This is a genomic window from Bradyrhizobium sp. 26S5, from assembly GCF_036923295.1.
GTDB classification, from domain to species: Bacteria; Pseudomonadota; Alphaproteobacteria; order Rhizobiales; family Xanthobacteraceae; genus Bradyrhizobium; species Bradyrhizobium septentrionale.
Map to the genome: position 1 here is coordinate 2,060,009 of NZ_CP145948.1, position 115,343 is coordinate 2,175,351.

A 115,343-nucleotide genomic window follows, 5' to 3' on the forward strand; every position below is an offset into this window, starting at 1 on the left:
CCGAGGCCGTTGGTGCCGCAAATGGCTTCGGTCCAGATGGTGCCGGGCCGAATGCTCGCGGCGTTCGAGGCATCACTGAAGCTCGAGTCCGAGATAATGTCGAGCAGCAGGCCGTCGGCATTTGCAAAGGCGATCATGAAATTGGAGCCGGCAATCTGCTGATGCAGCGTATGCATCTCCGCGAGCGCGAGACCGCGAATCAGTGAACAGCGCTGCTGCTCCTGGCGCAGAACCGCGGTGCTCACGAACTCGGGCGATGGAGGGCGCAATGTATCGAGACCAAGCGAAATGCAGCGCATCCAGCTGTCGTAGATGTCGGCTGACAGAAGCTCTGCCGGCGGCGCGCCGCGGTGATCGAGCGTCATCCAAGCATTGTCCATGCGTCGGCTGGCGGTCAGCATCCTAGCTCCTCCCGGAGTCGCTGCTTGGCGAATTCCTCTTGGTTGTAGCCCGGTTCGGGTCGTTCTCGCGCGTGGCGCGGTTCTCGCGATCATAGATCAAACAACTGAAAATCCAAATTTCTGCTCCCGCGCTGTTGCGGCCGCCAAACTGTTCCGTCTCGGAACAGTCGCGCGCAAAGTCTGCTCCGAGGCGGATCGGCGCGAGCACTTCAGCGATGGCAAGAACAATAGAAAGATCAGGCCGTTGTGCGCTTGGCACAGCCCTTGCTCAACTGTTTAGCGGGATGGCGATCGCGTCAGATCGACAGAATAAAAAATTTTGCCGGGGAGGCTGTTCAATGAAAGCGGCGGTGCTTCATGAGTTCGATGAGAAGCTGACGGCGAAGGAGTTCGTCAAATTCCAGGACGTGACTGACCCGAAGATCTCGCGCCCGATGGACGTGATCGTGCGCATCGGCGGTGCCGGTGTCTGTCGCACCGATCTGCACATCGTTGAAGGCATTTGGCGCAGCAAGGTCGACGTCAAGCTTCCATACATCATGGGCCACGAGAACGCCGGCTGGGTCGAAGCGATTGGCCCGGGTGTCGAAGGGGTCAAGGCTGGCGACAGCGTGATTTGCCATCCGCTGGTGACCAGCGGGCATTGTCTCGCATGCCGGCGAGGCGACGACATGCATGCGCTGGACAGCTCGTTTCCCGGCATCAATGCCAATGGCGGCTATGCGCAGTATCTGCTGACGGGGCAACGCTCGCTGATCAAGCTGCCGAAGTCGCTCGCACCGAAGGATGTTGCCCCCTACACCGATGCCGGGCTGACGGCTTATCGCGCCGCGAAGAAGGCATCCCGCCATCTGTTGCCCGGCGAATACGTCGCGGTGATCGGCGCCGGTGGGCTGGGTCATATCGGCATCCAGGTTCTCGCAGCGCTCTGCGCGGCAGAAATCATCGTGGTCGATCGCGCCGAACAGTCTCTCGAGCTCGCCAAGAAGTGCGGTGCGCATCATGTCGTGAAGGCAGACGGCAATGAAGTCGAGGCCGTACTGGCGCTGACCGGCGGGCGCGGCGCGGAGGCAGTGATCGATTTTGTCGGCGAGGGTGACGCTATCGCCAAGGGCCTGTCGATGACGGCGAACGGCGGCTACTACTACATCGTCGGGTATGGCGGGAAGATCGATATCCCGACCATCGACATGATCACGTCGGAAAAGACCATCGTCGGCAACCTGGTCGGCACATATGCCGAGCTGGTCGAGTTGATGGCACTCGCGGATCGCGGCCTCGTCGAACTCCACACCAGGGAATACAGGCTGAGCGAGGCCAATGACGCGCTTCATGATCTGCATCATGGGCGCATTCACGGCCGTGCGGTCCTGATCCCGTAGGGCATGTACCGCGACATGCGAAGCATCGGACCAGATCATCGAACGAGAGTGGCGCGAGTGACAAAGGACAGCCGACGCCAGCCGCCGATCACCGTCGAGGAAGCTGCTGAATTGCAGCGCGCCCGCGATCGGATGATCGCTCGGGACAGGCTGATCGACGAGATGGTCGATAACGACGAGATGCAGATCAAGAATGAGCATGCGCGCGGCGGAGCCGAAATCGAACTTGCCTGCGCCGTGCGTGGCGCGGCGCGCGCCGAGCCCGGAAGCGACGCGCATGCCGAACTGGAGCGCGCGATCGCGCGCCTGGAGATGCTCCGGGAGGAGCAACGACGCCTGGTGGCCGAGCGTGAATGGCTCAACACGTCCCTGCGTGAGATCGACAGCAGTCCTTCGTCCGGCGACCACCAACGTTCGGGGCACGCATGATGAGCAGGAACAACGCAACCATGATTGCATCAAAGGAACAGCCACACATGCCGTCTCCGCAACCGGACATGAGCGAGGAAGCCAGGTCGAAAGACGCTTTCTTCATTCAGCTGGCCGAGATCACGGAGGCCATGATCGCCGCGCACGGCAAGGATTTCGCCACCGGCGCACTGGTTCTCTCGGCGAAATTCGTCGCCGAGGGAAAACCTCTCATCAAGCGAGCCAGCGGAGGGTGACGAGACCGTCAGCGCCGGGAAATCGGGCTGACGTGAAACGACGAGTCAGCAGATCGATCAATCCATTTAACGGACTCAAAGTGAGTTTTGCGGCCGAGAATTTCAACAGTGCGAACCAGGGGTTTTGACCTGGGATCAAAAGCGAGAATGCCGGAAGCAACCCAACGTTCAAAGGAGCTGGAAATGACTGCAAGTCTGACACTGAACAAGATAACCGCGCAGAAAGGCATCAGCATCGCTGAAGCGGCCAACCGTGTGGCGGACCTTGGCTGGACGCCAAGCTACGTGCAGGAGGCGATGACCTTCCCGACCGACTACAAGATATCGAAGACGCCGCGCGACCCGATGAAGCAGGTCCTGCGATCGTACTTCCCGATGCAGGAAGAAAAGGACAACCGCGTCTATGGTGCGCTGGACGCGGCGTTGCGCGGCGACATGTTCCGCAACGTCGAGCCGCGATGGGTCGAGTGGATGAAGCTGTTCCTGGCGATCATCCCGTTTCCGGAGATCTCGGCGGCGCGCTCGATGGCGATGGTCGGGCGGCTGGCCCCCGGCGAGGAATTGCGCACCGGCTTCACCATGCAGATGGTCGATGAGTTCCGTCACTCGACGATCCAGATGAACCTCAAGAAGTGGTACATGGAGAACTACATCGACCCGGCGGGGTTCGATATCACGGAAGCCGCGTTCGGCAAGTGCTATGCGACCACGATCGGCCGCCAGTTCGCCGAGGGTTTCCTGACCGGTGATGCAATCACCGCGGCCAACGTCTATCTGACGGTCGTCGCGGAAACCGCCTTCACCAATACGCTGTTCGTGGCGATGCCGTCAGAAGCCGCCCGCAACGGCGACTACGCGTTGCCGACGGTGTTCCTGTCGGTTCAGTCGGACGAATCCCGCCATATCGGTAACGGTCACTCGATGCTGATGGCGATGATCAACGATCCGTCGAACCATCAGTTGCTGGAGCGCGACCTGAAGTACGCCTTCTGGCAGAATCACGCGATTGTCGATGCCGCGATCGGGACGTTCATCGAGTACGGCACGACCAACCGCGACAAGAACAAGGAGTCCTACGCCGAGCTGTGGCATCGCTGGATCTATGAAGACTATTACCGGACCTACATGCTGCCGCTCGAGAAGTACGGCATCAAGATCCATCACGATGACGTCGCCGCCGCCTGGGATCGGATCGTCAAGAAGAACTATGTCCACAAGACCGCGCAGTTCTTCACGGTCGGCTGGTCGGTGAACTTCTGGCGCATCGAGGCCCAGACCGAGCGGGACTTCGAGTGGTTCGAGCACAAATATCCGGGCTGGTACGCTGAATTCGGCGACTTCTGGAAGTGGCACGCAAAGCTCAGTGTACCCGGCGAAACCAACATCCTCTTCAACAGCGAAGTGGGCTACACGTACCCGCATCGGTGCTGGAGCTGCATGGTCCCGTGCCTGATCCGTGAAGACTTCGTCTGCGACGAGGTCGACGGCAAGATCTACACCTATTGTTCGGAAGGCTGCCGTTGGACCCACAAGGTGGCGTTCGCCGCCGAATACGAGGGGCGGGCGACGCCGGCCATGGGCCGCTTCAGCGGTCGCCGTGAATGGGAAGATTGCTATCACGGCTGGGATGTCGCCGATGCGATCAAGGATCTCGGTTTTGTCCGGCCCGACGGCAAGACCATGATCGCGCAACCGCATCTGCGCTTCGACGCCAAGGACATGTGGACGCTCGATCACGTGCGCGGACACACGCTTGGCAGTCCGCTGCGTGGCTTCAGGGCACTTTCGCCCGCAGAACGCGAGGTCGCGACGGCCGAATATCGCAAGGGCTTCAAGATCAATCCCTGCAACTAAAATGACGACGGGAGGGGCCGCTCCTTGCGGCCCCTCTTGCCGGGGTCGGCAAGCGCTTTGCCGATCGTTCTGTTCAACTGCTATGACAAGGCCCAGATGATGACGGACGTGCGGGTTCACAAGGTTCGTTTCGAGCCAGTGGGTATCGAGATGGAAGTGGAGGAGGGCGAGACCGTCCTTGACGCCGCGTTTCGTCAGGGCATCTCGCTGATGCACGGCTGCAAGGAAGGCCAGTGCGGCAGCTGCAAATCGAAACTCGTCGACGGCGACATCGAGCTGCTGAAGTACTCGACCTTCGCCTTACCGGACTACGAGAGCGAGACCGGACATGTGCTGTTGTGCCGTACACACGTCTACAGCGATATCAGTGTCGAACTGCTCAACTATGACGAAGACCTGCTCAGCCGTTCGATCGCGGTGAAGGCATTTGCCGGGCGTGTGGCTGCGATCCACGCGCTGACGTCGGACATCAGGCTGCTGGAGATCGAGATCGAGCGGCCGATGAAGTTCTGGGCCGGTCAGTATGTCGATCTGACGCTTCAGGATGGCACCATTACCCGCGCCTTTTCGATGGCGAATCCGCCCAGCGAGAGCACCCGTCTCCGCTTCATTATCAAGAAATATCCGAACGGGGCGTTTTCGTCCCAGCTTGACGGGAAATTGGGCGTCGATGACGCCGTGACCGCCAAGGGGCCGTATGGCACCTGCTTCCGGCGTGAAGAGCGCCCGGGTCCGATGCTGCTGATCGGCGGCGGCTCGGGGATGTCGCCGCTGTGGTCGATCCTGGCCGATCACATCGGGAGCGGGGAGCAGAGGCCGGTGCGGTTTTTCTACGGAGCCCGCACGCGCGCCGATCTGTTCTACCTCGAGGAGCTGGCAGCTATCGCGGCGCGGCTCGACGACTTCAAATTCGTGCCGGCGCTGTCGCACGCGGAGGCGGATGACGGCTGGGACGGCGAGACCGGGTTGATCCACGAGGTCGTGCTGCGCCATCTGCGCAAGGAGAAATTCAGCGGCGCCATCGACGCGTATGCGTGCGGGCCGACTCCGATGATCGACGCCGTATTGCCCGTCCTGCAAATGAACGGGGTCGAGCCTGACCACATCTACTTCGACAAGTTTACGCCGGCGGTGCGATGACGGCGTTCAAAAGTTCGTCGCAGAACAGAATGGCAAAAGGGAGTTAACAATGAGCGCGCAAGCAAGCAGAGCAGCAGCGACCAAGCCGGCAGCAATCGTCAAATCCGGGGCGGCGGGGGCCGCAGTGTTCCCGGGCTCCGACAGTCGCAAGTACAACTACTTCGAACCCAAGGGCCGCAAGGCGACCCACTACGAGGACATGACGGTCGACGTTCAGCCGGATCCGGAGCGTTATCTTCTGCAGGACTGGATCATCTCCTTCCCGGACGGAACGCCGACCTATTCCAAGGATTGGACGGCTGCGAAAAGTTCGAACTGGCACAAGTTCCGCGCCGTCGACCAGGAATGGGAGCGCACGCACTATCAGCGCCAGTCGACGATCTGCGGCATGGTGCAGAACACCATCGAGAATGGCCGGAAATCGGGAGCGCCAACCCGCTTCGATCCCGCCTGGGTGAAGATTTTGCAGAACCATCTGGGCGCCTACAAGCATGCCGAGTTCGGTCTCGGCACGTCCACGATGCAGGCGCAGCGTTACGGCTACACGCAGATGGTCAACAATGCGATCCTGACCAACTCGTCCTACAAGCTTCGTTTCGCGCAGGACATCACTCTCTATCTGAGCGAAATCGGCCTCGACCTTCCAGGCTTCGACATTGCCGCCGGCAAGAAGCACTGGCTGGAAGATCCGATCTGGCAGGGCGTGCGCAAGTCGGTTGAGTCGGTGATGGGTTCAAACGACTATCTGGAGCAATATTTTGCGACCAATGTGGTGTTCGAGCCGCTTCTCGGAGAACTCTTCCGCTCAGGCTTCCTGATGCAGGCGGCATCTGCGCAGAACGACTTCATCACTCCGGCTGTCGTCTCCGCCGCGGAAGCCGACTATGAGCGCAATCTCGCCAACACCGTCGAGCTGTTCCACATCCTCGGCACCGATCCCACCTACGGGGCGCAGAACCTTGCGTTGTTCAACAAATGGCTGGGCAAGCATGCCGATCTCGCGCTCGATGCGGCCAATCATCTGCAGCCGATCTGGTCGCAGCCGCGTGTCAAGGTCGCGGCTTTCGCCGACGCGCTGGCGCACGCGAAGAATCGCATCAGGGGCATCGCTGCCGAGCTTGGCCTGACGGTTCCGGCAAATCTCGCGTCGTAACCAATACTGCTTCACATCTTCACTCAATTCTTCAGGAGATCGACATGCTGCACGAGAATGACAACATCTTCAAATCGATGAAGGACATCACGTTCGAGGACACGGTGTCGCATCAATGCGGGGTCACGATGAACGACAGTGTCGAGGCGCGCGCCATTGCCGAGGTCATGAGCCGTCACGACCACATCAAGGTGACGTACATGCCGGCGATGATCCGCATCGATGGCGACGGCAAGATGGAATTCAAGATGGACGAGATTTCGGAAGAGCTCGGCCGGGTCATGACCCCGCATCTCTTCGAGATCTCGACCTCGACGCATTACGGCCGCATGGTGATGACGGATGACAACACCGTCATGCTGTTCGGCGATATGAACGAGATGATGAAATACATCGTCTGACGGCCGGCCTGCGAACAAACCCTGGCCGGCGCGACGCCGGCCGGGCTCATTCGACGACATCAATCGCGCCGCCTCATAACAATACGCCATCCAGCGGGATCGGGAGAAACGCCATGTACAGGACAGCCAAGGGTGAAGAGATATTTGTCATCGATGGGCATACGCATTTCTGGGATGGAAGTCCGGCAAACCAGAAGAACATCCACGGCAAGCAGTTCATCGACTGCTTCTACGCCTACCACTCGAACCTGAGCCCGCCCTCGGAGAAATGGGAGAAGGAGAAGTTCGAGAAATACGATGCCAAGACAATGTTCGACGACCTGTTCGTCACCGGCTATGACGACATGGCGATCCTGCAACCGACCTACCTCACCGATTTCTACAAGAGTGGTTTCAACACCACCGAACGAAATTCGGCGATGAAGAAGAGCCATCCGGATCGCTTCATCCTGAATGGCGCGTTCGATCCGCGCGACGGCACCAAGGGCCTGGAAGCTCTTCATGCGCTGTCCGAGAAGCACAAACTCAAGGGCGTCAAGCTCTACACCGCGGAATGGCGCGGCGAATCGAAGGGCTACAAGCTGACCGACAAGGCGTCCTACCAGTATCTCGAGGCCGCGCAAAAGCTTGGCATCAAGAATATCCACGTCCACAAGGGGCCGACGATTATCCCGCTCAATCGCGATGCGTTCGATGTGGCCGACATCGATGATGTCGCGACCTCGTTCCAGGACCTGAATTTCATCGTCGAGCATTGCGGCTTGCCGCGGCTTGACGATTTCTGCTGGATCGCGACCCAGGAGACCAACGTTTATGCGGGTCTCGCGGTGGCGCTGCCCTTCATCCATTCGCGGCCGGGTTATTTCGCCCACGTGATTTCCGAACTGTTGTTCTGGGTTGGACCGGACAAGATCCTCTACGGCAGCGATTACGGCATCTGGACGCCGAAATGGCTGATCGACAAGTTCATGGCATTCGAGATCCCGGCCGACGTCACCAAGGAGACCGGTTCGGTGTTGTCGATGGAGGCCAAGACCAAGATTCTCGGCCTCAACGCTGCCCGCATCTACGGCATCGACGTCGAGGCGCAGAAGAAGAAGATCCGGGCTGGCGGCGGTTATGCCCATTTGCCCGAAGCCGTTCACGCGCCGAGGTGATGGTCATGAAGCGTGGCGTTGAGGGGAGGGAGCGGCCGAGAAGCCGCTCGTCGGATGACAAGCAGTCCCAGATATGGGCCTGCTTGCAGGGCGTGATGGATCCGGAACTCGACGAGTCCGTCACCGAGTTGAATTTCGTGACCAGGGCCGATGTCGACTCGAAGGACCACGTCGACATCGAGTTTCGCCTGCCGACCTATTGGTGCGCTGCCAATTTCTCATTCCTGATGGCAGACGACATGCGCCGGGCCGTCAGCGCGTTGGACTGGGTCAAGGGCGTCAGCGTGGTCCTGGGTGAGCACATGTATGCCGACAAGATCAATGCGGGCCTCGCCCAGGGGCGCTCGTTCCAGGAAACGTTTGGCGCCGAGGCCGATGGCAGCCTCGATGACCTGCGTCAGACATTCCTCGTCAAGGCGTTCCAGCGCCGCCAGGTTGCACTGCTCAGCCACCTCGTTGCGCTCGGGCAGTCGCCGATGGAGATCGTGGACCTGACGTTGAGGGAGCTGGGTTGCCTGCCGCTCGACGATGCAGGTGAGAAGCTGATTCAGCGCTATCTTGAGCGGCGTGCCGTCGTAGGCCCGGCAAGCGGCGATGAGCCTGCCTTTGTCGATGCGAACGGAGCACGGCTCAGCGCCGACAGCCTTGCCGGATACGTATCGAATCTACGGCGCGTCGGCATCAATGCCGAATTCAACGGCGCGCTGTGCCGTGGCCTCCTTGCCGCGCGGTTCGACCTCGAGACACCGTTCGTACCGAAATCGAGGACGATGCCGGCGTCGCCGGGTACGTAACAGGGCCGTGATGCGGGCGCGCAGCATCGAAAACTCGTTCAGACCAGACGACCTCAAGGCAAAGTCGGGGATTTAGAATGCCGAAGATCATGTTGCACGATGAAGCTGCGCGGGCCGCGCTGGGCCGGGGCGTCGCCAAGCTCGCCAAGGCGGTACGCGGGACGCTGGGTCCGAAGGGCATGAACGCGATCATGGACCGACCGATCGGCACGCCGATCGTGTCGCGCGATGGCGTCAGCATTGCCAGCGAAATCGAACTTGAATGCCCGTTTGAGAATATGGGCGCGCAAGTGTTACGCGAGGTTTCAGCGCGAACCAATGAGGTGGCGGGGGACGGCACCACCACGGCCACCGTGCTCGCCGATGTTCTTGTGCAGGAAGGCCTGAAATGTCTGGCGGCCGGCGCCAATCCGGTCGAGCTGGTTGAAGGGCTGGAGCTGGCGGTTACCGAGACCATCACGGCGTTGCGACGGTCGGCGAGACCGCTGCAGGGGCCTGCCGGCCTGCGGGCTGTCGCGAGCATTGCGGCCAACGACACAACGCTTGGCGACATGGTGGGCGAAGCCTTCGAGCGCGCCGGCAATCACGGAATCGTCGCGGTGGAATTCGGCAACACGGTCGAGACGACGCTGGAAATCGTTGAAGGCATGGCCTTCGATCGCGGCTATCTTTCACATCACATGGTCACCGATGTCGAGAAAATGCAGGTGGTTCTCGACAATCCGTTCATCGTCGTGACCGATCTCAAGATCCAGGCCGGGGAGCAACTCGCTGGTGTGATCTCCCTGATCGAGAAGAGCGGTCGACCTTTGCTGATCATCGCCGAGGAAGTGGCGCCATCGGTCATCATGCAATTGCTGGCGCGTCGGGAGAAATCCAATTTCAAGGTCGCCGCGATTCACCCGCCGGAGTTCGGCCATTGGCGCAAGGCAATGCTCGAGGATATTGCGATCACGACCGGAGGGCGCGTCATCTCGGCTGATCTGGGCGGAAGGCTCGAGAAGGCGGAACTGCACGACCTTGGGTCCGCGCGCCAGGTGCGCATTTCCGCCTCGAAGACCCTGATCACGGCGGGAGGTGGCGACCAGAAGACCATCGCGGCGCGACGCGAACAGGTGTTGCGCCAATACGATGCCGCTCCCGAAAATATCGAGCGGGACAAGTTCCAGGAGCGGATCGCAAAACTGTCCGGCGGCACAGCGATGATTCTTGCCGGCGGCGCGACGCCGGTCGAACAAAAACGCCGGACCCAGTTGATCGAGGATGCCATCAACGCGACCCGCGCCGCGCTCGAAGAAGGCATTGTGCCGGGTGGCGGAGTGGCCTTGCTCAGGATCGGTGCAAGACTCGACGAATTGATCAATCGTCTGGACGGAGGAGCCAGGCAGGGCGCCGAGCTGCTGCAACGCGCGCTCAGTCGGCCGCTTTTCTACATTGCCGCCAATGCCGGCCTGAACGGTGAGGCGGAGGTTGCGAAAATTGCCAAGGCCACGAATGGCCACGGGCTCGACGTGCGCAATGGCGCGGCGGTCGATCTTGTCGAAGCTGGCATCATCGACCCGGTCAAGGTTTGCTACAGCGCGGTTCGCAATGCGGCATCGGTGGCTGGACTGATCCTGACAACGCAGACCTTGATCGCCAAGAAGCCGGATGATTACGATCCGACCGCTGGCCCGGCCCGAGGTGGCGGTGCTGAGCTGCTTTGAACGGAACGGATCATCGGTTCGAGGCGACCGGCGCTCCGTCCATAGCCGGGCACGCTGCGATACTCGCAGCATCCGGTGGTTCGAGGCACTATGGCATCACTCGGGCTTCTTCTGCCCGAGAGCGCGATAGATGGTGTTTCTCGAGACGCCGAGACGGCGCGCGGTTTCGCTGACGTTTCCGGCGGTCTCGGCATAAACCACAAGGATTCGCGCGCGATGGATGTCGTGAAGTGATCCGGACTCAGTTCCGGCGGGGTGAACGATGTTCTCCGCGCTTGCTTCGTTGATGGATCCGTCCGCAGCGGCAAGGCTGAATCGCGCCAGAACGTTGCGGAGCTCGCGGACGTTGCCAGGCCAGGGACGTGCGGCGAGATGCGCAATGTCGGTCGGCGTGATCTCGCAAGTCGGGTCGATCGTATTGAGCAGATGGCGAACGATGGCATCAAAGTCGTTGCGGTCCCGGAGTCGCGGCAGAGTGACCTCGAGCGTATTGAGACGATAGAGCAGGTCGGATCGGAACCGGCCTTCGGCGATGGCCTTGTCCAACCTGGCGTTGGTGGCGGAGATCAGAAAGACATCGACCTTCGATCTGGCGCCGCCGACGGGGCGCACGGTCCAGTCGTCGAGCAGGCGCAGAAGCACCGCCTGCAGCGCGACGGGCATGTCGCCGATTTCGTCAAGGAACAGCGTGCCGCCGTCGGCCTCCCTGACCAGTCCAATCGCGCCGCCGCGCCGCGCCCCGGTGAATGCTCCCTCGGCATAGCCAAACAGCTCGCTCTCGATCAGGCTTTCCGGCAGGGCGGCGCAATTCACGGGGATGAACGCGCCGGTTCGCCCACTTGCCATATGGGCGTGGCGGGCAAGCTGCTCCTTGCCGGTTCCGGTCTCGCCGCGGATCAGGATGGGCATCTTGCGTGCTGCCGCGGTCTCGACTTGACGGACGATGGCCCGGACCGCGGGGTCGCGCGCAACGAAGCCGGCGGCCGGGCTCTGAAGAGACCGCGGTTCCGGCTTTGAATCCTTTCGGGCAGATGATGAGCTCGCGGTCTCGCGGCCTTCAGATTCGGATCTCGATTTCTGGACGTCGCGATGCGTGATCAACTGGCGTCGTCGCGCATGCAGCACCACGATGGCGCCGATGCCGGAGCGCTCGTTCTCGACGAAGTTGACGCTCGCATTGGGAAGCAGCTCCTTCAACCTGATCGGCCACTCGTCGAAGGGAACCGTCTTCAAGAAGCGGGTTGGCGCGTCGTTGCGAATGCCGTGGCGATCATGCTGGAGCGCGTTCAGGGCACGCTCGGTGGCGTGGAGGATCATGCCACGGCGATCAAGCACGATGCATTCATCGTTCGCCCATTGCGATCTCTTGGCGAGAAAGCGGCAAAGCAACTCCTCATGTTCCTGTCGGACCGATTGGGCGAGGACGCTTTCCACGTGATGGCCGACCGCGACGGCCAAGGCCAGGCTCTGCGGATTGAAGGTGCTTGCAGGACCCGAGATATCGACCACGCCAAGCAGTTCGCCATCGGTCGGGTCATGAACCGGGACGGCAGCGCAGGTCCACCGTTGCACCTCCGAGCAGAAATGCTCGGTACCGTGAATTTGGACAGGTTTCGATTCCGCTATCGCGGCGCCAATCGCGTTGGTGCCGATGTCGGCCTCGCTCCAGCGACCTCCGTGTTCGAGATGGACTGCGCGGCCGGCGTCAATGACCCTGTCGTCACCCTGCGTATCGATGATCAGCCCACTCGGATCGGTGAGGATCATGATTGAGTTTGCATCGCGCAGGAATGTTCTTGAATTCTCGAGCGCGCAGCGGGCGGCATGACGGAGCGACGCGTACTTGGAGCGATGGCGAAACAACTCGGCGTCCGCGACGAGTGGCGCTCGCGCACGGTCGACGGTGACGTGATGGTTCCTGGATCGCTGCCACGACGCTGCTACCGATGATCTCAGGTCGGATGACAACGCTCCGCGCTCGACGAACTTCTCCCACGCCGCCAGCACTTCTCGTTGGTCCATCCCGGCTCCTCCGACGTGAAAGATGCCGGACCCGCTCATGACGGGCCCTGCGATCATTCACCTGAATGCGGGGGGTGCCTGCCGCAACTGCCGGTTCGCTCACGCAAAGTCCGACGGTAAGACCCTTCCAGGCCGCCGTGACGGCGCCTGAATCGAATTCCCTACCCGTCGCACCCGCAGTGAAGACGATCGCGCCTTCCGATCAAACAACCCTTCAGCGTCCCACGTCCCCAACGTCCCAGGCTTTTCTCCCAAGCCCGTTGACCAGATCAGCCTATACGTTTTGAATGGTTCTAGCAAAGGTGGCGATCGAAGTTCCGCTGGGCCGCGGCTCGATGTGTTCGAAAGTCCGGGCCAGGGCCCGCTGCAGTGCGGCGCAGCATCCGGGAAAAGGCGGTAACGCTCCCCCTACCAAATATGTGCGCAAAGGCGCGCTGGGACCTCGTCGCCGACCAGTTGTCGGGAATCCTTCCATCAAATGCGATGCGCCGTTCGATCGCAGCCAGTGGCTAGCGATGTCTGCGCTCACGCAATTTGCGGAAGTCGTCGCCTGCGTGGTGCGAGGAGCGCGTCAGCGGGGTGGCCGAGACCATCAGGAAGCCCTTGGCAAACGCGGTCTTCTCATAGGCTTCGAATTCGTCAGGCGGCACGAAGCTGACGACGGGATGGTGCTTGCGCGTCGGTTGGAGATACTGGCCGATGGTCAGGAAATCGACGTCGGCGGAGCGCAGATCGTCCATCAGTTGCAGCACCTCGCTGCGGTCTTCGCCGAGGCCGACCATGATCCCCGACTTGGTGAAGATCCGTGCGTCGAGTTCCTTCACGCGCTGCAGCAGCCGGACCGAATGGAAATAGCGCGCGCCCGGGCGCACCGTCAGATACTTCGACGGCACCGTCTCCAGATTGTGGTTGAACACGTCAGGGCTCGCCGCAACAACGATTTCGAGCGCGCCACTCTTGCGCAGAAAATCCGGGGTGAGGATTTCGATCGACGTGCCGGGACTGGTTGCGCGAATGGCGGCAATGGTCGCAGCGAAATGGACGGCGCCGCCGTCGGCCAGATCGTCGCGATCGACCGAGGTGACGACCACGTGCTCCAGTCCCAACTTGGCCACTGCTTCGGCGACCTTGCTGGGCTCATCGGCGTCGAGCGGACCGGGCAGGCCGGTTCGCACATTGCAGAAGGCGCAGGCGCGCGTGCAGGTGTCGCCCATGATCATGAAGGTCGCGTGCTTCTTCGTCCAGCATTCGCCGATGTTGGGACAACCGGCTTCCTCGCAGACGGTCACGAGCTTGTTCTCGCGCACGATGCGCCGCGTCTCGGCCCATTGGGCCGAGCCGGGCGCCTTCACGCGGATCCATGCCGGCTTGCTCTGCAGCGGTGTGTCGGGGCGGTTGGCTTTTTCGGGATGGCGCGGCCTATCGGCCCGCAGCTTCGTGCGCGGATCGTTGTTGAGGAGATCGAGTATCACTGTCATGCGCCCCAACCTCGTGGTGTGCGAGAGCCGACCATGCCAGCGACCCCGCTCAAACCGTGCGACACGTTCCGAATTGCGCATGCCATCGCGCGATGAGAACGCCGATGCGCGCTTGATCGCAGACATTCAGTCATCGAGGCGAAGCTCGTCAACTTGAATTTGTCGTTCCGCGCTGCTGTCGGTTGGTGACCGCGTGCGGCCTGTGCGGAGAAGCTCTCGCTCCGCGTGCGCAGGGCGGTTTGACGGCATCGTCCCCGATCTTCGGACGCCTCGACCAGCACAATCCGAGATTTCGGATGATCGCTCCGCCCGGTTTTCCGGACCTTCAGACGGATCCGATCCCGACGCGGTGGCGGGTGCACTGGCATGCACGGCAAAGCCAAGCAAACTGAACGACATCGCTGTGATCGACCGGGCATTTCACGGTCTGGCACGAATGCTGCTTGGGTACCTGCCAAAAGGAGCAACAGCTCCAGAACATACAGTGCGAGGGGACGTTCAGATGCCAACCAACACTCAGCTCACCGCCTAACGCGACCGGGACATCGCCGGTTCGCATTGCGTGCTTCCGCATGAACGCGGGTCGCAATGAACGCGGGCGTGCAACTTCGGCTTGGCATGCAATGGAGAAGACAATGACGATGGCGGACGCTCACGATCAGGATCCGCAGGAAACCCGGGACTGGCTTGATGCCTTGTCGGCGGTCCAGGGGCATCGCGGCAATGAACGCGCCGAGTTCGTCGTCAATGCGATGCTCGAGGCGGCGCGCCGCGGCGGCCTTCAGATCGAGCAGTCGCTGACGACGCCCTATTGCAACACAATCCCGCTGGACCAGCAGCCGGCGCTGCCCGGCGACCGCGCGATCGAGCACAAGCTTCGCTCCATCATCCGCTGGAACGCCCTTGCGATCATTCTGCGCGCCAACAAGGAAAGCTCGGAGCTCGGCGGCCATATCGCGAGCTTCCAGTCGGCTGCCACACTCTATGACATCGGCTTTGGCCATTTCTGGCACGCGCCGACCGATGCTCATGGCGGCGACCTGATTTTTGTCCAGGGGCACTGCTCGCCCGGCATCTACGCGCGCGCCTTCCTCGAAGGACGATTGAGCGAGGAGCAGCTGCTCAGCTTCAGGCAGGAGACCAGCGGCAAGGGATTGTCGAGCTATCCGCATCCCTGGTTGATGCCGGACTTCTGGCAGTTCCCGACGGTGTCGATGGGGCTCGGGCCCTTGATGGCGATCTATCAGGCGCGCTTCCTGAAATATCTCGAGAACCGCAAGCTGGCCGATACGTCCAACCGCAAGGTCTGGGCGTTCATGGGCGACGGCGAAACCGACGAGCCGGAATCGCTCGGCGCGATCTCGCTCGCCGGTCGCGAGAACCTCGACAATCTGATCTTCGTCATCAATTGCAACCTTCAGCGGCTCGATGGACCCGTTCGCGGCAACGGCAAGATTGTGCAGGAGCTCGAAAGCATCTTTCGCGGTGCGGGCTGGAACGTCATCAAGGTGCTGTGGGGCTCGGGGTGGGACCGCCTGCTGCAAAAGGACAAGAGCGGGCTGCTGCTCAGGCTCATGGAGGAATGCGTCGACGGCGAATACCAGGACTTCAAGAGCAAGAGCGGCGCTTACATTCGCGAACACTTCTTCGGCAAGTATGAGGAAACGAAACAGCTCGTCGCTGATATGAGCGACGACGATATCTGGCAGCTCGCGCGCGGCGGCCATGATCCCGAGAAGGTCTTTGCCGCTTACACCGCGGCCGTGAACCACAAGGGCCAGCCGACGGTCATTCTGCCGAAGACCGTCAAGGGCTACGGCATGGGCGAATCCGGCGAAGGCCAGATGATCGCCCATCAGGCCAAGAAGATGACGCAGGACGCGCTGCGCGGTTTCCGTGACCGCTTCCAGGTGCCGGTCTCCGACGCCGATTTGGCCAAGGTGCCTTTCCTCCGGCTGCCGGAAGATAGCCCGGAAATGAAGTATTTCCGGGCACAGCGCGAAAAGCTCGGCGGCTACCTGCCGCAACGCCGGCGCAAATCCGCGTCCTTGCAAATTCCCCCGCTCTCGACGTTCCAGCGGCTGCTCGAAAACACCGGCGACCGCGAGATCTCGACCACGATGGCGTTCGTGCAGTTGCTCGGCGCCCTCGTGCGCGACAAGGCGATCGGCAAGCACATCGTGCCGATCGTGCCGGACGAATCCCGCACCTTCGGCATGGAGGGTATGTTCCGGCAACTCGGCATCTATTCGTCTGTCGGTCAGCTCTACAGGCCGCAGGATGCCGATCAGCTGATGTACTATCGCGAGGACAAGAGCGGGCAGGTCTTTCAGGAAGGCATCAACGAAGGCGGCGCGATGTCGAGCTGGATTGTCGCCGCGACGTCCTACTCGACCAACAACGTGCCGATGATCCCGTTCTACATCTACTACTCAATGTTTGGCTTGCAGCGGGTCGGCGACCTCGCCTGGCTCGCAGGCGACATGCGCGCCCGGGGCTTCCTGCTCGGCGGCACGGCCGGCCGTACCACGCTGAACGGCGAAGGCCTGCAGCATGAGGACGGCCACAGCCACGTGCTCGCCGCCACCATCCCGAACTGCATCTCCTACGATCCGACCTTCGCCTATGAAGTCGTGACCATCGTCCGCGAAGGCATGCGTCGCATGTATGAGGCGCAGGAGGACGTCTACTACTACATCACCCTGATGAACGAGAATTATCAGCACCCGGCGCTGGCTGACGCAGGCACGGGCGCCGAGGAGGGAATTCTCAAAGGCCTCTACCTCCTGAAGAACGGCGGCGAGACCGCGAAAAAGGGACTGCGCGTCCAGCTCGTCGGCTCGGGCACGATCCTGCGCGAGGTGATCGCGGCGGCCGATCTGCTCAAGGCGGACTTCGGTGTGACCGCGGACGTCTGGAGTGCAACCAGCTTCAACGAACTGCGTCGTGACGGTATGGCGGCGGAACGCTGGAACCTGCTGCATCCGACCGAGCCGCGCCGCAAGAGCTGGGTGGAAGCGCAGCTCGAAGGGCATCCGGGGCCGGTCGTGGCTTCGACCGACTACATGCGCAACTACCCCGACCAGATCCGGGAATATGTGCAGGCGGCCGGCCGCCGCTACGTCGTGCTCGGCACCGACGGGTTCGGCCGCAGCGACTATCGCGTCAAGCTCCGGAAATTCTTCGAGGTCGACCGCCACTATGTCGCCGTCGCGGCACTCAAGGCGCTCGCCGATGAGGGAACGATCAAGCCCGCAATCGTCGTCGAGGCCATCGCCAAATACCAGATCGATGCCGGGCGCGCCGCGCCGTGGACCGTGTGAGGCAGGGGAGCCGAGGGCAGAGCGATGAGTGGTCTGATCGACATCAAGGTTCCCGATATTGGTGACTTCAAGGACGTCCCGGTCATCGAGGTCTTCGTCAAGCCGGGCGACAAGGTGAAGGCCGAGGATCCGCTGGTCGCGCTGGAGTCCGACAAGGCGACCATGGAGGTGCCGTCGCCGCGCGATGGCGTGGTGAAGTCAGTGGTCGTCAAGGTTGGCGACAAGGTAAGCGAAGGCGTGGTGATCGTTAAGTTCGAAGGTGCGGGCGCCGAGCAGGCCGAAACGCGCCCCGTCGTCAGCGCGCCGCCTTCGCCCGTCAGCGCCCCGGCGGGTATCGCCGAGGTCCGTGTCCCCGACATCGGCGACTTCAAGGACGTTCCGGTCATCGAGATCTTCGTCAAGCCCGGCGACAGCGTCAAAGCTGAGGATCCGCTGATCGCGCTCGAGTCGGACAAGGCGACAATGGAAGTGCCGGCGCCGCTCTCGGGCACCGTGCGCGAGATCAAGGTGAAGACCGGTGACAAGGTCAGCGAAGGCGCGATCATTCTCGTGCTTGCGACCAGCGATGCATCCGCCGCGGCCAGCCCTGCCGCGGCTGCGCCGGCACCGGCAGCATCGGCACCCGCCGCTGCCGTGGCGCAGGCCGGCGGGGTCGACGAGAAGGCCTTTGCGCTTGCCTATGCCGGCCCCGCGGTCCGTAAGCTGGCGCGCGAGATGGGTGTCGATCTCGGCAAGGTAAAGGGCTCGGGCAATCATGGCCGCATCCTGCGCGAGGATGTCGAGACCTTTGCCAAGGGCGGAGCATCAGCCGCCAAGCCGCAGGCTGCGGCGGCAAGCGGAGGCGGCGTCGGTGGCATCGACCTGCTGCCCTGGCCCAAGGTCGATTTCGCGAAATTCGGGCCGGTCGAGCGCAAGGAGCTCGGCCGCATCAAGAAGATTTCGGCCGCTAATTTGCACCGCAACTGGGTCGTCATTCCGCACGTCACGACCCATGACGAGGCCGATATCACCGATCTCGAGCAATTCCGGGTGAAGATGAACAAGGAGCTGGAGAAGAGCGGCGTCAAGCTCTCGCTGCTGCCCTTCATGGTGAAGGCGGCGGTCGCGACGCTGCAGAAATTCCCGGAGTTCAATGCCAGTCTCGACGGCGACACGCTGGTCTACAAGAACTACTGGCACATCGGGTTCGCCGCGGACACGCCCAACGGCCTGATGGTGCCGGTGATCCGCGATGCCGACAAGAAATCGGTGCCGGAGATCGCCAACGAGATGAACGCGCTCGCCAAGCTGGCGCGCGAGGGCAAGATCAAGCCGGACCAGATGCAGGGCGGCACCTTCTCGATCTCGTCGCTGGGCGGCATCGGCGGCATCTACTTCACGCCGATCATCAACGCGCCGGAAGTCGCGATCATGGGCGTCTGCAAGGGATACTGGAAGCAGCATTCGCCTGACGGCAAGACCTGGACCTCGCGCCTCACTCTGCCGCTGTCGCTGTCCTGGGATCACCGCGTCATCGACGGCGCGGCCGCCGCACGCTTCAACGTCTACTTCGCCAATGTGCTCGCTGATCTGCGGCGCGTGTTGTTCTGAGATCGGGGGAGAGCAGCATGGCTCAGCAGATCGAAGTGAAGGTGCCCGATATCGGCGACTTCAAGGACGTCGCCGTCATCGAGGTCATGGTGAAGCCCGGCGAGACCGTCGCGGTCGATACCAGCCTGATCATGGTCGAGTCCGACAAGGCATCCATGGAGATCCCGTCCTCGCACGCCGGCGTCGTCAAGGAAGTCAGGGTCAAGGTCGACGACAAGGTGAGCGAAGGGTCGACGATCCTCGTGCTGGAGACCTCGGGCGCCGTGGCTGCGCCGGCACCCGGGCCCACATCGCAGCCGGCCGCCGCGCCGCCGCCGGTTGCGCCCGCCGCGGCGTCCTATTCCGGCAAGGCGGAGATCGAATGCGACATGCTGGTGCTGGGCGCCGGTCCCGGCGGCTATTCGGCCGCCTTCCGCGCCGCCGATCTCGGCATGAAGACCGTGCTGGTCGAGCGTTACGACACGCTCGGCGGCGTGTGTCTTAACGTCGGCTGTATCCCGAGCAAGGCGCTGCTGCATACGGCATCCGTCGTCGACGAGGTGAAGCATCTCCCGGACCACGGGATTTCGTTTGGCGCGCCGCAGATCGACCTCGGCAAGCTGCGCTCCTTCAAGGAAGGCGTGATCAAGAAGCTGACGGGCGGGCTCGCCGGGATGGCGAAGGCCCGCAAGGTCGAGGTGGTGACCGGCGTCGGCGCGTTCCTCGATCCGCATCATCTCGAGGTTGCCGTGGCAGGCGGCAAGAAGACGATCAAATTCGCCAGGGCGATCATCGCCGCCGGCAGCCAGTCCGTGAAGCTGCCGTTCCTACCCGAGGATTCGCGCATCGTCGATTCGACCGGCGCGCTCCAGCTGAAGTCGATCCCGAAGCGCATGCTGGTGATCGGCGGCGGCATCATCGGGCTCGAAATGGCGACGGTGTATTCTACCCTTGGCGCGCGCATCGACGTCGTCGAGATGCTCGACGGCCTGATGCAGGGCGCCGACCGTGACCTGGTCAAGGTCTGGGACAAGATGAACGCCGGTCGCTTCGACAAGGTGATGCTGAAGACCAAGACGGTCGGCGGGAAGGCCACCGAAGCCGGGATCGAGGTCAGCTTCGAAGGCGAGCAAGCCCCCGCCGGACCGCAGCTCTATGACCTCGTCCTGGTGTCGGTCGGCCGCAGCCCGAACGGCAAGAAGATCGGCGCCGACAAGGCCGGTGTCGCGGTCACGGATCGCGGCTTCATCGACGTCGACAGGCAGATGCGCACCAACGTGGCGCACATCTTCGCCATTGGCGACGTCGTGGGGCAGCCGATGTTGGCGCACAAGGCTGTGCATGAAGGTCATGTGGCGGCCGAAGTGGCCCATGGCGAGAAGTCGTATTTCGATGCGCGGCAGATTCCGTCCGTTGCCTACACCGATCCCGAAGTGGCCTGGGCCGGCAAGACCGAGGAGCAGTGCAAGGCCGAGGGCATCAAGTTCGGCAAGGCGGTCTTTCCCTGGGCGGCCTCCGGCCGGGCCATTGCCAACGGACGCGACGAGGGCTTCACCAAGCTGCTGTTCGACGCGGCGACCCATCGGGTGATCGGCGGCGGGATCGTCGGCACGCACGCGGGCGATCTGATCAGCGAGGTCTGCCTTGCGATCGAGATGGGATGCGAGCCTGCGGATATCGGCAAGACCATTCATCCGCACCCGACGCTCGGCGAGTCCATCGGCATGGCGGCGGAGGTCTTTGAGGGCCATTGCACCGATCTGCCGCCACAGAAGAAGAAATGACGTTTGCCTGCCGATACGCAGGCACAGAGAGATCAGGGAGAAGACACAATGTCTGCAGCGACCACTGCGACGTCCGGAACGTTGCCTGTCACGCAGAAGAAGCCGTTTTACCGGATTCTGTACGTTCAGGTGCTCGCGGCGATCGTGCTCGGCGTGATTGTCGGCTGGCTCTGGCCTGATCTCGCCAAGAACGACTGGATCAAGGCGATGGGCGACGGCTTCGTCAAGCTCATCAAGATGGCGATTGCGCCGATCATCTTCTGCACGGTGGTTTCGGGGATCGCCCACATTTCCGAAGTGAAGAAAGTGGGTCGCGTCGCGATCAAGTCGCTGGTCTATTTCGAGGTCGTCTCGACCTTTGCGCTTGCGCTGGGCCTGATCGTCGCCAACGTGCTGCGGCCGGGCGCGGGCTTCCAGGGCCAGTCGAACGCCGCCGCGGTCGCCGGCTATGCCAAGCAGGCGAGCGAGATGAAGTCGGTGGACTTCGTCCTGCACATCATTCCGGACACCGTGGTCGGAGCGTTCGCCCAAGGCGAAATCCTGCAGGTGCTGCTGTTCGCCATCCTGTTCGGCTTCGCGCTGATGGGGCTCGGCGAACGGGCTCACACGGTCCGTTCGATGATCGACGACGTCGCGCATGCGATGTTCGGCGTCATCTCGATCGTCGTCAAGGTCGCGCCGATCGGCGCTTTTGGCGCCATGGCCTACACGATCGGCCGCTACGGTCCCCAGGCGCTCGGCAATCTCGCCGGTCTGATCGCGACCTTCTATCTCACCGCGCTGCTGTTCGTGGTCGTCGGGCTCGGCATCATCGCCCGCATCGCCGGCTTCTCCATCTTCAAGTTCCTCAAATACATCAAGGACGAGCTGCTGATCGTGCTCGGCACGTCATCCTCGGAAAGCGCGCTGCCGCAGCTGATGGAAAAGCTGGAGCGTCTCGGCTGCTCCAAGTCGGTCGTTGGCCTTGTCGTGCCCACCGGCTACTCCTTCAACCTCGACGGCACCAACATCTACATGACCTTGGCGACGCTGTTCATCGCCCAGGCGATGAATGTTGAGCTCAGCTTCGGCGAGCAGATGACGATCCTCATCGTTGCCATGCTGACGTCGAAGGGCGCCTCGGGAATCACGGGCGCCGGCTTCATCACGCTCGCTGGCACGCTTGCGGCAGTCAGGCCGGAGCTGCTTCCCGGCATGGCGATCGTACTCGGCATCGACAAGTTCATGAGCGAATGCCGGGCGTTGACCAATCTGTGCGGCAACGGCGTCGCTTGCGTCGTCGTGGCGTGGTGGGAAGGCGAACTCGACCGCGAGAAGCTGCGCGCCGGACTCGATCGCGACATCGATCCGAGCGACATCGAAGTCGCTGTAACGACGGGCTAGGCGAATACGGAAGGTGGTCGCCGACGATCACCGCCAGTTCATCAGAAATGTATCAAGGGAGTTGGTCATGACGGACGTGGTTGTGGTTTCCGCGGCGCGGACACCGGTGGGCTCCTTCAACGGAGCGTTCGGGGCGATACCCGCTCACGAACTCGGGGCGATCGCGATCAAGGGCGCCCTCGAACGCGCCAAAGTGTCGCCTGAAGACGTCGACGAGGTCATCCTGGGCCAAGTCTTGTCCGGCGGTGAGGGCCAGAACCCGGCGCGGCAGGCCGCGATGGCAGCCGGCATTCCGCAGGAGAAGACGGCGTGGGGCATGAACCAGCTGTGCGGCTCGGGCCTGCGGTCGGTGGCGCTCGGCCTGCAGCAGATCGCCAATGGCGACGCCAGGATCATCGTCGCCGGCGGCATGGAGTCGATGTCGATGGCGCCGCATCTGTCACATATGCGCGGCGGCACCAAGATGGGCGACGTCAAATTCATCGACTCCATGTTGAAGGACGGCCTGCTCGATGCCTTCCACGGCTACCACATGGGAGTCACGGCGGAGAACATCGCCGCCAGATGGCAGATCACCCGCGAGGAGCAGGATGCGTTCGCGACCGGCTCGCAGAACAAGGCCGAGGATGCGCAGAAGGGCGGCCGGTTCAAGGACGAGATCGTTCCAGTCACGGTCAAGACCCGAAAGGGAGAAATCGTCGTCGATCAGGACGAATACATCCGCCCGGGCACGACGCTGGACGCGCTTGCCAAGCTGAAGCCTGCCTTCAACAAGGAGGGCACGGTGACCGCCGGAAACGCTTCGGGTCTCAACGACGGTGCGGCCGCGCTGGTGTTGATGAGCGCCGACGAAGCCAGCAAGCGCGGCCTGGCGCCGCTTGCGAAGATCGTCTCGTGGGCCACCGCCGGCGTCGATCCGGCGGTGATGGGCTCGGGGCCAATTCCGGCATCGCGCAAGGCGCTGGAAAAGGCCGGCTGGAAAGTCAAAGACCTCGATCTTGTCGAAGCCAATGAGGCCTTTGCGGCGCAGGCGATCGCCGTCAACAAGGACATGGGCTGGGATCCGTCGATCGTGAACGTGAACGGTGGCGCCATTGCCATCGGCCATCCGATCGGCGCGTCCGGCGCGCGGGTTCTGACGACGCTCTTGTTCGAAATGCAGAAGCGTGGCGCGAAGAAGGGTCTCGCCACGCTGTGTATCGGCGGCGGCATGGGCGTCGCCCTGACGGTCGAGCGCTGAGCGAGGCCGGGCTCACCTCAACAAGGGCCGGCGGGTGCAAATCAATCAAGATCGGGAGGCAATCATGTCCAGAGTTGCAGTGGTGACCGGTGGAACGCGCGGTATCGGCGAGGCGATCTCGATCGCCCTCAAGGCAGCCGGATACAAGGTGGCGGCAAGCTATGCCGGCAATGATGAAGCGGCCGCGAAGTTCAAGACCGAGACCGGCATCAATGTCTACAAATGGGATGTCTCGAACTACGAGGCGTGCGTCGCCGGCCTGAAGCAGGTCGAGGCCGATCTCGGGCCGGTGGAGGTGCTGGTCAACAATGCCGGCATCACCAAGGACGGCATGTTCCACAAGATGACGGCGGAGCAATGGTACGCGGTCATCAACACCAATTTGAACTCGCTGTTCAACATGACTCGGCCGGTGTGGGAAGGGATGCGCGAGCGGAAGTTCGGCCGGGTGATTTGCATCTCCTCGATCAACGGCCAGAAGGGCCAGATGGGCCAGGTCAACTACTCCGCCGCCAAGGCAGGCGACATCGGCTTCGTGAAGGCGCTGGCCCAGGAAGGCGCGCGCGCCGGGATCACGGTGAACGCGATCTGTCCCGGCTATATCGCCACCGAGATGGTCAAGGCGATCAACCCGGAGATCGTGGCCAAGAACATCCTGCCTCAGATTCCGGTCGGCCGCTTGGGTGAACCGCACGAGATCGCGCGCGCGGTACTGTTCCTGGCGTCCGACGATGCCGGCTTCGTCACGGGCTCGACGATCTCGGCGAATGGCGGTCAGCACGTGGTCTGAGCTGTTCCGGCAACGCGCCGCAAGGGTGACGGCGCGTGCGCTCGACGCGGGCCCGCCTGGCGTCAGCCGAGGGCGAAAATGAAAGCGAGGGACAAGCCCATTGCGGCCCCTCGGACGAAGACATCAAGCCGGGGAACATGATGGACCAGGATCTGAAGGAAGCCGCACTCGAATATCATCGCTTGCCGACGCCGGGAAAGATTTCCGTGGTGCCGACCAAGGCGATGGCCACCCAGCGCGATCTGGCGCTGGCGTATTCACCGGGTGTGGCGGAGCCTTGCCTGGTCATCGCCAAGGACCCGCTACAGGCCGATGTGCTGACGGCACGCAGCAATCTCGTCGCCGTCATCACCAACGGCACCGCGGTGCTCGGCCTCGGCAATATCGGCGCGCTGGCCGGCAAACCGGTCATGGAAGGCAAGGCGTGCCTGTTCAAGAAGTTCGCCGGAATCGATGTCTTCGATATCGAGCTCGCCGAGGAAGACCCCGACGCGCTGATCGAGACCATCGCCAGGATGGAGCCGACCTTCGGCGGCATCAACCTGGAGGACATCAAGGCGCCGGAATGCTTCTACATCGAGAAGAAGCTCCGCGAGCGGATGAAGATACCGGTGTTCCACGACGATCAGCACGGCACCGCGATCATCGCGGCCGCAGCGATCCTCAATGGACTGAAGCTGGTCAAGAAGGACATCGCGGACGTCAAGCTGGTTTGCTCCGGCGCCGGCGCCGCGGCGCTCGCTTGTCTTGATCTGATCGTGAGCCTTGGACTGCGCCGCGAGCGGATCATCGTGACCGATGCCAAGGGTGTCGTGTATGCCGGCCGCGTGGAAAGCATGGACGACAACAAGGCGCGCTATGCCGTGAAAACGGACGCGCGAAAGCTGGACGATATCATTGAAGACGCGGACATCTTCCTCGGCCTGTCGGCCGGCAAGGTGCTGACGCCTGATATGGTCAAGAAGATGGGCCGGGATCCGTTGATCTTCGCGATGGCCAATCCGATTCCCGAGATCATGCCGGAGGATGCGCTGGCGGTTCGTCCCGATGCGGTCATCGGCACCGGGCGTTCGGACTACCCCAACCAGATCAACAATGTGCTTTGCTTCCCGTTCATCTTCCGCGGTGCGCTCGACTGCGGGGCGACCACCATCAATGAGGAGATGAAGCTTGCGACGGTCCGCGCGCTCGCGGACCTCGCCATGGCGGAGGTTCCGGAAGTCGTCGCCGCCGCCTACAAGGGCGAAGGACTTCGCTTCGGCCGCGACTACCTCATTCCAAAACCGTTCGACCCGCGCCTGATCGAGATGATCGCACCGGCGGTGGCCGGGGCCGCGGCCGACAGCGGCGTCGCCCGACGTCCGATTGCCGATATGGATGCCTATCGCCAGCAGCTGGGTCGGTTCGTCTATCAATCCGGCAACGCGATGCAGCCGGTCTTTTCCGTGGCCAAGGGAAGCGGAAAATCCCTCGTTCTGGCGGAGGGCGAGGATGAGCGCGTGCTGCGCGCGGCGCAGGTCATCGTCGACGAGGGGATCGCCAGGCCGCTGCTGCTTGGCCGGCCGGCGACGATCGACGATCGGATCACGGCATTCGGCCTCCGGCTCAAGCCCGGCACCGACTGCGAGATCATCGATCCGCACGATGCCGAGGTCTACGCCAAATGCGCGGATGTCTACCATCTGCGCAGGAAGCGCGATGGCGTGTCGGCCGCGCTGGCGCTCTCGGAGACGCGGAGCAACGCGACCGTGCTTGCGTCGATCCTGCTCGAACGGGGCATCGGCGACGCTATGCTGTGCGGCGTGATCGGACGGACCGCGGATCACCTGGCTGCGATCCGCAACGTGATCGGAACGCGGGAGAACGTGCGGACACTAGCCGTGATGCAGATGCTCATTCTCCCGCAGCATCAGCTTTTCATTTGCGATACCCACTGCAATCTCAACCCGTCTGCCGAGCAGGTCGCCGACATCGCCCTGCTGGCGGCGGAGGAGGTCAAGCGCTTCGGTATCACGCCGAGGGTGGCGCTGCTGTCGCATTCGAGTTTTGGGAGCTCGGCGGTGCCGGAAGCGCACAAGATGCGGGAGGCGCGTGCGATCATTCGCGGGCGATCGCCCGATCTGGCCGTGGAGGGCGAGATGCGCGGCGATGCGGCGCTTTCGCAGTCCGTGCTCGATCATGAATTCCCCGATTCCGGCTTTGTCGGTCCGGCCAACGTGCTGGTGATGCCCAACCTGGATGCCGCCAACATCTCCTACAATCTGTTGCGGATGGCCGCGGGGCAGGGGCTGACGGTCGGCGGGATTTTGCTCGGCGCGGCAAAGCCGGCGCATATTCTCACGCCATCATCCACTGTCCGCCGTATCGTGAACATGGCTGCAGTCGCCGTCGCGGATGCGGTTTCCGAGCGCGCCTGACCGGAAGGACATGATTGGGCGGACGTGAACGCGATCGGTCGAGGCCATCATGAGTGAGGTGCAATCGGGAAAGCGGCGGGTCGTGATCGTCGGCGGCGGCGCGGGCGGACTGGAGCTCGCGACCCGGCTCGGCGACAAATACGGCCGCAAGGGAAAGCTCGACGTTACGCTGATCGAGCGCAACCGCACCCATGTCTGGAAGCCGAAGCTGCACGAGATCGCGGCCGGCAGCATGGATATCGCCGCCCACGAGGTCGACTATCTCGCGCAATCCTACTGGCACGGCTTTCGCTACCGGATCGGCGAGATGATCGGGATCGACCGGGAGCAGCGCCAGGTGCAGGTGGCGCCGCATCTCGATGCCGAAGGTCGCGAGGTGACGCCGAAGCGCAGCTTCGACTATGACGTCCTTGTCATCGCCGTCGGCAGCCAGAACAACGACTTTGGCACGCCTGGTGTCGTGGATCACGCGATCAAGCTCGAATCGCAGGTCGATGCGAAGCGCTTCCACGAACGCATGGTCAATGCGTGCATCCGCGCCCACGCCCAATCGTCGGCTCTCGCGGAGCACCAGTTGAAAGTCGCAATCATCGGCGCCGGCGCGACCGGAGTCGAGCTTGCGGCGGAGCTGCACCGGACGACGCGGGAGGTGGTGGCCTATGGCCTCGATCAGGTCGATCCGCACAAGGACATCAGGATCACGCTGATTGAAGCCGCGGACCGGGTGCTTCCCGCGCTGCCGGAACGGGTTTCGCAAGAGACGGAGAAACTCCTCGTCAGGCTTGGCGTCGATCTCTTGGTCGGCGCCAAGGTTTCCGAGGTCGGTTGCGACCATGTCAGCCTGACCGACGGCCGGACGATTCCTGCCGAGCTGATCGTCTGGGCCGCCGGAGTCACCGGATTTCCTGAAGGATATTGCCGGCCTCGAAACCAACCGCATCAATCAGCTGGTGGTGCGGCCGACCCTGCAGACCACGCGCGACGACAACATCTTCGCGATCGGCGACTGTTCGGCCTGCTCATGGGGCGAACGGGGCAATGTGCCGCCCCGCGCCCAGGCGGCGCATCAGCAGGCCTCCCACCTCTATTCCCAGATCCCGCGGCTTCTGCAGGGCGAGGCGCTCAAGGATTATCGTTACCGGGACTTCGGGTCGCTGGTGTCGCTCGGCGAATTCAGCACGGTCGGCTCGATGATGGGCGCGCCGGTGGGTGGCAGCCTTGTCTTCGAGGGGCTGTTCGCCCGGATGATGTACCTGTCGCTGTACAAGATGCACGAATACGCCCTGCACGGTCCGGCGAAGGTCGCGCTCGACACGCTGGCCCGCCTGATCACCCGGCGGACCGAGCCGCACGTCAAGCTGCATTGATTGCGGTCGCGGAGGAGATCGATGTCGTGATGGACCAGCTCACCGTCTGGCAGGCCGCCAAGAGTCCTGCCACGCTCAAGGTCATCCTGATCGGGGTGTGCGTGACGCTGCCGGGCATCATCGCCCACACCGGATTTTCCTGTCGCGTATTCCCAGGCAAGACCATAGAGTTGGCCCATGCGTGAGTGGTCGTCCGCAGTGGCCGGCGCGCCCCGCTTTTTGCTGGTTCACAAGATGACGGAGCTTCCATCCCTGGTGAACATCAAGGGGCCTCCCAAAGTCGGTTTGGTGATGCCCATTTCCACGCGGTGGCTGGTTCGCGGCGCGCTTGCCCTTGCGCTGGTCGCCGCGGCATCGTGGCTCGGATATGCGATCACGTTTCGCCGCGGGCTCGACCATTTGCACGCCGCGGCGCAGCAGCGGCTGGCGGTCGAGGCCGCCAGGCTCGACGGTTATCTCTCGAGATTCGAATATCTGCCGTCCCTGCTGGAGACGTCGCCCAGTGTGTTCCGGCTGCTCGAGGCCCCCAGCGATCCTGCACTGCAGCAAACCGTCAGCCTTTATCTGAAGTCGATCAACCTGCTTGCGGGAGCCGACAACCTCTATGTCCTGGGCGTCTCCGGCGCGACGCTGGCCGCAGCCGATTTCGACCAGCCCGGGACACCCTTCGGCGAAAACCTGTCGTATCGCCCCTATGTGAGCGAAGCACTCGCGAGCGGCCGCGGGGCGTTCTTCGGTATCGGTATCACGACGGCGCGCGCCGGCTACTATCTGTCTTATGCGCTGAAGGTGGGCGGCACGACGAAAGGGGTCGCCACGGTCAAGGTCAATCTGGATTCGTTCGAGCGTGCGTGGCGCAACACCGAAAACGACATCCTTCTGGTCGATGAGCGCAAGGTGACGATCCTTGCCTCGCGCGACGAGTGGCGCTATCGCCCGATGGCGCCGCTGTCGGTCCAGACGCGCGATGACATTGCACGGTCCAAACCCTACGGAAACCACGACCTGGCGCCACTCGGATGGACCTTCGCTGCCCAGTCCGAGAGCGACGCCGCCCGGATCACCACGCAGAACGGAACCGCCTACACGGTCAGCGAGCTTCCGATCAACCGCGGCTTGTGGAACCTGGTCCTTCTCGATGACGAGGCGCCCACACGGCAGATCGCACTCATCATCGGGGGCATATCCGGGCTCGTCGCCATCGTTGCGCTGCTGGCGCTCGGCCTTGTCGAGCAACGCCGGAGAGAGATCAAGCACCGGCTGGCCAGCCAGGCCGCGTTGCAGACGGCCAACGACATGCTCGAAACGAGGGTGCAGGAGCGCACTGCCGAATTGCGGGCCGCGCAAGACGAACTCGTTCACGCCGGCAAGCTGGCCGCGCTCGGCCAGATGTCGGCCGGCATCGTGCACGAACTGAACCAGCCGCTGGCTGCGCTGCAGACTGCTGCCGACAATGCGGTCCTGCTGGTCGACCGCGGGTCGATCGGCGATGCCCGTGGAAACCTTACCCGAATTGGCGAGTTGGTACGCCGGCTCGGACGCCTGACCAGCCAATTGCGGGTTTTCGCATACAAGTCGAGCAGCCCGCTTGATGCGGTCTCCGTCGAACAGGCCGTCGCCGAGGCGCTCAAGATACTCGCCGGGCGCGTCAAGGACGGCGGGGTCGCCGTCGCGACCGATATCGACGCGAAGCTGGCCGTCGTCGCCGATCAAACGCGATTGGAGCAGCTGTTGTGCAACATCGTGGCGAATGCGCTGGATGCGGTGGAGAGCGTCGAACAGAAGTCGATCCTGATCCGGGCGAGCAGGGAAGAGGCGCAGACCGCGCGCTGCCGCATCGCGATCAGCAACAGCGGGCCCGCGATCGCGTCCGATGTTCTGCAGCGCATGTTCGAACCATTCGTGACGACCAAGCCCGCCGGCAAGGGGTTAGGCCTCGGCCTGATGCTCTCTAATCACATCGCGCGCTCCTTCGGCGGCGAACTGCGTGCGCGAAACCTGATGCCTGATGGTGCCGAGTTTGTCGTGATCCTTCCATTGGCTGAGATAGCAGAGGCGGCTTCGCATGGGCGATGACCAATCGATCGGCGTGATCTATGTCGAGGACGACGACGACGTACGGATCGGCGGCGTCCAGGCGCTCGAGCTCGCAGGATTTTCCGTCTCCGGATTTGCCTCGGTCGAGACCGCCAACGGATCCGTTCGTGCCGACATGCCCTTCGTCGTGGTCTGCGACGTGCGCCTGCGCGGGCGGAGCGGCCTTGACTGGCTGTCCGATCTGCGTCGGCTGGACCAGGATCTCCCGGTGATCCTGATCACCGGTCACGGCGATATTTCAATGGCCGTGCAGGCGATGCGGAGCGGCGCCTATGACTTCATCGAGAAACCGTGCTCCTCGGAGCAGCTGATCTCGGTGGTGCGCCGGGCGGCGGAAAAGCGGCGGCTGACCCTGGAGGTTCGTTCGCTGCGATCGGCCCTGGCGGATCGCCAGGGAATCGAGGCGAGCCTGCAAGGCCGATCGCCGCAGATCCAGGAAGTGCGCCGGCTCGTCTCTACCCTGGCCACGACCAATGTCGACGTCACGATCTATGGTGAAACCGGAACCGGCAAAGACGTGGTCGCGCGCTGTCTGCACAATCACAGCGGTCGCCGCGGCGGCAACTATGTCGCGGTGAACTGCGGCGGCCTTCCGGAATCGCTGGTCGAGAGCGAGCTGTTCGGCCACGAGGTGGGCGCGTTCACTGGTGCCACCCGGCAACGGATCGGAAAGATCGAATATGCCAATGGCGGGACGTTGTTTCTCGACGAGATCGAGAGCATGCCGCCGAGCGTCCAGGTCAAGTTGCTAAGGTCGCTGCAGGACAGATCCATCGAGCGCGTCGGAACCAACAAGCCGATCTCGGTGGACTGCCGCGTCGTGGCTGCGAGCAAGGCGAATTTGTTCGAACTGAGCGAAAAGCGGCTGTTTCGTGCCGATCTCTACTATCGCCTCGGCGTCGCATTCATCGAGCTGCCACCGCTGCGCGAGCGGCGGGAGGATATCCCGCTGCTGTTCGAGCATTTCACCCTGGACGCGGCGCGGCGGTTCGAGCGTGATGCGCCGATCCTGGACGAGCAGACCACGTCGCATTTGCTGGCCTATTCATGGCCGGGAAATGTGCGGGAACTTCGCAACGTCGCCGATCGTTTCGTGCTTGGTGTGCTCGACCGCAAGACGATCAACAAGGCGGGCTTCGGTACGTCGGACGTGTCATTGCCGCGGCAATTGGAGAACATCGAGCGATCGATCATCGAGGACGCGCTACGGCGCAAGCAAGGCGACGTCCAGGCGACCGCCGCGCTTCTGAGCATCCCGAAGCAGACGCTGTACGACAAGATCAAGCGCCTTTCCGTCAGTGTCGACGGGATCAGGGAGGGCGCTGTGCGCTCCGGGGCCTGAGACTGCGGTGAGCAATTGCGGCGCCGGGAGCAGCGGAAGTCCGCACCGCGCGGGCGCCCGGATAGATAGCAGGCTCTCGGTGAACGCGAGAGCAAAGGGCGCCGGTAGAAGCTGCCCGAGATCGGAAGCGAACCAGTCAATCTTGGCTAGCGAGGGACGTCATGAATCGACCATTCAACATGCCCGACGAATTTGTCGAGGGTTTCATGAAAGCGGGGGAAAGCCTGTGGCGGTCGCTCGGGTGGGCGACGAACGTCGATCGCGAGGGGGCGAACCTCGGCTCAACCCTGAATTCGTCGGAACGCTTCGCCGAATTGCAGGCGGATCACCTCAGGCGCCTGTACCAGCTCACCGAGCACATCATCAGATCGGCATCCGGGGTGCCGAGCGAAGCGGGCATTGAGCCTGCGCGTGGCGATCGCAGGTTCAACGCCGAGGAATGGCGGGACAACGCGGCCTATAGCGTTTTGAAGCAATGCTATTTGCTGAACGCGCGCTATTGCGTCGACTTCGTCGAAGCGCTCGATCTCGATGAGAAGGAAAAGCATCGCTTGCGCTTCTTCACGCGCCAGCTTGTCGAGGCGATGAGCCCGACCAATTTCATCGCCACCAATCCTGACGTCATCAAGCTTGCGACGGACAGCGAAGGTCAGAGTCTCAAGGCCGGTCTCGACAATTTGATGACCGATCTGGGCAGAGGCAGCCTCACGATCACGGACGAGGAAGCTTTCGAAGTCGGAAAGGACGTCGCCACATCAAGGGGCGCGGTCGTGTTCGAGAACGAGCTGCTTCAGCTCATTCAATATGAACCGGCGACCGCGCAGGTGACGGCGCGGCCGCTGCTGATCGTGCCGCCCTGCATCAACAAGTTCTACATTCTCGACCTGCAGCCGGCCAATTCCTTCGTCCGCTTTGCGGTCGAGCATGGTCTGACCGTTTTCATGGTCTCCTGGCGCAATCCGGATGTCTCATGCGGGCACTTTGCCTGGGACGACTACGTCGAACATGGCACCATGCGCGCGATCGAGGTGGCCCGGTCGATCTCCGGTGCCGACAAGGTCAACGCGGTCGGCTGGTGCGTCGGCGGAACCATCCTGTCGTCTGCGCTGGCAATCCTGCGGACGCGGCGTGACGAGTCGGTGGCCAGCGTGACATTGCTGACGACGATGCTCGATTTCCGCGAGCCGGGAGATCTCGGCGTGTTCGTGGACGAGGAGGGGGTGCGGCAGCGGGAGCAGACCATCGGCAATGGCGGCATCTACCGCGGCTCGGAGCTCGGGTTTGTGTTCCAGACCCTGCGCTCGAAGGAGCTGATCTGGCCGAACGTGATCAACAACTATCTGAAGGGAAAATCGCCTGAGCGTTTCGATCTTCTGTTCTGGAACGCCGACGTGACGAACCTGCCGGGGCCGATGTATTGCTGGTACATCCGGAACATGTACCTGGAGAACAACCTTCGGGAGCCGAACCGCCTGACGATGTGCGGAACGCCAATCGATCTCGGACGGGTCGACCTGCCTGCCTACGTCCTTGCGACCGTTGAGGATCACATCGTGCCTTGGCGATCGGCCTATCGCACCACGGGCCTGTTCAGTGGCAACACCCGCTTTGTGCTGGGCGCGAGCGGGCATATTGCCGGCGTGATCAACCCCGCCTCGAAGAACAAGCGAAGCTATTGGCTGTCGGACGAGCGATGCGACGACCCGGCGGCATGGCTGGCGGGCGCGGCCGAAAAGCCGGGCAGCTGGTGGAACGACTGGATCGCATGGCTCAAGCCGTGGGCTGAAGACCAGGTGCCCGCCCGCCCGCAACTCGGCAGCAATCTCTATCCTCCAGGGGAATCCGCGCCAGGCCGATACGTGAAGGCCAAAGCGAACTGACAGCGATAGCGAGCCGTGTGAGCGCTGCTTCGGATGATTTCCGGCGCTCTGGACGGCTCGGCCATCACTTCAGGTAGTCCGGCAAGGTAAACCCGTCATAGAAGCGGTCGGAGAAGATCGCGGTCTTGAAGGTCTGCGATTTGTAGCCGGCAACGATGTCCTGCGCCCACGCCGCATCCGCATTGGCCTTCTTGACGGCGACCACGTTGATGTAGGGCGTCGTCATCCTTTCCAGCGCGAACGCATTGGTCAGCTTCAATCCGCTGTAGATCGCGAAATTGCCCTGGATCGCGGCGAAGTCGACGTCGTCGAGCGCGCGCGGCGCCTGGGCTGCTTCCAGCGGCACGATCTTGATGCCGCCGGGGTTCTTGATGACGTCGAGCTCGCTGACGTCGACCGGCTTTGAGTCGCGGATCTCGACGAGGCCGAGGTCGCGCAGGATCCACAATGCGCGCTGCAGATTGACGGGGTCGTTGGGCACCGCGATCGTCGAGCCCGGCCTGATCGGCGTGCCCGGCGGGTGCTTCTTGGAATAGAGCCCCATCGGCGGCGTCGGCACGTGGACGATTCCGACGAGATCGGTGCTTTGCCGCTCGTTATAGGAGTTCAGGAAGATCGTGTGCTGCATCACGTTGGCATCGATCTCGCCCTTGAACACCGCGTTGTTGGCCTCGAGCCCGGTGGAGAACTCGACATATCTGATGCGATAGCCCTTGTTCTGCAGCTCCGGCGCCACGCCGACCTTGAACTCGTCGATATAGGGGCCCGGGACAAAACCGACTTTCAACTCGGGCTTGGCAGGCGTCTCTGCGCGCACGGTGGCACCGATCACGGCGCCAAGAAGCAGGAGGGCGGAAAGCCAGGAGGAGCGCGCAGTCTGCATGGTCGTTATTGCATCCTGATGGGAGCCGTGCGGCAGCACTTGCCGCGGAAGGCCGAACGATTTGGGAATGGGAAGCGTTCAGGCGATCGCCTGAATCGAGCCGGAAAAGACGCTCGGCGGCCGATTCAGGTCGTAATGATCGCGCAATGTCGTGCCGGCGTAGTCGTCGCGGAACAGGCCGCGCTTGCGCAGGATCGGAACGACCTGCTCGGCAAAGACATCGAATCCGCCGGGCAGCCAGGGCGGCATGACGTTGAAGCCGTCGGCGGCGCCGTTCTCGAACCAGGTCTGGATATTGTCGGCGATCTTCTCCGGCGGGCCGGCAATCACCCAGTGTCCGCGCGCGCCGGCGAGGCGCTGGACGAGCTGGCGGATCGTCGGCTTCTCGCGGTCGACGATGTCGACCACGAGCTTGAAGCGGCTGGCCACGCTGCGTGCACCGTTGGTGTCGATCAGATGGCGCGGGAACGGGCCGTCGAGATCGAAACCGGAGAGGTCGAGCCCGATCATCTGGCGCAGCTGGGTCAGCGAATATTCCGGCTGGATTAGCTCATTGAATTCGTCCTGCAGCCGATCCGCCTCGGCTTGCGTGCTGGCGATGAACGGGCTGATGCCCGGCAGGACCTTGATCTGATCGGGGCTGCGGTCGAAGAGGCGCGCCTGACGCTTGATGTCGGCGTAGAATTCCTGGGCGCTCGCCAGCGTCTGATGCGCGGTGAAGATCGCTTCCGCGAAGCGCGCGGCAAAGGCGCGGCCGTCGTCCGACGAGCCCGCCTGGATGTAGACCGGCCGTCCCTGCGGCGTCCGCGAGATGTTGAGCGGCCCGCGAACCCGAAAATGCTTCCCGACGTGGTCGATCGCGTGGATCTTGTCGGTATCGGCAAAGACCCCGGAGACGGGATCGTTGATCAGCGCATCGTCTTCCCAGCTGTCCCAGAGACGGGTGATGACGTCGAGATATTCCCGTGCCCGCTCGTAGCGTTCGTGATGCGGCGGATGCTCCGGCAGGCCGAAATTCTGCGCCGCCTGCGCCGTGCTTGTCGTCACGATGTTCCAGCCGGCGCGGCCGCCGCTGAGATGGTCGAGCGAGGCGAACAGGCGGGCGAGGTTATAAGGTTCGCTGTAGGTCGTCGACGCGGTTGCGATCAGGCCGATCCGCTTGGTGGCGACCGCGATTGCGGCGAGCCAGGTGATCGGCTCGAAGCGGAAGCGCTGCGCGTAGCGGACATTGTCGGCCAGGGCCGGTCCGTCGGCAAAGAAGATCGCGTCGAACTTGTGCGCTTCGGCCTTCTGCGCCAGCTCCTGATAAAAGGTGACGTCGAGGATGCGGTCCGCGGCGGAGCCCTTGTAGCGCCACGCCGCCTCGTGATGGCCGCCCGGATAGATGAAGAGATTGAGAGAAAGCCGTCGATCGCTCATGCCTGAAACTCGGGAATGTTGGTGGTGTCAGTTGCCGGCCGGCGCCTTGCGCGCAAACGCGAAACGCAAATAACGCTCCAGGATCAGCCCCTCCAGCGTTCGTTTGGTTTCGACCAGGCGGGCAAATGCGCTGCGGACCTGTTCACGTTCGGCCGGCGAGAATGCCTCCAGAAAGTTACCGAAGGCGCTCGCTTCCGACCAACGGAGCAGCGAATTTGCATCTGCATGGACGTCGGTCAGCGCGCGCAACTCGCTGCGGTAATCGGTGAAGCCGCCGGCGACAAACAGCGGCCTGAGCTCGCCATCGGTCAGGCCCAGCACCGGGTTGGAATCCTGGCGATGATCGGCGAGCCCTGCCTCGGCGATGGCCTGGCGCAGCAGTACGCGGGACTGATGCGGACGCGACGGGTCCTGCACGTTCAGCCCAAGCCGGCCCCCCGGCTTCAGCACCCGGTGGATCTCCCGCAAGGCGCCGCTCTTGTCGGCGATCCAATGGAACACGCTGTTGAGATAGACCGCATCGAACTGGCGGTCATCGAAGCGCGAGAGGTCCTCGGCTCGGCCGGTCTGGAATTGCAGATTGTCCGACTGGCGAAGCCGCGCGATCTCGATGCGGCCGGCGAGCGGATCGATGCCGATCACCTGGCCGTTCGGCCCGACAAGACTTGCCACGAATTCGGCGAGGCGGCCGGTGCCGGTCCCGATGTCGAGGACATGCTCGCCGGATTTGATCGCCAACGGTCCGATCAGGAATTTGCCGTGACGGAACTGGACCAGCCCGGCTTCATCGTAGGAGCGAGCCAGCTCCGGAGTATCGTGTTCGAGACTGATGGCGCCAGTCGTTTGCGGCATGTCCGATGATCCATGATTGCGACGCTGCGCGCGCTTCGGCGTGCGAGCTGGACTTTGACTCTACGTCGGTGATCGCAAGCCTGTCGATGAAATGAACTTGCATTGTTGCGTGGGAAGCAAGCATGAACCTTGTGAGTTGATCGGCGATGTTAGACGAGTGCAGCCGTCATGATGAAATCGGCAGGCGATTTGCGCTGATCTAGCGCGTGAGACGGCGCAGTCTTGCGGTTTTTGCGCGCAGCCGGAGCAAGCAAGGCGACGATCGCCGCAAATATTTCAACTGCTGCGTCGACCGCGAAGCGATTGTTGCGCGCCGTCAAAAACAAAGCTGGTTTCGTTTCATTGACTGGCGATCGTTCGCTTTTACGATTTGCAGCGTCAAAGCGAGGCCGATCAAGATGCCGCAATCCGATCCCGACAGCGTTGCCCGCGAAGCCCTGCGCCTGATCGGACCCGATCCGCAAAACTGGGTGCCCGATCGCGACGGGATCGATCACAATGTGGTTGTCGTCGGTGGCGGACAATCCGGCTCGGCATTTGCGTTTGCACTGCGACGGGCAGGCATCGGCAAGATCTCGGTGATCGATGCCGCGGCCGACGGCAGTACGTCAGGCGTCTGGCTGACGAGTGCGCGGATGCACAAGCTGCGCACGCCCAAGAGCTTGCCGGGCCCCGAGCTTGGTCTGCCCGGTCTCGGATTCCAGGCCTGGTACGAGGCGCGCTACGGCGCAGCCGCGTATGACGCGCTCGATCGCATTCTGCGGCTCGACTGGGCCGCCTATCTCGACTGGTATCGCAAGGTCACCGGCGTCGGCGTTCGTTACGGGACGCGGCTGGTTCGCATCGAGCCCGCGGGAGATCATCTGCGACTGCATCTCGCGCAGGGCGATCGCACGACAGTCGAAACCACGCGAAAGCTTGTGCTCGCGACCGGCTTTGCCGGCAGTGGTGGCGCCCTTGTTCCAGACGTGCTGCGCAATCTGCCGAAGCAATTTCATGCGCATACCTCGGAGAAGATCGACTTCAGGACCCTGCGGGGTCGGTCGGTCGCGGTGGTCGGAAGCGCCGCGTCGGCATTTGATGCCGCCGCCGTCGCGCTCGAAGCCGGCGCGCGCGACGTCCATCTCTATGCGCGGCGCGAAACACTGGCTTCGCTCCCGGTGATCCGGATCCGGGGCTATCCGGGTGCCTACGACAATTACGGAGCTTTGCCGGATGCGGTGCGCTGGCAACAGGCGATCCGCTTCCGTCGCGCCGGCTCGACGCCGCCACCGGATGCGATCTCGCGCGCCGTCGCGTTTCCCAATTTTCATCTCCATTTGGGCGCGCCATGGCAGGCGGTGCGGCTCGAGGGCGGGCGTGCCGTCGCGTTGACGCCGCAGGGTGAATTTGTGTTCGACTTTGCCATGGCCGGCACCGGATATTCGGTGGACCTCGGCGCGCAGACCGAGCTCCGCGACTTCGCGGACGAGATCCTGCTGTGGCGTGACCGGTTCGCTCCGCGTGACGATGATCGAGACGAGACGCTGGCGGCGTATCCCTATCTGGGATCGGGGCATGAATATCTGGAGCGGCGGCCCGGCCGTGCGCCCTTCCTGAAAAATATTCACGTCTTCAACCCGGCCGCCTTCGTCAGCTACGGCCTGCCGGTCGGCGATGTCCCGAGCTTCAGGCGCGACATTCCCGCCGTTGTGGCACGGATCAGCCGCGATCTGTTTCTGGACGATCTGCCGGCGCATGAGGCGCGCATCAACGGATCGATCGCCGACGATTTCGGCGCCGAGCTTTATGCGCCGGCGGTGTGGCGGCCACCGGAGTACGTCGCGGCCGAGTAGGGCATGGCAGCACAGCATCGAATTCGTTTGTCTCCGCCGTCGCTCCCGCGACCGGCGCATAGCGGAGCCTAGTCTGGGAGATCGCGGTGGTGAGAGCACGATCATGAGCAGCACGACGACTATTGATAACGTCATTCCGCGCGCGGACATCGTCAAGCGCGCGGCGAGGCTTGGAGCGGAGATCAGGAACGTCAGGCTGTCGGGCGATCTGTCCGACGAGGTCATCCGCGCCGTCAACCAGGTGCTGCTCGAGCACAAGGTGATCTTCTTCCGCGACCAGGGGCATCTCGACGGCGCCGAGCAGGAGCGCTTTGCGGTGCGGCTCGGCAAGCTCGTGCCGCATCCGACGGTCGGGGCAATCAAGGGGACGTCGTCGATCCTGGAGCTGGATTCGGGGCGCGGCGGCGGCCGTGCCGATCAATGGCATACCGACGTGACCTTCGTTGACGCCTATCCGAAGATCTCGGTCCTGCGCGGGGTGGTGATTCCGCCCTACGGCGGCGACACCGTCTGGTCGAATACGGCAGCGGCCTACCTCGACCTGCCGGCACCGCTGCAACGGCTCGTCGACGAGCTGTGGGCGGTTCACAGCAACGCCTATGATTATGCCGTCAAGGCCCGCGCAAGCGAGGCCGACCGCAAGCATTTCGACGAAGTGTTCACCGGCACGGTCTACGAGACCGAGCACCCCGTGGTGCGCGTTCACCCCGAGACCGGTGAGCGGACGCTGGTGCTGGGCAACTTCGTCCAGCGTTTCGTCGGCTTGCCGAAATATGACGGCCAGAAGCTGTTCGACCTGTTCCAGTCGCACATCACGGCGCCCGAGAACACCGTGCGCTGGAGCTGGCAGGCCGGCGACGTCGCGATCTGGGACAACCGCGCCACCCAGCACTATGCGGTCAATGATTACGGCGATCAGCACCGCGTGGTGCGCCGTGCCACGATCGACGGCGAAGTGCCGGTGTCGATCGACGGCCGCCGCAGCGTGACGCGCATCAAGGCACCGAAGCAGCAGGCCGCGAAGGCGGCGTGATCCCGATCCGATCGAGCGGAGTTGCGAACATGAATGCATTGATCCGAATCCTTCGCGCCCGGCGTTTCGCCGCGCGCGCTGCCGCGCGGCTCATTTTGGCCGGTGCCGTGGCACTGGGGCTGGCGGCTTCGGCTTTCGCTGAGCCGCCGCTCGAAAAGACCGAGATCCGCTACCAGGGTTGGGCCGGCCAGGTGACGTTCACCGAACTCGCCGAAGACCTCGGCTATCTCGCGCCGCTCAAGCTCAAATGGGTCGGCAACACGATCAGCGGGCCGCAGGACATCCAGACCGTCGTCACCGGCGACATCGACATCGGTGGTGCGTTCTATGGCGCGATTCTCAAGCTGATCGCGGCGCGGGCGCCGATCAAGGCCGTGGTCGGTTACTACGGCTCCGATGCCAACACCTATCAGGGCTACTTCGTGAAGGAGGACAGCCCGATCAAGGCGGCGCGCGACCTGATCGGCAAGAAGGTTGCGGTCAACACGCTGGGCGCGCATCTGGAATTCGTGCTGCGCGAATATCTGGCCCGTGACGGCCTCAGCGCCGGCGAGGCCAAGCAGGTGACGCTGGTGGCGATCCCGCCGGTCAGCAGCGAGCAGGCCTTGCGGCAAGGTCAGGTCGAAGTTAGCGTGCTCAGCGGCGTGCTGCGCGACAAGGCATTGGAGCGTGGCGGCATCCGCTCGCTGTTCGCCGATACCGACCTGTTCGGCCAGTTCACCGGCGGCGCCTATGTGCTGCGCGACAAGTTCATCAAGGACAATCCCAACACGGCCCGCAAGCTGGTGGAAGGGATTTCGCGCGCGATCCAGTGGGCGCAGACAACGCCGCCAGAAGAGGTGCGGGCCCGGTTCGAGAAGATCATCGCGGAGCGCAAGCGCAATGAGGATGCATCCTCGATCAAGTACTGGAAGAGCACCGGGGTTGCGTCCAAAGGCGGCCTGATATCGGACGGTGAGATCCAGGTGTGGATCGACTGGCTGGTCAAGGACGGGCTGTTCAAGCCGGGGCAACTCAAGGCGTCCGACACCTACACCAACGAGTTCAACTATTTCCGTCCCGGCAAGACCGCGGAGGCACGATGAGCTCGGTCAAGATCCGCATCGAGCAGGTCCGTAAGGAGTTTGTGACGCGAGGCGAAGGCGGCCGGCCGGCAGGTCGCTTCACCGCGCTGGAGGACATCACGCTGGATGTTCGTGCGGGCGAATTCCTCGCGCTGGTGGGTCCGAGCGGTTGTGGCAAATCCACATTGCTCGACCTTCTGGGCGGGCTCACCGCGCCGACCAGCGGCCGTATCCTGCTCGATGGCCGGCCGATCGCCGGACCTGCACGCGATCGCGGTATCGTTTTCCAGCAGTACGCCCTGTTTCCGTGGCGAACTGCGGCGCAGAACGTCGAGTTCGGGCTCGACATCGCAGCCCTCAAGGCGAGGCAGCGGCGCGAGATCGCGGAGCATTTCCTCGATCTCGTCGGCTTGTCCAGCTTTGCCGACCGCTATCCGCACGAGCTTTCTGGCGGTATGAAGCAGCGTGTCGCAATTGCGCGAAGCCTTGCGTATGATCCGGAGGTGCTGCTGATGGACGAGCCGTTCGCTGCGCTCGACGCGCAGACGCGCGAGACGCTGCAGGGTGAACTGCTGCGGATATGGCGTGCCACCGGCAAGACCATCGTCTTCATCACCCATGGCATCGACGAGGCCGTCGTGCTCGGCCAAAGGGTGGCGGTGATGACCTCGCGCCCGGGGCGGATCAAGCAGGTGGTTGATATCCCCGAGCGCTTGCGCGGCGAATCCGAGGATGTGCGGTCGCTGCCGGAGTTCGGCCGCGTGAGGCACGAGGTCTGGAGCCTGCTTCGCGAGGAAGTGCGGAAGGCCCAGCAGGGCCAGTTGGCGGATGGTGCCGGCGCACGCCGTGCGGGCCCTGAAGCTGCGGAGGTTGCTCATGTCTAGTCTCGAAATGCTGACGTTGCTGGAACTGGCGCATGGGCGGCGCGAGCAGGCGGTGGAAGGCCGACTCCCGCCGATCACGAGTCGGTTGCGCGCAGGCATCCGCGGTCTGGCGGCGCGCGGGCGACGTTCGTTGTTACTGATTGTCCTGCTCGCCGCCTGGGAGGCCGCGCCGCGGCTTGGGCTGATCGATCCGGTGTTCCTGCCGCCGTTCTCGGAGGTGATCGCGGCCGGCTGGCAGCTCGCGCAAACCGGCGAACTCTATGACGATGTTTCTGCCAGCCTGCTGCGCGCCCTGAGCGGATTCCTGATCTCGGTTGCCTTGATCGTACCGCTTGGCCTTGTCGTTGGCTGGTACGCCCGGCTCGGCGATCTCCTGAACCAGTTCATCGAGATTTGCCGCAACACCGCGCCGCTGGCGCTGTTGCCGGTGTTCATTCTGCTGCTCGGGATCGGTGAGCTGTCGAAGGTCACGATGGTGATCTACAGCTGCGCCTGGCCGTTGTTGCTCAACACCATCGCCGCGGTGAAGCAGGTTGACCCCTTGCTCATCAAATCGGCGCGGACCATGGGAGCGACCCCGCAGCAACTGTTCCGCAAGGTGATCCTGCCGGCCGCGCTTCCCACGATCTTCGTCGGCATTCGCCTGGCCAGCGCATCGGCCATGCTGGTGCTGGTGGCTTCCGAAATGGTCGGGGCCAAGGCCGGTCTCGGCTATCTCATCATCAACAGCCAGTACAGCTTCCTGATCCCGCAGATGTATTTCGGCATTCTCGGAATCACCGTGATCGGCCTGGCGTTCAATGCCGTCCTCGAGGCGATCGAACGGCACTTCATGCGCTGGAAGGCGCCGGTGTCAGCCTGAGACAAGGAACGTCTAGAGCATTTTCGGTTCTGATTGAATCAGAACCGAAGCTCTAGATTCTTGTTTTGACGCGTTTTCTTCACGCGAACCGGTGTCCACTTCGCTCGAAAACGCTCTAGCCAGACGCCGGCGTATTGCGCGCCGTGGCCTGGGTCACCACGCTGTTCGGCGGAACATCCCTGGTCAGCCAGACATTGCCGCCGATGGTGGAGCCGCGGCCGATCGTGATCCGGCCGAGGATCGTCGCGCCGGCGTAAATGACGACATCGTCTTCGACGATTGGATGGCGTGCGTCGCCCTTGATCACATGTCCCTCGTCGTCGGTCGGGAAATGCCGCGCGCCGAGCGTGACCGCCTGATAGACACGGACGTTGTTGCCGATGATCGCAGTCTCCCCGATCACGACGCCGGTGCCGTGATCGATGAAGAAGCCCGAGCCGATCTGGGCGCCGGGATGAATGTCGATGCCGGTCCGGGTATGTGCGATTTCCGACATCAGGCGGGCCACCAGCCGTGCGCCGACCTGGTAGAGGAGGTGGGCAAGGCGATGGTGGATGATGGCGGTCATCCCGGGATAGCCAATCAGGATCTCGGGAAAATTCCGCGCCGCCGGGTCTCCAACAAATGCCGCCCGCAGATCGTTGATCAGAAGTCCGCGGACCGACGGCAGCTGCGTAGCGAACGCCCGCGTCAGCTCGATCGCCTCTTCGTGCACAAAGCCTGGCTCCAGCTCGTCGCCAACGAACAATGCGCCGCGATGAATCTGCGCGCTGAGGGAATCCAGTGCCGTGCTTAGCGTGTTGCCGACGAAATAGTCGATGTTCTCGCCGTCGAGGTCAGATTGGCCGTAGTGTCGCGGGAATAGAGCCTCGGTGAGGCCGTCGAGGATCGCCTCCAGCGCCTCGCGAGAAGGGGCACGATGCGCCTCGCCGTCGCGCCGGATACTATGGGTCTCCTCGCGGGACGTGCGCAACTCGGCCACGATCCGGTCCAGCTGCCAGCGGCCCGGTGCTCTGCTGACCGCGCCGGCCGATGCCGGAGGCGACGGTGGCGGCATTTCGCGTTTCATGCTTTGCCTTTCCCTGTCCTAACGGACATGTGCCAGGGGAATGCTGACCTCGGCCAGGAGATCGAGATCGGCTTCGTGATCGATCTGCACATATTGCCCATTCCAATAGGTAAGGCCGGACGGGCGATGCGATAGTTCCATGCTGGAGAGGCGACCCACGATGATGCCGTGCGAATGCCGCTCGATGATCTCCTCGACCTGGCATTCGACCATGGCCAGCGAGTGTTGCAGCAGCGGGACGCCGGAAGGGCCATATGTCCAGGCCGTTCCCTCGAAGCGCTGCTTGCCTTTCAGGATGCCGTCGCTGAAACGCTCCGCCAGCGCCTGCTGGTCGGAGCCGAGGATATTGACGCCAAACAGCCGATGACGTGCGATCGGGGCAAAGCACGAGGCCTGCCGGTTGATGCTGACCAGCAGCCGTGGCGGAGCGGCGCTGAGCGACGTCAGCGAGGTGACGGTCATCCCGGTGATGTCGTCGCCTTGCCCCGCGGTGATGATGGCAACTCCGCCGGCCAGGCGGCGCATCACCAGCCGAAACTGCTGCTCGATCTCATGGTCGGCATCGACCAAATGGAGGTCCGGCTTGCTCATCGAGTCTCTCCCCTCTCTTCGCTTCGCCGGATCGTTTCCGATCAGAAGAAGCCCTTGGCAGGCAGCGGCGTGCCGCTGATCTCATATTGCCCGATCGAACGGGCCTTGAAGCTGTTTGGATTGTGCGACGCCAGTGTCCGCGCGTTGCGCCAGTGGCGGTCGAAGTTGGTCGCCTTCTTGGTGGCGGACGCGCCGCCGACGTCAAACAGCAGGCTGCCGCTGCGGATCGCAAACTCGTCAGCGACGACCTTTGCCTTTGCCGAGAGCAGCGCCGCCTTGTGAGTGGCATCGACAGCACCGGCGTCGCCGGCATCGAACGCGTCGGTGGCGGCATCGAGCGCCTCCGCCGCCGCGAGCACGACGGTCTCGGCCGCAAACGCCCCGCTCGCGATCTGACCGATGGTCTGTTGCAGCAACGGGTCATCCGCCGGAATTTCGCTCGGCGCATAGTAGAAGGTCCGCTTGCGCGATCGCACCAGCTCGGTGGCGTCCTGCAACACGGCGCGCGCAATGCCGGCGTTGATGGCGGTCAGGAACAATTGCGCGAATGTGTTGGAGTAGGGAATGCCGTATCCGGTATCGGGTGCATCGAACACCGTCTCCTGACGCTTGACGCGCACGTTGCGGAAATGCGTGGTGCCGGTCGCGGTCAGGCGCTGTCCGAGCCCGTCCCAATCGTCGATCAGTTCGATGCCTTCGCGAGCAACCGGGATCAGCACGGCCGCATTGGCGCCTGTCGTGTCGGCGGTGCGCACCAGAACATAGTCGGAATAGAGCGTGCCGGTGCTGTAGTATTTGGTGCCGTTGAGCAGATAGTCGTCGCCGTCGGCTGTCAGCGTCGTGTTCGGCGTGACATTGCCGACCTTCGGCGTATCGAGTTCGGTGGCCGCGAGCCCGATGATCGCTCCATCGGCGACGGCCTTTTGCCATTGCCGATGCTGCTCGTCCTTCGGCCGGCGCACCAGCCGCTCGACCACGCTGAAATGGTTGCGCAGGATATGCGCGACATTGGCGTCGGCTGCGCCGAGCCGGATGACGATCTCGAACAGGGCGCGGATCGACGCCCCCGCGCCACCGGCCTCGACCGGAAGCCGTAGCGCGCCGAGACGTACCTTGCGGATGAGATCAATTTCAGTGAATGGCAGGACACGCTCGCGCTCGCGCTTGCTCGCACCCTCGGCGATGCGGCTCAGCAGCGCGTCGATGTCGGGGGGATGGCTATCCAGACGGTCGGACGGTTGCAGTGAGGTGGCGGGCACGGGCTTGTTCATGGATGTCGACCTGGGATGGCGTTGGTTGGTGATCTTGCTCGGTTGCTTGTTCGACCGGAGGTCGAGTGCCGGCATCGTGCACATGTTGCAAACTGTCCCACGATTTTTTGCGGACAGAAATAGAGCGGTTTTTCAATTGTCGCGGGATTCGGAGTTTTCTGATTTGTCCGCGCGCGCCGAGCAGCAAGGAAAATCTTTTGATGCGCCGTTGCTTGATCTCGCGCCGCGATTTCCACACAAGCGGAGCGGCAAACGCAATTCGGAGATCGCCAATGACGACACGACCGCTTCGCTTCGGCATCTGGGCGCTGGTGCACGGTTCGCGCGCCGCCTATCAGGATCCCGAAGAGCCCTATGATGCGTCATGGGAGCGCAACCGCGATCTCCTGCTCGCGGCAGAGGCGCTGGGCTACGACTCCACGCTGATTGCGCAGCACACGATCAATCCGCATCAGGAGGATCTCGATCAGCTCGAGGCCTGGAGCGCGGCGGCCGCACTGGCCGCGCTGACCAGCCGGATCGAGATCATCGCCGCGATCAAGCCCTATCTCTATCATCCGGTCGTGCTCGCGAAGCTTGCGCTCGGGATCGAGAACATCAGCCGCGGCCGTTTTGCGATCAATCTGGTCAATGCCTGGAACCGGCCCGAGCTCGACAAGGCAGGCATCGGCTTTGCGGAGCATGACGCCCGCTATGCCTACGGCCGCGAGTGGATCGCCGTGGTGTCGCGCCTGATGCAGGGCGAGCGGCTGACCTACAAGGGCGAACATTTCGACATCAGGGACTATGCCTTGCGGCCCGGGAGTCTCTACCGGCCACGGCCGCTGATCTATGTCGGGGGTGAATCCGAACCGGCGCGCGCCTTGGTCGCCGATCATGGCGACGTCTGGTTCATCAATGGGCAGCCGCTCGACGACGTTGCCCGCCTGATCGCCGATGTCGCGGCCCGGCCGAGAACGGCGGCTCTACTTCGGTTTGGGCTGTCCGCCTTTGTGATCGCGCGCGAGACGCAGGCTGAGGCAGAGGGGGCCTATGAAAGGTTGCTCGATCTCTCAGGCAAGGATGCGCCGATCAAGGCGATCCAGAGGCAGAACACCGATCCCAAGGTCGTGATGATGCAGACGATGCAGAAATCGGCGCGGGTCGGCAGCAATGGTGGAACGGCTGCGGGGCTGGTGGGAAGCTATGACGAGGTGGCTGCGCGTATCCGGGCATTTCATGCCGCCGGCATTGAACTGTTCATGCTGCAGTTCCAGCCGTTCGAAGCCGAGATGGAGCGCTTTGCAAAGGAGATCATCCCGCGCGTGCGTCGGGCTCCAGTCACGGCCGATGGCAAGCCGGGCCTTCTGGCCGGCTCGCGGTGACCGGATCAGGCGCTTGTCGCGGCCGCCGGCGCTTGCGCAAACCGGCTGACCGGCCGCGGCAATCCGAAGTGCTCGCGCAGCGTGGTCGGCATAGTCGGTGCGGAACAGGCCGCGGCGCTGCAGGATCGGCACCACCGTGTCGACGAAGATCGCCAATCCGGTGGGCAGCACATCCGGCATCAGGTTGAAGCCGTCGGCCGCACCCGCCTTGAACCAGGCCTCGATGTCGTCGGCGATCTGTTCGGGCGTACCGACGATGATCCTGTGGCCGACGCCGCCGCCGAGGGCGCGCAGCAACTCACGGACGGTGAGATTGCCGCGGCGCGCGATGTTCACCGTTCCCTGGAACATGGTGTGGTTGGCGTTGGCCGGCAGCGGCAACGGATCGGGCAGGGGCTTGTCGAGATCGAGACTATCAGGATCGACCTGCAATGTGCCGGCAAGCCGCGCAAGGCTGTATTCGATCGGGACCAACTCCCAAAGCTCGTCCTGGCGCCGTTTGGCTTCCGCTTCCGTGCTGCCGATGACGGTGGCCAGCCCCGGCAGGATCACGATGGACCCTCCTGCGCGGCCGTAGGCTGCGGCGCGCGCACGCAGATCGCGCGCATAGGCGACGCCTTCGTCGATCGTCTGTGCAAGCGTGAACACCGCTTCGGCCTGCGCGGCGGCGAGGTCGCGGCCGTCGCTCGATCCGCCGGCCTGGACGGTGACCGGACGACCCTGCGGCGAGCGCGGGACGTTGAGCGGTCCGGCCACGCTGTAGTGGGTGCCGCGATGTCCGATCGGGTGGACCTTCGTCGTGTCGACGAACCGCGCGCTCGTCTTGTCGCCGACGAAGGCATCATCTTCCCAGCTGTCCCACAGCGCATGCACGACCTCGGCGAACTCCTTGGCACGGTCATAGCGCGCCTTGTGCTCGAGCACGTTGGGGAGACCGAAATTGCGGCCGGCTGACGCGTCGGCCGTGGTCACGGCATTCCAGCCGACGCGGCCACCGCTCGCCAGGTCCAGCGTCGCGAAGCGGCGTGCGATGTTGTAGGGCTCGTTGTAGGTCGTCGAGGCCGTCGCGATCAGCCCGATATGGGTGGTCGCGGCGGCGACGGTCGCCAGCACGATGGTCGGCTCGAGCGACATGAACGAGCGGTAGTCGATGCGGTCGGTGATGGCCGGCGTATCGGCGAGAAAGATCGCGTCGAGCTTGCCACGCTCCGCGATCGCTGCGACGCGCACGTAATGGCCGACGTCGAAGCAGGCACGCGGGTCGCTGTCCGGTAGTCGCCAGGCGGACGCATAGACGCCGGAATGCAGAAGATTGACGTTGAGATGAAGCTGACGATGAGACATGGCTGCCGTATCTGCGATGATGCTTGTCGCTAGATATCGGCCTGATGCGTGCGCGAGAATGCGTCGGGGGCGGGTGCGGACAAAAAGAAATATCCGTCCCCCCGCAGCGATCCTGTGCGCAAGTCCATGTCGCGTTGCTGTCCGGTGACGCAACATCCGGCACGCCGCAACATGAATCTTCTTCGTGCGGTGTAGCGGGTGAAAGCTTCGTCCAACTCTCCGCGAATATCTGAAATTGCCAGGGCGGGCCTGCGCGGGCAACGATATCGTGACGCGCCACATCATCGCGATCGATCCTGCCTGGAGCCGTGAATCATGCCGAACCAAACTCATCGCGCCGAGCGCGTGTCCGCGCCTGACGGCTCGGTCGCGTTTGAGGCCGACGTTCTGGTGATCGGTGGCGGACCCGCGGGGACCTGGGCTGCGGTCAACGCGGCGGAGCGCGGTGCGCGGGTGGTGCTCGCCGACAAGGGTTTCTGCGGCACCTCGGGGGCGACCGCTGCGGCCGGAACCGGCGTCTGGTACATCGATCCCGATCCCGCCTTGCGCGAGGCCGCGATGACCAACCGCGAGAAGATGGGCGGCTATCTGCAGGATCGCCGCTGGATGGCGCGCGTGCTCGACCGGACCTATCAGCAGAGCAATCGCCTGGCCGACTGGGGTTATCCCTATCCGATCGACGATCGCGGCAGGCCGCAGCGCAACTCGCTGCAGGGGCCCGAGTATATGCGGCTGATGCGCAAGCGCACCAAGCAGGCCGGCGTCACCATTCTCGACCACAGCCCGGCGCTCGAATTGCTCATGGACGACGACGGGGCTGTCGCCGGCGCCAGCGGCATCCGCCGGCAAAAGCAGGACCGCTGGACGGTGCGCGCCAGGGCGGTCGTGATCGCGACCGGGGGCTGTGCCTTCCTCAGCAAGACGCTTGGATCGAACGTGCTGACCGGCGACGGCTACCTGATGGCCGCGGAGGTCGGCGCCGAGTTCAGCAGCATGGAGTTCTCCAACGCTTACGCGATCTCACCGGCGTTCGGGTCGGTGACCAAGACGTTGTTCTACGGCTGGGCCACCTTCAGCTATGACGACGGCAGCGTGGTGCCCGGCGCGGCGTCGAAGGGCGGACGATCGGCGATTGCGCGCGCACTGCTCCAGGGGCCGGTCTATGCCCGGCTCGACAAGGCCGATGACGACGTGCAGCGTCACATGCGCGCGTCGCAGCCGAATTTCTTCCTGCCGTTCGATCGCACCGGGATCGATCCGTTCAAGGACCGCTTTCCGGTGACATTGCGGCTGGAGGGCACGGTTCGCGGCACCGGCGGCCTTCGTATCGTCGACGACAGCTGCGCCACCAGCGTGCCCGGCCTCTATGCGGCGGGCGACGCGGCGACGCGTGAATTGATCTGCGGTGGCTTCACCGGCGGCGGCAGCCACAACGCCGCCTGGGCAATGTCGTCGGGATCCTGGGCGGGGCAGGGCGCGGCCGACTACGCCAGGCAGGTTGGGCCGATCGCCAGGCGTAAGTTATCGTCCGCGGGAACCGTCGGCTTTCGAAGCCGGCAGCGTCGTGCGTTCGAACCGGCCGCGCTGGCGAGAGCCGTTCAGGGCGAGGTCTTCCCTTATGAGCTGAACTACTTCCGGGAAGCGTCGCGACTACAGGGAGCGCTCGGACGTCTCGACGCGGCATGGCGCGATGTGTCGGAAGCGGACGCCGCCGGGAAGTCCGAGATCTTGCGGGCCCGCGAGGCCGCGGCGATGCTGGCGACTGCACGGTGGATGTACCGCAGCGCGCTCGCCCGTCAGGAAAGCCGCGGCATGCATCGCCGCGACGACTTCCCCAACCAGGACGACCGGCAGCGGCATTATGTAACGACCGGTGGTCTCGACGAGATCTGGACCTCGACCCGGCCCCATGCCGAGGCCAGCTATGCGGAGGCTGCGGAGTGATCGAAATTATCGATGCCGAGCGCTGCACGTCCTGTGACATCTGTGTCAGCGTCTGCCCGACCAACGTATTTGACAAGACCGATGGAATTCCGGTAATCGCCCGGCAAAGCGATTGCCAGACCTGCTTCCTCTGCGAGCTCTATTGTCCCGAGGATGCGCTCTATGTCTCGCCCTTTGCGGATCAGGTGCAACCGATCGACCTCGTTGCGCTCAGGCAAACGGACAGGATGGGCAGCTACCGCCGGGCGGTGGGCTGGACCGACGACACCAGCGATCGCCGCGGCATCGACCGCAGCTATCTGCTCTTTGGTCATTGAAGCCCCGGCCGCGATGGCGGCGACCAAAGCGACCTAATGGACTGACTGAATGAACGTGCATCAATCCCTGACGGCGGTTCGGCCCGTCGAGCCGCTGCTACCCGCCGCGCATCCGCCGAGCGCGGTTGACACGATGGTCCGGTTCGAGCAGGTCTCGAAGGCCTATCCGGCCTACCGCGACAAGCCGAGCGTGCAGGCCTTGCAAGGCATCGACTTTGCGATTCCGCGCGGCTCGATCACCGGGGTGATCGGCCGTTCCGGCGCCGGCAAATCCAGCCTGGTGCGGCTGATCAACGGGCTGGAGAAGCCATCGAGCGGCCGTGTCATTGTCGATGGGCGCGATATCTCCGGACTTGCGGGCCGCGAGCTGCGGCTGGCGCAGCGCTCGATCGGCATGATCTTCCAGCATTTCAACCTGCTGTCGTCGCGCACCGCCGCCGACAATATCGCCCTGCCGCTCGAGATCGCGGGTTGGTCGCGAGCTGATATCGCGGTTCGTGTCGCGGAGCTGCTCGAGCTCGTCGGCATCGCCGACAAATACGATCGCTACCCGTCCGAGCTGTCGGGCGGCCAGAAGCAGCGCATCGGCATCGCCCGCGCGCTGGCGACGCGGCCGAACGTGCTGCTGTCGGACGAGGCGACCTCGGCGCTCGATCCGCAAACCACCCGCTCGATCCTGGACCTGTTGGCCAACATCAATCGCGAGCTTGGCGTCACCATCATCCTGATCACCCACGAAATGTCGGTGGTCCGGCAGCTCGCCAAGGAAGTCGTGGTGATCGACAGCGGCCACATCGTCGAACGCGGCCATGTCGCGGATATCTTCACGCATCCCGGCCATCCGGTCACGCAGGCCTTTCTGTCGGAAGTGGTCGGCGACAGCGTTCCGGTGTCGCTGGCAAGCCGACTGCAGCGGCAGCCGGTCGCGGGCGGACATGCCGTTATCCGCGTGCAGGTTCGCGGCGCCGATGCCGGCGACACCATCGTCGCCCGCCTGGCGCGCGAGCTCTCGATCGATGTCGCGTTGCTGTCGGCCCGGATCGACGAGATCGGAGGCCAGCATGTCGGCTCATTGACGTTGGGCATTCCCGGCGGCGAGGCCGCGGCCGACAAGGCAGCGTCCTATCTCTCCCAGCATAACCTTCCGGTGGAGCGCCTCGGCTATGTCGCGTGAACTCATCAACCTGATCGTTCAGGCCACCGGCGAGAGCTTGTTCATGGTGTCGGTCGCTGCATTGATCGCCACCGCGTTCGGGCTTCCGATCGGCGTTTTCCTGGCCACCAGCCGCAAAGGGGAGCTGTTCGCGGCACCGGCGGTCAACAGCGTGCTGGGCATCATCGTGAATGCGACGCGCTCGACACCGTTCATCATCCTGGTGGTAGCCATCATCCCGTTCACGCGGCTGATCGCGGGCACCTCGATCGGCTCGGGCGCAGCGATCGTCCCGCTGACCATCGCGGCAACGCCGTTCATCGCGCGACTGGTCGAGGCCGCGATCCGCGAGGTCGATGCCGGACTGATCGAGACCGCATCGTCGTTCGGCGCCAGCCCGCTGCAGATCGTGCTGAAGGTGCTCATCCCCGAGGCGCTGCCCGGCCTGGTGCTTGCTCTGACGCTCGCGGTGGTCAGCCTGCTCGGCTATTCGGCGATGGTGGGAGCGGTCGGCGGCGGCGGGCTTGGAGACCTCGGCATCCGCTACGGCTACCAGCGCTTCATGCCGGAAATGATGCTGGCGGTCGTCGTCGTCCTGATCGCGCTGGTGCAGACAGTGCAGACCGCCGGCGATTATCTCGCCCGCCGCGTCAACCGCCGCCTGCGCCACCGCTGAGACGGGAATCCGTCACGAGCCCTTCGGGGCTGTTTGTCATATTGCGAGTTCCTACGGAGACCAAAATGTCCTTTCGTCCCATTATCGTGCTTGCCGGCGTGCTGGCGATCTGGTCGGCCGCCGCCTCGGCGGAAACGATCAAGATCGGCGTGACGCCCGGGCCGCATGCGCAAATCCTCGAGGCGGTGAAGCCGATCGCGGCCAAGAACGGGCTCGATATCCAGCTCGTCGAATTCTCAGATTATGTGGTGCCGAACGCGGCGCTCGATGCCGGCGACATCCAGGCCAATTCGTTTCAGAACCAGCCCTATCTCGACAACCAGAAGACCGATCGCGGCTACAAGATCGAGTCGGTCGGCCTGACGGTCAACTTTCCGATCGGCGTCTATTCCAAGAAGCACAAGAGCTGGGCCGACATTCCGGACGGCGGCAAGATCTCGATCCCGAACGATCCCACCAATGGCGGCCGGGCGTTGCTGCTCTTGCGCGACAAGGGTGCGATCAAGCTGAAGGACGGCGTTGGCTTCAAGCCAACGGTCCTCGATGTCGCGGACAATCCCAAGAAGTTCAAATTCGTCGAGGTCGATGCGGCGCAGGCGCCCCGTGCGCTCGACGATGTCGACGCGGCCGTGATCAACACGAACTACGCCACCCAGGCCGGCCTCGATCCGGTCAAGGATCCGATCCTGCGCGAGGATCCGAAGGGGCCCTATGTCAATTTGATCGCGGTTCGCGCCGCGGACAAGGACAAGCCGTGGGTCAAGATCCTCGTCGACAGCTATCACACGCCCGAGGTCAAGGAGTTCGTCCTGACCAAGTTCAAGGGCGCCGTGCTGCCGAGCTGGTAGCTCGCAAATCCAGGAAAGTTGAGCGGGCAGGCGTTGCTTCCACGGGCTTGACCACCGTGGAGCGCAGCTTGCCGCGATGTGGGGGAATTTTATGCGTATCCTGATGACCGTTGTTGCCGCCGTGCTTCTGATTGGCGGCGCCAAGGCCGAGACCATCCGCGTCGGAGTCACGGCAGGCCCCCATGCCGAGATCCTCGATGTGGTGAAAAAGGTGGCCGCCGGCCGCGGGCTCGACATCAAGGTCGTCGAGTTCACGGACTACGTGATTCCGAACCAGGCGTTGGCGCTCGGGGATCTCGAGGCCAACTCGTTTCAGCACGAGCCCTACCTCAAGAACCAGATCTCCAAGACCAGCTGGAAGATCGTCAAGGTCGCCAACACCATCGCCCTCGCCGCAGGGCGTCTACTCGCTGAAGTACAAGAAGCTGGCTGACTTGCCCGAGGGCGCGCGGGTGGCGATCGCCAATGATCCCTCGTACGGTGCGCGTGGCCTGATGATCCTCGCGCTTCACGGCCTTATCAAGCTGAAGGACCCGGCCAACGTCGCGTCCACGATTGCCGACATCACCGACAATCCCCGGAAGCTCCGTTTCGTCGAACTGGACGCCGCGCAGCTGCCGCGCTCGTTGCAGGACGTCGACCTGGTGTCGATCAACAACAACTATGCGGTGCAGGCCGGCCTCAATCCCGCCGTCGATGCCATTGCCCGTGAGGCGGCCGACGGCCCCTGGGTCAACATCCTCGCGGTGCGCGAGGACGACAAGGCCAAGCCTTGGGTCAAGCAGTTCATCGAGGCCTATCATTCGGACGAGGTGAAGGCGTTCCTCGACACGCGGTTCAAGGGCACCTACATCGCGACTTGGTGAGCGGCGCAACCGGCAACGCGTCTATTCGGCAGCGTCGGGACGGACCGCATTCGACGGCGAGAGCCGATAGCTCGCGCCGGGATGCGTGCCGTGAAGCCGCGGCCCGCGGCCGGGGAACAGCTTTTCCCGCAGCGTACCCTCGCGGTAGGCCGTCTTGTAGACCCCGCGTGACTGCAGCTCCGGCACCACGAGATCGACGAATGCGTCGAGCGATTCCGGTGCGACGAGGCGGAACAAGTTGAAGCCGTCGACATCGGTTTCATCCGCCCAGGCGATCAGCTCGTCCGCGACATCCTGGGGCGAGCCGACCACGAAGGGCGAGCGCGCGCCGACGCGGCTCAGCGTCGCGAGATCGCCGACCTTGACCGGGCGATCGCTGCGCAAGGTGAAGTTCTCGACCATCGACTGGATCGCGTTGCTCTCGACATATTGCACCGCCTGGTCGGGGCGATAGGTCGAGAAATCGATGCCGGTCCAGCCCGAGAGCAGAGCCAGCTGACCGGTCTGGTCGACATGCGCGGCATAGTCCGCGAGCAGATCCTCGGCCTCTGCACGGGTCGGCGCAACGATCACGGTCGCGCCGGCAAACAGGCGGATATCATAGGGATCGCGGCCAAACTCCTTTGCCGCGCTCCTGATGTCGCGGACGGCGCGGGCGAGAATCGGCCTGGTCTGGCCGTTGAGGAAGATCGCCTCTGCATGCCGTGCCGCAAAGGCGCGGCCGCGTTTAGAAGTGCCAGCCTGATACAACAGCGGCGTGCGTTGCGGAGAGGGTTCCGCGAGATGGATGCCGTCGACCTTGTAGTGCGGCCCTTGATGACGGACGGGATGGATTTTCGCCGGATCGGTGAAGATACGCGCCGCACGGTCCCGGCGCACTGCGCCGTCCGCCCAACTGCCCTCCCATAATTTGTAGCTCGCGGCGAGGAATTCCTCGGCCGCCTCGTAGCGCTCATCATGCGCGCGGTTCGCCTCGAGCCCCATGCCGCGGGCGCCGCTGTCGAGATAGCCGGTGACGATGTTCCAGCCGATCCGTCCGTTGGTCAGATGATCGAGCGTCGAGAAGCGACGGGCAAACTGGTAGGGATGTTCGTAGGTGAGGTTGGACGTGATGCCGAAGCCGAGATGCCTGGTGACCAGCGCCATGGCCGAGACCAGCAGGGTCGGTTCGGCGTTCGGCAATTGAACGGCCTGACTGAGCGCCGTGTCCGGGGTGTTGCCGTAGACGTCATAAATGCCGAACACGTCGGCCAGGAAGATGCCGTCGAGCAGTCCGCGCTCGGCTGTCCTGGCATATTCGACCCAATAGTCGAGCGAGTTGTAGTTGAGCGAGGTGTCGCGCGGATGCGACCACAGGCCGGCCCAGTTGTGGCTTGGCGCCATCATGTTGAACGCATTGAAGCGAAGCTCTTTTGATTTTGCCATCGACCTGTTCCGATAGGGAGCGTGTCGGACCAACGTAACAGCTTGCCTGCGCGACTTTGTTTTGTATTCGGCGAGGAAGCGTGAAAATCCTGCTGTATCGGAAATCCCGGGTAGCAGGGTCACGCTCATTGGCGCCTCCGGTCCGGTCGGAAGTCTGCGGGAATCCGCGCGCGCGGGCGATCAACTGCGCGATCCGCGCTGTGTGACCCGCGATATCGCGCGCCGGCGATGGCGGTCGCGCACGAAACAAATGCGTCGCGACGGATGTGCCATCTGAAAAATTCACGATGCCGTTCCGTGAGACGCCAGTACGTCCATCGCTATTTTCCTGGACATCTCGACAGCCGCAAAGTCGCTGCGCATCATTTCGCGACTTGCAACGCTTGGTTCACCGATCCCAGGAGATTTCGAAATGCCGGTCGAAACGAAAAATCTCGAGACGCTCGCCCTGCATGGCGGGTCCTACCGGTCGGATCCTGCGACCGGCGCAGTAGCGGTTCCGATCTATCAGACGACCTCGTTCCAGTTCGAGACCACCGACCATGCGTCGCGGCTGTTCGCGCTGGAATCGATCGGGCAGATCTACACAAGGATCAAGAACCCGACGGCCGATGCCTTCGAGGAGCGGCTGGCCGCGCTGGAAGGCGGCGTCGGCGCGCTCGCGGTGGCGTCGGGCCAGACCGCATCGGCCTTTGCGATCTTCAACATCGCCCAGGCCGGCGACAACATCGTCTCCTCCACCGATCTCTATGGCGGCACCTGGACGCTGTTGTCGCAGACCTTGAAGCAGTTCGGCATCGAGGTCCGGTTCGTCGATCCGGCCGACCCCGAGAATTTCCGTCGCGCCACCGACGCGAAGACCCGCGCCTATTTTGCCGAGACCCTGCCGAATCCCAAGCTCAACGTGTTCCCGATCAGGGAAGTCGCTGACATCGGACGCTCGCTCGGTGTGCCGCTCATCCTCGACAACACGGCGGTGCCGCTGGTTGCGCGCCCGTTCGATCATGGCGCCGCGATCGTGGTCTATTCGACGACGAAATATATCGGCGGCCACGGCACGTCGATCGGTGGTGCGATCATCGATGGCGGCAATTTCGACTGGGCGGCGCATGCCGAGCGCTTTCCGCTGCTGACCCAGCCGGACGCCGCCTATCACGGCGCGATTTGGACGGAAGCGGCCAAACCGCTCGGTCCGATCGCCTACATCCTGCGCGCGCGCGTGAAGTTGTTGCGCGATCTCGGCGCCGCGATCGCGCCACAGAACGCCTTCCAGTTCATCCAGGGGCTCGAGACGCTGCCGTTGCGGCTGCGTCAGCACAACGAGAATGCGATCAAGGTAGCGGATTTCCTGGCCAAGCACCCCGCCGTCTCGCATGTGATCTTCCCGGGATTGCAGCAGGGGGAGAATCGGCGCCGCGCCGACGCCTATCTGAAGGGGGGCTATGGCGCGCTTGTCGGCTTCGAGCTGAAAGGCGGCGTCGAGGCCGGCCGCCGCTTCATCGACGCGCTGAGGCTGTTCTATCACGTCGCCAATATCGGCGATGCGCGGTCGCTGGCGATCCATCCGGCCTCGACCACCCACCAGCAGCTCACCGCTGAGGAGCAACTCGCGGCCGGCGTCACGCCTGGCTACGTGCGGCTCTCGGTCGGGATCGAGCACGCCGACGACATCATCGCAGACCTCGTTCAGGCCCTGGCGCAGGCCGAGGCCGGTGGCAGCGCCCGCAAGGCAGCGTGATCGCACTCGACAACATTGGAACAGGATTGAGATGATGAAGACATTGTTGCGCCTGGCGCAAGCGGCAGGCGTCCTCCTTGCCTTGACGGCGAACGCCGTCGCCGACGAGCCCCTCAAGATCGCGACCAGCGCCGGTCCGGTTGGCCAGCTGGCGGCGTTCGCCGCCAAGCTCGCCAAGGACAAGGGACAGGACGTCAAGATCGTCGAGCTGTCCGATTGGGTCGCCTTGAACGAGGTGGTCAACAGCGGCGACGTTGACGCGAACCTGTTCCAGCACGCCACCTATCTCGCGATCCAGAACAAGCAGCGCGGCTTCAATCTGGTCCAGGTTGACAAGGTCGGCGTGATCGCCCCGGTCGGGCTGTTCTCGAAGAAGATCAAGTCGCTCGACGAGATCAAGCCCGGCGACAGCGTTGCTATTCCGAACGAGCCGCTCAACGGCGCGCGGGGATTGATCCTGCTCGAGCGGGCCGGCCTGATCAAGCTGACGCCGGGCAAGGGCTTCTCGGTGAGCCGGTTCGACGTCATCGAGAACCCCAAGAACCTGAAGATCGTCGAACTCGATCCGGCCCAGACCTATCGCTCGCTCGACGACGTCACGCTCGCGCTCGTCAACATCACCTATCTGATCCCCGCGGGCGGCGATCCGAAATCGGCACTGCTCATCGATCGTACCGTGGACGACGGATTGGTGTTGCGCTTCACAGCGCGGCCAGACAAGAAGGACGATCCGCGCCTCAAGGCCTTTATCCAGGTCTTCAACTCGCCCGAGGTGAAGAAATTCATCGAGAACAAGCTGCCGGCGTTCATTCCCGCCGGCTTCAGCAGCTAGTACTTGTCAGTTCACGGCGGAGCGGGAGCTGCCCTGTCTCTTCGGCACGGGAGAGCAGGGCAGCAAGGAATTCGCGCCGTAGCCGCTGGGTGTAGGCCGAAGCCTGGAATGTCAGCCGCAGGTGTCGCGGGTCAGCCGAAGATGCAGGCATCTTGTGCGCACGGGCTCGACTAGCCGTGCGGCCCGAACAGGAAGATCTCACGGGAGTCGCGCTGTCCGTCGGGATTTGCGGCGCGCGCAAGTCTCCTGCGCCACCGCCGGACGCGCCGGGCCACACGACCAAGCGCGTGGAGCCAAGAAGACGCCGGATGCATAGAACCTCCACTGAAGTGTCGTTTCACTGCACGATAACACGTCCTTGTCCGGCTTGAGCGCGCACGCCGGCGGTATCGCAAGTTTGCAATCAATGGATAGGGTTGAGGCGATCTTGCAGAACGGTCGTTTGGTCGGCCGCGCGGACAAAGAAAGTTCATTCCCTGAGCAGCCGCGATCGGCGTTGGCGTCTCGAGATGCCGGATCGCGCGCCGCCCGCGCAACCGAGGCCTCGACCGATACCGATCGATCCCTCGCTGCCGCGGCGCTAGGGGAGGCACGCGCATAATCCGGAAGGAGTAGGTGGGCACTCCATGCGGGAAGTGGCGCGCGCGGCCGAACTGCATGAGACTACAGCAAAATATCGGATCGGCGAGGGTGGAGCCCCCCATGAGACAGGTGATTTCAGGTGGGGCGCCGACCGCAAAGCGGGGAGTGCTCCGGTTGCTCGTGCTGGCGGCGCTGGTTCCGCTGCTCACGACCATTCCACCGTCCAGCACGGATGCGCAGGCGCAACGTGCTGCACCTCGTCAAGTGCGGCGTGATCCACCGCCGGAAAAGCCGCAGGTGACGATGAATGCCTGGACGGTCGGCCTCGCCGGAGGCCTGCTCGAAGGCGCGCCCATCCGCTTCGCGTCCGAAATCGCCCGCGTCGTGGACGATGGCGACAAGCTGCACGTTTTGCCGGTCGTGACGCGCGGACCGACCGAGAACGTGAACTCACTGCTCTATTTGCGTGGCATCGATGCAGCCATCATCAACTCCGACGCGCTCGAGGAGTACAAGAGCCAGGTGCCGGACATCCAGCAACGGCTGGCTTACGTGCTGAACCTGTTTCCGTCCGAACTGCATATATTCGTTCGTCCCGAGATTCAGAGCCTGAGCGATCTCGCCGGCAAGAAGGTCAACTTCAACAATCTGGGGACCGCCGCGGCCTATTCGGGGCCCCTGATCTTCAGCCGCCTCGGCCTCGATGTGGAAAAAACCTTCATTCCGCATCAGGTCGCGCTTGAGCAGATGCGCAAGGGCGAAATGGCCGCGGTCGTCTTCATCACCTCGAAGCCGATTGACGCCTTCGTGCGCGGCCGCTGGGAGCCGGGGTTCAAGTTCCTGCCGGTGCCTTATGACAAGAAGTTCGAGGACTTCTATCTTCCCGCCTCGCTCGAGGCATCGGAGTATCCCAATCTCATCAAGCCGGGCGAGCGCGTCACGACAATCGCGGTACCGACCGCTCTGGTGGCCTTCAACTTCCCGGCCAAGTCGAACCGCTATGAACGCCTTGCGCGCTTCGTGGAGTATCTGTTCTCGCGCATTGACAAGCTGCAGCAGCCAGGCTTCGACCCGAAGTGGAAGGCGATTAATCTCGCAGCGACCGTTCCCGGCCTGGCGCGCTTCCCTGCGGCGCAGGCGTGGCTCGATCGCGAGCCGCGCGCCGCCGCAAATCGATCGCAATGAAACGCGCGGCGACCCGCGTGGTGGCTGGAATCATGCTTCTGGGCGGGATGTCCTGGGCGCAGGCGGCAGACGATCGTCGGATCGCGCAGCTTCGCGCATGTCCCGAAGGGATGGAGTGCCCCGAGAAATCGCCGCGCGCATCAGCGCCTCGCCCGGCGAACCCGACGGGCAACTGGATCGTCAGCCTGACGACGTCGCCGATCGACTATTCACCGGTCGCCACCGCCACGACATCGTCGCGCGATGCTGCCGGTGGGGCCGGGATGACGCTTTCGATTCGCTGCCACGGCGGACGAAGCGAACTGATCGTCGCCGGGCCGGGCGTATCCGGTCGCGGCGATGATTATGCGATCTCCTATCGCGTCAACGACGACCAGACGATGCAGATCGCGGCAGCCGTGCCGGCGTCGGGGATCGGCGTTGCGTTCGGCGGCGATGTCGTCCGCCTGCTGCAGTCCCTTCCGGGTAACGGCGGCCTCAATATTCACCTCACATCCCGCAAAGGCCCAGCCCTGGATGCAGCGTTTCCGCTCGGCGGGTTGGACGCGGTGCGCGTGAAGATCGCCGCCGCGTGCAAGTGGCCGCAGCCAGTCGCCAAGCCCAATGGGTAACAAGTAGCAACGTGTGTTCGACAGGAGAGGCATTATGCGCGTGTTTCAACATACTGCGAGAGTAGCCATCATCGGAGCCGTAACGGTCTTGCTCGCCACGTCGTTTGCAGCGGCGCAGCAAAGTGGCGGACGGTACTGGACACCGGGCACGACAAATCCCGCTGTCGACAGCAAGCAGATTGCAGAAAGCAAAACGCTCAAGCACAGGACGGCCAAACAGAAGAGGGAGCGGTCGCCGCTTTCCGCGAATGCCCGGTTGCAGCCCGACAGCAAGCCGCACCGCTTGATCCTGCAGGTGAACACCAATGATCCCGCCGCGATGAATCTCGCGCTCAACAATGCGACCAACGTCGCGCAATACTACAAGGATCTCGGCGAGAAGGTAAAAATCGAGGTGGTCACGTTCGGGCCCGGCCTGCACATGCTGCGCGATGACACCTCGCCGGTGAAGTCCCGTATCGAGGAGTTGGCGCTGAGCACGCCCGAGATCGCGTTCAAGGCCTGCGGCAACACCCAGGAAAAAATGCACAATGCAGAGAAAAAGGACATCCCGATCATTCGTCAGGCGGAGGTGGTGAAGTCGGGCGTCGTGCGGGTGATGGAACTGCAGGAGAAGGGCTGGTCCTATGTGAAGCCGTGACCGCCGCCTAACCCGAAAGGGGTGGATGGCTTCGCGCGGAGTTGGGGCGCATAATGCCGCACCTCAACAGATCGTGTCGCCTTGCGACGGGTGATTGCGGATGGGTCGCACGGTTCTTCTCAATGAAGTAGGTACTCTCTGCAACATCGCGGGCTCGCCGCGTCGGCACGCGCTCAAGCTCGGACGACCCGCGCTCTTGTGGACGACCGCGGTCGTGCTGGCGATGGCGTGGGCGCCGGAGACACGGGCGTCGCCCGATCCTGCGCGCTCCTCGGCATCCGAAGTCGTGCCACAGGGCCCAGGGGACACCGGCAAACCGGTGCAGGTTGCGCAGGGAGCGACCACCGAGACTGAGCAACCTCCGGAACAGAAGTCCCAATTGGGGGAGAAGCTGTCCTGCGAACTCTCCAGTGCAAGGCTTGATATCAGCCTGATGCAGCGTATCGAGTACGAGCACGTGCGGGCGGAAGGGCTGGAGCGGGATCTCGCGGCGGCCCGACGCGAAACCCAGGCTGCGCTGGCGGCGAAAGCGGCCGAAGGCGCTGCCCAGACCAAGCAGACCGCGCAGGGCGGCGCGGAGTTGCAGGACGCCCTGCAACAGGCGCGCGAGCGGGCAGGGAAGCTGGAACAGGATCTCGCGACAGCGCGGCGTGATGTCGAGAACCAGACTGCGCGCGCGACACGGGCAGGCGAGGAGGTTTCCCGGCTGAAGCAAGCAGGCGAGCGTGGCGCGCCGGACCTGCAAAAGGAACGTGAGCGGTCCGCGCGGCTGGAGCAGGATCTTGCGGCGGCACGGCGTGATGTCGAGGCCCAGACGGCGGCGGCGGCAAAGGCGGGCGAGGATGTCCTGCGCCAGAAGCGGGTGGTAGAAGCCGGGGCCGCCGAGCTGAAGCAATCGCGCGAGAAAGCGGACATGCTCGCACAGGACCTCTCCCGGGCGCGCAGTTCGATCTTCGCCTATGAGGCGCAGGCCCGCAAAGCTACGGAAGAAGCGGCGGAGCTCAGGCAGGCGGCTGAAAAGGCCGCGGCTTCGCCTCGCAAATCCATGCCCGACGACTCTGGACGATTAGCGCGGCTGGAGCAGGACCTTGCGGCGGCGCGACGTGATGTCGAGACCAAGACTGCGCTGGTCACGCAAGCAGGCGAGGAAACATCCCGCCTGCAAGCGGCGGGGAAGAGCGCCGCCGCGGACCTGCAAAAGGAGCGTGAGCGGTCCGCGCGGCTGGAGCAGGATCTGGCGGCGGCACGACGCGATATCGAGAGCAAGACCGCGCTCGCGACCAAGGCAGGGGAGGAATCCTCCCGGCTGCAAGCGGCGGGGAAGAGCACCGCCACGGACCTCCAAAAGGAGCAAGAGCGGTCCGCCCGGCTGGAGCAGGATCTGGCGGCGGCGCGACGCGATATCGAGAGCAAGACCGCACTCGCGACCAAGGCAGGGGAGGAAGCGTCCCGGCTGCAAGCGGCGGGGAAGAGCGCCGCCACGGACCTTCAAAAGGAGCAAGAGCGGTCCGCCCGGCTGGAGCAGGATCTGGCGACGGTGCGACGCGACGTCGAGAGCAAGACTGCGCTCGCGACCAAGGCAAGTGAGGAATTCTCCCGGCTGAAAGCGGGGGAGAAGAGCGGCGCGACGGACCTGCAAAAGGAGCGTGAGCGGTCGGCCCGGCTGGAACAGGATCTGGCGGCGACGCGGCGTGATGTTGAGGCCAAGACGGCGCTGGTCGCCAAAGAAGCCGAGGAAACGTCCCGGCTGCAAGCGGCGGGGAAGGGCGCCGCGGCGGATCTGCAAAAAGAGCGTGAGCGGTCTGCCCGGCTGGAGCAGGATCTGGCGGCAGCGCGTCGCGATGGTGAGGCCCAGACGGCGCGGGCGGCAAAGGCAAGCGAGCAAGTCTCGCTGCAGAGGCAGGCAGCGGAAGCCGGTGCTTCCGAGTTGAGGCAATTGCGCGCAAGGATGGATCAGGCACAGAGCTCCTCCCTGTGGCTGAGCACGGTCCATGCGTATGAGGCCCAGGTTCGCAACGCGCGTAGCGCTGCGCCGGACGCCCTGACGACCGGTTCGATCCCGCGGGACAAGCCCAAGTCCATCGAGGTGACCGCTCATCCAGTCGCCCAGCAGACCTTGCCAGCACCTGCTCGTGCCGCTGCTCCGCCTGCTCCCGAGCAAGCCGCGGAAGCTGCAGGGCTGGTCGCGCGGGCGAGCTCGCTGCTCCGGCAGGGGGATATTGGCGCAGCGCGGCTCGTACTGGAGCGGGCCATCGAAATGGGCAGCGCCCAGGCGAGCTTCGCGCTGGCAGAGACCTACGATCCGCTGATTCTTGCAAAATGGGGGACCTACGGCACGCGCGGTGACGCCCGCAGGGCGCAAGACCTCTATGTCAATGCCGACGCCGCGGGAGTCCGCGAGGCCAAATCGCGGCTGGAAGCGCTGCGCCAGTAGCGCATGCGCAAATTAACCGGGCGATCTCATTGACTTAACGACCAACAGCCGCATGCGCGGGGCCTGCCGCGGTTTACTCAAAAGGGGTGCCCACAATGGGATAGTTGTGCGTCCTCCTCCCAGGGGTCACGATGGCTAAGCCCTGCTTGTCGTAGTGCCGCTTTTGGAGCCACGGTCGCGTTCGGCGACGTGGTAGCCATCATCGAACGCGAAAGTCGCGTCTATGGTTGTCGAACATCAGTCCAAGCCCGCTCGGCCTAATCCATTCCGAGCTCGCGGAGGAATGAGCACTATCCTTGCAATCGCCAGTCTTGCCGTCGTCGGTGTGGCAGCGGTCTGGAACTGGGGTGCAGTCGAGATACTGTCCCACGCGGTCGTGGAAAAGGCGTTTGCCACGCTAGGTGCCCAGTACGACAGGCCGGCTCAGGCCGTGCCACAAGCCGCTGCTGCAGCAAAGCCGGCTTCGTCGGGCGGGCCGTCGATGACGCCGGTCGTATCAAACGGCACGCCTGCCTCCGCAATCGCCGAACGCTCCAAGATCGCCGGCCCGGCGCGGGCGGCGCCGGCCGGAGAGTTGTGCGGCATCGGCGACAAACTCACGATCGCCTTCTACGAGCGCGTCGAACTCGAAGAGGACAAATGGGGGCGCGGCTCAGGCTCGGCCTTGCGCGGTCTCGTGCAGCGTCCGGAACTGAGCGGCCCATACACTGTTCAGGACGACGGCACGATTTCGGTCCCCTTGCTTGGCGCCATTCGGGTTGCCGAGCGGTCAACACTGCAGGTTCGTACCGATTTGGCAGAGGCCTTCGATCAGTTGCTCGGCCACAAGGGCGTGGTCAATATTCTGTCGGTGGAGCACGCACCCATCTACGTGCTGGGGCCGGTCAAGAGCCCCGGCTCATTCAAGTATGTGTCGGGCATGACCGTGCTGCACGCGATGGCGCTTGCCGGTGGGCTCGACCGGGCCGCCTCTGAGCCGTGGCAGAAGATCGAAGCGGTGCGGGAATCCCTGAGGCGGAGCGGCTCGGCTGATGCCATGCTCAAGCTGTTGGCACGGGCAGCGGTGCTGAAGGCCGAACGGGACGGCGCCGAGCCCAAGATTCCGCTCCGGTTGATCGATCTGGCGGGAGCGGCTGAAGCGGCCAACCTTGTCCGCGAACAGGCGGATCGGCGTAAGGTTATCGCCACTGCCCGCATCAACCGCGAGCGCACGCTTCAGAGCTCGCTGGAAGCGGCCAAGCAGGATGTTGCCGTGTATGGCCGCACGGAAGCGCTCGACGACCTGGTCAAGCTGCGTCAGGAGCGTGCCAACAGCATGCGCGCGCTCGCGGACCGCAATGTCATCAGCGCAACGGTGATGAATCAGGTTCAGATCGAGTTGACCGATGCCGAGCAGCGTAAGCGAGAGGCGCTCAATCAGTACGCGACGGCCAAACAGCGCCTTGCCACGCTCGAGGCCGAAGGATTTCGAATCCAGGCCGATATCAGGAACGACCTGGAGGTCGAGATCGAGGCCATCGAACGCCAAATCGCGGATAATGAGCGCGAGTACAATATCAGTGACGGGGTCCTCAACACATTACCTGCGGTCCGTGCCCAGAAAGAGGCAAACCGGACAACCTACCAGGTGGTGCGGCAAACGGCGACCGGGCCGGTCGCTATCGAGTCTAACGGGATGACCGTGTTGCAGCCGGGCGATCTCGTGAACATCATTGTGAACGAGGGCGACGCGAAGACCCAAGCCAATTCGAACCAAGCCAATTCGAGCCAGGCTAACTCGAGCCAAGTTAACCCGAGCCAAGTCAATTCGAGTCAGGTCAATTCGAACCAGGCCGGTTCGCCGGCCCCTGCTGCGTCACCGACCGACCGACCGCCCGTTGGGCGAACTTCCGACCGAAAGGAGATTGGCCGAGCGGTCGCGGATCAGACGACTGCTCCAAAATGATGCCCGGCAGGACGTCATCCCGTCTGAAATCCTCGCCGGATGTCGATCGCGCGGCTTCGGTCGAGCAGGCCAGTTGCCATGAGCCGATCGATGTCCGCATTGAGCCCTTGGGGGACATTGCAGAACTTGAGGTCTCCTGGAAGGAGCTGGAGCGGCGAGCGGCAGGTTCGTTCTATCTGTCCTGGCTCTGGGTCGGCACGTGGCTCGCGCACCTCCCGCGCGGCGCACGACCACATGTGCTGGTCGCGCGGATGTCCGGGAGAACCGTCGGCCTGGCGATCGTGTGCCGGCGGACGGTGTGGAGCTTCGGACCGCAGGGGCGGGCGCGCTGGCTGCTCAACGAAACCGGAGACGCTCGCTTCGACCGGCTGTTCATCGAATATAACGGCATCCTTGCCGAGCAAGCTTCGGCTGCTCCCGTCATGGCGGCATGCCTCGACGCTCTTGCGGGCAGCCTAAGTGTCTCCGACGAGCTTGTCCTCTCCGGAATTGATCTGGACTTTGGGGCGCTCGCCTCTCGCGCGGCTCACCGGGTTGGGCTTTTGAATGAAGTGAGGGAAGCTGACGTTGCGCGGTGGGTCGACTTCACCAAGATCGGTGAGAAGAGCGGGGACTACCGAGCCTCATTGGGTCGCAACACCCGCCAGGCCATCAACCGCGCCATCAGGCTCTATGCCGAACGCGGCCCCGTCGAGTTCCGGATCATGGAGACGACGTCGGAGGCGCTCGCCGCGTTCGATGTGCTGGCCGGCTTTCATCAATCGCGATGGGGAGCCAAGGGATCCTTTGCCAACCCCGGCTTCCGCACTTTTCATGAAGACCTGATTGCACGCGGGGTCCCCAGCGGCGCCATCCGTATCTCACGGACGCTGGTTGGAGGGCAGACGGTCGGAGTGTTGTACAATTTCGTGCACGACGGCCATGTCCTGAACTACCAAAGCGGGCTTCTCTACGAGCAGGATGGCCGGGTGAAGCCTGGCCTGGTCAGCCATGTGCTGTCGATCGAGGACAGCATGTCGCGCGGCGAGCGCGGCTACGATTTCCTGGCCGGCTTCGCCCGCCACAAGTCCCAGCTTGCCAATGCCGAGCACGCGATGACGTGGAGCATCATAGGCGGGGACACCCTGGAGCGCCGCGTCGAGGCAAGGCTACGGCGCGCCAGGCAAGCGCTGGGACAGTTCGTGCGAAAGCAAATGAGCGTGCGAACGGCCCCGACCGGACACGCCGAGGGCAGTTCGCCTCAAGCCATCGAAGGGCCATGAACGGCCTCGCCGGTCGTGCGCAGCTTGGCTCAAACTTGCAGCCTGACGATCCCGGCCTTACTCCCGTTGATGCTGCGCTAGGGGCTGCTGCTCAATCCGTCGCCGGCGCGCCGGTTACCATCAGGAGCGTTTTCTCAGGTCTGGACCGGTGATGAGGTCGGGCTTTGGAGTACGGGATCGGTGTCGGAAGCTAACTTCGTAGCCGATGCCAACCAGAGAGCCGCGCATGCTCCCTCGATGCTGACGGCGAGCGTCCAGCACAGTACCAGACCCTGAAGTCCGTCGAGCTTCGCTCCCAGGACCGCACCGCACAGCTCCAGCAGCCCGCCGAGCGCAAACCAGGGCGCTGCCTTGAGCATCCTGTCTGCCACCCGCACGAGCGTGCAGGCATGGAATTTCAATGTTGATCCGAGCAGGCTGAAGCCGAGCAAGCTCAGGCTCGAACCGGCGATCTTGGGATAGGCCGGATTGAAGATTGCCAGGATCTGCTGTGAGTAGGTGAAGATGAAGACGGCGCACGCCAGCGAGAACAGCAGTGATACCGTCAGCGACACCAGGATGTTGTGTCGGGATTGTTTCGGGTTTGCTCGGACAACCGGGAACAGGACCATCGCCATGGCTGACGGAATCAGGGAGGCGACGGAGACCATCATCCATACCGCCACAAACGTGGCGTTGAGGGCCGGCGTCAGGAGCACCAGAACGAGATAGGGCATGACGAAGACCGGTGCCATTGATGCGACATCGAGTGCATAATGGTCGAGGACCCGGCGGCGATGGACGTGCAGCAGTCGGAAATCCGGGGGCCCAACGAGGCGACGCGCGCCTCCCCTCGTCAGAAGATCGACGCCGATCCAGGACACGAGCATTCCCGCCACCCAGGTCAAAAGGAGCGCGGTAGGAGAGGTAAACCCGAGGGCGGCCGCCGCAGCAACCAGCAGCAACTTGAATATAGAGAACAGGACCAGTCGGATCATTTTGCTGCTGCTACGCAGAATGCCGACAAATGCCTGATCGCCTACTACTGTCAGATTGTTCAGGCCGCAGCCGATGACGAAGACGAGGGCCAGGAACCAACCGTCGATCGGCCCGGTCGAACTGTTGAAGAGCGTCTCCCCGACGACAAACAACAGGGCCAATCCGACCGTCAGTGCCACGCCGGCGGAGGCTGCGGCCGCGACGAGCCCGGGTTCCTTGCCGGGATGCCGAACCAGCTCGCCGGTGAGCAAGGTCGTGAGCCCGCCCTCGCCGAGCAGGGTGACGAGGCTCATCATGGCCAGAAGGCCGGAAGCAACGCCGATCACATCAGGCGGAAACAGCCGGGCTGCGAGCCACCAATAGGCAAAGCCAAGACCAGCCGTTACCACCGTTCCGGTCGCCAGCGCGCCGGAATTCATGACGAGGGTGGCGCTCTTTTGCAGTGCCTGGCGCAGCCGCATGATGGCCGTTCGGGCGAAGTCTATCGGCACGATGGTTCTCCCGTGTCCCGGTATGCGGCCATCGCGACCTCGGCGGGAGCCGCGAGCTGGACATCCCGGTAGACCTGTTCGATCCGGGCCACGACCGCTTTGGCCTTGAGGCGCCCCACGCGGGCCAGGCCTGTCGCCTCGAGACGGCCCAGCAAGGCGCGGTCGTCCAGCAGCGCCTGCATGGCGTCGGCGAGCGCCGGCGTGTCGCCGGGCGGTACGAGAAATCCTGTCTCGCCGTGATCGACCAGATCCGGCATGCCGCCGATATCGGTTGCGACGATGGCCTTGCCGCACGCCATCGCTTCCATGATGACGGTTGCACAGGCCTCCGGGCCGGTCGATGGCAACACCCCGAACAGGGACCGCCGCCAGGCGTGCATGATGGCGGAATGCGGCCATGCGCTGAAGGTGTGCACGTTTGGCGGGAACTCGGTCGGCGTATCGGCGAGCCGGCGTCCGATCAGGACAAGCGGCGGCGCCCGTTCCAGCCTGGCATAGGCCTTGAGAAGGACGTCGATGCCCTTGAGACGCATCATGTCGCCGACGAAAAGAATGAAGCCGTCGTCAGGTAGTTCGTGCAGGCAAGGGTCCTCCGGGCCAGGCACCTCGACATCGTCGGGCACGAAGTTGGGGATCACCTCGTAGGGCGCGCTGCCGTGGGTGAGCCCGGTGTGACGGGCCACTGCGTGGCTCACCGCGATGAACCGGTCCACGATGCGTCGGGCAGCGAAGCTCGAGGCCCAGTTGCCGAAGGTGGTCGCGGTCGCCTTCGCTGCGCCATAATGCCGGGCCGCGCACGGCAGGCACTTCGTCAGCGCCGGACCGCTGCACAATTGAGTCCCGAGATGCATCAGGTTCTTCTTGGCGCAGACAAGCCCGTAATCGTGCTGGGTAACCACGAAGCGGGCCCCACTCAGGGCTCTGAGCGGCAGCAGGGATGCGTAGATCCAGTTGTGGGCGTGGACGACATCAGGTCTTTCCCGGTCAATCAGCCGCTTCAAGCCGAGCGCAAGTTCGGGATCGGGGAAGGGCGGGGCGTGCTGACGCTCGGGATCGGCATGGAGTCCCGACAGGCGCTGCAGCGTGCCGCGCAACCGGTGGACGCGGACCGCTCCGTCCAGCTCGGTCTCCGGTGATCCCGGACGCATCAATGTCCCGACGCTCACGTCGTGGCCCCGCTGCGCCAGCGCCGCGCCGAGATTGCGGACATGGCGTTCCTCGCCCCCGATCACCGGGGGATAGAATTGCGACAGCAGCAAGATGCGCATGACCGAGCCCTCCGCCTCAGGTACCCGGCACCAAGGCCGAGACCCTGCGATAAAGCCGGTTGTCGTCCGGCCGGTAGAGCCGGGCCTCGGCGTTCTGCTGGGCGGCCAGGACGGGCACGAAGAACTTCCGTACCCAGGTGTCGCCCGGCGCGATCGTCAGCGAGCGGAAGACGGCGAACGGTTGGCCGTTGAGGGTGATTTCCAGGTCGTATCGCCGAGCCTCGGTCTCTGCACTGCGAACGCCGACGACGAGTTGGCCCGGAACTCCTTTGGCCGGTGGCAACATCCATAGCTCGGTGTATTTGAACTGCCGGTCGCTGGCCTCATCGCGGACGGCGAGAGCGTAGGCTCCCGTTGCCAAAAGCATCGCCAATACGACCGCAGCTCCCTGCCTGGAGCGGATTCGCACTGAACCAGGCCAGGCACTCGGAATCGAGACATCGCTGCCGCTGGCAGGTATCAGCATCGCTCCTGTTGTCACCGCCAGGTACCAGAACGCCCAGCCAAGCGGAGTGAGCGAGCCGATCGCGTTCAGCACAAAGCCTCCGGCGATGGTGACGGCGAGACTCGCACCGATCGAACAGACAAGATGTTCGGACAGCGACGAGTTCCTTACGCCGATAACGCGCAGCACGACATGACCGGAGATGAGGAGAACCATCGGCACGCCCAGGATGAAGCGGAGGAACGTGCTGTCACTGGCCGCGACCAGGGCCACCGTGGCTCCTGCCCACAAGCAGGCACCGAAAAGGTCGCGCTTGTCAGGGCTCGGCATGCAGTCCTCTTATGTCATAGATGATGATCGAGCCGTTGTCGTAAGTGCGCGTGACACCTTTGACGTCATTGAACTTCAGCAACTCGGCAGCCGAGAGCCGCTTTCCTTGCTGCGTTTCCCACGGCTCGAAGTAGAAGCCTAGGACCGGCGACCCGGTGGTCAGGCGGAGATCCACCAGCAGGAAATCAAGCTCGCTCCTGGCGAGAGCGTAGAAATCGTCTGAACTGAGTTTTTCGTTCCTGAACGCGCGGGCAGCATAGACGGCATCATTGAGCTTGGTTCTCACGTCCTGCCGGCCGTAGCCGGCAAGCAGCAGACGATTGACCCGATCGCCGATGAAGCGGTTGCCGGGTCCAAGCCACTCCTTGGTCCAGAGCGCCGTTTCGATTCCGAGGTGCTCGATGGATTGCGCGTCCGAAGCCACCCTGTAGCGGCCACGGATCGGATCGACCGATGCCGCAGTGACCCCGCTCATGACGATCACCGCCAGCGCAGTGGATGGCACGATCCGGCGCCAACCGCGGGCGGCGCGACCCTGCCAGAAATGGACGATACCCACCCCGACGACCAGTCCGACGCCGATAAAGACAAACGTTCCCATCCGGTTGCCGATTTGCCATCCGTTCACGGTCAAGCGGAACGCAACCGAGATAGGAAAGCCGCAGGCCAGCACGGTGAGCAGTACGACGCGGCTGTCGGTCCAGCGTCGTTTCAGAATGCCGTAGATTGCAAGCCAGCCTGAGCGCAGATTGCCCGGCGCTGTCATGGCCAACGATCGAAAGAAGCCCGTCGCCAACCCGAGGGCCACGAACAGGATACCGAACAAGGTGGTCAGGCGCATGAAGAGGGGCTGGGACGGCGCGGCCACCTGCTCTGACTGTGGGGTGCTGGTGCCCAGGACCTTTGCCAGCAGTGCCTTGAAGCCGGATTCGACCACGGGGCCGACGTAACCAGTGAAGGGATTGCCGTGCGCCATCACCCATACGAGCGGTATAACGATGGCAAGCACCGCAGTGACGCCCATGGCGATCCTTGCCTCGAACCGGAGCGAGACGTCCCGCCGCAATGCCTCCAGGGCCGCCACCATTCCAAGGTAGACAGCGACAAAGGCCGCCGTGACATGATGGGTGACCGCCAGACTCGCCAACAGAAGAGCAATCAGACCGAGCGCGCTTAATTTTGGTCGCCCGGCAAGATCCTTCGATCCAGCCTCGACCGCGAGGATCAACATGCACAGCACGAAGCCGAGGCTCTCGTAGGAGAACATCGACTCGAACACCACGAAAGTCGAGCAGCCCATGTATGTCAGGCAGCCGATGGCCGCGATGCGCGGAGACCCGGTAATCCTCTCGTAGAACAGAAACATGGCTGCGACGAGGGTGCCTTTCAGGACCGCCAACAGCAGGGTCGCAGTCGCAAATAAAGGCAGGCCGGTGAGATTCATGATCGCCGTCGTCACGATCTCGAGGGCGGGATACGCCGACGCGATCGGTAACAATGGATTGGGCAGGAAGAGCCGGCGGGCGGTCACAAGGTCGTCAGCTGCGGCCCAATGCAGGAATTCGTCGTGGTACCCGAGACCCGTGGGCGAATAGACGCTCTTGTGGAAGAACAGGGCTCCGGCAAGGAGAACCAGGAGGAAGAGACGCTCGCTGCGGGCCACACCCGGCCAAGCGATGCGAAAGCTGGTCGGAGCGATCACCAGGATGGTGCCCGACCAGAACAGCAGCGATGCCATTTCAGCGCCGCGACGACCGGCTCCCTGTCCGGCCACAACCAGCAGCAGGCCCGTGGCGACGATGAGGCACAGCGTCGCAATCCAGTTCGCGTTCGCAGGCTCCGACGTCGTATCGTCGCCGCGCAGGTCAGGGCCGATAATGGCAAGGATGGAATGCATCCAGGCACGCGCCGGTGCGATCGCGATTTCGGCGTTGAGATGGGCTCGTATCATCCGCCCCGTGCCCTCGTGACGGATCGCAAGCTCAGTGCGTCGTCGAGCGGAAGACTGACCGTTGACCGGTTGCCAGCCACATCACGATAGACGTCGCTCAACGCTTGCGCGCAGGCGTCCCAATCCGGCAAGGCCAGGTCGGGGATCTCTCGCTGCGCCGCGAGTTCTTCTGCCATCGCAGCGGCGGTCTCGCCCGGGCTCGCGTTGAGCGGAAGCGCGCGGCACAGGCCGTTGGTCGCAAGCTCGCTCAGCCCTGACGTGTCGCTGACGAGGACAGGCCGGCGCAGCGACAACGCTTCCATCACGGCAACGGGGTGAGCTTCGTATTCACTGAGCAGCACGAACAGACCGGCGCTCGCCAGCAGGTCGGTCATTCTCTGCCGCTCGGATCCCGGGATGGCGGTGATGGTGACGCGATCTTCAAGACCAAGCGTACTGACGAGACGGCGCAGCGCGCCCTCGTGAGGCCCCGTCCCGACGATGTGCAGGCGCGCGTTCGGCACCTTGCGGATCAACTCCGGCATGGCCGCAATCACCCGGTGATGGCCCTTGTAGTGCTCAAGCCTGCCGCTCGAGACGATCAGGCCGGGATCGACCTTGACGCCGGGGCTGGCGGCCGGCATCGCGGCGCCATTCGGGATGACCACAAACCGCTCCCGCGGGATGCCCATCTTCGTGCTGAAGAAACTGGCCTCGAATTCGGAGACCCCGATCAGCCGCGCGGCTTTCGCCACCAGCGGACGGAGCACCGCGCGCTGGGTGCCGCGCACGGCATTGCGCAGCCGCGAGGAATGCCCGCCGCTATGGAAGGTCAGGACGAATGGGATTTGGGTGCGGACGGCGGCAAGCAATCCGATCGGCACCACAAAAGTGCTGTAGCCTTGGAAATGGATCAGGTCCCATGTGCCGCGCCGGATCGCGCTATAGATTTGTGGTGCGATATAGAGATCCAATTCCTTCGGCCAGGCCGGCACGCGCCGCACGCTCATGCCACGGACGTTCTCCTCGATCGGCAACTTTCCCGACGGATCGGTTGTAAGCACGTCGACCGAGTAGCCGCGCGCCGCCAAGCGGGGACCCACCTCCTGAATGTGGGTTTCGATACCGCCGACGAAGGGGTGGCAGCGAGCGGCAACCATCAGGATACGCATTCGACTCACTCGCCATCATCGTGCACTTGCGTTCCGCCTGCGCCGCCTATGGATAACCATAGGCAACGAGAGAGGCCGGAGAACGCACCCGCTCGCGCAGGATCGTCTTGAGGACGCGCCAGCCGTCCGGAATGGCGCGCAGATTGCTCAGGCCGCTGATGCGTGGAGCCTCGAAGCTCGGGACTTCAACGATGTTCAGCTGGTTCTTCAAGGCCCGTACGTTGATGAGGGTCTCGATCTCGAACCCGTCGCAGTCGCAGTTGAGCGTGGGGACGTGCTTGGTCCAGAATGCCATATATCCGTAGCAGAGGTCGGAGAACGAGCCGCCGTAGAGCAGCCGCACCATCAGGGTGAGCCCCCAATTGCCGAGCATCCGGAACAACGACATGTCGTCGGTCCCTGCGCCCTGGAGAAAGCGCGAGCCCTTGACCATATCCGCGCCCGCGATCAGCGCGCCGACGAAGACGATGGCTTCCTCCGGCACCATCGACCCGTCGGCATCGATCATGACGATGATATCACCGGTGGCGGCGCGGAATCCGGCCTGCAGGGCGGCGCCCTTGCCGCGCCGTGGCTCCATCACAACCTTCACGTCCTCGCGCAGGCTGCGCGCCACCGCAACCGTGTCGTCGGTCGAACGTCCGTCGACGATGATCACTTCGTGTGCCCATGCCGGGATACGCGGCAGCAGCCAAGGCAGGTTCTTGGCCTCATTGAGTGTCGGGACCACGAAGCTCACCCGCGGCATCGCCAGCGAGTGTGCCAGCGCGAGATTGACCGGGTCAGGCACCCATACGGTACTGACGTAGGAGAGATTGTTGGGGACAGGAGCGTTCATGGCAGCACCGTACGATCAAATGGCCGGACCTGCACCGCAGGCCGCGACCGGACAAGGATACTTGATAGGTGTTGGGCAAGAGTCCGCGCAGGATGATAGGTCCCGTATACGAAGCGACACACCGGGCCGAAGCTGTTTGCTGCGGCGGGACCGATAAAATGCAAGCCTGGCACCGACGTCTCGTAATGCGACGAAAGCTGCGGCGCACCCTCTTCAAGACGGATGTTGCGAAGCAGCGCCTGGTTCACAAAGCCGAGCCGGCTGACATCGATCTTGTACCCGGTCGCGAAGATCACATGATCGGCCTGCAGCGATTGCTTGGCATGGCCAGCGTCGACCAGATTGAGCACGGCCTTGCCGTTGCGGGTCTCGGTGCTCTGGAGGGAAGTGGCGAGTAGCGTCGGCACCTTTCCGACAACGCGGTCCCTCACGAAGGCGCCGCCCAGCGGGCCAAGCGCCTCGTGGTTGGCGATCTTGATACGCCGCTCTTTCGACAGCAGCCGGATGAGCTGAGGATACTTTGCGTAGGCCCCCAGTGTCCAACCCGGGCCGATGCCGCTCAACGGCGCCATCGCACGCTCGATGGAAGAGCGGTTATGGGGACGGTTGGCGAAACGCAGTTGCTGTGCGCGCGCGACGAGCGCAACTGAAATCCCTCGTTCATGGAGCAGCGCGGCGAGGTCTGTCGCGGACGATCCGGATCCGACCACGACGACTTCCTTGCCGTCCAATGCTTCGAGCGAACCGTACTTGCCGCTGTGCGAGCACAACTCGGCAGGCAAATGCGCGGCGTCCTGCGGCAGGTGCTCGAAGGGCTGCAGGCCGACTGCCACCACGATGCGCCGCGCGTTGATCGTCTCGCCGTCGTCAAAACTGGCGCGAAGGCCGCCATCGGCGGTCTCCAACGCGGTGAGGACCTTGCTTTCCACGGCGGGCACGTACCGCATCCGGAACGCCTCGCCGTACTCGATGAATCGGTCGAGCGTCAGCGGCGTCAGCACGTCATGATACGGCATGGCGCGTTCGGTGCAGAACGATTTCACCGTGAATTCCGATCCGGGATCGGAGAGACTTGTTGCCCAAGGATATGATTTCAGCAGCATGCCGCGTGGCATGTTGTGCTTCCAGGGCCCCATGGGTTCACCGAAAATCCGGTGCTCCACACCGCGTGCGCGCAGATGCGCAGCCAGCGACAAGCCGTAGGGGCCGGCGCCTATGACGGCCACATCTACGGATGTGCTTAATCGGCCCATATGTGCACCTCCCGCACTAAATAAAAACAGAAGTTGAAATGAAAAAGAGATCGGGAGATTACCAACGCTGAAGTCTCTCCTTGCGGCCCTCTTCCGGCTACCCTCGACGCCAAGGATCGCTGATGCCGCTTCACAGTGGAAGCACGATAGGTGGTTAGCTCTTTGTAGTTATCCGTTCAGATCGCTTCCGATGCCGACGAAATAGTCCTGCATCAGCAACCACTTCGCCGGTGATGATTTCTATCGTGCGGGAGAGCAACCGCCCGTCCTTCTTCAAGCGACATCAGCCGGAATTGAAGACAGGACGGATTGTCGGTTCACCGCGGCCGACACCTCAGGTGACAGCGGCTCGTAGGAGGCCGTGACCTCTCGCAATCGCCTGACGCGACCGAACATGTCGATCACCTCGAGGCCAGACCCGCGATTGTAGGTGTGGCAGCCGAAGCTTGCCGCTCGGATGACCCCAACCGGGGTTTGAGCAAATTCCGACGGTCCGAGCGCATCGATCCGGCATAGCGTTATCGCATCGCCATAACCGCGGGAGCAGTTCTGGACCGGGCGCAGGATTTGCCCGCCGTGCTCGATGAAGGCGCCGGCAGGACGGCTGAGCGAGGCGTCGATCAGGATTGGGTTTGCGGCATGAGGTACCCAGGTCCCGGTCAGGCCCTCCGCGTGGTAGACCTCGAGCACGTCCCATGCCGAGGATCTCCACCGTCTCGGGGTGACAAAGAACCACGAGCGGCCGTTGCGAAACAGCGGCGTGCAGTCGTAGGCCTCGACGCGGTCGATCGGGCACGCTTCCCGGGTCCACCGGTAGGGGAATTCGATGGCCCGATAGAGGCAGACATTGCTCGCTTCCCCGGATTCCGGGATCATCCAGATCTGTCCGTCCCGCTCGAACACGAACGGATAGGAGAGATGGTGCGGCTCCTCCAGGACGATCCGCGGCGCGCTGGTAGTGCCGTCGGGGGTCACTCTCGCGACCGCGATGCATCCCCGCTTTTTCCGGTAGGAGTACTGCTCGACAAAGATGAAATCCTGCCCGTGGTGGCTGAACGGAAACGGGTCGGCAAGATAGCTGTCGGCATCCGCAGCGAGCACCTTGAAGACGGCTTTGCCCTTGTCGAGCAGGCTTGTCCCTTCGTTGCGGCGCCAGCCGACGGCCCACATCTTTCCGCCTTTTGCAATGATATTCAGGAGACGAATAGCCTTCGATGCCACCGTGCGACTCGCCCAAATGAGGGCCGCAGCGCTGCCTGGAGGGCTGGTCATCCGTGGACGGGCGGCATCGGATGCAGCTGCCCGCTTGTCCCCGCGTACCGCCTTGAGGATCAGAAGGATAGCGCATGAGAGGGTGCCATCAAGGCTCACCGCGAACACGTCGCGGTCTGCGCTGGCGGGGCGCGCCGTCCACGGACCCCAGGGGCAAGTCGTATCGTGCAGCTCGACGAGCAGGTCCTCACCATTCGTCAGCGCTGCCATCACTCCGATTTCGCCGGGGACGCCGTTGAAGAGTGGTGTCAGCACGCGCCGTGCGCGCGTGACGGGTGTCTCGCCGCTGAGATTGATCACGACATCCGGCGTGGTGGTCGGGGGCGGCAGCGCTCGGAGTGCGGCCGGGATGGAATCGGTGGCACAATCTCCGCGAACGCCGTAGACGAGCCGCTCCAGCTCGAGCAGCCAGCGGCAAATCTGCGGCATCGGGTGGCGATCGGAGCCGAAGGTGCACGAGACCTCGTTGCGAGGATTCTTGGCAAGCGCCTCCGCGAGCCACAGATGCCAGCGCAGCAGCCGCGACGGATCAAGATGCAGGCAAACGCGCATTCACTCCCCGAGCCCGTTCGGTTTCTTCGCCCGCCGTGACCGCGTGCCTTGCCGATGAGGAAAGGCAGCACCTTTTTCGGTCTGACGGCACACGGTCACGCCAGGGCGATCGGCTGCAAAACTATGGCCCAAACAGCGCTGGGATGCGTGATGTCAGACGGGGTAATCCCTCGGGGAGGTTGCGCTCGGCCGGCCGGGAAGGTCATTTGGACGCATGAATGTCGGCTGGCAACGGGCCAAGAATGGATTGATTGCAGCGTACCGCTGCTCGCCGAGCGCAGAACTCTGCGAACCGTGGAACGATCTCGTTGCGCGCGTCGACGGCAATGCGTTCATGCATCCTGCGGCGCTGCTTGCCACTGCCGAGACCGGCTTTGCCGAGATCCACGTCCTGATCGCGTGGGACGAGGGGGTGGAGCCTCGCTGTCCGGTTGGCTTCTGGGCCTTGTGCGAAAGGCGCAATTTGCCGACCACGCCCGCTTTTTTGGAAGCGATCCCGATTTACGCGTCCACCTCGAATGCCGTGATCGACCGTGCTCGCGCTGACGAGGTGATGGCAGCGTTTTTTGACGTGATCAGGCACGACCTCCGCCTGCCCAAGATCATCCGATTGCGGTCGTTCGAAGCTGACCCCGTTGTCTACCCGGCGATGCTCCGGCAGCTCGAGGGCGTGGGCCGGTACCGCGAGCTTGTGCGCGTCGAACGCCCGTTTGCCGATCGGTGCTCAGGGACCAAGAAATCGGGATCGACCCGCAAGAAGCTGCGTCAGGACTGGAATCGGCTCTCCGCGACAGGAAAGGCGGAGATTGTGAACGGCCGGACACCGGCCGAAACGGAAGCCGCGTTCGAGGTCTTTCTCGCGCTCGAGGCGGCGAGCTGGAAGGGTGAGGAGGGTACAGCGCTGCTGTGCGACGCCGGCGACGCACAATTTGCCCGGCAGCTGATCCGAAACCTCGCCGCGCACAACCTGGCCTCGGTCGCCCTGCTGCGCGTCGATGACGTTGCGATCGCTGGCCAAGTCCTGATCTACAGCGGCCGCCAGGCCTATACGTGGAAGACCGCATTCGATGCGTCCTTCGCGCGCTTTTCCCCAGGGGCTCTGCTGATCAGCAGGATTACGGACGAGCTGCTTGAATCCGGTCAGATCGCCGCGATCGACTCGTGTTCGTTGGCGGATGGAATCATGTCGCAGCTGTGGACCGGCCGACGCACCATGGTCGATGCCCTGATCGATGTTCATATGCGCAGCTCGCAGGCGTTCGCGATGGAAGTGGCGCAGCACGAGGGCCGTCTGCAATTTGGCGGCGAGCGTAGCCGAATGTGGCACACGATCCAGCATTCCGGGTAAGGCGCGCGCAGAGCGCGTCACAGTTTCCGAACCTGGTCACATGCTGGCCGCATCACTGTCATGTGCTTGCCTTGTGACAAGGCGACCCCGCGGGCGCTGCGCCGATCCTTCAGACACACACTGATTTCCGTCTAAGGTCATGCCGATCCGCAAAACGGCGGCGATTTGCCGCGCCGATGAAGACGCGCAGCCTGCGCTGGACACTTCAGCCAATGCCTTCCTCGCCAGCCGGCTAATCACCTTCACTTGATCGGAAGTCGGCCCTTCGGAGCGCGGCGCCGAAGGGAGTAACCCTTCGGGGAAGTTGCGCTCGGCCGCCTGCAATAGTCACGTGGAGGAATGATTGTTGGCTGGAAATGGGCGGGAGACAGGCTGCGCAACACCGGACTGCGCGTACTGGTGTGTGCGCTGCTATCTGCCCCAACCATCGCCAGCGCAGCGGATGGTCAAGCGGCAGACGGTCCGCCGGCAACACCCTTCGTCAAAGCTCAGGGAACGCGCTTTACGCTTGACGGCAGACAGTTCTTTGTGACTGGCGTGAACAACCATTATCTCACCTTCGGTTCGGAGAACGAAGTCACTCGCGTTCTCGACGACGCGGTGGCGATGGGCGCCAACGTGGTTCGCACCTTTCTTCAGCCGGTCATCGGATCGCTTGACGGCAGCATGGCGACCGTCTGGCAGTGGAAGATGCAGGCCGACGCGAGCGATCTCGGCGTCAAGGGGACGTACCTGCTCTACTGGGACGATCGCGAAGGCGGGATGGCCATCAATGATGGCGCGAACGGAATGCAGAAGATTGATTTCCTGGTCGCCGAAGCCAGCAAGCGACACCTGAGACTGATCATCGCCTTCCTCGACTTCTGGGACTATACGGGCGGCGCTCAGCAGATGCGGGCCTGGTACGGGAGCCAGGACAAGTCCGGCTTCTTCTTTCGCGACCGGCGCACCCGGCGCGATTACATGACCTGGGTTCGCCACGTCGTGGAGCGCGTCAACTCCTTCACCGGGATCACCTACCGCGACGATCCGAACATCATGGCCTGGGAGTTGATGAACGAAGGCAATGCGAATCCGGAGAGCCTGCGATTGGCCTGGACCAGAGAGATGTCTGCCTACGTCAAGTTCCTCGATCCCAATCATCTCGTCAGTTCAGGAAATGCCGGAAATATCAGCGCCTCCGACAAGCTGTCCGACCTGACGATTCCCACCCTCGATTACGGGACCTGGCACGGTTACCCGCTCTTTTTCAACCAGACGGTTCAGCAGTTCGGCGACACCATCACCGAGTTTTGCCAGTTGGGTGTTCGCGCCAACAAGCCCGTTTTGCTCGAGGAGTTCGGCTACGCCCGCTCCAATCCGGACGCTGCCGCTGCCTACGCCATGTGGCTCGACAAGCTTGGCCGCGACCCCGATTGCGCGGGGTGGCTGGTGTGGCGGCTGGTGTCGCGTCAGGACAGCGGGCGCTTTCCCGTCGACGAGCATGATCAGTTTGATATCCGCAATGACGGAAGCGCGATCTGGAATGCCTTCAAAGCGGCGACAGCGCGGGCGACGCGGTCCCAGGAAACGAACCGGGCCCCGGACAACGGACGGAAGCTGCCATGATCGACGCATCTGTGGTGATTTGCGCGCACACGCTCGACCGCTGGGGCGAGCTGCAACGCGCCGTCGCGTCAGTCCGCGCCCAAACCCGCGCGCCCCGGGAAATCATCGTGGTGATAGACAACAACGAAGCCCTGCGAGCGCGGGCCGCGCAGGAATTCGCCGGCGTCACCGTTCTCGCGAATGCCGGGAAACCCGGCTTGTCGGGTGGCCGCATGACAGGAACGGAGCACGCCACGGCGTCGGTTATCTGTTTCCTGGATGACGATGCCGCTGCCGACCCGTGCTGGCTTGAGGATCTGCTGGAGGCCTATCGGGATCCGGCGGTGTTGGGAGCGGGTGGACCGGTGGTGCCAATGTGGCAGGCGCCGCCGCCGTCCTGGTTTCCTGCCGAATTCGCTTGGGTCGTCGGCTGCACCTATGCCGGCATGGATGTGCAGGACGGCCGCATTCGCAACCCGATCGGCGCCAACATGTCAGTGCGCGCCGATGTGTTGCGCCGCGCCGGTGGCTTCGCCTCGGAGCTCGGCCGCCGCAAGCTCGGATTTTCCGTCAGCGGTCGCGCGCGGATCGGCGGCAAGGCCGAGAGCTGCGAAGAGACCGAACTCTGCATCCGCGCCTCTCGTCTATTTCCCGGCGGCTACTTTGCCTATCGCCAGCGAGCGCGGGTGCACCATGTCGTGCCGGCGCAGCGGGCGACGTGGGCGTATTTCGTCAATCGCTGCTTGATCGAGGGCACCGCCAAGGCGGTCTTGAGGAATCTCGCGGGCTCCGGCGACGGACTCAAGACCGAACAGCGCTATGTTCGCGAAGTCTTGCCGCGCGCCGTGGCGAGCGAGCTCAAGGCCGCGATGCTTGGCAAATTCAGCTCCGCCCGGCGGGCCGGGGCGATTGTAGCGGGCTTTTGCCTGACCGCCTTTGCCTACACCACGACGCGTCTCGGCGGAATGGTCGAAGATTTCTCGCAGAATCTGTCGTCGCGGGCCCAGATCTGGCGGTCCTAGAGCGGCGTTGCACGGAAGGCCTGTTGGACGGACACGGTGATCGACATGATCTTGTTGACGGGAGGCGCTGGCTATATCGGGTCCCATGTCTGCATCGCATTGCTGGACGCGGGGTTCGATGTCGTGGCGATCGACAATCTCTGCAACAGCAACCGGGCCTCTCTCGACCGGGTCGAAGCGATCTGCGGGCGAGCGCCTGTTTTCCGACACGTCGACATCCGGGATGAGGAGGCCGTCTTTGAGGTGCTTCGTGCATGTGGCGTGACCGCGGTCATCCACCTTGCGGGGCTGAAGGCCGTTGGCGAGTCCAGCGCTGATCCCATGACCTATTACGACAACAATGTCGTGGGGACGATGCGGCTGGTGTCGGCAATGAAACGGGCGAAGGTCAAGACGCTTGTCTTCAGCTCGTCCGCCACCGTTTACGGCATGCCAACCTATCTGCCGCTTGACGAGAGGCATCCGCTCGCGCCGACCAACCCATACGGTCGTACCAAGCTGATCGTCGAGGAAATGCTGAAGGATCTTTATCGCGCCGAGGACGATTGGCGCATCGGCATCCTGCGCTATTTCAATCCGGCCGGCGCGCACGAGAGCGGGCTTGTCGGAGAAGACCCGATCGGCGTTCCGAACAATCTGGTGCCGCTCGTGGCGCAGGTGGCGATTGGAAGGCGTGCGAAGCTGCGGATCTGGGGCAACGACTACGACACTCCGGATGGCACCGGTATCCGGGATTTCATTCATGTCGTCGACCTTGCTGCCGGCCATCTCAGTGTCTTGCGCCACCTCGAGCAGCCCGGCGTGTTCACGGTCAATCTGGGAACGGGAAGCGGCAGCAGCGTCCTGGAGGTCGTTCGCGCTTTCGAGGCCGCGAGCGGCAGGTCAATTCCGTACGAGATCGCAGATCGCCGCACCGGCGATGTCGCGATCTGCTGTGCCGATCCGAGCTTTGCGAAACGAACGCTGGATTGGAAATCGGCGCGGTCGCTGGCGCAGATGTGCGCCGATCATTGGCACTGGCAGCTGAAGAATCCCGACGGTTACCGCCACATCTAGCACGTGAGTGGTCCACACACGCCTGCGTGATCGCGACGTCTTGGCGGATGGCACCCTTGCCACTTTGTCAACGCGGCCTCCACGTAACGGCTTTTTCGCATAGCCGCCGCAGAGAATTAAATCCTAGCCAATGTTAAAATTGAGCGCCAACGCACCGTCCGAATGGGGCGCGCTGCGGCAAAAAACGCCTGTGAGAAGATCATTTTGAAACGATTTTTCGCCATACTTGATCTTTAGCCAACCGACCTAGCAGTCGAAGGGGCGTACTACCGAATCGCTACTGGACTGAAATCTGCCCGCGGCGCCATGCGCTGCGAGCATGCGGTACGTCGCGCGGTTCGCGACGGTGGAATTCTTAGTTCAATCCTTGGAAGGAACATGGAATGGCCCTTGCCGCACCAGCAGGCTTTACGTCAAGCAATCTCGTCTATCAGGACAGCTTTTCCAGTTCGCTAGACAGCGACTGGCACACCTACATCACGAGTCGCGCCGCCAACGGTTGGGCGTGGAACAGCTATGGATCGGGTGGAAGCGGGCCGGGCGGCGCGTACGATGCCGATTACGACATGCCGAGCCAGGTGACCGTGAGCAACGGTCTGCTGAATCTCACGGCGGCCAAGCAGACCGTCACCGGCATGAATCAGGGCTCGGTGCAGTCATTTCCGATTACGTCGGGCGCCGTCAGCAGCTACGGCAACTTCGAGTTTAACGGCGGTTACCTTCAGATCAGCATGAAGGCGCCGAGCGGCAATGGTGCATGGCCAGGGCTTTGGCTGATGCCCGGCGCAGGCTCGAACAGCGGCGACAATTTCGAGATCGATATCCAGGAGGGGGGATATACCGGCTCGGGACCGGCAAACCAGGCCTTCTCCTGGCATCTTCACTCGCCGTCAGGGACGGTCGGCGGTGTTGTCGACACCGGCGTCGATCTCACGGCCGGCTTCCATACCTACGGCATCAATTGGGTGCCCGGCCAATCGATCACCTGGTACCTCGACGGAAGACAGATCGCGACGGTGACCAGCGCGCAGGCGCAGATTCCGAACCAGCCGATGCAGCTGATCATGAGCAATCAGGTCGCGAATTCAAACGCGGCCGGCTGGCATACTGCACTTGATGGCTCTACCCCCTCGACGATGCAGATGCAGATCGACGAGATCCAGCTCTATCGATTGCCCGGCAGCGCCGGCTCCGTCACCGGAGCGAACGTCAGTTCGACGAGCCCCCCGCCACCGACCCAGCCGACCACGCCAGCGGTTACGCCGACGGTGACGTCGGTTGCTGCTTCACCGGGGACGGGTATCGAGCATGTTGGCGATTCCGTTACATTGACGCTCGCCTTCAACGAGGCCGTGAACGTGGTTGGCAAGCCGACGCTGACGCTCAATGACGGAAGCACCGCTACCTATGTCAGCGGTTCGGGGACCAGCGCGCTCACCTTCCGAACGACCGTTGCGTCGACCAATACAGCGACGTCGGCCCTTGCCGTCACCGGGGTCAGCCTTGCGGGCGGTGCGAGCATCCGTGATGCCAGCGGCGTCGCCGCGAATCTTGCCGGTGCGGTGAAGACGTTCGCCGGTCTCCAGATCGATCCGACGAGCCCCACGCTACCGTCTCAGCCGACCACGCCAGCGGTTACGCCGGCGGTGACGCAGGTTGTCGCCTCGCCGGGGACGGGGGTCGAGCATGTTGGCGATTCCGTTACATTGTCGCTCGCCTTCAACGAGGCCGTGAACGTGGTTGGCAAGCCGACGCTGACGCTCAATGACGGAAGCACCGCTACCTATGTCGGCGGTTCGGGGACCAGCACGCTCACCTTCCGAACGACGGTTGCGTCGACCAATACAGCGACGTCGGCCCTTGCCGTCACCGGGGTCAGCCTTGCGGGCGGTGCGAGCATCCGTGACGCCAGCGGCGTCGCCGCGAATCTTGCCGGTGCGGTGAAGACGTTCGCCGGTCTCCAGATCGATCCGACGAGCCCCACGCTACCGTCTCAGCCGACCACGCCAGCGGTTACGCCGACGGTGACGCAGGTTGTCGCCTCGCCGGGGACGGGGGTCGAGCATGTTGGCGATGCCGTGACATTTACGCTCGGGTTCAACGAGGCCGTGAATGTGGCCGGCAAACCGACGCTGTCGCTCAATGATGGCAGCACCGCTACCTATGTCAGCGGTTCGGGGACCAGCGCGCTCACCTTCCGAACGACCGTTGCGTCGACCGATCTTCAGACGTCCGCCCTTGCCATCACCGGGGTCAACCTGCCCAGCGGTGCGAGCATCAGCGACGCCGGCGGTGCCGCGGCGAATCTTGCCGGCGCAGTGAAGACGTTCGCCGGTCTGCAGATCTCTCCGAGCGTCACGGCGCCGTCAACGCCGACGTCGTCCGTCGCGCCGGTGCTCATGATCGCGGATACCTCGCTGTCGGTGGACGGAAGAGGCGGGACCGTCGACCTGGGTGTCAAGGTGGCGACCACCGACCCGAATGATGCTGTGACCGTGACCATCAAGGGGTTGCCGAGGTACGAGACCATCACCGACAACCTCGATGGCCGCACCTACAAGGGCGGGAGAGACATCACGCTGACCGCCGCGCAGGTCGAAAGTGGATTGACGCTGCAGTCGAACTACCGGGGCAGCGACCATCCGGTTGCTACGCTCTCGATCACGGCGACTGCAACGGACCCGTCGACCGGCTCCGTCACGAGGTCTGCGTCGCAGAGCATCACGGTGACGGACCCGCCGCCAGCGTCTTCCACCATGAGCGCATCGGCGAATCTGAACTTTGCGGTGCTGAGCCAGTATCTGGCAACCCATCACGGCAGCAGTGGTGTGGGGCAGCTCCTCACGGCCGTTGCGCAGGGAGGGAGCTGGAACGAACAATCGTATCTGAGCAAGCCGCAGCATTGATGCTGCGGCCTATCCGGCAGCGTTTCCGCGCCGTCGATCGGCGGCGCGGAAACGAGATTTGACCGGTTCGGCAGTTGCGTTCGATACTGCCTCGTTTTTTGCGAATGCATAATAAGGAATTGTTGAAGCCGGTCGCGTGACCGCAGAACAATCGAGTTGATAAATGGCGATCCAGAATGGAAATGCCGATGCCGCAGACCTTGGGCTCCGGGCCCTGGTTCTGTTCTTGCGACTTCATGGTGTGAGCACTGACTTCGACAAGATCCGTGATCTTTGCGGAGGCCGGGCGATCGATATCCGCGCAATGCTCCGCTGCGCCGGCGAATTTGATCTCAAGGCCTGCTCGTGGACGACGGATTGGACGCGGCTTGCCAATATCCGGTTGCCCGGAATCGCGGCGCTGCGGGATGGTGGATTTCTGCTGCTCGGCAAAGTCGACGGCAACGAAGCGCTTGTGCTGCATCCGTCGTCGTCGCATCCGCGGCGCGTCACGCGCGCCGAATTCGAGGAAATCTGGGACGGCCGTCTGATCTCGGCCGATTCGCGTCCGGTCGCGCACCAGGCGCTTGATCTGCTCGCTGGTTTGAGCGCGCGCGGGCGCAATCTGATGCGGCAGCTGGGCGAGAGCCTGCCGCGACTGCGGCAGCTGCGCGAGAGCCTGCTGCGACGCGTCCGCGAGCTTCCAATGTGGTCCGCGCGCCGCGATGTCGCGGTTGAGACCAGCGCAATCGAACCTGACAGCGGCGACGACTCGGGGCCGATGGCTCTGGCGGTCATGCTGCGTTGCCATGGGATCGCGGCCGACCCGGACCAGATTCGACACCGGACCGGTGCGGCCCGCCTCGGCGTCACCGACATCGTCCGCTGCGCCAGGAGTTTCGGGCTGAAGGCCCGGTTGCAGAAAACCAGCTGGAATCGGCTTGCTGTAACGCCGCTCCCGGGGATCGCCGTGTTGCGCGACGGCGGATTCCTGGTTCTCGGCAAGGTCGTCGACGACAAGCTCCTCGTTCAGCGTCCATCGCATCCCCAGCCTCAGATGATGACCCAGGCCGAGCTTGAGGCCGTGTGGAATGGCGACGTCATCTTGATGACGCGGCGCGCGGCGTTGACGGATACCTCCCGGCGCTTTGACATCAGCTGGTTCTTCGGCGCAATCCACAAGTATCGCCGCCTGCTTAGCGAGGTCCTGGTCGCATCGTTCTTCCTCCAGGTCTTCGCGGTCGTCTCGCCGCTGTTCTTCCAGGTGGTCATCGACAAGGTGCTCGTGCATCGCGGCATGAGCACGCTCGACGTGCTGGTCGCAGGCCTTGTCGCGCTCACGGTCTTCGAGACCATCCTCGGGACGCTGCGCGTCTATTTGTTCGCGCACACGACCAATCGTATCGACGTGGAGCTTGGCGCCCGGCTGTTCCATCACTTGATGGCGTTGCCGATTGCATATTTCCAGACCCGCCGTGTCGGCGATTCCGTGGCGCGCGTCCGCGAGCTGGAGAATATCCGTCAGTTCCTGACCAGCTCGGCGCTCACGCTCGTGATCGATCTGCTGTTCACCGTCGTGTTCCTCGCAGTGATGTTCTACTACTCCACGACGCTGACGTTCATCGTATTGGCGTCGTTCCCGTTGTATATTGGCATTTCGGCGGGCGCCGCGCCGCTGTTTCGCCGGCGCCTCGACGAGAAATTCGATCGCGGTTCCGAGAACCAGGCCTTCCTGGTCGAGAGCGTCTCCGGCGTCGAAACGCTGAAGGCCATGGCGGTCGAGCCGCAAATGCAGCGTCGCTGGGAGGAGCAGCTCGCCGCCTATGTAGCCGCGAGCTTTCGCGTGCTGAGCTTGAACAATACGGCGAGCCAGTCGGTCCAGATGATCAACAAGCTGGTCGTGGCGGCAACCCTGTATTTCGGCGCCCGGCTCGTGATCGACGGCGCGCTGACGGTCGGTGAACTCGTCGCATTCAACATGCTGGCGTCACGCGTGAGCATGCCGGTGCTGCGGCTTTCGCAGATCTGGCAGGATTTCCATCAGGCGCGGCTGTCGATCGATCGGCTTGGCGACATCCTCAACACCATTCCCGAGCCGAGCTCCAGTCCCGGCCGCGCTGCGCTGCCGGCGATCCGTGGCCAGGTCTCATTCGAGCACGCCACGTTCCGCTATCGCCTCGACGGTCCCGAGGTGCTGCACAACGTATCCTTCAGTGTCGATCCCGGGCAAGTTATTGGAATTGTTGGGTCTTCCGGTTCGGGTAAAAGCACCATCGCGAAGCTGATCCAGCGCCTCTACGTGCCGGAAAGCGGGCGCGTGCTTATCGACGGCGTCGATCTTGCGATGGTCGATCTCGCCTGGCTTCGGCGTCAGATCGGCGTCGTGCTGCAGGAGAACGTGCTTTTCAATCGCTCCATTCGCGAGAACATCGCGCTCGCTGACCCGGCCATGCCAATGGAGCGTGTCATCGCGGCGGCCTCGCTCGCCGGCGCCCACGATTTCATCCTGGAGCTGTCCGAGGGGTATGACACTGTCGTGGGTGAACGCGGCAGCAGTCTTTCCGGCGGACAGCGGCAGCGCATCGCGATTGCCAGGGCGCTGGTCACCGATCCACGCATCCTCATTTTTGACGAGGCGACCAGTGCGCTGGACTACGAAAGCGAGCGCGCGATCCAGCAGAACATGAAGCGGATTTCTGCCGGTCGGACCGTCTTCGTGATCGCGCATCGGCTTTCCACCGTACGTCACGCAAACCGGATCATCTCGGTCGAACATGGCCGCATCGTCGAGGACGGCAACCATGATGAGTTGATCCGCTCGAATGGACGCTACGCGAGACTGCACCAGCTGCAGGCAGGTATCCAATGACGCTCGCTAGCCGGAACATCATTCCGTTTCCAAAAGCCGAGGTTCGCCGCCGCGAGCAGGAGATAGCGTTTCTTCCGGCGGCCCTTGAGATCACAGAATCGCCGCCGTCACCGATCGGGCGCGCGATTGGGGCGAGCATTATCGCGGCATTTTGCGTCGCGCTGCTATGGGCATCGCTCGGTCACGTCGATATCGTCGCAACGGCGACCGGCAAGATCGTGCCGGGTGGGCGCACCAAGCTCATTCAGCCGTTCGAGTCGGGCGTCGTGCGTGCGATCCATGTGCGAGACGGACAGCGCGTAAAGGCTGGTGATGTCCTGATCGAGTTGGATCCCACGATGACGGGAGCCGATCAGGAGCGTTACCGCAGCGATCTGCTGGCCGCCGAATTGGAAGTTGCGCGGCTTCGCGCGGCGCTCGCGGACGATCCGCTCGCGGCTTTCCAGCCGCCGCGCGGCGCAAGCGCCGCGGATATCGATCTGCATCGTCAGTTTCTGATCAGCCAGCGCGCGGAGCAGCAGGCCAAGCTTGCCGAGATCGAGCGGCAGCAAGGCCAGAAGGACGCCGAACGGTCGACCATTTCTGCGAACGTCGGGAAGATCCAGGCCACGATACCGGTGCTCACCGAGCGGGTCGAAATCCGGAAAACGCTGCTCGACAAGGCGCTCGGCTCCAAGGTTACCTATCTCTCCGAGTATCAGGACCTGGTCGGCCTTCAGCAGGATCTCATCCTGCAGCAGAGCCGGCTGCACGAGTCCGACGCCGCCATTGCCTTGCTGAAGGAAACGAGGGAAAGGTCCGCCGCCGAATATCGGCGTACGACCTATGATGCTCTTGCGAAAGCGGAGCAGAAGGCTGCGGGCGTTGCGCAAGAGGTGGTGAAGGCGGAGCAGCGTACAAAGCTGCAGCAGTTGACGGCGCCGGTCGATGGCGTGGTGCAGCAACTTGCCGTTCACACTGTGGGAGGCGTGGTCGCGCAGGCGCAGGCGCTGGCCGTGGTGGTTCCCAGCGAGAGCCATCTCGAGATCGAAGCCATGCTCTCCAATCGCGATATCGGATTTGTTCATCCGGGACAGCAGGTGGAGATCAAGGTCGATACATTCAATTTCACCCGTTACGGGCTCCTCCACGGCGAAGTCCTCAGCGTATCGTCGGACGCGATCACGCGCGACAGACCGCAGGGCGCGTCGAATGATCGGGCGCAGGGGAGCGTGCAGAGTGGCAGCAGCGAGTCGAGAGGCCAGGAGCTGGAATATGCTGCGCGTGTCTCCCTCGACCGCACGCAGATGCAGGTCGAGGACAAGCAAGTCAAGCTCGGTCCTGGCATGGCGGTGACGGTTGAGATCAAGACGGGTACCCGCAGGATCATCAGCTATCTGCTCTCGCCGTTGGCAAGACACCAGCAGGAATCGTTGCGGGAACGATAAGCAAACCGCCGACGTTTGCGCGAACCGCCGTGTTGGCCGTCGCGCATCGCATCGATCTGTGCGGCATATAGTCGAAGCCCAGCATCCCGCCGAAGGTTACCCGGCGGGATACCGAACTGGACGGGTTTCGGCTATTTACGTAGCCGGATCGCCCCGTCGATTTTTGAGTCCTTGCGGACGTGGCCGTTTGCGAGCGACACGTCAAAATAGTTCGCCGCGTGGTCGATTGCGCCAAGTGGTGCCGGTCGACCCGCCAGCGCGATCTTGGGAAGTTCTCTCTGAGGAGGGAGAGGCCGCTCAGCTCCATCAGCGGCCTGATGCGTGGCCCTGTTGTTGTTCGCCCACGCCGCAGACCGATGGTTCAACCCCCAGATCGCTGCCTGGGTTCTGTTCTGAACCCGGATCTTCCGAAGGATCGCCTTGATGTGAACCTTCACCGTGGCTTCGGCAATGCTGATCTTGCGCGCGATGCACTTGTTGGAATCGCCTTCGATCAGGCACTGCAGAATTGAAATTTCCCGCGGCGAAAGTTGCTGGGCAAGCTTGTCATCCGGCTTTGCGACGACATGATTGGCATCGGCGGGTGCGGGAGCATCGTCCACGTCGCGCTTCTCGGCGTCGAGGGCGGAGGTGAGGAATGCCGGCGGGAATGCCGTCCCGCCCATCATGACGAGCTCGATGGACTTGATGAACGCGTCACAGTTCATCACGTCGATGAAGTATCCGGTGGCACCGGCCCGGAATGCGGCCGCCAGATCGCTCAGTCGATATTGATCTGCGACGACCGCCACGCGTCCGTCGGCGTGACGGCGCTTGAGGGAGTCGATTTGCTCGATTGTCGGGCGAAAATCATCGCCATTGTGAACAATCAGAAACAATGCTGAAGCAACGGGCACCTTCTGAAGCGCGTCATCGCCTAGCAAATCGTTGGCATCGGATATTGAAGTAAGGACTTGAAAATTCTCGGAATTCAGAATTCTGGCAAGACCTTCTTTGCGAAGACTATTTTCACCAACAAGCACAGCAGTAAAAGGATATCGCCGTCTCATGGAAACTCTCCCGGACGCTACAATGATACAGGGGGCGGGTCAGTTGAATCCGGCTCATTCTTCTTGATGGACCGCCCAGCTAAAAAAACGCAACAAAACCACTCTTCAGACTTGGTAGATTTGGACACAAATTTGGGACGAAAAATCCCGAGTCCAGTCTCTCAATATTTAGGAATTTTAAATGCTAATCCCCAATATCCCTATATACCGTTGGTTATAGGCATTTTGGACGCTCGCTTGGGGTTAGTTGGGTCCGCGTTGCAATCAAACGTTGCGCAAATCGCATGTGCTTGGCGCTCGGCCAGTAGATTCACGGGGCGCCGCAACAACAAAAGCTTACTGAAAAGCCTCATATTGGAGTAGCTTCTTAATGAAATGGGCGCGTTGCTGAATTGGAGGGACTGAGGGATTGGACGTAAATGAATTTCAGTCGTGTGGTAATTGCTAGCAGATATCCGGTCGTTTTATTGGGTCTGAATTGTCTGCTCGAAGCAGAGCGTGATTTCAAAGTTGTTGCTCGTTGCAATGATGGAGCGAGCTGTTTCAAGGCAATCCGGAGCCTCGCGCCCGACATCGCCATTTTGGACATGTCGATGCCTGACATCTTTGCGCAGGCCACGCCAGATATCGCAAATTCCGGGACGCCTGGTGTGCGGCTCGTTTTCCTCGCCACCTCTGTTGAGGATCGCGATCTCGCCCTGTTGGCGGCAGCGGGGGCTTACGGCGTCATCCTGAGCGAGGAGGAGCCTGAAACCCTTATTCAGATGTTGCGGCAGGTCGCCGACGGCCAGCGAATGTTGCCGCCGCCCGCGTCCGAGGAAGTCATCTCTCGTGCACCGACGGCGATTCCGGAGAAGTATCTTGCGGTGCTGACGGAGCGCGAGCGTCAGATCATGCGTTTGGTGTCGGAAGGCTTGTCGAACAAGGAGATTGGCCGCCGTCTGAAGGTGGCCGACGGAACCATCAAGGTTCATCTCCACCACATCTTCCGCAAACTCGAGATCAGCAACAGGACCGTTCTTGCCACGCTCGCGATCTCATCCTCTACCTGACGGACGAGATACCGGCTGATCTTGGGAAGAACGGCAGCGCCTCCTCGCTAGCATGGCCCACGCGTTGCTCCGGCAAACCACGACCTTGGCGATGCGCTGATGACGCAATCCTGGTTCTGTCACGGGAGCGAAACGACGCGCAGATTGTTTGTCGTACCCGCTTGTCCAAACGGAATGCCGGCGACGACAACCAGCAGATCCCGGCTTGATGCGAATTGCTCCGCAAGCGCGAATGCAGTCGCGCGTTCGACCATCTCCTCATAGCTGCGAACGTCGTCGGACAGCACGCTGTGCGCGCCCCACAGCAGACACAGGCGGCGGGACACTTCGCGGCTCGGGGTGATGACGAGGATCGGCAAGCTCGGCCGCTTGCGCGCCACGCGCGCGGCGGTCGTTCCGCTCGACGTATAGGCCACGATGGCCTTGGCGTGAACGACGGAAGCGAGGTCGGCCGCGGCCGTTGCCACAGCATGGGGCGCGGTCTGCTCTTCGCCCGGCTGGGTCGCCTCGACGATGGAGCGGTACATCTTGTGCTGCTCGGTGCTGCGAATGATGCGGTCCATCATCTCGACCGCCTCCTGCGGATAGCGGCCGGTGGCAGATTCCGCCGACAGCATCACCGCATCGGCGCCATCATAGATGGCGGTCGCAACGTCGGAGACTTCGGCGCGAGTCGGCGTGGGGGCGGCGACCATGGAGTCCAGCATTTGCGTGGCGACGATCACGGGCTTCACGGCAAGCCGGCAGGCCCGCACCAATTCCTTCTGACGGCCCGGCACGTCTTCGTGTGGAATCTCGACGCCAAGGTCGCCCCGGGCAACCATGATGGCGTCGCACAGCTGGATGATATCGTCGATCCGCTCAAGCGCTGCTGGCTTCTCGATCTTGGCCATCAGACCGGCGCGGTCGCCGATCAGGCTTCTCGCCTCGATGATATCGGAGGGCTTTTGCACGAACGACAAGGCGACCCAGTCGACGCCGAGTTTCAGGCCGAACTCCAGATCGAGACGGTCCTTTGTCGTCAGTGGTGAAAGATCAAGCACCGTCCCCGGCAGATTGACGCCCTTGTGGTTCGAGATCGTGCCACCGACGATCACCTTGGCTTCGATGAAATCGTCACCCAGCCCGGTGACGCGAACGCGGACCCTGCCGTCGTCGATCAAGAGATCGTGACCGGGAGCGACGGCCGCAAAGATTTCCCGATGCGGGAGCGGAATCGCGCCACGATCCCCATCCGACCCGGACAGCACGAAGCGGATGGTCTCTCCGGCCGCGACGATAATCTTGCCATCGCGCAAGGTGCCGACGCGGATCTTCGGGCCCTGCAGGTCCAGCAGAATGCCGATGGGCCGGTTAACTTCCTGTTCCAGCTTTCGGATCGCGGCGTGAATCCTGGCGTGATCGTTCTGGGTTCCGTGGCTGAAATTCAGGCGGAACGTATCGACGCCCGCCTCCAGCAGCGCCTTGAGCATTTCGGGAGAACTGCTGGCGGGGCCGACGGTTGCAACGATCTTGGCCCGTCGATGACGACGCATGGATCACCTCATCCTTAACTTGATTCCCGGCTTGCCGGCTCCGATCAGCACGGCGCGGATATCGTTGACGTTGGTCAGTGTCGGCCCGGTGCGCACGAGGTCTCCAAGGCGATCGAAGAACGTGTAGCTGTCATGGGCCGCCAGACAAGCCCGTGCGTCGAGGAGTTTCGCGGCGGCGCGCGAGAGTGTATCCGGACCGATCAAAGCACCAGCCGCATCTTCCGTTCCATCGATGCCGTCGCTGTCTCCCGCGATGGCCCAGATATCGGCTGCGCCCGACAGGGCGATGACAAGTCCTAGCAAGAATTCGGTGTTGCGGCCGCCGCGGCCCGCCGGCCCGCGTCCGATCGTGACCGTTGTCTCTCCCCCCGACAGCAGCACCGCGGGGGCCTGGCTGAGCATGCATCGCGACCGACCGGGCGATGCCGGCCATCACGGTTCCGAGTTCCCGTGCCTCGCCCTCGATCGCATCTCCAAGGAGGATCGGCGTGAGGCCCTCGTCGCGGGCCACATTGGCCGCAGCGTCGAGCGCGCGGAACGGCGCGGCAAGGATGCGGACATCCGCGTCGATCTCGCCCGGCTTGGGTGTCTCGTCGGCCTGCTCGAGTGCAAGCCGCGCCGCTTCCGGCAAGTCGATTGCAAACCGGTCAACGATCTCTTGCGCATCGGCTCTTGTGCTGCTGTCCGGGAGTGAGGGGCCGGAACCGATCGCCGCCGGATCGTCGCCGGGAATGTCCGATATCACCAGGGTCGCGACGCGGGCGGGACGCGCGGCCAGCGCCAGCCGCCCGCCCTTGATCGCGGACAAATGCTTGCGGACGACATTCATCTCGGCAATCGTCGCGCCGCTTGCAAGCAGTGCCCGGTTAACCGCCTGCTTGTCGGCGAGCGTCATCGGGGATGCAGGAAGCGTCATCAGCGCCGAGCCGCCGCCGGACATCAGCACGACCACAAGATCATCCGACGACAGTCCTTCAACGGCACGCAGCATGCGAAGGGCGGCAACTTTGCTCGTATCGTCCGGCACGGGGTGAGATGCCTCCAGCACCTCGATCCGGCCCGCGGGAACCGAATGGCCGTGGCGTGTGACCACGACGCCTGAAAGGTCGACGTCACGCCATGCCGCGTCGAGGCCGGCTGCCATCGCCGCCGAAGCCTTGCCTGCGCCGATGACGATGCATCTGCCCCTGGGCTTTGCCGGCAAGGCAGATGCGATCGTGATCCTTGGATCGGCGCTGGCGATTGCGGCGTCGAAGATTCGTCGTAGCGCAGTGCGGGCTCGCAGGTCAGTCCATTTCGCGTTCAATCGCTGCACTCCGGCCATATGGTCCAACGGTCAATGGCTCTCTCGAACGACGCAGCCGTCTCAAATCGAGCGCAGCTTCGGGCCGTGAGAAGTCCTCCGTCAGGGGGCCTTCTCGAGGCTGTCGTACGATAGCTGTCCCTTTGGCAGATCGCTTTCGCTGTGAGCTGCCGTCGCACGAGCAACCACGGCACGTGCCGTGCTTTCACTGCCGAGAATGAACGCGCGGCGCAGCGGCTTGATCACGAACACGGCGATGAGGGCTGCGGTGGCATTGAGCGCGACTGCGACGATGAACACGGCCTGCCAGCCAAACCGGGAGGAGATGATGCTCGCCAGCGGCACAAGCAGCGCCGCAGTGCCCTTCGCGGTATAGAGCATGCCGTTGTTGGTGGTCGCGTATTTGGCGCCGAACGTGTCGCCCGATGTTGCCGGAAACAGGCTGTAGATTTCCCCGAAAACGCCGAAATAGACGGCCGTCGCCAACACGAAGACAACCGGAATGTGGCCGTAGACCGACAGCGTCAGCAACATCAGCGCCGCCGTCGCGAACGCAATGAACATGGTGTGCTCACGGCCGATATTGTCGGAGATCCAGCCGAAGAACGGGCGACCGAAACCATCGAACACGCGATCGAGCGAGATGGCGAACGTCAACGCCGCCATCTGGAAGCCGGCCAACGTAACCGGAGTATCGGCGATCTTGAAGTCATGGGCGATTGGCCCGATCTGGGCGGCGGTCATCAGCCCGCCGGAAGCCACCATCACGAACACCAGGTACATCATCCAGAAGATCGGGGCGCGCAACACCTGAACCGGCGTGTAATCGACGGCGGTCTGCGGCAGATTGAGCTGCTTCCTTCTGGCGGACACGGTGATATCAGGCGGACGGACGAACGTGGCGAGCAGGATAACAGTCAGGCCTTGCCCGATGCCGAACGTCAGGAAGGCGCTCTGGTAGCCGCTCGCGGCAATCATGTTGGCAATCGGCACGACGGTCAGCGCCGCGCCTGCCCCAAACCCGGCGGCGGTTGCGCCGGCGGCCAGGCCGCGCCGGTCCGGAAACCATTTCAGCGCGTTGCCGACGCACGTGCCGTAGACGGCGCCGGCGCCGATGCCAGCGACGACAGCTGCCGCATAGAGCGTGACGAGCGAGGAGGCGTATGCGTTCAGCACCCAGGCCAGGGCGATCATCAGCCCGCCGAACATGATGACGATACGCGGGCCGTATTTGTCGACAAACCAGGCTTCCACCGGCACAAGCCAGGTCTCCGTCATCACGAAAATCGTGAAGGCAAGCTGGATGGCGGCGCGGCCCCAATGATATTGCGCGTCGATCGGGTCGACGAACAGCGTCCAGCCATATTGCAGGTTGGCGATCATCGCCATGCAGACGATGCCGATCGCCAGTTGAAGCCAGCGGAAGCCGTCGGGCGATGATACCGGTTTCGTGCTGGAGTTCACAAGTCCCCCAAAGCAGGAGTTTGTGGTTTTAATGGCTGCTAGTCCGGCGGCGTCGGGCTCTCGTCCCGCGGCCGCTTACTGGCAAAATTCGTTGGTCAGTTCGCCGATTCCATCGATCGCGACGGTGACCGTATTGACCGGCTCTTTCATCACGCCGACACCGATCGATGTCCCGCAGCAGATGAGGTCGCCGGGCAACAGCGTCATGTCGTGTGAAATCTTGCTGACCAGCGCCTGCGCGCTGAAGATCATGTCTGCAATCGGATAATTCTGGCGCTCTACGCCGTTGAGGATGGTGCGCACCACAAGGCTTGCCGGATCGACGCCCGACGCAACAACGGGACCGAAGGGGCCATAGCCATCGAAGCCCTTGGCCCGGGCCCATTGCGGGAAAGTCGGATCGCGATTGAGAATGTCTGCGGCAGTGACGTCGTTGGTGCAGGTGTACCCGAAGATGAAGGCGTCGGCCTGTTCGGGCGCGACCGCGGTGCAGGTCTTGCCGATGACAATGCCGAGCTCGCCCTCGTAGGTCGTCTTGCCATCGTAACCCGCGGGACGCCTGATCACGGCGCCGGGCGCGGTGACGCTGGTCGGCGCCTTCAGCAGGTACAACGGTTCGGCCGGCTCGGGTGATTTCAGCTTGGCGGCAAGTGCGTGAAAATTGTTCCAGAGCGCGATGATCTTGCTTGGTTGCGTCGGTGCGAGCAGCTCGACGGCGTCGAGTGCCAGCGTTCGTCCAGTCGGCCGCGCGTCGCCGAACATGTCGCCGACGTGCACCGAGATGCCGGATGGTGTGAGTTGCCCGAAGCCGATGTCGGCATGGTGGCGGAAGCGGACCCAGCGTGTGACGTTGCTCATCAGGATCACGCCACCGCAAGTGATTTTGTTTCGGCAACGCCGGCCGCCCCGTCGTAGAGGCCCGCCAGCCTGGTACGCTGCGCGACCAGGGCCAGCACCGCATCGAGGGCGGGCGTTGCAATCCCCGTCATCCGGCCCATCTCCTGGACGACGGTGATCAGCGGATCGATTTCGACCGGACGTCCGCGCTCGAGATCCTGCAGCATCGAGGTCTTGTGCGCGCCGACCTTGCGCGCACCTTCGATGCGGCGTTCGACATCGACCCGGAACTTGACGCCAAGATTTTCCGCGATCGCCTGGGCTTCCAGCATGATCGCTTTCGACAGCGCGCGCGTGCCGGGGTTGCTGCAGATCACGTCGAGGGTCGCATGGGTCAGGGCGCTGATCGGGTTGAAGCAGACATTGCCCCACAGCTTGAGCCAGATCTCGTCGCGGATGCGATCGAGAACCGGCGCCTTCATGCCGGCTGCCGCGAACAGGGCGGAAAGGTTCTCGACCTCGGGGGTGATCTCGCCGGAGGGTTCGCCCAGCGGAAAGTTGTTGCCGTAGACGTGGCGGATCACGCCGGGCGCTTCGATCCCGGTGGCGGGATACACCACGCAGCCGATCGCGCGCTCGGGGCCGAGTTCCTTCCATTGCCGTCCGCCGGGATCGATGCTCTCGAGCGCCGATCCTTCGTGCCGTCCGCCGTGCTTGTAGAAATACCAATAGGGAATGCCGTTGACGGCGGTGACAATGCGGGTGCGCTGACCGAGCAGGGGCTGCATGCGTTCAATGACGCCGGTGATCGAGTGCGCCTTGAGGCAGACGATGACGAAATCCTGCTCGCCGAGCTCGGCGGGATCGTCGGTACAGCGCGGATGCACCACGCGCTCCTCGTCGCCGATCAGGAGCTTCAGACCGTTCTGTCGCATCGCGGCAAGGTGCGCGCCGCGCGCGACCAGGCTGACATCCGCGCCAGCGCGCATGAATTCGACACCGAGATAACCGCCGATGGCGCCGGCGCCGTAGATGCAGATCCTCATGAAATCCTCGCGAGCAGAGTGGGGACACAGTTCGAGCCGCTGCGGCTCGAACTGGGTTGCGTGGCAGTTGTCTTGGAAAATTCTGTCAGGCCGCCTGCACTGCGCAGGTGGCCTCGTCGTAAGCAGTGGTGATGTCCCGCATGCTGACGACGCCGACGAGCCGGCCGTTGTCGATGACGGGGACATGGCGGATGCCGTGCCGGCCCATGAGATGTTCGGCATCCGCGAGCGTGTCCTGCGAATTGCAGGACACCAGCGGCCGCGAGATGAACTGCGCGACTTTCACGGCAAGCCCACCGGTGCCGTGTTCGGCGATCACAGCGACGACGTCGCGCTCGCTGAACATTCCGATCACCGCGGCGTCCTTGCTGCGCGAGACGTTCCTGACCACGACTGCGCCGACATTGCTCGCGTACATCAGGTTCGCCGCAATGCTCACGGTTTCGTTCCAGCCGATCGTCACGAGGTGCGGGCTGTTGCGAAGGATGTCCCCGACGTACATGGCAGCGTTCTCCCGTTTGTCTGATCAGGTCGTTGTAAAGTAATAGTGGTATACATTATCCCAGATGTCAAACAAAAGAATCAGAAAGATTTTGAAGAAAACGGCAAATATACTGACCTATCCGGTGATTACTGTAGCTTGACTCCTGATGTAATTGGCATGCCATATACCAATCCTGACGCTCGTCCTTCGGACGCAATACCGTTCTGAATCGCAACTGGTTAGGGGCAGGGTCGTGATGAAAAGAGAGCCGATCCGGCGCAAGCCGACCGAACCCGATTTTCGCGCGCAGCCGGATCCGGACGCACGAGACGGCGGCGTTCAATCTGTCAATCGTGCGCTGCAGATCCTGGAGACGCTTGCAGAGGACGACGAAGGCTATCGGCTGACCGATCTCGCGATCCGCACCGGCTTGTCGCCGTCGACCGTTCATCGGCTGCTGACGACGCTCGAGAACCGCAGATTCGTGCAGTTCGACCGCGACGAATCCAAATGGCACATCGGCGCGCAAAGCTTCGTGGTCGGCTCGACCTTCATGCGCCGGCGGAATTTTGCCGCGCAGGCCTTGCCCTATCTGCGCAAGCTGCGCGACCAGACCAGGGAAACCGCCAACCTGGCCGTGGTCGATGATGAGTCCATCATCGTCGTGTCCCGCATTGAAAGCCGGGAGATCATGCGTTCGCTGACCAAGGTGGGTGGACGCGTCGCAATGATCGCCTCGGGCGTTGGCAAAGCTGTGCTGGCAACCTATTCCGATGCCGACGTCAACGCGATCATCCGCCGTCAGGGCATGCCGCGGCTGACGGAAAAGTCGATCGTGCGGCCCGGCGAGCTGTTCAAGGAACTGGAGAACGTGCGGCGCCAGGGCTATGCGGTGGATGATGAAGAGGCCCGCCTCGGCCTGCGCTGTGTGGCTGCGGTCGTCTTCAACGACTGCAGCGAGCCATTTGCCGCGGTTTCGGTATCGGGCACGGCGGACCGGCTGACGAACGAACGCTTGCCGGACATCGGTACGATCGTGCACCAGATCGCAGCCGAACTCACGGCCGAGCTTCGCGGGAGCCGCACGCAGCAAGGGCAGGCGTGAGGCTTTTCGCATTTTCGTCCATCACGATTTCCATTTCTCCGCTGACCCTAATCTCTTGAAGACACCCACAAAATCGTGGGCGCTGCCATAGCGTGGAAAATCCCATCGATTGCGTTGAGATCGATGCGCGCGGGTCTGATGATCATGCTCAGGCCAACTCCTAGCGAAGCGGGATCATCAGATGAAAATGCGAGCAATCGATGCAGCAGTGCGCATTCTCGAACGCGAAGGGATCACGTGCGCGTTCGGCGTTCCCGGCGCCGCGATCAACCCGCTTTACTCCGCGCTGAAGCGGAACGGTTCGATCCGGCATATTCTGGCGCGGCACGTCGAAGGCGCCTCGCACATGGCGGAAGGCTATACAAGGGCGGAGGCGGGCAATATCGGCGTCTGCATCGGCACATCGGGACCCGCCGGAACCGACATGATCACCGGCCTCTACTCGGCGATCGCGGATTCGATCCCGATCCTCTGCATCACCGGTCAGGCGCCGCGGGCGCGGCTCTACAAGGAAGATTTCCAGGCCGTCGACATCGAGGCGATCGCAAAGCCGGTGACGAAATGGGCCGTCACCGTCCGCGAGCCGGCGCTGGTGCCGCGCGTGTTCAGCCAGGCCTTCCATGTCATGCGGTCGGGACGGCCCGGACCGGTGCTGATCGATCTTCCGCTCGACGTGCAACTGGCCGAAATCGAGTTCGACGACGAGACCTACTCGCCGCTGCCGGTCTACAAGCCGACGGCGACCCGCAAGCAGATCGAGAAGGCGCTCGAGATGCTCAACGCCGCGGAGCGGCCGCTGATCGTGGCCGGCGGCGGCGTGATCAACGCCGATGCATCCGAGCTGCTGGTCGCCTTCGCGGAAGCGGTCAACGTCCCGGTGGTTCCGACGCTGATGGCGTGGGGCGCCATTCCCGACGATCACGCGCTGATGGCGGGGATGGTCGGCCTGCAGACCAGCCATCGCTACGCCAACGCCACGATGCTGGAATCCGACTTCGTGCTCGGCATCGGAAATCGCTGGGCCAACCGGCACACCGGTTCGATCGAGACCTACACGAAGGGGCGCAAATTCGTCCATGTCGACATCGAGCCGACCCAGATCGGTCGTGTCTTCAATCCGGATCTCGGCATCGTGTCGGACGCCAAGGCCGCGCTGGAGATGTTCGTGAGCGTCGCCAAGGAGTGGCGCAAGTCAGGGAAGCTCCGCGATCGGCAGGCCTGGCCTGCCGCCTGCCGCGACCGCAAGCGTTCGATGCTGCGCAAGAGCCACTTCGACAACATCCCGATCAAGCCGCAGCGCGTCTACGAGGAGATGAACAAGGCCTTCGGCCGCGACACCTGCTACGTGACGGTGATCGGATTGTCGCAGATCGCGGGCGCCCAGTTCCTCAACGTCTATCGTCCGCGCAACTGGATCAATGCTGGCCAAGCCGGTCCGCTCGGCTGGACCCTGCCGGCCGCCCTCGGTGTGCGCGCCGCCGACCCCGACCGCGACATCGTCGCGCTGTCGGGTGACTACGACTTCCAGTTCCTGATCGAGGAACTCGCGGTCGGGGCGCAGTTCAATCTGCCCTACATCCACGTCGTCGTGAACAATTCATATCTCGGCTTGATCCGGCAGGCCCAGCGCGGCTTCGACATGGACTATCACGTGCAGCTCTCGTTCGAGAACATCAACGCGCCCGAGATCGGCGTCTACGGTGTCGACCACGTCACCGTCGCGGAGGGGCTGGGCTGCAAGGCGATCCGGGTGACCGACCCGAACGACGCCCAGGCGGCGTTCGCGACCGCGCGCGAATTGATGGCCAAGCACCGCGTGCCCGTGGTGGTGGAGTTCATCCTCGAGCGGGTCACCAACATCGCGATGGGAACGGAGATCGACAACATCGTCGAATTCGAAGAGGTGCTCGACCTTCCGCTCGATGAGGTGCCGAGCGCAGCACGATCCGGCACGCTGTTGCCGGCCTGACGACATCATTAGCGCTGCCTCAAGCGGAGATACCAACCGTGCCTCAATTTGCTGCCAACCTCACCATGCTCTTCAACGAGTTGCCGTTCCTCGATCGGTTCGCGGCCGCCAAGGCCGCCGGCTTCAACGCGGTCGAGTATCTTTTTCCCTATGACTACGACAAGAGCGAATTGCGGGAGGAGTTGGCGCGGTCTGAGCTGACCCAGGTGCTGCACAATCTTCCGGCCGGCAATTGGGCCGCGGGCGAGCGCGGCATTGCGATCCTGCGCGATCGAACCGATGAATTTCGCGACGGCGTCGCGCGCGCGATCGACTATGCGAAGGCACTGGATTGCCGGCAGCTGAACTGCCTGGTCGGCATCGCCCCCACTGGCGCGGATGCGGCAGAGCTGCACGAAGTCCTGGTGTCCAATCTGCGCTTCGCCGCCGGCGCGCTCGCCCAGCATGGCATCAAGCTTCTGGTCGAGCCGATCAACACGCTGGATATTCCGGGCTTCTTCCTGAGCGGGACGGAACAGGCGGTGCAGCTGATCTCCGACGTGCGGTCGCCCAACCTGTTCATCCAATACGATATCTATCACATGCAGATCATGGAGGGCGATCTGGCGCGAACCGTCGAGAGGCATCTCGGCCGGATCGCGCATGTCCAGCTCGCCGACAACCCGGGCCGTCATGAGCCGGGGACCGGCGAGATCAACTATTCATATCTGTTCAAGCATCTCGACAGCATCGGCTATCGCGGCTGGATCGGATGCGAATACAAGCCGCGGACGACCACGCTCGAGAGCCTTGCCTGGCATGCCGCGCAGACTTTCGTGACCTAGAGCGTTTCCGTTCCGATTGAACCGGAACGGAGCTCTCAATTTTATGTTTTGACGCGTTTTCTTCACGCGAACCGGTATCCGTTTCGCTAGAAAACGCCCTCATCGGGCTGACAGGAGCGACGACAATGAAAGACATTGGATTCATCGGGCTGGGCACCATGGGACGTCCGATGGCCGGCCATCTCCTGGCTACCGGCTATCGCCTGTTCCTGCACGACGTCGCGCCTCTGCCGCCCGACCTGATCGCGAACGGCGCCGTCGCGTGCGAGTCCGGCAAGCAGGTCGCGCAGGAAGCCGATGCCGTCATCATCATGGTGCCGGACACGCCGCATGTCGAAGCCGTGCTGTTTGGCAAAGGTGGCGTCGCCGAGGGCGTCTCCAAGGGCATGATCGTGGTGGATATGAGCTCGATTTCGCCGCTGGCGACCAAGGAGTTCGCGCGGAAGATCGATGCGCTCGGGGCCGACTATCTCGACGCGCCGGTCTCCGGCGGCGAGGTTGGCGCAAAGGCGGCAAGCCTGACCATCATGGTTGGCGGGCGGGAGCGGGCGTTCAACGCGATGAAGCCCGTGTTTGATACCATGGGCAAGAACGTCACGCATGTCGGCGCCAACGGTGACGGCCAGACCACCAAGGTCGCCAACCAGATCATCGTGGCGCTGACCATCGAGGCGGTGAGCGAGGCGCTGCTGTTCGCGTCCAAGGCGGGCGCCGATCCTGCGCTGGTGCGCCAGGCGCTGATGGGCGGCTTTGCGTCGTCCCGGATCCTTGAAGTGCACGGCGAGCGCATGCTGAAGCGCAATTTCGATCCGGGCTTCCGCATCGAGCTGCATCAGAAGGATCTCAACCTCGCGCTGGAAGGCGCGCGGGCCCTTGGGCTGTCGCTGCCGGGCACTGCCGCAGCCCAGCAGCTGTTCAACGCCTGCACCGCGCTCGGCGGCAAGGCCTGGGACCATTCCGGCATCCTGAGAGCGCTGGAAGTGATGGCCGGCCACGAGGTCGCAGCCGCCTGAGCTTCATGCGAAGGAGTTGATGAGACATCGCAGGCCCGGTTGGTGCTATGCCAGCTGGGCGGACGATGGGTGGCGTCGATGGGGGCCCGGCTGGCGCCGGATCCGGCCGACGCCCTGCGCTGAGCATTGCAACGCAGGGGTCCATTCCATATAGGTCATGGAATTGTCCGACCGGATGGTCAATAAATGGCGCTCAGACCGGCCCTGGCAATGGACAGGGCCGGACTGGTCTGAGAAATTTGCCGTTGTTGATTCACGTCTGACGACGACGGCTGAACGGCCGGCTGGTGGAACGGACGAGACATGGCCCGATCGCGCGCCAAGGACTATGACGACAAGCGCCTCTCGATGCTGCATCGTGCGGCCGAGCTGTTTGCCGCATCGGGATATGTCGGCACGTCGATGAATACGATCGCCGACGCGTGCGGTGTCTCGAAAGCGCTGCTCTATCACTATTATCCCGACAAGGAGGCGATCCTCTTCGATCTCCTGTCGTCGCATCTCGAGCGGCTGGTGGCGTCGGTTCGCAAGGCGAGCGCCTCGGCCGGCGATCCGGTCGAGCGCCTCGGGACGATCGTCACGACCCTGCTCGAGCTCTACCGGCATGCCGACGCCGAGCATCAGGTCCAGATCGCAAGCCTCAGGCTGCTGCCGGAGCAAAAGCAGCAGCCGCTGCTCGCAAGCGAGCGGATACTGGTCGGGATCATGTCGGATGCGCTGGCCGCCGCCGTGCCGGCGGCGAAGCAGAAGCGCGTGCTCAAGCCGCTGACGATGAGCGTGTTCGGCATGCTGAACTGGCACTATATGTGGTTTCGCGAGGGCGGGCCGATGACCCGCGCCGATTATGCCGACTTCGTCGTGCAGTTGGTGCTGGCCGGTGCGGAGGAAGCGGCTGCCGCCGTTGCCCGGCCGCGCAGCAAGGCGAAGCCCGCCGGCCGGAGCCGGCAGGCTGCGCTGCTCTGAAGCGGGCCCTCGGCGGATCCTAGGTTCGCATCGCATTCATGGTCAGCAGTTCATAGGTCGCCGCGGTCTCACCTGTACCGGTCGTGATCTCGACGTCCCAGCGCACCTCGCCATATTGCTTATTGCGCGGCGTTTTCTCCTTCGCGGTCAGCCGCACCTGGATCTGTTCACCCGGTTGGACGGGTTTCACGAAGCGCAGCGAGTCCAGCCCGTAATTCGCCAGCACCGGGCCGTAGTCGGGATCGACGAACAGGCCGGCCGCGAACGACAGCAGCAGATAGCCATGCGCGACGCGGCCGGGGAAGAACGGATGTCCCTTGGTCGCTTCCTCATCCACGTGGGCGTAGAAGGTGTCGCCGGTGAAATGCGCGAAATGCTCGATGTCGTCGAGCGTGATCTGCCGAGCCTTCGAGACCAGCGTGCGGCCGATCTCGAGATCGTCATAGTGATAGCGGAACGGGTGAAGGTCACCCTCGAGCACTGGGCTGCCCTTGAACCAGCGGCCGGTGACGCCTGACAGCATCGCGGGCGAGCCCTGCAGCGCGGTGCGCTGCATGTAGTGCTGCAGGCTGCGGACGCCGCCGAGTTCCTCGCCGCCGCCGGCGCGGCCCGGGCCGCCGTGAACCATCTGCGGCATCGGCGAGCCGTGGCCGGTATGTTCCGTCGCGCAGTCGCGGTCGATGATCGCAACGCGGCCGTGAAAACTGCCGATGCCGAAGGCGAGCTCGGTCGCGGTCGGGATATCATGCGTGTAGACCGATGCGACGAGGCTGCCGCCGCCGCGGTTGGTGAGCGCGATGGCCTGGTCGAGATCGTCATAGCCCATCACGGTGCTGACAGGCCCGAACGCTTCGATCTCGTGCACCGCTGTTGCGGCAACCGGGTTGGCGCAGTGCAGCAGCAGCGGCGGGACGAAGGCGCCGCGCCTGGCGTCGGCGTCGACCAGCGGGAAATTGCCGGGATCGCCGGCCACCAGCTCGGTCTCAGTGCGAAGCCTGGCCACATGCGCAAGCACATCGCTGCGCTGGCCGAGGCCAACCAGCGGCCCCATCCTGACCTTCTCGTTTTCGGGATTGCCGATCGTGACTTTGGCGAGACGCTCGCGCAGCGCCGTGATGACCGCGTCGATCTGCGCCGACGGCGCCAATGCGCGGCGGATTGCCGTGCATTTCTGCCCGGCCTTGACCGTCATCTCCTTGGCCACTTCCTTGATGAAGAGGTCGAACTCCGGGCTTCCCGGCGCGGCGTCGGGCGCGAGGATCGCGGCGTTCAGCGAATCGCGTTCCGCGATGAACCTGACGGCTTCGCGCGCGATCACCGGATGGCGCTGCAGTTTTTGCGACGTGTCGGCCAAGCCGGTGAAGGACACCACGTCCTGGCAGGTCAGGTGATCGAACAGGTCGCCGGTCGATCCGACGATGAACTGCAGCGCGCCTTCCGGCAGCGCCCTGGATTCGGCGATCAGCCGGGCCAGTTCGTAGGCGACATAGGAGGTGACGGTTGCCGGCTTGGTGACGACGGGAACGCCGGCGAGCAGCGCCGGTGCCAGCTTCTCCAGCATGCCCCAGCACGGGAAATTGAACGCGTTGATGTGCACGGCAACTCCGTGCAAGGACGTCACGATGTGCTGGCCGGCGAATGCGCCGCCCTTGGAGAGCCCCTCGACATTGCCGTCGAGCAGGAATTTGGTGTTCGGAAGCTCGCGGCGGCCCTTGCCGGCATAGGCGAACAACGTGCCGATGCCGCCATCGACGTCAATCATCGCGTCGGTGCGCGTGCAACCCGCCTGGAACGACAATTTGTAGAGCCGGTCCTTGTGCTGGCTCAGATAGTCGGCCAGCGCCTTCAGCAGGCCCGCGCGCTGATGAAACGTCAGCTTGCGGAGATTGTTGCCGCCGACCGTGCGGCCATAGGCGAGGATCTCCCGCATGTCGAGATCGCTCCGGGTCGTGAACGCCACCACATCGCCGGTCACGGCACTGTGAATCTCGGCCGCGGGTTCGCCGGAGCCGGTCCATTTTCCGCGGACGAAGCTGTCGAGTTTCATGATGGTATCCGCGCTCCGCGCGCCACTGGATTGAGGCTGTGTCATCGAAGTTGATTCCTCTGAACTGTGATCAAGTGATGCGTCTCGCCTTGCCGGCGGAACGTTCAATCTGCGTCTAGAGCATGATCCGGAAAAGTGTGGAGCGGTTTTCCGAAAGGATCATGCTCAAAAACAAAGAGCTGGAGCGGGATGATGATTCGAAGAATCTTCATCCCGCTCTAGGCTCTGCCGGCGAACCGCGGCGCGCGCTTCTCGAGGAACGCAGTGACGCCTTCGGCATAGTCCGCCGATCGGCCTGCGCGTCCCTGCAGGTCGCGCTCGAGCGTGAGTTGCGCGTCGAGCGTGTTGGTCTCGGAGGCATCAAGTGCCTGCTTGATCAGCGCGAGGCCGTCGGTCGGCTGCGTCGCGAGATTAGCGGCCAGCGCATGTGCCTCGGTCATCAGCTCCGCATCCTCGACCATCTTCCAGATCATGCCCCAGGATTCCGCCCGTTCCGCGGAGACGGGTTCAGCGAGCAGGGCCAAGGCGCGCGCCCGGGCGGGCCCTACCAGCCGCGGCAGGAACCAGGTGCCACCGGAGTCCGGAACCAGCCCCAGCTTCGCGAAGGCCTGGATGAACTTGGCCGAGCGCGCGGCGAGCACGATGTCGCAGGCAAAGGCGACGTTGGCGCCGGCGCCTGCAGCCACGCCATTGACCGCGCACACGACCGGCATCGGGATGCTGCGCAGCTTGCGCACCAGCGGGTTGTAGAATTTTTCAATTGGTACGGAGAGATCCGGCGTCTCGCCTGGCGTGAACACGCCATCCGAAAGATCCTGGCCGGCGCAGAACCCGCGTCCCGCTCCGGTCAGGATCACAGCGCGGCAGGACTTGTCCTGTTCTGCCGCAATCAGGCCGGCCATCAATGCGGAGTGCAGATCGGCGCTGAATGAATTCAGGCGATCGGGCCTGTTGAGCGTCAGGACGCGATATCCGGCGCGGATATCGGTCAACACCAGATTGCTGACCATGATTACCTCCCGTTGCGGCTTCTACGGCCGAAGGTCGCATGACCTGCCACCGGATTACTATTGACCAACCGGTTGGTCAATTATAATTATCCGCGCAACAGTGTTTGAAAGCGCCGGCTTGGAATTCGTGCTCGGCCAGCGCCTGGCGCGCGCGCATCATTTGCTGACCGATCCGCGCCACAGCGGCAGCACCATCGGCACGATTGCCTTTGAGGTCGGGTTCGGCGATCTCTCCTACTTCAATCGCACCTTCCGCCGGCACTACGGCGCGACGCCGTCGAACATCCGCGCGGTACCGCGGCGGTCCTGACCGAGTGTCTTCGGTCCCGAGGGCCAGACGACGGTGCCGTCGCATTTGAGATAAGCATACCTCGCGGCATCAACGGATGGAGTTCGTTGATGCTGTCGTCGCGGCAGTCGCGATGACGCCTATCCCGCCAGCACGCAGGATCGCAGGCGCTGCGTTGTCGCGGTGCCGAGCAATACCGCCGATGCATTGGCTATGTGCTGTCGCGCACACAAGATCGCGTTCGATCGCGCCAGCTGCGCGGATGATTTTAGCAGCAATGCACGGCAACGTGTTTTCACATTGTTGCGCGATGTCGCATATGTCCAATCCCCCGTCGCCCCAGTCCGAGCCTGCCAACCATCTCGCGCCTAAAAGGCAGCCCCCGGTGATCGTCGCAGCCGGCAAGATTCGTCGAGTGCGATGCATTGAGGCGACTTAACACCATCGAGGAGAATGTGATGAAGTTTGCACTTCGAGGATATTTTCTTGCGCTCGGCACGAGCCTGGCTTTGTCCGGCGCGGCCATGGCGCAGGATATCAGTGTTGCTGTGGTCGGCCCGATGACCGGTTCGGAGGCGAGCTTCGGCCAGCAGTTCAAGAACGGCGCTGATCTCGCCATTGCCGACATCAATGCGGCGGGCGGTGTGCTCGGCAAGAAGCTGAAGCTGGAGGTCGGCGACGACGCCTGCGATCCGAAGCAGGCGGTGTCGGTTGCCGAGAGGATGGCAGGCGCGAAAATTCCGTTCGTCGTTGGGCACTTCTGCTCGTCGACCTCGATCCCCGCGTCGGCTGCCTATGCCGAGGGCAACGTGCTGGAGATCACGCCCGGCTCGACCAACCCGCTGTTCACCGAGCGCGGGTTGTGGAACACGTTCCGCGTCTGCGGCCGGGATGACCAGCAGGGCATGGTCGCGGCCGCCTATATCATCAAGAACTACAAGACCAGGAACGTCGCGATCATCCACGACAAGACGACCTACGGCAAAGGCCTGGCCGACGAGACGCGCAACGCCATCAACGCGGCGGGCGTGAAGGAAAAGCTCTATGAGGCCTACACCAAGGGCGACAAGGACTTTGCCGCGCTGGTGTCCCGCTTCAAGAAGGAGGGAATCGATTTCGTCTATGTCGGCGGCTACTACGCGGAAGCTGCATTGATCCTGCGCCAGATGCGCGAGCAGGGCGTCAATGCGGTGCTGATGGGCGGCGACGCCCTGGTCGACAAGCAGTTCGCGGCGATCGCGGGCCCGCTTGCCGAGGGCTCGCTGTTCACCTTCTCGCCCGATCCGCGCAAGAAGCTGACCGCGGCCGCGACCCTGAAGAAGTTCAAGGACAAGGGCATCGATCCCGACGGTTACACCCTCTACAGCTATGCCGCGTTCCAGATCTGGAGCCAGGCCGTGGCGCGCGCCCAGACCACGGATGCCAAGAAGGTCGCCACGACCATCAAGGCGGGAAACTGGGACACCGTGCTCGGCAACATCAGCTACACGCCGAAGGGTGACATCACGCTGATCGACTATGTCGTGTACCGCCGCGACAAGGACGGCAACTACGCCGAACTGGCGGCTGGTCAATGATCGCAAGCCGCGACATCGGCACTCGTCCCTGACCGATGTCGCGGCAACTCCTGTCCGGCTGCGCCGGCTTGCGCAGTGCCTGCGGCCGGCGCGGCCGGTCACACGTTCTGGGCAAAGCGTGCCGCGCCCGGGACCGGCGTGAGCCACGTCATCGCATGATCGGTATAGATCTCGACTTGCGGCTGCAGCCCCTCCAGCTCGTCGAGCGTGCCGGCCTTCACCACGAACTTCCCCGGCATCAATGCGGTCTTTGCAAGGAGAGGGGAGCCGCAGCGTCCGCAGAAATGGCGGTAGACCGGATGGCCGCTATCGCCCTGGTCGACGAACACCGCGGTCTCGCCCGTTTGCTGGTAGTCGGTTTCGCGGACGACGAGGTTGAACGAGAACAGGCTTCCGCTTTGCCGCTGGCAGTGCGTGCAATGGCATAGGGCGATGCTCCGCGGCTCGCTCTTCAGCGCGTAGCGCACCGCGCCGCAGAGGCAACCACCTTTCCGATCCTGCATCATGTTGTCTCCCATATGATATCGATCGCCACGACGGAGATGCCGCCTCAGACATCGTCGACCACCGCATCGATGAAGGTCGCGGCGGTCTCCTTCAGCTGCTTGCGGCTGTATCCGGCGCGCTCCATCACGGCCAATCCTCGCGTGAAGGTCACGATGACCCGGGCCAGTCGGTTGGCATCGGCCGCGCTCCGCTTGTTCGGAGCCGTACTGAGGGCCTTGCCGATCAGCTGCTCGAGCCGGTTGAGCACGCCCTGCACGCGCTGACGGACGTCGGTGCTGGAGATCGCCGCGTCGAGCGCGGTGCGCGTGGTCAGGCAGCCGCGCGGCGGCGAACCGTCCGTCATGTTGACGATGATCATGTCGAAGAAATTTCTGAAGCCCGCCGCGGCGTCGCCCTGGGCCAGCGCGGTGCCGGCCGCGTCCAGGAATTCCTCGGCATAGCGATCGAAGGCGCGCAGGAAGATCGCTTCCTTGTCGCCATAGGCGTTGTACAGGCTGCCGCGCTGGACGCCGGTCGCGGCGGCGAGGTCCTGCATGGTCGCGTCGTGCAGGCCCTTGCGCCAGAACACGTCGAGCGCGGTCGCGATCACCTCGTCCTCGTCAAACTGACGCATGCCGACCATTCGGTTCGCTCCGCTGATTCATTCTTGACATTATCGTCAAGTTTGACAATTGTGTCAAGAATGATGCCCAGGAGGTCCGGATGATTACCACCGTCACGACGTTCAGATTGCCGAACCCGGTCACGCGCGAGGAAGCGCGCAGCATCTTCCTGAGCACGGCCCCGATCTATCGCGACGTACCAGGGCTGTTTCGAAAGACCTATGTGCTGTCCGAGGACGGGATGACGGCCGGCGGCATCTATTTCTGGAACTCGAGGGCAGAGGCGGAAGCGCTGTACACCGATGCGTGGCGCGCCCGCGCCCGCGAGAAATATGGCGCCGATCCGACGGTCACCTATTTCGAGAGCCCCGTCGTGGTCGACAATGTCGCGCAGCAGGTGCTTTCCGACGCGTAGCGAAGGGCGCCACAATCGTCGGCCTCTCCGCTGATCGGAACCCTGGATTGTGCGCTCGGCTGCGCATTGTCCGCGTGCCAGTCGCCATGCGCGTCGGCTTGTGTTCAGCACGGCCGCAGGGCTAGTCTGCCTGCAAGCAAGAAGACTGCAGGGAGCCCTCGCGATGAACCAACCTCAATCCTCACATACGGCCCCTGCGTCAGCACTGCCGCGCCGCAGGCTCGGCCGCACTGGGCTCGAGGTCTCCATCCTCGGTTTCGGCACCGCGCCGCTCGGCGATCTCTTTGCGCGGCTCGATGACACCACCGCGATCGCAGCGGCGGAGCGGGCGTTTGCGCTTGGCGTTAATTTGCTGGATTCCTCGCCGCTGTATGGGCATGGCCTCGCCGAGCATCGCTGCGGCACCGCGCTGCGCCGGGTGGCGCGTGACGACGTCGTCGTTTGCACCAAGGTCGGGCGCTGGATGGACCCGTTCCACGGCCGCGGCGACGGCTCGAATTTTGCCGGCGGCCAGCCGCATCGCGCGGTGGTCGATTATTCCTATGACGGCACGATGCGCTCGGTCGAGCAATCGTTGCTGCGGCTTGGGACCGATCGCATCGACCTGCTCTTGATCCACGACGTCGACGTCTGGACCCATGGCGCTGACGCGATCGAGGCGCGGTTTCGCGAGGCGATGGACGGCGCCTATGTCGCGCTCGACAAATTGCGCGCCGAGCGCGTGGTCAAGGGTATCGGGATCGGCGTCAACGAGGCCGAGATGTGCGTGCGCTTCGCCAAGGCGGGTACCTTCGACACCATGCTGCTCGCCGGCCGCTACTCGCTGCTCGAGCAGCCGGCGCTCGCCGAATTCCTGCCGCTGGCGCAGGCACAGGGCATCGGCGTGATGCTCGGCGGCGTGTTCAACTCCGGCATCCTGGCGACCGGCGCGGTCGCCGGCGCCAAGTATAATTACAAGGACGCGCCACCCGACGTGATGCAGAAGGTCGCCGCAATCGAGCGCGTCTGCCGCGCCCATGGCGTAACGCTGGCGACCGCCGCGCTGCATTTCGCGCTGGGTCATCCGGCGGTCGCGAGCCTCGTGCTCGGCGCGCAGACACCGCAGGAGGTCGAGCGCAATGTCGCCGCGCTGTCGGCCTCCATCCCCACCGCGTTGTGGCGTGACCTGAAAGCCGAGAGGTTGCTCGATCCGAATGCGCCGGTGCCGGCATGATCCGGATCGACGCCCATCATCATGTCTGGACCCTGGCACGCGCCGACTACGGCTGGCTGGCACCCGAACGCGGACCGATTTACCGCGACTTCGGGCTATCAGATCTGATGCCGCATCTCGCCGCAGCCGAGATCGATGGTACCATCCTGGTGCAGGCCGCGCCGACCGAGGCGGAAACTGCGTTTATGCTCGACGTTGCCAAAGGCTCCGATCTGGTGCGGGGCGTGGTCGGCTGGATCGACTTCGATGCCGACGACGCGGCGACGCGGATCGATGCGATTGCCGGGCGCGAGTTGCTGGTCGGCCTGCGGCCAATGGTGCAGGACATCGCCGATGACGACTGGCTGCTGCGCCCGGAACTGGCCGCGCCGCTCGAGGCCATGGCGCAGTACGGCCTGGTGTTCGACGCGCTGGTGCTGCCGCGCCATCTGCCAAGGCTCGTCCAGGTGGTCGATCGCCATCCGGACCTGCAATTCGTGCTCGATCATTTCGGCAAGCCAAATCTCGCAACCGGCGACATCGCGGCCTGGAAGGACGACATCGCAAGCCTTGCCGCGCGCGCCAACGTCGTCTGCAAGCTGTCGGGCCTCGCGACCGAGGCGGCGCCGAACTGGCAGGTCGCCGATCTCCGCGAGGCCGTGGACCATGCGCTCGCATGTTTCGGGCCGCAGCGCATGCTGTGGGGCAGCGACTGGCCAGTCGTCAATCTCGCCGGCGGCTATGCGCGCTGGTTCGCTGCTGCGGAGAGCCTGCTGGCTGATTTGTCAAGTGAGGCAAGAGCTGCGATTTTCGGCGGCAATGCGGCGCGGGTCTATTTGTCAAGCCGCGGGTGGCGCACATCCCGGAAATAGATTGCGCGAGGTGCCAAATTTGATCCACAGCGCGCCTTGATGAATCATTCCGGGATGGTTCATAAGCGGCGTCCGCGCCATCAGCGGCGCGACGATTCAGAGAGACGAGCGTGGCAAAGATTCATCATCAGATTGCGCAGGAGCTGGGGGTTCGCGACGAGCAGGTCGAGGCGGCGGTGACGCTGCTCGACGGCGGCGCCACGGTGCCGTTCATCGCGCGATACCGCAAGGAGCTTACCGGCGCGCTCGATGACGCGCAGCTGCGCACGCTGGAAGAGCGGCTGACCTATCTGCGCGAGCTCGAGGAGCGCCGCACCGCGGTGCTCAATTCGATCCGCGAGCAGGGCAAGCTCGACGCCGCACTCGAAGCCCAGATCATGGCCGCCGACAGCAAGGGCCGCCTCGAAGACATCTATCTGCCGTACAAGCCGAAGCGCCGCACCAAGGCCGAGATCGCCAAGGAGGCCGGGCTCGAGCCGCTCGCCGATCTCCTGCTGACGCGGCCGCAAAACGATCCCAACGAGGCCGCTTCTCCCTTCGTCGATGCCGAGAAGCAGGTCGCCGACGTCGCCGCCGCGCTGGACGGCGCGCGCGCCATCCTGGTCGAGCGCTTCGCCGAGGACGCCGATCTGATCGGCGCGCTGCGCGAGGAGATGTGGTCGAACGGCATCATGGCTTCGACCGTCCGCACCGGCAAGAAGACCGAAGGCGAGAAGTTCAAGGACTATTTCGATTTCTCCGAGCCGCTGCCAAAACTGCCGTCGCACCGCATCCTGGCACTGTTCCGCGGTGAGAAGGAAGAGATCCTCGACCTCGCGATCAAGCCGGAGGCCGAGGCGCCGGCTGTCGGCGTGCCCGGCATCTATGAACTGAAGATCATGAACCGCTTTGCGGTCTCCAACCAGGGCCGCAAGGGCGACAAGTGGTTGACGGAGACGGTGCGCTGGGCCTGGCGCACCAAGATCCAGATCCATCTCAACATCGATCTGCGGATGCGGCTGTGGGCCGCGGCCGAAACCGAGGCGGTGCGCGTGTTCGCCTCGAATTTGCGCGATCTGCTGCTCGCCGCGCCGGCCGGCGCGCGCGCCACCATGGGCCTCGACCCCGGCTATCGCACCGGCGTCAAGGTCGCGGTGATCGATGCGACCGGCAAGGTGGTGGCGCATACGGCGATCTTTCCGCACGAGCCGCAGCGGCGCTGGGACGAGGCGCTCGCCATTCTCGGCAAGCTCGCGATCGAGCACGGCGTCGAGCTGATCGCGATCGGCAACGGCACCGCCTCGCGCGAGACCGACAAGCTTGCCGCTGAGCTGGTGAAGCGGCTGCCCGAGCGCAAGATGACCAAGATCGTGGTCTCCGAGGCCGGCGCGTCGGTCTACTCGGCCTCTGCCTTCGCCTCGAACGAATTGCCCGACCTCGACGTCACCATTCGCGGCGCCGTCTCGATCGCGCGGCGGCTGCAGGATCCGCTGGCCGAGCTCGTCAAGATCGATCCGAAGGCGATCGGCGTCGGCCAGTACCAGCACGATCTCGGCGAAGCCAAGCTTGCGCGCTCGCTCGATGCCGTGGTGGAAGACTGCGTGAACGCGGTCGGCGTCGATGCCAACACCGCCTCGGTGCCGCTGCTCTCGCGGGTGTCGGGCATCGGCGCGGGGCTGGCGCAAAGCATCGTGCAGCACCGCGACGCCAACGGTCCGTTCAAGTCGCGCAAGGCGCTGAAGGACGTGCCGCGGCTCGGGCCGAAGGCATTCGAGCAGTGCGCGGGCTTCCTGCGCATCAGCAATGGCGAGGACCCGCTCGATTCTTCCGGCGTGCATCCGGAAGCCTATCCGGTGGTACGCCGCATCCTCGAGGCGACCAAGAGCGACATCAAGGCGCTGATCGGCAACGCCGACATGATGCGTGGGCTCAGGCCGCAATCCTTCGTCGACGACACGTTTGGTCTGCCGACCGTCACCGACATTCTGCGCGAACTCGAGAAGCCCGGCCGCGACCCGCGTCCGGCGTTCAAGGCGGCGGTGTTCAAGGAAGGCGTCGAGGAGGTCAAGGACCTCAAGAAAGGCATGATCCTCGAAGGCACTGTGACCAACGTCGCGGCCTTCGGCGCCTTCGTCGACATCGGCGTCCACCAGGACGGGCTGGTGCACATCTCGGCGATGTCGAAGACCTTCATCAAGGACCCGCGCGAGGTGGTGAAGCCCGGCGACATCGTCAAGGTCAAGGTCCTGGACGTCGAGGTCGCGCGCAAGCGCATCGCGCTGACGCTGCGGCTCGACGACGAGATCGGACCGAAGAAAGACAATGCGGGACCGTCCCGCGATTTTTCGCGCGGCTCGGCCAAGATGACGTCGGCGGCTCCGCGCAAGCCGGCCGAGCAGTCCGGGGGCGGCGCGCTTGCCGAAGCGCTGCGCCGCGCCGCCGAGAAGAGCGGGCGCGGCAAGCCGACCTGAGCCGCGTTGGCGTCATCCGCCACGTCACGGCGATAGAAAAGGGGCGGATCACGCTTCGTTGATCCGCCCGGCGGCCAGCCACTCAATGTGCAGAGCTGGTGGTGACTTGCCATCAGTTACATCACACCACGAGACAGCCAAAGATACGTCGCGCCTTCTCTGAGCCTTTCAATGGCTCGGCCGGCAACGAGGCAGTCGATCTCACCTTGTGTCAGGCCGATATCCATCAGCTCCCTGTCGCTGAGGTCGTGCAAACTGACTCGCGACCTCGCGCGTTGGCGCCAATTTCGGAAGGCGCGCCAATATCCCTGGAGCAAACCCAGGAGGCTCCGCGTCGATGCGACTGGTGGTCCAGCCGCTTCCTTTTCCGAGAAAGCGTCTCTTAGCGCTGCGATGGAGGCATCGGGCATGCCTCGGCCAAGGCATCGCCGGTGGTGCCTTTCACCAGTGCGATGGCGGGGTCGAGGCGCAGCCCTGCGGCATCGCGCCCGGTCGAGGGGCTGAGGTTCGTCTGTTGGGGTGGCATCGGAAGCTCCTGCTGTTGTGCCGGCAGGGAGCATGGCCAAACAAAAGGCCCCGTCCGATGCCGGCGGGGCCTGGTGAAAAGATCGCGTCGTCGAATTCCTAACGCACGACTCCTTCCACGGCCCAGCGAGAGTGGGTCATGTTTTTACGGTTCGCGATGCGCACGACGTTGATCATGAAGCCCAGTTACCACGGAGATCGCGCATGATCAAGGGG

General features: G+C 63.4%; 89 protein-coding genes and 7 pseudogenes (1 of these 96 cut by a window edge). 62 read left to right on the forward strand and 34 right to left on the reverse strand.

The genetic code is table 11. The features are described from left to right. Positions 1 to 401, reverse strand: partial view of a sigma-54-dependent Fis family transcriptional regulator gene (locus V5279_RS09730; protein WP_338696790.1) — the start only. Its footprint begins 1,477 nt before the window's first position; 401 of the gene's 1,878 nt are visible here — the first part of the coding sequence; the start codon lies at positions 399 to 401; the stop codon falls past the left edge of the window. A gap of 338 nt (positions 402 to 739) precedes the next feature. On the opposite strand from V5279_RS09730, the gene V5279_RS09735 reads away from it, so the two are divergent. The 10 genes from V5279_RS09735 to V5279_RS09780 all read left to right on the forward strand — a co-directional run bounded on the left by V5279_RS09735 (position 740) and on the right by V5279_RS09780 (position 10,653). Next, the gene (locus V5279_RS09735) at positions 740 to 1,783 is read left to right on the forward strand and encodes an NAD(P)-dependent alcohol dehydrogenase (RefSeq protein ID WP_338696792.1); all 1,044 of its coding nucleotides are present in this window, start codon (positions 740 to 742) and stop codon (positions 1,781 to 1,783) included. 57 nt (positions 1,784 to 1,840) lie between these two features. Further along, on the forward strand, positions 1,841 to 2,212 hold the full coding sequence (locus tag V5279_RS09740; RefSeq protein WP_338696794.1) for a hypothetical protein: 372 nt from the start codon (positions 1,841 to 1,843) through the stop codon (positions 2,210 to 2,212). 68 nt (positions 2,213 to 2,280) lie between these two features. Further along, positions 2,281 to 2,448 (forward strand): hypothetical protein, encoded by a 168-nt coding sequence (locus tag V5279_RS09745; RefSeq protein WP_166214175.1) that lies wholly within the window; start codon positions 2,281 to 2,283, stop codon positions 2,446 to 2,448. Positions 2,449 to 2,631: 183 nt separating this feature from the next. Continuing rightward, positions 2,632 to 4,302, forward strand: a complete 1,671-nt coding sequence (locus tag V5279_RS09750; protein ID WP_166303128.1) for an aromatic/alkene/methane monooxygenase hydroxylase/oxygenase subunit alpha — start codon at positions 2,632 to 2,634, stop codon at positions 4,300 to 4,302. 96 nt (positions 4,303 to 4,398) lie between these two features. Further along, the gene (locus V5279_RS09755; RefSeq protein ID WP_414645942.1) at positions 4,399 to 5,442 is read left to right on the forward strand and encodes an NADH:ubiquinone reductase (Na(+)-transporting) subunit F; all 1,044 of its coding nucleotides are present in this window, start codon (positions 4,399 to 4,401) and stop codon (positions 5,440 to 5,442) included. Between the two features lie 49 nt (positions 5,443 to 5,491). Beyond that, positions 5,492 to 6,595: an aromatic/alkene monooxygenase hydroxylase subunit beta gene (locus tag V5279_RS09760; RefSeq protein ID WP_338696799.1), complete on the forward strand. Its 1,104-nt coding sequence runs from the start codon at positions 5,492 to 5,494 to the stop codon at positions 6,593 to 6,595. A 44-nt stretch (positions 6,596 to 6,639) separates the two neighbouring features. Then, positions 6,640 to 6,996 (forward strand): MmoB/DmpM family protein, encoded by a 357-nt coding sequence (locus V5279_RS09765; RefSeq protein ID WP_029085595.1) that lies wholly within the window; start codon positions 6,640 to 6,642, stop codon positions 6,994 to 6,996. Positions 6,997 to 7,109: 113 nt separating this feature from the next. After that, entirely contained in the window at positions 7,110 to 8,153 is a 1,044-nt protein-coding gene (locus tag V5279_RS09770) for an amidohydrolase family protein (protein WP_338696803.1), read from the forward strand. Beyond that, positions 8,153 to 8,947: an iron-sulfur cluster assembly protein gene (locus V5279_RS09775; RefSeq protein WP_338701096.1), complete on the forward strand. Its 795-nt coding sequence runs from the start codon at positions 8,153 to 8,155 to the stop codon at positions 8,945 to 8,947. The genes V5279_RS09770 and V5279_RS09775 overlap by 1 nt, the downstream gene beginning before the upstream one ends. Positions 8,948 to 9,024: 77 nt before the next feature. Then, entirely contained in the window at positions 9,025 to 10,653 is a 1,629-nt protein-coding gene (locus tag V5279_RS09780) for a molecular chaperone GroEL (RefSeq protein WP_338696805.1), read from the forward strand. Between the two features lie 96 nt (positions 10,654 to 10,749). Here V5279_RS09780 and V5279_RS47055 read toward each other — a convergent pair. The 3 genes and pseudogenes from V5279_RS47055 to lipA form a co-directional block, all read right to left on the reverse strand. Next, positions 10,750 to 11,607 (reverse strand): annotated as a pseudogene (locus tag V5279_RS47055) (sigma 54-interacting transcriptional regulator); the annotation flags it as partial. 531 nt (positions 11,608 to 12,138) lie between these two features. Next, positions 12,139 to 12,732: pseudogene (locus V5279_RS47060) on the reverse strand (GAF domain-containing protein); the annotation flags it as partial. A gap of 452 nt (positions 12,733 to 13,184) precedes the next feature. Then, positions 13,185 to 14,153 (reverse strand): lipoyl synthase, encoded by a 969-nt coding sequence (gene lipA / locus V5279_RS09790; protein WP_338696808.1) that lies wholly within the window; start codon positions 14,151 to 14,153, stop codon positions 13,185 to 13,187. Positions 14,154 to 14,794: 641 nt separating this feature from the next. Here lipA and aceE point away from each other — a divergent pair. The 12 genes and pseudogenes from aceE to V5279_RS09850 all read left to right on the forward strand — a co-directional run bounded on the left by aceE (position 14,795) and on the right by V5279_RS09850 (position 33,345). Further along, positions 14,795 to 17,476, forward strand: a complete 2,682-nt coding sequence (aceE, locus tag V5279_RS09795; RefSeq protein ID WP_338701098.1) for a pyruvate dehydrogenase (acetyl-transferring), homodimeric type — start codon at positions 14,795 to 14,797, stop codon at positions 17,474 to 17,476. Positions 17,477 to 17,500: 24 nt separating this feature from the next. After that, positions 17,501 to 19,066 carry a dihydrolipoyllysine-residue acetyltransferase gene (locus V5279_RS09800; protein ID WP_338696810.1) on the forward strand — a complete coding sequence of 522 codons (1,566 nt, stop codon included), beginning with the start codon at positions 17,501 to 17,503 and terminating at the stop codon, positions 19,064 to 19,066. A 17-nt stretch (positions 19,067 to 19,083) separates the two neighbouring features. Next, entirely contained in the window at positions 19,084 to 20,829 is a 1,746-nt protein-coding gene (lpdA, locus tag V5279_RS09805; RefSeq protein WP_338696812.1) for a dihydrolipoyl dehydrogenase, read from the forward strand. A 48-nt stretch (positions 20,830 to 20,877) separates the two neighbouring features. Further along, positions 20,878 to 22,212 carry a dicarboxylate/amino acid:cation symporter gene (locus V5279_RS09810; RefSeq protein ID WP_166303155.1) on the forward strand — a complete coding sequence of 445 codons (1,335 nt, stop codon included), beginning with the start codon at positions 20,878 to 20,880 and terminating at the stop codon, positions 22,210 to 22,212. A 67-nt stretch (positions 22,213 to 22,279) separates the two neighbouring features. Further along, positions 22,280 to 23,452 (forward strand): acetyl-CoA C-acetyltransferase, encoded by a 1,173-nt coding sequence (locus tag V5279_RS09815; protein WP_338696816.1) that lies wholly within the window; start codon positions 22,280 to 22,282, stop codon positions 23,450 to 23,452. Between the two features lie 64 nt (positions 23,453 to 23,516). Continuing rightward, positions 23,517 to 24,242: an acetoacetyl-CoA reductase gene (gene phbB, locus V5279_RS09820; RefSeq protein WP_338696818.1), complete on the forward strand. Its 726-nt coding sequence runs from the start codon at positions 23,517 to 23,519 to the stop codon at positions 24,240 to 24,242. A gap of 140 nt (positions 24,243 to 24,382) precedes the next feature. Beyond that, positions 24,383 to 26,659 carry an NADP-dependent malic enzyme gene (locus V5279_RS09825; RefSeq protein ID WP_338701100.1) on the forward strand — a complete coding sequence of 759 codons (2,277 nt, stop codon included), beginning with the start codon at positions 24,383 to 24,385 and terminating at the stop codon, positions 26,657 to 26,659. A 49-nt stretch (positions 26,660 to 26,708) separates the two neighbouring features. Next, positions 26,709 to 28,026, forward strand: a pseudogene (locus V5279_RS09830) (NAD(P)/FAD-dependent oxidoreductase). Positions 28,027 to 28,055: 29 nt separating this feature from the next. Continuing rightward, positions 28,056 to 28,211: a hypothetical protein gene (locus tag V5279_RS09835; RefSeq protein WP_338696820.1), complete on the forward strand. Its 156-nt coding sequence runs from the start codon at positions 28,056 to 28,058 to the stop codon at positions 28,209 to 28,211. Further along, entirely contained in the window at positions 28,204 to 30,102 is a 1,899-nt protein-coding gene (locus V5279_RS09840; RefSeq protein WP_338696822.1) for a sensor histidine kinase, read from the forward strand. Before V5279_RS09835 ends, V5279_RS09840 begins: the two co-directional genes overlap by 8 nt. Beyond that, positions 30,092 to 31,465, forward strand: coding sequence for a sigma-54 dependent transcriptional regulator (locus tag V5279_RS09845; RefSeq protein ID WP_338696824.1), 1,374 nt, complete (start codon positions 30,092 to 30,094; stop codon positions 31,463 to 31,465). The genes V5279_RS09840 and V5279_RS09845 overlap by 11 nt, the downstream gene beginning before the upstream one ends. Positions 31,466 to 31,626: 161 nt before the next feature. Then, on the forward strand, positions 31,627 to 33,345 hold the full coding sequence (locus V5279_RS09850; RefSeq protein ID WP_338696826.1) for a class I poly(R)-hydroxyalkanoic acid synthase: 1,719 nt from the start codon (positions 31,627 to 31,629) through the stop codon (positions 33,343 to 33,345). 64 nt (positions 33,346 to 33,409) lie between these two features. Here the strand turns inward: V5279_RS09850 and V5279_RS09855 are convergent, their stop codons facing one another. From V5279_RS09855 to V5279_RS09870, 4 genes are all read right to left on the reverse strand, one after another. Continuing rightward, positions 33,410 to 34,228: a MetQ/NlpA family ABC transporter substrate-binding protein gene (locus V5279_RS09855; protein WP_338696828.1), complete on the reverse strand. Its 819-nt coding sequence runs from the start codon at positions 34,226 to 34,228 to the stop codon at positions 33,410 to 33,412. 78 nt (positions 34,229 to 34,306) lie between these two features. After that, positions 34,307 to 35,647, reverse strand: a complete 1,341-nt coding sequence (locus V5279_RS09860; protein WP_338696830.1) for an LLM class flavin-dependent oxidoreductase — start codon at positions 35,645 to 35,647, stop codon at positions 34,307 to 34,309. A 27-nt stretch (positions 35,648 to 35,674) separates the two neighbouring features. Continuing rightward, positions 35,675 to 36,499, reverse strand: coding sequence for a class I SAM-dependent methyltransferase (locus tag V5279_RS09865; protein WP_338696832.1), 825 nt, complete (start codon positions 36,497 to 36,499; stop codon positions 35,675 to 35,677). Between the two features lie 149 nt (positions 36,500 to 36,648). After that, a complete protein-coding gene (locus V5279_RS09870; protein ID WP_338696834.1) occupies positions 36,649 to 36,906 on the reverse strand; it encodes a hypothetical protein in 258 nt (85 codons plus the stop codon). Between V5279_RS09870 and V5279_RS09875 the strand changes: the two genes are divergently transcribed. From V5279_RS09875 to V5279_RS09895, 5 genes are all read left to right on the forward strand, one after another. Further along, the gene (locus V5279_RS09875) at positions 36,898 to 38,334 is read left to right on the forward strand and encodes an FAD-dependent oxidoreductase (RefSeq protein WP_338696836.1); all 1,437 of its coding nucleotides are present in this window, start codon (positions 36,898 to 36,900) and stop codon (positions 38,332 to 38,334) included. The two genes, V5279_RS09870 and V5279_RS09875, sit on opposite strands and share 9 nt — an antisense overlap. Before the next feature lie 103 nt (positions 38,335 to 38,437). Next, on the forward strand, positions 38,438 to 39,367 hold the full coding sequence (locus V5279_RS09880; protein WP_338696838.1) for a TauD/TfdA family dioxygenase: 930 nt from the start codon (positions 38,438 to 38,440) through the stop codon (positions 39,365 to 39,367). A 29-nt stretch (positions 39,368 to 39,396) separates the two neighbouring features. Further along, on the forward strand, positions 39,397 to 40,452 hold the full coding sequence (locus V5279_RS09885) for an ABC transporter substrate-binding protein (RefSeq protein WP_338696840.1): 1,056 nt from the start codon (positions 39,397 to 39,399) through the stop codon (positions 40,450 to 40,452). After that, positions 40,449 to 41,315 (forward strand): ABC transporter ATP-binding protein, encoded by an 867-nt coding sequence (locus V5279_RS09890; protein ID WP_338696842.1) that lies wholly within the window; start codon positions 40,449 to 40,451, stop codon positions 41,313 to 41,315. Before V5279_RS09885 ends, V5279_RS09890 begins: the two co-directional genes overlap by 4 nt. Continuing rightward, positions 41,308 to 42,177 (forward strand): ABC transporter permease subunit, encoded by an 870-nt coding sequence (locus V5279_RS09895; protein WP_175619822.1) that lies wholly within the window; start codon positions 41,308 to 41,310, stop codon positions 42,175 to 42,177. Before V5279_RS09890 ends, V5279_RS09895 begins: the two co-directional genes overlap by 8 nt. A gap of 115 nt (positions 42,178 to 42,292) precedes the next feature. On the opposite strand, the gene epsC is transcribed toward V5279_RS09895, so the two are convergent. From epsC to V5279_RS09910, 3 genes are read right to left on the reverse strand one after another with little or no spacing between them, the layout of a single operon-like run. Next, the gene (gene epsC, locus V5279_RS09900; protein ID WP_414645913.1) at positions 42,293 to 43,246 is read right to left on the reverse strand and encodes a serine O-acetyltransferase EpsC; all 954 of its coding nucleotides are present in this window, start codon (positions 43,244 to 43,246) and stop codon (positions 42,293 to 42,295) included. A gap of 18 nt (positions 43,247 to 43,264) precedes the next feature. Next, positions 43,265 to 43,837 carry a flavin reductase family protein gene (locus V5279_RS09905; RefSeq protein WP_338696847.1) on the reverse strand — a complete coding sequence of 191 codons (573 nt, stop codon included), beginning with the start codon at positions 43,835 to 43,837 and terminating at the stop codon, positions 43,265 to 43,267. Positions 43,838 to 43,878: 41 nt separating this feature from the next. Next, positions 43,879 to 45,108, reverse strand: coding sequence for an acyl-CoA dehydrogenase family protein (locus V5279_RS09910; RefSeq protein ID WP_338696849.1), 1,230 nt, complete (start codon positions 45,106 to 45,108; stop codon positions 43,879 to 43,881). Between the two features lie 272 nt (positions 45,109 to 45,380). On the opposite strand from V5279_RS09910, the gene V5279_RS09915 reads away from it, so the two are divergent. Then, positions 45,381 to 46,472 carry an LLM class flavin-dependent oxidoreductase gene (locus V5279_RS09915; RefSeq protein ID WP_338696851.1) on the forward strand — a complete coding sequence of 364 codons (1,092 nt, stop codon included), beginning with the start codon at positions 45,381 to 45,383 and terminating at the stop codon, positions 46,470 to 46,472. 5 nt (positions 46,473 to 46,477) lie between these two features. Here the strand turns inward: V5279_RS09915 and V5279_RS09920 are convergent. Further along, positions 46,478 to 47,816, reverse strand: a pseudogene (locus V5279_RS09920) (LLM class flavin-dependent oxidoreductase). A gap of 315 nt (positions 47,817 to 48,131) precedes the next feature. Between V5279_RS09920 and V5279_RS09925 the strand changes: the two are divergent. The 6 genes and pseudogenes from V5279_RS09925 to V5279_RS09950 all read left to right on the forward strand — a co-directional run bounded on the left by V5279_RS09925 (position 48,132) and on the right by V5279_RS09950 (position 53,620). Continuing rightward, a complete protein-coding gene (locus V5279_RS09925; protein ID WP_338696853.1) occupies positions 48,132 to 49,760 on the forward strand; it encodes an FAD-binding protein in 1,629 nt (542 codons plus the stop codon). Continuing rightward, complete coding sequence (locus tag V5279_RS09930; RefSeq protein WP_338696855.1) at positions 49,757 to 50,077, forward strand: ferredoxin family protein; 321 nt, start codon at positions 49,757 to 49,759, stop codon at positions 50,075 to 50,077. The genes V5279_RS09925 and V5279_RS09930 overlap by 4 nt, the downstream gene beginning before the upstream one ends. A gap of 49 nt (positions 50,078 to 50,126) precedes the next feature. Further along, positions 50,127 to 51,251: a methionine ABC transporter ATP-binding protein gene (locus tag V5279_RS09935; protein WP_338696857.1), complete on the forward strand. Its 1,125-nt coding sequence runs from the start codon at positions 50,127 to 50,129 to the stop codon at positions 51,249 to 51,251. After that, positions 51,241 to 51,906 carry a methionine ABC transporter permease gene (locus V5279_RS09940; protein WP_338696859.1) on the forward strand — a complete coding sequence of 222 codons (666 nt, stop codon included), beginning with the start codon at positions 51,241 to 51,243 and terminating at the stop codon, positions 51,904 to 51,906. The genes V5279_RS09935 and V5279_RS09940 overlap by 11 nt, the downstream gene beginning before the upstream one ends. Positions 51,907 to 51,971: 65 nt before the next feature. Next, on the forward strand, positions 51,972 to 52,754 hold the full coding sequence (locus V5279_RS09945) for a MetQ/NlpA family ABC transporter substrate-binding protein (RefSeq protein ID WP_338696861.1): 783 nt from the start codon (positions 51,972 to 51,974) through the stop codon (positions 52,752 to 52,754). 91 nt (positions 52,755 to 52,845) lie between these two features. After that, positions 52,846 to 53,620: pseudogene (locus tag V5279_RS09950) on the forward strand (MetQ/NlpA family ABC transporter substrate-binding protein). A 21-nt stretch (positions 53,621 to 53,641) separates the two neighbouring features. On the opposite strand, the gene V5279_RS09955 reads toward V5279_RS09950, so the two are convergent. Further along, a complete protein-coding gene (locus tag V5279_RS09955) occupies positions 53,642 to 55,045 on the reverse strand; it encodes an LLM class flavin-dependent oxidoreductase (RefSeq protein ID WP_338696863.1) in 1,404 nt (467 codons plus the stop codon). A 412-nt stretch (positions 55,046 to 55,457) separates the two neighbouring features. Between V5279_RS09955 and V5279_RS09960 the strand changes: the two genes are divergently transcribed. From V5279_RS09960 to V5279_RS09995, 8 genes are all read left to right on the forward strand, one after another. Beyond that, a complete protein-coding gene (locus V5279_RS09960; protein WP_338696865.1) occupies positions 55,458 to 56,783 on the forward strand; it encodes an O-acetylhomoserine aminocarboxypropyltransferase/cysteine synthase family protein in 1,326 nt (441 codons plus the stop codon). Between the two features lie 34 nt (positions 56,784 to 56,817). Beyond that, positions 56,818 to 57,615 carry a MetQ/NlpA family ABC transporter substrate-binding protein gene (locus V5279_RS09965; protein ID WP_338696867.1) on the forward strand — a complete coding sequence of 266 codons (798 nt, stop codon included), beginning with the start codon at positions 56,818 to 56,820 and terminating at the stop codon, positions 57,613 to 57,615. Positions 57,616 to 58,317: 702 nt separating this feature from the next. Beyond that, entirely contained in the window at positions 58,318 to 59,382 is a 1,065-nt protein-coding gene (locus tag V5279_RS09970; protein ID WP_175619464.1) for a TAXI family TRAP transporter solute-binding subunit, read from the forward strand. Next, positions 59,379 to 59,993, forward strand: coding sequence for a hypothetical protein (locus V5279_RS09975; protein WP_338696870.1), 615 nt, complete (start codon positions 59,379 to 59,381; stop codon positions 59,991 to 59,993). The genes V5279_RS09970 and V5279_RS09975 overlap by 4 nt, the downstream gene beginning before the upstream one ends. 34 nt (positions 59,994 to 60,027) lie before the next feature. Beyond that, complete coding sequence (locus V5279_RS09980) at positions 60,028 to 60,633, forward strand: hypothetical protein (RefSeq protein WP_338696873.1); 606 nt, start codon at positions 60,028 to 60,030, stop codon at positions 60,631 to 60,633. 100 nt (positions 60,634 to 60,733) lie between these two features. Then, positions 60,734 to 63,067, forward strand: coding sequence for a hypothetical protein (locus tag V5279_RS09985; protein ID WP_338696875.1), 2,334 nt, complete (start codon positions 60,734 to 60,736; stop codon positions 63,065 to 63,067). A 283-nt stretch (positions 63,068 to 63,350) separates the two neighbouring features. Further along, on the forward strand, positions 63,351 to 65,012 hold the full coding sequence (locus V5279_RS09990) for a polysaccharide biosynthesis/export family protein (RefSeq protein WP_338696877.1): 1,662 nt from the start codon (positions 63,351 to 63,353) through the stop codon (positions 65,010 to 65,012). Then, positions 65,009 to 66,274 carry a GNAT family N-acetyltransferase gene (locus V5279_RS09995; RefSeq protein WP_338696879.1) on the forward strand — a complete coding sequence of 422 codons (1,266 nt, stop codon included), beginning with the start codon at positions 65,009 to 65,011 and terminating at the stop codon, positions 66,272 to 66,274. The genes V5279_RS09990 and V5279_RS09995 overlap by 4 nt, the downstream gene beginning before the upstream one ends. Before the next feature lie 134 nt (positions 66,275 to 66,408). Here the strand turns inward: V5279_RS09995 and V5279_RS10000 are convergent, their stop codons facing one another. From V5279_RS10000 to V5279_RS10035, 8 genes are all read right to left on the reverse strand, one after another. Further along, on the reverse strand, positions 66,409 to 67,743 hold the full coding sequence (locus tag V5279_RS10000; protein ID WP_176422232.1) for a hypothetical protein: 1,335 nt from the start codon (positions 67,741 to 67,743) through the stop codon (positions 66,409 to 66,411). Further along, on the reverse strand, positions 67,734 to 69,011 hold the full coding sequence (locus tag V5279_RS10005; RefSeq protein WP_338696883.1) for a glycosyltransferase family 4 protein: 1,278 nt from the start codon (positions 69,009 to 69,011) through the stop codon (positions 67,734 to 67,736). The genes V5279_RS10000 and V5279_RS10005 overlap by 10 nt, the downstream gene beginning before the upstream one ends. Before the next feature lie 16 nt (positions 69,012 to 69,027). Further along, complete coding sequence (locus V5279_RS10010) at positions 69,028 to 69,786, reverse strand: hypothetical protein (protein ID WP_166303238.1); 759 nt, start codon at positions 69,784 to 69,786, stop codon at positions 69,028 to 69,030. Continuing rightward, a complete protein-coding gene (locus V5279_RS10015; RefSeq protein WP_338696887.1) occupies positions 69,773 to 71,737 on the reverse strand; it encodes a hypothetical protein in 1,965 nt (654 codons plus the stop codon). Before V5279_RS10015 ends, V5279_RS10010 begins: the two co-directional genes overlap by 14 nt. Continuing rightward, entirely contained in the window at positions 71,734 to 72,888 is a 1,155-nt protein-coding gene (locus V5279_RS10020) for a glycosyltransferase family 4 protein (protein ID WP_338696889.1), read from the reverse strand. The genes V5279_RS10015 and V5279_RS10020 overlap by 4 nt, the downstream gene beginning before the upstream one ends. A gap of 46 nt (positions 72,889 to 72,934) precedes the next feature. Then, positions 72,935 to 73,726 carry a glycosyltransferase family 2 protein gene (locus tag V5279_RS10025; RefSeq protein ID WP_338696891.1) on the reverse strand — a complete coding sequence of 264 codons (792 nt, stop codon included), beginning with the start codon at positions 73,724 to 73,726 and terminating at the stop codon, positions 72,935 to 72,937. Then, the gene (locus V5279_RS10030; protein ID WP_166303246.1) at positions 73,723 to 74,979 is read right to left on the reverse strand and encodes an FAD-dependent oxidoreductase; all 1,257 of its coding nucleotides are present in this window, start codon (positions 74,977 to 74,979) and stop codon (positions 73,723 to 73,725) included. Before V5279_RS10030 ends, V5279_RS10025 begins: the two co-directional genes overlap by 4 nt. Positions 74,980 to 75,252: 273 nt before the next feature. Continuing rightward, positions 75,253 to 76,803 (reverse strand): glucosamine inositolphosphorylceramide transferase family protein, encoded by a 1,551-nt coding sequence (locus tag V5279_RS10035; protein WP_338696893.1) that lies wholly within the window; start codon positions 76,801 to 76,803, stop codon positions 75,253 to 75,255. A 214-nt stretch (positions 76,804 to 77,017) separates the two neighbouring features. Here V5279_RS10035 and V5279_RS10040 point away from each other — a divergent pair, with 214 nt between their 5' ends. The 8 genes and pseudogenes from V5279_RS10040 to V5279_RS10070 all read left to right on the forward strand — a co-directional run bounded on the left by V5279_RS10040 (position 77,018) and on the right by V5279_RS10070 (position 88,997). Further along, the gene (locus tag V5279_RS10040; RefSeq protein WP_338696895.1) at positions 77,018 to 78,151 is read left to right on the forward strand and encodes a GNAT family N-acetyltransferase; all 1,134 of its coding nucleotides are present in this window, start codon (positions 77,018 to 77,020) and stop codon (positions 78,149 to 78,151) included. A gap of 339 nt (positions 78,152 to 78,490) precedes the next feature. Beyond that, positions 78,491 to 79,759, forward strand: a complete 1,269-nt coding sequence (locus tag V5279_RS10045; protein WP_166303255.1) for a glycoside hydrolase 5 family protein — start codon at positions 78,491 to 78,493, stop codon at positions 79,757 to 79,759. Next, positions 79,756 to 80,760, forward strand: a complete 1,005-nt coding sequence (locus V5279_RS10050; RefSeq protein ID WP_338696899.1) for a glycosyltransferase family 2 protein — start codon at positions 79,756 to 79,758, stop codon at positions 80,758 to 80,760. The genes V5279_RS10045 and V5279_RS10050 overlap by 4 nt, the downstream gene beginning before the upstream one ends. A gap of 45 nt (positions 80,761 to 80,805) precedes the next feature. Beyond that, positions 80,806 to 81,816 (forward strand): UDP-glucose 4-epimerase GalE, encoded by a 1,011-nt coding sequence (galE, locus tag V5279_RS10055; protein ID WP_338696901.1) that lies wholly within the window; start codon positions 80,806 to 80,808, stop codon positions 81,814 to 81,816. A gap of 383 nt (positions 81,817 to 82,199) precedes the next feature. Beyond that, on the forward strand, positions 82,200 to 84,722 hold the full coding sequence (locus V5279_RS10060) for a glycoside hydrolase family 16 protein (RefSeq protein ID WP_338696903.1): 2,523 nt from the start codon (positions 82,200 to 82,202) through the stop codon (positions 84,720 to 84,722). A 163-nt stretch (positions 84,723 to 84,885) separates the two neighbouring features. Then, positions 84,886 to 85,206, forward strand: a pseudogene (locus V5279_RS47065) (cysteine peptidase family C39 domain-containing protein); the annotation flags it as partial. A 201-nt stretch (positions 85,207 to 85,407) separates the two neighbouring features. Next, positions 85,408 to 87,570 carry a type I secretion system permease/ATPase gene (locus V5279_RS10065; protein WP_414645751.1) on the forward strand — a complete coding sequence of 721 codons (2,163 nt, stop codon included), beginning with the start codon at positions 85,408 to 85,410 and terminating at the stop codon, positions 87,568 to 87,570. Continuing rightward, positions 87,567 to 88,997: an HlyD family type I secretion periplasmic adaptor subunit gene (locus V5279_RS10070; protein ID WP_338696908.1), complete on the forward strand. Its 1,431-nt coding sequence runs from the start codon at positions 87,567 to 87,569 to the stop codon at positions 88,995 to 88,997. The genes V5279_RS10065 and V5279_RS10070 overlap by 4 nt, the downstream gene beginning before the upstream one ends. A 131-nt stretch (positions 88,998 to 89,128) precedes the next feature. On the opposite strand, the gene V5279_RS10075 is transcribed toward V5279_RS10070, so the two are convergent. Then, positions 89,129 to 90,046, reverse strand: coding sequence for a response regulator transcription factor (locus V5279_RS10075; protein ID WP_338696910.1), 918 nt, complete (start codon positions 90,044 to 90,046; stop codon positions 89,129 to 89,131). Positions 90,047 to 90,465: 419 nt separating this feature from the next. On the opposite strand from V5279_RS10075, the gene V5279_RS10080 reads away from it, so the two are divergent. Next, positions 90,466 to 91,098: a response regulator transcription factor gene (locus V5279_RS10080; RefSeq protein WP_338696912.1), complete on the forward strand. Its 633-nt coding sequence runs from the start codon at positions 90,466 to 90,468 to the stop codon at positions 91,096 to 91,098. Positions 91,099 to 91,217: 119 nt separating this feature from the next. Here the strand turns inward: V5279_RS10080 and pyk are convergent, their stop codons facing one another. From pyk to V5279_RS10110, 6 genes and pseudogenes are all read right to left on the reverse strand, one after another. Further along, positions 91,218 to 92,633 (reverse strand): pyruvate kinase, encoded by a 1,416-nt coding sequence (gene pyk, locus V5279_RS10085; protein ID WP_338696914.1) that lies wholly within the window; start codon positions 92,631 to 92,633, stop codon positions 91,218 to 91,220. Between the two features lie 3 nt (positions 92,634 to 92,636). Next, positions 92,637 to 93,957: pseudogene (locus tag V5279_RS10090) on the reverse strand (glycerate kinase type-2 family protein). 81 nt (positions 93,958 to 94,038) lie between these two features. After that, the gene (gene oxlT / locus V5279_RS10095) at positions 94,039 to 95,325 is read right to left on the reverse strand and encodes an oxalate/formate MFS antiporter (protein WP_414645943.1); all 1,287 of its coding nucleotides are present in this window, start codon (positions 95,323 to 95,325) and stop codon (positions 94,039 to 94,041) included. A 150-nt stretch (positions 95,326 to 95,475) separates the two neighbouring features. Then, positions 95,476 to 96,258 (reverse strand): fumarylacetoacetate hydrolase family protein, encoded by a 783-nt coding sequence (locus V5279_RS10100; protein WP_338696918.1) that lies wholly within the window; start codon positions 96,256 to 96,258, stop codon positions 95,476 to 95,478. Positions 96,259 to 96,263: 5 nt separating this feature from the next. Then, complete coding sequence (locus V5279_RS10105; RefSeq protein WP_338696920.1) at positions 96,264 to 97,283, reverse strand: 2-dehydropantoate 2-reductase; 1,020 nt, start codon at positions 97,281 to 97,283, stop codon at positions 96,264 to 96,266. Between the two features lie 85 nt (positions 97,284 to 97,368). After that, entirely contained in the window at positions 97,369 to 97,785 is a 417-nt protein-coding gene (locus V5279_RS10110) for a CBS domain-containing protein (protein WP_338696922.1), read from the reverse strand. A gap of 238 nt (positions 97,786 to 98,023) precedes the next feature. Between V5279_RS10110 and V5279_RS10115 the strand changes: the two genes are divergently transcribed. From V5279_RS10115 to V5279_RS10135, 5 genes are all read left to right on the forward strand, one after another. Next, positions 98,024 to 98,872: an IclR family transcriptional regulator gene (locus V5279_RS10115; protein ID WP_338696924.1), complete on the forward strand. Its 849-nt coding sequence runs from the start codon at positions 98,024 to 98,026 to the stop codon at positions 98,870 to 98,872. Positions 98,873 to 99,053: 181 nt separating this feature from the next. Next, positions 99,054 to 100,841: a glyoxylate carboligase gene (gene gcl, locus V5279_RS10120; protein WP_029082730.1), complete on the forward strand. Its 1,788-nt coding sequence runs from the start codon at positions 99,054 to 99,056 to the stop codon at positions 100,839 to 100,841. Positions 100,842 to 100,879: 38 nt separating this feature from the next. Continuing rightward, complete coding sequence (gene hyi / locus V5279_RS10125; protein ID WP_338696927.1) at positions 100,880 to 101,665, forward strand: hydroxypyruvate isomerase; 786 nt, start codon at positions 100,880 to 100,882, stop codon at positions 101,663 to 101,665. A gap of 125 nt (positions 101,666 to 101,790) precedes the next feature. Continuing rightward, on the forward strand, positions 101,791 to 102,678 hold the full coding sequence (locus tag V5279_RS10130; protein ID WP_166303287.1) for a 2-hydroxy-3-oxopropionate reductase: 888 nt from the start codon (positions 101,791 to 101,793) through the stop codon (positions 102,676 to 102,678). Positions 102,679 to 102,981: 303 nt separating this feature from the next. Then, on the forward strand, positions 102,982 to 103,641 hold the full coding sequence (locus V5279_RS10135; RefSeq protein ID WP_166303289.1) for a TetR/AcrR family transcriptional regulator: 660 nt from the start codon (positions 102,982 to 102,984) through the stop codon (positions 103,639 to 103,641). Positions 103,642 to 103,660: 19 nt separating this feature from the next. On the opposite strand, the gene paaZ is transcribed toward V5279_RS10135, so the two are convergent. After that, the gene (gene paaZ, locus V5279_RS10140; protein ID WP_338696930.1) at positions 103,661 to 105,688 is read right to left on the reverse strand and encodes a phenylacetic acid degradation bifunctional protein PaaZ; all 2,028 of its coding nucleotides are present in this window, start codon (positions 105,686 to 105,688) and stop codon (positions 103,661 to 103,663) included. A 218-nt stretch (positions 105,689 to 105,906) separates the two neighbouring features. Beyond that, positions 105,907 to 106,698, reverse strand: a complete 792-nt coding sequence (gene paaG / locus V5279_RS10145; protein WP_338696932.1) for a 2-(1,2-epoxy-1,2-dihydrophenyl)acetyl-CoA isomerase PaaG — start codon at positions 106,696 to 106,698, stop codon at positions 105,907 to 105,909. A gap of 127 nt (positions 106,699 to 106,825) precedes the next feature. On the opposite strand from paaG, the gene V5279_RS10150 reads away from it, so the two are divergent. Both V5279_RS10150 and V5279_RS10155 read left to right on the forward strand, forming a co-directional pair. Beyond that, positions 106,826 to 107,008, forward strand: a complete 183-nt coding sequence (locus V5279_RS10150; protein WP_166308130.1) for a helix-turn-helix domain-containing protein — start codon at positions 106,826 to 106,828, stop codon at positions 107,006 to 107,008. A gap of 437 nt (positions 107,009 to 107,445) precedes the next feature. After that, positions 107,446 to 108,564 (forward strand): branched-chain amino acid ABC transporter substrate-binding protein, encoded by a 1,119-nt coding sequence (locus V5279_RS10155; protein ID WP_338696934.1) that lies wholly within the window; start codon positions 107,446 to 107,448, stop codon positions 108,562 to 108,564. A 98-nt stretch (positions 108,565 to 108,662) separates the two neighbouring features. On the opposite strand, the gene V5279_RS10160 is transcribed toward V5279_RS10155, so the two are convergent. Both V5279_RS10160 and V5279_RS10165 read right to left on the reverse strand, forming a co-directional pair. Continuing rightward, positions 108,663 to 109,070, reverse strand: coding sequence for a GFA family protein (locus tag V5279_RS10160; protein WP_338696936.1), 408 nt, complete (start codon positions 109,068 to 109,070; stop codon positions 108,663 to 108,665). A gap of 44 nt (positions 109,071 to 109,114) precedes the next feature. Further along, complete coding sequence (locus tag V5279_RS10165; RefSeq protein WP_338696938.1) at positions 109,115 to 109,693, reverse strand: TetR/AcrR family transcriptional regulator; 579 nt, start codon at positions 109,691 to 109,693, stop codon at positions 109,115 to 109,117. Positions 109,694 to 109,773: 80 nt separating this feature from the next. On the opposite strand from V5279_RS10165, the gene V5279_RS10170 reads away from it, so the two are divergent. From V5279_RS10170 to V5279_RS10185, 4 genes are all read left to right on the forward strand, one after another. Next, complete coding sequence (locus tag V5279_RS10170; protein ID WP_338696940.1) at positions 109,774 to 110,088, forward strand: monooxygenase; 315 nt, start codon at positions 109,774 to 109,776, stop codon at positions 110,086 to 110,088. A gap of 163 nt (positions 110,089 to 110,251) precedes the next feature. Then, a complete protein-coding gene (locus V5279_RS10175; RefSeq protein WP_338696942.1) occupies positions 110,252 to 111,301 on the forward strand; it encodes an aldo/keto reductase in 1,050 nt (349 codons plus the stop codon). Beyond that, positions 111,298 to 112,152 carry an amidohydrolase family protein gene (locus tag V5279_RS10180; RefSeq protein ID WP_338696944.1) on the forward strand — a complete coding sequence of 285 codons (855 nt, stop codon included), beginning with the start codon at positions 111,298 to 111,300 and terminating at the stop codon, positions 112,150 to 112,152. The genes V5279_RS10175 and V5279_RS10180 overlap by 4 nt, the downstream gene beginning before the upstream one ends. A 110-nt stretch (positions 112,153 to 112,262) precedes the next feature. After that, positions 112,263 to 114,602: a Tex family protein gene (locus V5279_RS10185; protein WP_338696946.1), complete on the forward strand. Its 2,340-nt coding sequence runs from the start codon at positions 112,263 to 112,265 to the stop codon at positions 114,600 to 114,602. 116 nt (positions 114,603 to 114,718) lie between these two features. Here V5279_RS10185 and V5279_RS46840 read toward each other — a convergent pair whose 3' ends face one another. After that, a complete protein-coding gene (locus tag V5279_RS46840) occupies positions 114,719 to 115,012 on the reverse strand; it encodes a DUF1127 domain-containing protein (RefSeq protein ID WP_349259791.1) in 294 nt (97 codons plus the stop codon). Continuing rightward, positions 114,985 to 115,128 (reverse strand): hypothetical protein, encoded by a 144-nt coding sequence (locus V5279_RS10190; protein WP_338696948.1) that lies wholly within the window; start codon positions 115,126 to 115,128, stop codon positions 114,985 to 114,987. The genes V5279_RS46840 and V5279_RS10190 overlap by 28 nt, the downstream gene beginning before the upstream one ends. Positions 115,129 to 115,343 lie beyond the last annotated feature (215 nt).

Excerpts from the sequence above, each read along its gene's own strand:
- V5279_RS10190 (WP_338696948.1), bottom strand. The coding sequence starts at position 115,128 with ATGCCACCCCAACAGACGAACCTCAGCCCCTCGACCGGGCGCGATGCC.
- V5279_RS10130 (WP_166303287.1), top strand. The coding sequence starts at position 101,791 with ATGAAAGACATTGGATTCATCGGGCTGGGCACCATGGGACGTCCGATG.
- V5279_RS10155 (WP_338696934.1), top strand. The coding sequence starts at position 107,446 with ATGAAGTTTGCACTTCGAGGATATTTTCTTGCGCTCGGCACGAGCCTG.
- phbB (WP_338696818.1), top strand. The coding sequence starts at position 23,517 with ATGTCCAGAGTTGCAGTGGTGACCGGTGGAACGCGCGGTATCGGCGAG.
- V5279_RS09885 (WP_338696840.1), top strand. The coding sequence starts at position 39,397 with ATGAATGCATTGATCCGAATCCTTCGCGCCCGGCGTTTCGCCGCGCGC.
- lpdA (WP_338696812.1), top strand. The coding sequence starts at position 19,084 with ATGGCTCAGCAGATCGAAGTGAAGGTGCCCGATATCGGCGACTTCAAG.
- V5279_RS10135 (WP_166303289.1), top strand. The coding sequence starts at position 102,982 with ATGGCCCGATCGCGCGCCAAGGACTATGACGACAAGCGCCTCTCGATG.
- V5279_RS10110 (WP_338696922.1), bottom strand. The coding sequence starts at position 97,785 with ATGTACGTCGGGGACATCCTTCGCAACAGCCCGCACCTCGTGACGATC.
- V5279_RS09860 (WP_338696830.1), bottom strand. The coding sequence starts at position 35,647 with ATGAGCGATCGACGGCTTTCTCTCAATCTCTTCATCTATCCGGGCGGC.
- V5279_RS10065 (WP_414645751.1), top strand. The coding sequence starts at position 85,408 with ATGTGGTCCGCGCGCCGCGATGTCGCGGTTGAGACCAGCGCAATCGAA.
- aceE (WP_338701098.1), top strand. The coding sequence starts at position 14,795 with ATGGCGGACGCTCACGATCAGGATCCGCAGGAAACCCGGGACTGGCTT.
- paaG (WP_338696932.1), bottom strand. The coding sequence starts at position 106,698 with ATGGTCAGCAATCTGGTGTTGACCGATATCCGCGCCGGATATCGCGTC.
- V5279_RS09940 (WP_338696859.1), top strand. The coding sequence starts at position 51,241 with ATGTCGCGTGAACTCATCAACCTGATCGTTCAGGCCACCGGCGAGAGC.
- V5279_RS10170 (WP_338696940.1), top strand. The coding sequence starts at position 109,774 with ATGATTACCACCGTCACGACGTTCAGATTGCCGAACCCGGTCACGCGC.
- V5279_RS10175 (WP_338696942.1), top strand. The coding sequence starts at position 110,252 with ATGAACCAACCTCAATCCTCACATACGGCCCCTGCGTCAGCACTGCCG.
- V5279_RS10015 (WP_338696887.1), bottom strand. The coding sequence starts at position 71,737 with ATGATACGAGCCCATCTCAACGCCGAAATCGCGATCGCACCGGCGCGT.
- pyk (WP_338696914.1), bottom strand. The coding sequence starts at position 92,633 with ATGCGTCGTCATCGACGGGCCAAGATCGTTGCAACCGTCGGCCCCGCC.
- V5279_RS10160 (WP_338696936.1), bottom strand. The coding sequence starts at position 109,070 with ATGATGCAGGATCGGAAAGGTGGTTGCCTCTGCGGCGCGGTGCGCTAC.
- V5279_RS10005 (WP_338696883.1), bottom strand. The coding sequence starts at position 69,011 with ATGCGCATCTTGCTGCTGTCGCAATTCTATCCCCCGGTGATCGGGGGC.
- gcl (WP_029082730.1), top strand. The coding sequence starts at position 99,054 with ATGAAAATGCGAGCAATCGATGCAGCAGTGCGCATTCTCGAACGCGAA.
- V5279_RS09810 (WP_166303155.1), top strand. The coding sequence starts at position 20,878 with ATGTCTGCAGCGACCACTGCGACGTCCGGAACGTTGCCTGTCACGCAG.
- epsC (WP_414645913.1), bottom strand. The coding sequence starts at position 43,246 with ATGAAACGCGAAATGCCGCCACCGTCGCCTCCGGCATCGGCCGGCGCG.
- V5279_RS09985 (WP_338696875.1), top strand. The coding sequence starts at position 60,734 with ATGGGTCGCACGGTTCTTCTCAATGAAGTAGGTACTCTCTGCAACATC.
- V5279_RS09935 (WP_338696857.1), top strand. The coding sequence starts at position 50,127 with ATGAACGTGCATCAATCCCTGACGGCGGTTCGGCCCGTCGAGCCGCTG.
- V5279_RS09840 (WP_338696822.1), top strand. The coding sequence starts at position 28,204 with ATGCGTGAGTGGTCGTCCGCAGTGGCCGGCGCGCCCCGCTTTTTGCTG.
- V5279_RS09855 (WP_338696828.1), bottom strand. The coding sequence starts at position 34,228 with ATGCAGACTGCGCGCTCCTCCTGGCTTTCCGCCCTCCTGCTTCTTGGC.
- V5279_RS09910 (WP_338696849.1), bottom strand. The coding sequence starts at position 45,108 with ATGAACAAGCCCGTGCCCGCCACCTCACTGCAACCGTCCGACCGTCTG.
- V5279_RS09755 (WP_414645942.1), top strand. The coding sequence starts at position 4,399 with ATGATGACGGACGTGCGGGTTCACAAGGTTCGTTTCGAGCCAGTGGGT.
- V5279_RS09915 (WP_338696851.1), top strand. The coding sequence starts at position 45,381 with ATGACGACACGACCGCTTCGCTTCGGCATCTGGGCGCTGGTGCACGGT.
- galE (WP_338696901.1), top strand. The coding sequence starts at position 80,806 with ATGATCTTGTTGACGGGAGGCGCTGGCTATATCGGGTCCCATGTCTGC.
- V5279_RS10035 (WP_338696893.1), bottom strand. The coding sequence starts at position 76,803 with ATGCGCGTTTGCCTGCATCTTGATCCGTCGCGGCTGCTGCGCTGGCAT.
- V5279_RS10100 (WP_338696918.1), bottom strand. The coding sequence starts at position 96,258 with ATGAGCAACGTCACACGCTGGGTCCGCTTCCGCCACCATGCCGACATC.
- V5279_RS09925 (WP_338696853.1), top strand. The coding sequence starts at position 48,132 with ATGCCGAACCAAACTCATCGCGCCGAGCGCGTGTCCGCGCCTGACGGC.
- V5279_RS09965 (WP_338696867.1), top strand. The coding sequence starts at position 56,818 with ATGAAGACATTGTTGCGCCTGGCGCAAGCGGCAGGCGTCCTCCTTGCC.
- V5279_RS09945 (WP_338696861.1), top strand. The coding sequence starts at position 51,972 with ATGTCCTTTCGTCCCATTATCGTGCTTGCCGGCGTGCTGGCGATCTGG.
- V5279_RS10050 (WP_338696899.1), top strand. The coding sequence starts at position 79,756 with ATGATCGACGCATCTGTGGTGATTTGCGCGCACACGCTCGACCGCTGG.
- paaZ (WP_338696930.1), bottom strand. The coding sequence starts at position 105,688 with ATGAAACTCGACAGCTTCGTCCGCGGAAAATGGACCGGCTCCGGCGAA.
- V5279_RS10165 (WP_338696938.1), bottom strand. The coding sequence starts at position 109,693 with ATGGTCGGCATGCGTCAGTTTGACGAGGACGAGGTGATCGCGACCGCG.
- lipA (WP_338696808.1), bottom strand. The coding sequence starts at position 14,153 with ATGACAGTGATACTCGATCTCCTCAACAACGATCCGCGCACGAAGCTG.
- V5279_RS10080 (WP_338696912.1), top strand. The coding sequence starts at position 90,466 with ATGAATTTCAGTCGTGTGGTAATTGCTAGCAGATATCCGGTCGTTTTA.
- oxlT (WP_414645943.1), bottom strand. The coding sequence starts at position 95,325 with ATGGCGATGATCGCCAACCTGCAATATGGCTGGACGCTGTTCGTCGAC.
- V5279_RS09970 (WP_175619464.1), top strand. The coding sequence starts at position 58,318 with ATGAGACAGGTGATTTCAGGTGGGGCGCCGACCGCAAAGCGGGGAGTG.
- V5279_RS10010 (WP_166303238.1), bottom strand. The coding sequence starts at position 69,786 with ATGCCGAGCCCTGACAAGCGCGACCTTTTCGGTGCCTGCTTGTGGGCA.
- V5279_RS09895 (WP_175619822.1), top strand. The coding sequence starts at position 41,308 with ATGTCTAGTCTCGAAATGCTGACGTTGCTGGAACTGGCGCATGGGCGG.
- V5279_RS09890 (WP_338696842.1), top strand. The coding sequence starts at position 40,449 with ATGAGCTCGGTCAAGATCCGCATCGAGCAGGTCCGTAAGGAGTTTGTG.
- V5279_RS09775 (WP_338701096.1), top strand. The coding sequence starts at position 8,153 with ATGGTCATGAAGCGTGGCGTTGAGGGGAGGGAGCGGCCGAGAAGCCGC.
- V5279_RS09905 (WP_338696847.1), bottom strand. The coding sequence starts at position 43,837 with ATGAGCAAGCCGGACCTCCATTTGGTCGATGCCGACCATGAGATCGAG.
- V5279_RS10070 (WP_338696908.1), top strand. The coding sequence starts at position 87,567 with ATGACGCTCGCTAGCCGGAACATCATTCCGTTTCCAAAAGCCGAGGTT.
- V5279_RS09815 (WP_338696816.1), top strand. The coding sequence starts at position 22,280 with ATGACGGACGTGGTTGTGGTTTCCGCGGCGCGGACACCGGTGGGCTCC.
- V5279_RS10045 (WP_166303255.1), top strand. The coding sequence starts at position 78,491 with ATGATTGTTGGCTGGAAATGGGCGGGAGACAGGCTGCGCAACACCGGA.
- V5279_RS09800 (WP_338696810.1), top strand. The coding sequence starts at position 17,501 with ATGAGTGGTCTGATCGACATCAAGGTTCCCGATATTGGTGACTTCAAG.
- V5279_RS09835 (WP_338696820.1), top strand. The coding sequence starts at position 28,056 with ATGGACCAGCTCACCGTCTGGCAGGCCGCCAAGAGTCCTGCCACGCTC.
- V5279_RS10075 (WP_338696910.1), bottom strand. The coding sequence starts at position 90,046 with ATGAGACGGCGATATCCTTTTACTGCTGTGCTTGTTGGTGAAAATAGT.
- V5279_RS09750 (WP_166303128.1), top strand. The coding sequence starts at position 2,632 with ATGACTGCAAGTCTGACACTGAACAAGATAACCGCGCAGAAAGGCATC.
- V5279_RS10060 (WP_338696903.1), top strand. The coding sequence starts at position 82,200 with ATGGCCCTTGCCGCACCAGCAGGCTTTACGTCAAGCAATCTCGTCTAT.
- V5279_RS09735 (WP_338696792.1), top strand. The coding sequence starts at position 740 with ATGAAAGCGGCGGTGCTTCATGAGTTCGATGAGAAGCTGACGGCGAAG.
- V5279_RS09825 (WP_338701100.1), top strand. The coding sequence starts at position 24,383 with ATGGACCAGGATCTGAAGGAAGCCGCACTCGAATATCATCGCTTGCCG.
- V5279_RS09960 (WP_338696865.1), top strand. The coding sequence starts at position 55,458 with ATGCCGGTCGAAACGAAAAATCTCGAGACGCTCGCCCTGCATGGCGGG.
- V5279_RS09770 (WP_338696803.1), top strand. The coding sequence starts at position 7,110 with ATGTACAGGACAGCCAAGGGTGAAGAGATATTTGTCATCGATGGGCAT.
- V5279_RS10020 (WP_338696889.1), bottom strand. The coding sequence starts at position 72,888 with ATGCGTATCCTGATGGTTGCCGCTCGCTGCCACCCCTTCGTCGGCGGT.
- V5279_RS09990 (WP_338696877.1), top strand. The coding sequence starts at position 63,351 with ATGAGCACTATCCTTGCAATCGCCAGTCTTGCCGTCGTCGGTGTGGCA.
- V5279_RS09995 (WP_338696879.1), top strand. The coding sequence starts at position 65,009 with ATGATGCCCGGCAGGACGTCATCCCGTCTGAAATCCTCGCCGGATGTC.
- V5279_RS09865 (WP_338696832.1), bottom strand. The coding sequence starts at position 36,499 with ATGCCGCAAACGACTGGCGCCATCAGTCTCGAACACGATACTCCGGAG.
- V5279_RS09975 (WP_338696870.1), top strand. The coding sequence starts at position 59,379 with ATGAAACGCGCGGCGACCCGCGTGGTGGCTGGAATCATGCTTCTGGGC.
- V5279_RS10105 (WP_338696920.1), bottom strand. The coding sequence starts at position 97,283 with ATGAGGATCTGCATCTACGGCGCCGGCGCCATCGGCGGTTATCTCGGT.
- V5279_RS09875 (WP_338696836.1), top strand. The coding sequence starts at position 36,898 with ATGCCGCAATCCGATCCCGACAGCGTTGCCCGCGAAGCCCTGCGCCTG.
- V5279_RS10040 (WP_338696895.1), top strand. The coding sequence starts at position 77,018 with ATGAATGTCGGCTGGCAACGGGCCAAGAATGGATTGATTGCAGCGTAC.
- V5279_RS09765 (WP_029085595.1), top strand. The coding sequence starts at position 6,640 with ATGCTGCACGAGAATGACAACATCTTCAAATCGATGAAGGACATCACG.
- V5279_RS09980 (WP_338696873.1), top strand. The coding sequence starts at position 60,028 with ATGCGCGTGTTTCAACATACTGCGAGAGTAGCCATCATCGGAGCCGTA.
- V5279_RS09880 (WP_338696838.1), top strand. The coding sequence starts at position 38,438 with ATGAGCAGCACGACGACTATTGATAACGTCATTCCGCGCGCGGACATC.
- V5279_RS09845 (WP_338696824.1), top strand. The coding sequence starts at position 30,092 with ATGGGCGATGACCAATCGATCGGCGTGATCTATGTCGAGGACGACGAC.
- V5279_RS10115 (WP_338696924.1), top strand. The coding sequence starts at position 98,024 with ATGAAAAGAGAGCCGATCCGGCGCAAGCCGACCGAACCCGATTTTCGC.
- V5279_RS10030 (WP_166303246.1), bottom strand. The coding sequence starts at position 74,979 with ATGGGCCGATTAAGCACATCCGTAGATGTGGCCGTCATAGGCGCCGGC.
- V5279_RS09850 (WP_338696826.1), top strand. The coding sequence starts at position 31,627 with ATGAATCGACCATTCAACATGCCCGACGAATTTGTCGAGGGTTTCATG.
- V5279_RS09745 (WP_166214175.1), top strand. The coding sequence starts at position 2,281 with ATGAGCGAGGAAGCCAGGTCGAAAGACGCTTTCTTCATTCAGCTGGCC.
- V5279_RS09760 (WP_338696799.1), top strand. The coding sequence starts at position 5,492 with ATGAGCGCGCAAGCAAGCAGAGCAGCAGCGACCAAGCCGGCAGCAATC.
- V5279_RS09955 (WP_338696863.1), bottom strand. The coding sequence starts at position 55,045 with ATGGCAAAATCAAAAGAGCTTCGCTTCAATGCGTTCAACATGATGGCG.
- V5279_RS10180 (WP_338696944.1), top strand. The coding sequence starts at position 111,298 with ATGATCCGGATCGACGCCCATCATCATGTCTGGACCCTGGCACGCGCC.
- V5279_RS09780 (WP_338696805.1), top strand. The coding sequence starts at position 9,025 with ATGCCGAAGATCATGTTGCACGATGAAGCTGCGCGGGCCGCGCTGGGC.
- V5279_RS46840 (WP_349259791.1), bottom strand. The coding sequence starts at position 115,012 with ATGCCCGATGCCTCCATCGCAGCGCTAAGAGACGCTTTCTCGGAAAAG.
- V5279_RS10025 (WP_338696891.1), bottom strand. The coding sequence starts at position 73,726 with ATGAACGCTCCTGTCCCCAACAATCTCTCCTACGTCAGTACCGTATGG.